The 113,679-nt window shown below is 67.7% G+C and carries 110 protein-coding genes and 1 pseudogene (2 of these 111 only partly in view); 56 read left to right on the plus strand and 55 right to left on the minus strand.

Going from position 1 to position 113,679, the window contains the following annotated elements:
• The 3 genes from NI2_RS15520 to ahcY form a co-directional block, all read left to right on the plus strand.
• A protein-coding gene (locus NI2_RS15520; protein WP_084476463.1) for a TetR/AcrR family transcriptional regulator crosses the window boundary here: on the plus strand, positions 1 to 374 show its 3' portion. It extends 175 nt beyond the left edge of the window; the window shows 374 of its 549 coding nt (coding positions 176-549); its start codon lies off the left edge, out of view; its stop codon occupies positions 372 to 374.
• Positions 375 to 527: 153 nt separating this feature from the next.
• The gene (locus NI2_RS15525) at positions 528 to 1,685 is read left to right on the plus strand and encodes an alkane 1-monooxygenase (protein ID WP_067491384.1); all 1,158 of its coding nucleotides are present in this window, start codon (positions 528 to 530) and stop codon (positions 1,683 to 1,685) included.
• Between the two features lie 56 nt (positions 1,686 to 1,741).
• The gene (ahcY, locus tag NI2_RS15530; protein ID WP_067491386.1) at positions 1,742 to 3,223 is read left to right on the plus strand and encodes an adenosylhomocysteinase; all 1,482 of its coding nucleotides are present in this window, start codon (positions 1,742 to 1,744) and stop codon (positions 3,221 to 3,223) included.
• Positions 3,224 to 3,405: 182 nt separating this feature from the next.
• Here ahcY and NI2_RS15535 read toward each other — a convergent pair whose 3' ends face one another.
• Entirely contained in the window at positions 3,406 to 3,663 is a 258-nt protein-coding gene (locus tag NI2_RS15535; RefSeq protein ID WP_067491388.1) for a hypothetical protein, read from the minus strand.
• Positions 3,664 to 3,782: 119 nt separating this feature from the next.
• Between NI2_RS15535 and NI2_RS15540 the strand changes: the two genes are divergently transcribed.
• From NI2_RS15540 to hpf, 6 genes are all read left to right on the plus strand, one after another.
• A complete protein-coding gene (locus NI2_RS15540) occupies positions 3,783 to 4,430 on the plus strand; it encodes a dTMP kinase (RefSeq protein ID WP_067491391.1) in 648 nt (215 codons plus the stop codon).
• A 77-nt stretch (positions 4,431 to 4,507) separates the two neighbouring features.
• Positions 4,508 to 5,185 carry an MtrAB system response regulator MtrA gene (mtrA, locus tag NI2_RS15545; protein WP_067491393.1) on the plus strand — a complete coding sequence of 226 codons (678 nt, stop codon included), beginning with the start codon at positions 4,508 to 4,510 and terminating at the stop codon, positions 5,183 to 5,185.
• 22 nt (positions 5,186 to 5,207) lie between these two features.
• Positions 5,208 to 6,932, plus strand: coding sequence for an MtrAB system histidine kinase MtrB (gene mtrB, locus NI2_RS15550; RefSeq protein ID WP_208115315.1), 1,725 nt, complete (start codon positions 5,208 to 5,210; stop codon positions 6,930 to 6,932).
• On the plus strand, positions 6,929 to 8,725 hold the full coding sequence (gene lpqB / locus NI2_RS15555; protein WP_067491395.1) for an MtrAB system accessory lipoprotein LpqB: 1,797 nt from the start codon (positions 6,929 to 6,931) through the stop codon (positions 8,723 to 8,725). The genes mtrB and lpqB overlap by 4 nt, the downstream gene beginning before the upstream one ends.
• 33 nt (positions 8,726 to 8,758) lie before the next feature.
• Positions 8,759 to 9,403, plus strand: coding sequence for a ComF family protein (locus tag NI2_RS15560; protein ID WP_067491397.1), 645 nt, complete (start codon positions 8,759 to 8,761; stop codon positions 9,401 to 9,403).
• Positions 9,404 to 9,586: 183 nt separating this feature from the next.
• Positions 9,587 to 10,282: a ribosome hibernation-promoting factor, HPF/YfiA family gene (hpf, locus tag NI2_RS15565; protein ID WP_067491399.1), complete on the plus strand. Its 696-nt coding sequence runs from the start codon at positions 9,587 to 9,589 to the stop codon at positions 10,280 to 10,282.
• 48 nt (positions 10,283 to 10,330) lie between these two features.
• Here the strand turns inward: hpf and bluB are convergent, their stop codons facing one another.
• From bluB to NI2_RS15595, 6 genes are all read right to left on the minus strand, one after another.
• A complete protein-coding gene (gene bluB, locus NI2_RS15570) occupies positions 10,331 to 10,966 on the minus strand; it encodes a 5,6-dimethylbenzimidazole synthase (RefSeq protein WP_067491401.1) in 636 nt (211 codons plus the stop codon).
• 23 nt (positions 10,967 to 10,989) lie between these two features.
• On the minus strand, positions 10,990 to 12,231 hold the full coding sequence (locus NI2_RS15575) for a fatty acid desaturase family protein (RefSeq protein ID WP_067491403.1): 1,242 nt from the start codon (positions 12,229 to 12,231) through the stop codon (positions 10,990 to 10,992).
• 94 nt (positions 12,232 to 12,325) lie between these two features.
• A complete protein-coding gene (locus NI2_RS15580) occupies positions 12,326 to 13,660 on the minus strand; it encodes a fatty acid desaturase family protein (RefSeq protein ID WP_067491405.1) in 1,335 nt (444 codons plus the stop codon).
• A 161-nt stretch (positions 13,661 to 13,821) separates the two neighbouring features.
• Positions 13,822 to 14,952 carry a ferredoxin reductase gene (locus NI2_RS15585; protein WP_067491407.1) on the minus strand — a complete coding sequence of 377 codons (1,131 nt, stop codon included), beginning with the start codon at positions 14,950 to 14,952 and terminating at the stop codon, positions 13,822 to 13,824.
• 129 nt (positions 14,953 to 15,081) lie between these two features.
• Positions 15,082 to 15,633: a DUF6912 family protein gene (locus NI2_RS15590; protein WP_067491690.1), complete on the minus strand. Its 552-nt coding sequence runs from the start codon at positions 15,631 to 15,633 to the stop codon at positions 15,082 to 15,084.
• Positions 15,634 to 15,643: 10 nt separating this feature from the next.
• Positions 15,644 to 17,053 carry a WS/DGAT/MGAT family O-acyltransferase gene (locus tag NI2_RS15595; protein WP_067491410.1) on the minus strand — a complete coding sequence of 470 codons (1,410 nt, stop codon included), beginning with the start codon at positions 17,051 to 17,053 and terminating at the stop codon, positions 15,644 to 15,646.
• Between the two features lie 262 nt (positions 17,054 to 17,315).
• Between NI2_RS15595 and secA the strand changes: the two genes are divergently transcribed.
• On the plus strand, positions 17,316 to 20,117 hold the full coding sequence (secA, locus tag NI2_RS15600) for a preprotein translocase subunit SecA (RefSeq protein WP_084476447.1): 2,802 nt from the start codon (positions 17,316 to 17,318) through the stop codon (positions 20,115 to 20,117).
• A gap of 53 nt (positions 20,118 to 20,170) precedes the next feature.
• On the opposite strand, the gene NI2_RS15605 is transcribed toward secA, so the two are convergent.
• Together NI2_RS15605 and NI2_RS15610 are read right to left on the minus strand one after the other, a co-directional pair.
• On the minus strand, positions 20,171 to 20,782 hold the full coding sequence (locus NI2_RS15605; RefSeq protein WP_067491414.1) for a Uma2 family endonuclease: 612 nt from the start codon (positions 20,780 to 20,782) through the stop codon (positions 20,171 to 20,173).
• A 288-nt stretch (positions 20,783 to 21,070) separates the two neighbouring features.
• Complete coding sequence (locus tag NI2_RS15610; protein ID WP_133733827.1) at positions 21,071 to 21,823, minus strand: peptidase inhibitor family I36 protein; 753 nt, start codon at positions 21,821 to 21,823, stop codon at positions 21,071 to 21,073.
• Between the two features lie 182 nt (positions 21,824 to 22,005).
• Here NI2_RS15610 and NI2_RS15615 point away from each other — a divergent pair, with 182 nt between their 5' ends.
• From NI2_RS15615 to NI2_RS35155, 3 genes and pseudogenes are all read left to right on the plus strand, one after another.
• The gene (locus NI2_RS15615) at positions 22,006 to 22,272 is read left to right on the plus strand and encodes a hypothetical protein (protein WP_067491418.1); all 267 of its coding nucleotides are present in this window, start codon (positions 22,006 to 22,008) and stop codon (positions 22,270 to 22,272) included.
• Between the two features lie 2 nt (positions 22,273 to 22,274).
• A pseudogene (locus NI2_RS35730) lies at positions 22,275 to 22,445 on the plus strand (PIN domain-containing protein); the annotation flags it as partial.
• Between the two features lie 77 nt (positions 22,446 to 22,522).
• Positions 22,523 to 22,684: a hypothetical protein gene (locus NI2_RS35155; RefSeq protein ID WP_243749734.1), complete on the plus strand. Its 162-nt coding sequence runs from the start codon at positions 22,523 to 22,525 to the stop codon at positions 22,682 to 22,684.
• A gap of 9 nt (positions 22,685 to 22,693) precedes the next feature.
• On the opposite strand, the gene NI2_RS15625 is transcribed toward NI2_RS35155, so the two are convergent.
• On the minus strand, positions 22,694 to 23,017 hold the full coding sequence (locus NI2_RS15625; RefSeq protein ID WP_067491420.1) for a hypothetical protein: 324 nt from the start codon (positions 23,015 to 23,017) through the stop codon (positions 22,694 to 22,696).
• On the minus strand, positions 23,014 to 23,292 hold the full coding sequence (locus tag NI2_RS15630) for a hypothetical protein (protein WP_067491422.1): 279 nt from the start codon (positions 23,290 to 23,292) through the stop codon (positions 23,014 to 23,016). The genes NI2_RS15625 and NI2_RS15630 overlap by 4 nt, the downstream gene beginning before the upstream one ends.
• 112 nt (positions 23,293 to 23,404) lie before the next feature.
• Here NI2_RS15630 and NI2_RS15635 point away from each other — a divergent pair, with 112 nt between their 5' ends.
• Entirely contained in the window at positions 23,405 to 24,682 is a 1,278-nt protein-coding gene (locus NI2_RS15635; RefSeq protein ID WP_133733826.1) for a phthiocerol/phthiodiolone dimycocerosyl transferase family protein, read from the plus strand.
• A gap of 183 nt (positions 24,683 to 24,865) precedes the next feature.
• Here NI2_RS15635 and NI2_RS15640 read toward each other — a convergent pair whose 3' ends face one another.
• The 5 genes from NI2_RS15640 to NI2_RS15660 are packed head-to-tail and all read right to left on the minus strand — an operon-like array spanning position 24,866 to position 29,418.
• Positions 24,866 to 26,392, minus strand: a complete 1,527-nt coding sequence (locus NI2_RS15640) for a class I adenylate-forming enzyme family protein (RefSeq protein WP_243749733.1) — start codon at positions 26,390 to 26,392, stop codon at positions 24,866 to 24,868.
• A complete protein-coding gene (locus NI2_RS15645) occupies positions 26,389 to 27,144 on the minus strand; it encodes a glycosyltransferase family 2 protein (protein WP_067491426.1) in 756 nt (251 codons plus the stop codon). Before NI2_RS15645 ends, NI2_RS15640 begins: the two co-directional genes overlap by 4 nt.
• A gap of 13 nt (positions 27,145 to 27,157) precedes the next feature.
• Positions 27,158 to 27,520 (minus strand): hypothetical protein, encoded by a 363-nt coding sequence (locus NI2_RS15650; protein ID WP_243749732.1) that lies wholly within the window; start codon positions 27,518 to 27,520, stop codon positions 27,158 to 27,160.
• On the minus strand, positions 27,517 to 28,383 hold the full coding sequence (locus NI2_RS15655; RefSeq protein ID WP_067491430.1) for a beta-ketoacyl-[acyl-carrier-protein] synthase family protein: 867 nt from the start codon (positions 28,381 to 28,383) through the stop codon (positions 27,517 to 27,519). Before NI2_RS15655 ends, NI2_RS15650 begins: the two co-directional genes overlap by 4 nt.
• Before the next feature lie 6 nt (positions 28,384 to 28,389).
• Positions 28,390 to 29,418 (minus strand): 3-oxoacyl-ACP synthase III family protein, encoded by a 1,029-nt coding sequence (locus NI2_RS15660; protein WP_067491432.1) that lies wholly within the window; start codon positions 29,416 to 29,418, stop codon positions 28,390 to 28,392.
• A 214-nt stretch (positions 29,419 to 29,632) separates the two neighbouring features.
• Between NI2_RS15660 and NI2_RS15665 the strand changes: the two genes are divergently transcribed.
• Genes NI2_RS15665 through NI2_RS15675 form a run of 3 tightly spaced genes read left to right on the plus strand, consistent with a single transcriptional unit; the run spans position 29,633 to position 32,424 of the window.
• Positions 29,633 to 30,736, plus strand: a complete 1,104-nt coding sequence (locus NI2_RS15665; RefSeq protein ID WP_243749731.1) for a cytochrome P450 — start codon at positions 29,633 to 29,635, stop codon at positions 30,734 to 30,736.
• Between the two features lie 54 nt (positions 30,737 to 30,790).
• Positions 30,791 to 31,891, plus strand: coding sequence for a helix-turn-helix domain-containing protein (locus NI2_RS15670; protein ID WP_067491694.1), 1,101 nt, complete (start codon positions 30,791 to 30,793; stop codon positions 31,889 to 31,891).
• Positions 31,888 to 32,424 (plus strand): PIN domain-containing protein, encoded by a 537-nt coding sequence (locus tag NI2_RS15675; protein ID WP_067491436.1) that lies wholly within the window; start codon positions 31,888 to 31,890, stop codon positions 32,422 to 32,424. Before NI2_RS15670 ends, NI2_RS15675 begins: the two co-directional genes overlap by 4 nt.
• A gap of 21 nt (positions 32,425 to 32,445) precedes the next feature.
• On the opposite strand, the gene NI2_RS15680 is transcribed toward NI2_RS15675, so the two are convergent.
• From NI2_RS15680 to NI2_RS15700, 5 genes are read right to left on the minus strand one after another with little or no spacing between them, the layout of a single operon-like run.
• Positions 32,446 to 33,087 carry an ABC transporter ATP-binding protein gene (locus NI2_RS15680; RefSeq protein ID WP_067491700.1) on the minus strand — a complete coding sequence of 214 codons (642 nt, stop codon included), beginning with the start codon at positions 33,085 to 33,087 and terminating at the stop codon, positions 32,446 to 32,448.
• Positions 33,074 to 34,141 (minus strand): ATP-binding cassette domain-containing protein, encoded by a 1,068-nt coding sequence (locus NI2_RS15685; RefSeq protein WP_067491437.1) that lies wholly within the window; start codon positions 34,139 to 34,141, stop codon positions 33,074 to 33,076. Before NI2_RS15685 ends, NI2_RS15680 begins: the two co-directional genes overlap by 14 nt.
• Positions 34,138 to 34,968, minus strand: coding sequence for an ABC transporter permease (locus NI2_RS15690; RefSeq protein ID WP_067491439.1), 831 nt, complete (start codon positions 34,966 to 34,968; stop codon positions 34,138 to 34,140). The genes NI2_RS15685 and NI2_RS15690 overlap by 4 nt, the downstream gene beginning before the upstream one ends.
• Positions 34,961 to 35,914, minus strand: coding sequence for an ABC transporter permease (locus NI2_RS15695; RefSeq protein ID WP_084476465.1), 954 nt, complete (start codon positions 35,912 to 35,914; stop codon positions 34,961 to 34,963). The genes NI2_RS15690 and NI2_RS15695 overlap by 8 nt, the downstream gene beginning before the upstream one ends.
• Before the next feature lie 20 nt (positions 35,915 to 35,934).
• Positions 35,935 to 37,518, minus strand: coding sequence for an ABC transporter substrate-binding protein (locus tag NI2_RS15700; RefSeq protein ID WP_067491696.1), 1,584 nt, complete (start codon positions 37,516 to 37,518; stop codon positions 35,935 to 35,937).
• Positions 37,519 to 37,599: 81 nt separating this feature from the next.
• Between NI2_RS15700 and NI2_RS15705 the strand changes: the two genes are divergently transcribed.
• Together NI2_RS15705 and NI2_RS15710 are read left to right on the plus strand one after the other, a co-directional pair.
• Entirely contained in the window at positions 37,600 to 37,935 is a 336-nt protein-coding gene (locus NI2_RS15705) for an ArsR/SmtB family transcription factor (RefSeq protein ID WP_067491441.1), read from the plus strand.
• A gap of 29 nt (positions 37,936 to 37,964) precedes the next feature.
• Positions 37,965 to 38,663: a type 1 glutamine amidotransferase domain-containing protein gene (locus tag NI2_RS15710; protein WP_067491702.1), complete on the plus strand. Its 699-nt coding sequence runs from the start codon at positions 37,965 to 37,967 to the stop codon at positions 38,661 to 38,663.
• Here NI2_RS15710 and NI2_RS15715 read toward each other — a convergent pair.
• From NI2_RS15715 to NI2_RS15725, 3 genes are all read right to left on the minus strand, one after another.
• A complete protein-coding gene (locus tag NI2_RS15715; protein ID WP_067491442.1) occupies positions 38,638 to 39,075 on the minus strand; it encodes a hypothetical protein in 438 nt (145 codons plus the stop codon). The genes NI2_RS15710 and NI2_RS15715 overlap by 26 nt on opposite strands.
• Positions 39,076 to 39,137: 62 nt before the next feature.
• Positions 39,138 to 39,581, minus strand: a complete 444-nt coding sequence (locus NI2_RS15720) for a MarR family winged helix-turn-helix transcriptional regulator (RefSeq protein ID WP_067491704.1) — start codon at positions 39,579 to 39,581, stop codon at positions 39,138 to 39,140.
• Positions 39,582 to 39,654: 73 nt separating this feature from the next.
• The gene (locus NI2_RS15725; RefSeq protein ID WP_243749730.1) at positions 39,655 to 40,242 is read right to left on the minus strand and encodes a DUF4352 domain-containing protein; all 588 of its coding nucleotides are present in this window, start codon (positions 40,240 to 40,242) and stop codon (positions 39,655 to 39,657) included.
• Between the two features lie 323 nt (positions 40,243 to 40,565).
• On the opposite strand from NI2_RS15725, the gene NI2_RS15730 reads away from it, so the two are divergent.
• From NI2_RS15730 to NI2_RS15740, 3 genes are all read left to right on the plus strand, one after another.
• Positions 40,566 to 42,497, plus strand: a complete 1,932-nt coding sequence (locus NI2_RS15730; RefSeq protein WP_067491444.1) for an N-6 DNA methylase — start codon at positions 40,566 to 40,568, stop codon at positions 42,495 to 42,497.
• 61 nt (positions 42,498 to 42,558) lie between these two features.
• A complete protein-coding gene (locus NI2_RS15735) occupies positions 42,559 to 44,127 on the plus strand; it encodes a serine/threonine-protein kinase (protein ID WP_084476449.1) in 1,569 nt (522 codons plus the stop codon).
• Between the two features lie 86 nt (positions 44,128 to 44,213).
• Positions 44,214 to 45,284 carry a hypothetical protein gene (locus tag NI2_RS15740; RefSeq protein WP_067491446.1) on the plus strand — a complete coding sequence of 357 codons (1,071 nt, stop codon included), beginning with the start codon at positions 44,214 to 44,216 and terminating at the stop codon, positions 45,282 to 45,284.
• A gap of 244 nt (positions 45,285 to 45,528) precedes the next feature.
• Here the strand turns inward: NI2_RS15740 and NI2_RS33835 are convergent, their stop codons facing one another.
• Positions 45,529 to 46,560, minus strand: coding sequence for a hypothetical protein (locus NI2_RS33835; RefSeq protein ID WP_133733824.1), 1,032 nt, complete (start codon positions 46,558 to 46,560; stop codon positions 45,529 to 45,531).
• Between the two features lie 1,178 nt (positions 46,561 to 47,738).
• On the opposite strand from NI2_RS33835, the gene NI2_RS15745 reads away from it, so the two are divergent.
• On the plus strand, positions 47,739 to 48,308 hold the full coding sequence (locus NI2_RS15745; RefSeq protein ID WP_157104666.1) for a hypothetical protein: 570 nt from the start codon (positions 47,739 to 47,741) through the stop codon (positions 48,306 to 48,308).
• Here the strand turns inward: NI2_RS15745 and NI2_RS15750 are convergent.
• From NI2_RS15750 to aroA, 3 genes are all read right to left on the minus strand, one after another.
• On the minus strand, positions 48,305 to 48,622 hold the full coding sequence (locus tag NI2_RS15750) for a hypothetical protein (protein ID WP_225278907.1): 318 nt from the start codon (positions 48,620 to 48,622) through the stop codon (positions 48,305 to 48,307). The two genes, NI2_RS15745 and NI2_RS15750, sit on opposite strands and share 4 nt — an antisense overlap.
• Positions 48,623 to 48,723: 101 nt before the next feature.
• Positions 48,724 to 49,728 (minus strand): ribosome small subunit-dependent GTPase A, encoded by a 1,005-nt coding sequence (gene rsgA / locus NI2_RS15755; RefSeq protein ID WP_208115331.1) that lies wholly within the window; start codon positions 49,726 to 49,728, stop codon positions 48,724 to 48,726.
• On the minus strand, positions 49,725 to 51,035 hold the full coding sequence (gene aroA, locus NI2_RS15760) for a 3-phosphoshikimate 1-carboxyvinyltransferase (RefSeq protein ID WP_067491712.1): 1,311 nt from the start codon (positions 51,033 to 51,035) through the stop codon (positions 49,725 to 49,727). Before aroA ends, rsgA begins: the two co-directional genes overlap by 4 nt.
• A gap of 85 nt (positions 51,036 to 51,120) precedes the next feature.
• Between aroA and NI2_RS15765 the strand changes: the two genes are divergently transcribed.
• Positions 51,121 to 51,894, plus strand: a complete 774-nt coding sequence (locus NI2_RS15765; protein WP_067491714.1) for an SOS response-associated peptidase — start codon at positions 51,121 to 51,123, stop codon at positions 51,892 to 51,894.
• 22 nt (positions 51,895 to 51,916) lie between these two features.
• Here NI2_RS15765 and NI2_RS15770 read toward each other — a convergent pair whose 3' ends face one another.
• Complete coding sequence (locus tag NI2_RS15770) at positions 51,917 to 52,225, minus strand: hypothetical protein (protein WP_067491456.1); 309 nt, start codon at positions 52,223 to 52,225, stop codon at positions 51,917 to 51,919.
• 88 nt (positions 52,226 to 52,313) lie between these two features.
• The gene (gene ybaK, locus NI2_RS15775; protein WP_067491458.1) at positions 52,314 to 52,805 is read right to left on the minus strand and encodes a Cys-tRNA(Pro) deacylase; all 492 of its coding nucleotides are present in this window, start codon (positions 52,803 to 52,805) and stop codon (positions 52,314 to 52,316) included.
• Positions 52,806 to 53,006: 201 nt separating this feature from the next.
• Here ybaK and NI2_RS15780 point away from each other — a divergent pair, with 201 nt between their 5' ends.
• Together NI2_RS15780 and rsrA are read left to right on the plus strand one after the other, a co-directional pair.
• On the plus strand, positions 53,007 to 53,642 hold the full coding sequence (locus NI2_RS15780) for a sigma-70 family RNA polymerase sigma factor (protein WP_067491716.1): 636 nt from the start codon (positions 53,007 to 53,009) through the stop codon (positions 53,640 to 53,642).
• Between the two features lie 11 nt (positions 53,643 to 53,653).
• Entirely contained in the window at positions 53,654 to 53,917 is a 264-nt protein-coding gene (gene rsrA, locus NI2_RS15785) for a mycothiol system anti-sigma-R factor (protein WP_067491460.1), read from the plus strand.
• Positions 53,918 to 53,973: 56 nt separating this feature from the next.
• Here the strand turns inward: rsrA and NI2_RS35735 are convergent, their stop codons facing one another.
• Positions 53,974 to 54,048, minus strand: coding sequence for a 50S ribosomal protein bL37 (locus NI2_RS35735; protein ID WP_022597109.1), 75 nt, complete (start codon positions 54,046 to 54,048; stop codon positions 53,974 to 53,976).
• A 148-nt stretch (positions 54,049 to 54,196) separates the two neighbouring features.
• Here NI2_RS35735 and NI2_RS15790 point away from each other — a divergent pair, with 148 nt between their 5' ends.
• Both NI2_RS15790 and NI2_RS15795 read left to right on the plus strand, forming a co-directional pair.
• Entirely contained in the window at positions 54,197 to 54,412 is a 216-nt protein-coding gene (locus NI2_RS15790; protein WP_067491718.1) for a biotin/lipoyl-binding carrier protein, read from the plus strand.
• 31 nt (positions 54,413 to 54,443) lie between these two features.
• Complete coding sequence (locus NI2_RS15795) at positions 54,444 to 55,958, plus strand: sensor histidine kinase (protein ID WP_067491462.1); 1,515 nt, start codon at positions 54,444 to 54,446, stop codon at positions 55,956 to 55,958.
• A 111-nt stretch (positions 55,959 to 56,069) separates the two neighbouring features.
• Here NI2_RS15795 and NI2_RS15800 read toward each other — a convergent pair whose 3' ends face one another.
• Both NI2_RS15800 and NI2_RS15805 read right to left on the minus strand, forming a co-directional pair.
• On the minus strand, positions 56,070 to 56,324 hold the full coding sequence (locus tag NI2_RS15800) for a WhiB family transcriptional regulator (RefSeq protein WP_022567051.1): 255 nt from the start codon (positions 56,322 to 56,324) through the stop codon (positions 56,070 to 56,072).
• 252 nt (positions 56,325 to 56,576) lie between these two features.
• Positions 56,577 to 57,521 (minus strand): diacylglycerol/lipid kinase family protein, encoded by a 945-nt coding sequence (locus tag NI2_RS15805; RefSeq protein WP_067491720.1) that lies wholly within the window; start codon positions 57,519 to 57,521, stop codon positions 56,577 to 56,579.
• Positions 57,522 to 57,715: 194 nt separating this feature from the next.
• On the opposite strand from NI2_RS15805, the gene NI2_RS15810 reads away from it, so the two are divergent.
• The gene (locus tag NI2_RS15810; protein ID WP_067491722.1) at positions 57,716 to 58,159 is read left to right on the plus strand and encodes a hypothetical protein; all 444 of its coding nucleotides are present in this window, start codon (positions 57,716 to 57,718) and stop codon (positions 58,157 to 58,159) included.
• Here NI2_RS15810 and NI2_RS15815 read toward each other — a convergent pair.
• The 5 genes from NI2_RS15815 to NI2_RS15835 form a co-directional block, all read right to left on the minus strand.
• Positions 58,156 to 58,833 carry an endonuclease V gene (locus NI2_RS15815; RefSeq protein ID WP_067491464.1) on the minus strand — a complete coding sequence of 226 codons (678 nt, stop codon included), beginning with the start codon at positions 58,831 to 58,833 and terminating at the stop codon, positions 58,156 to 58,158. The two genes, NI2_RS15810 and NI2_RS15815, sit on opposite strands and share 4 nt — an antisense overlap.
• Positions 58,834 to 58,839: 6 nt before the next feature.
• On the minus strand, positions 58,840 to 59,280 hold the full coding sequence (locus NI2_RS15820) for a GNAT family N-acetyltransferase (RefSeq protein ID WP_067491723.1): 441 nt from the start codon (positions 59,278 to 59,280) through the stop codon (positions 58,840 to 58,842).
• Positions 59,281 to 59,315: 35 nt separating this feature from the next.
• Positions 59,316 to 59,924, minus strand: a complete 609-nt coding sequence (locus NI2_RS15825; RefSeq protein ID WP_067491465.1) for an acid phosphatase — start codon at positions 59,922 to 59,924, stop codon at positions 59,316 to 59,318.
• Between the two features lie 26 nt (positions 59,925 to 59,950).
• Positions 59,951 to 61,186 carry an Rv3212 family protein gene (locus NI2_RS15830; protein ID WP_067491473.1) on the minus strand — a complete coding sequence of 412 codons (1,236 nt, stop codon included), beginning with the start codon at positions 61,184 to 61,186 and terminating at the stop codon, positions 59,951 to 59,953.
• Between the two features lie 263 nt (positions 61,187 to 61,449).
• A complete protein-coding gene (locus NI2_RS15835; protein WP_067491475.1) occupies positions 61,450 to 63,186 on the minus strand; it encodes a DEAD/DEAH box helicase in 1,737 nt (578 codons plus the stop codon).
• A gap of 429 nt (positions 63,187 to 63,615) precedes the next feature.
• On the opposite strand from NI2_RS15835, the gene NI2_RS15840 reads away from it, so the two are divergent.
• Entirely contained in the window at positions 63,616 to 64,668 is a 1,053-nt protein-coding gene (locus NI2_RS15840) for an alpha/beta fold hydrolase (protein WP_084476450.1), read from the plus strand.
• 28 nt (positions 64,669 to 64,696) lie between these two features.
• The gene (locus NI2_RS15845) at positions 64,697 to 65,386 is read left to right on the plus strand and encodes a ferritin-like fold-containing protein (RefSeq protein ID WP_067491477.1); all 690 of its coding nucleotides are present in this window, start codon (positions 64,697 to 64,699) and stop codon (positions 65,384 to 65,386) included.
• A 241-nt stretch (positions 65,387 to 65,627) separates the two neighbouring features.
• On the opposite strand, the gene NI2_RS15850 is transcribed toward NI2_RS15845, so the two are convergent.
• On the minus strand, positions 65,628 to 66,485 hold the full coding sequence (locus tag NI2_RS15850) for a helix-turn-helix transcriptional regulator (RefSeq protein WP_067491478.1): 858 nt from the start codon (positions 66,483 to 66,485) through the stop codon (positions 65,628 to 65,630).
• 100 nt (positions 66,486 to 66,585) lie between these two features.
• On the opposite strand from NI2_RS15850, the gene NI2_RS15855 reads away from it, so the two are divergent.
• Positions 66,586 to 67,119 (plus strand): YceI family protein, encoded by a 534-nt coding sequence (locus tag NI2_RS15855; RefSeq protein WP_067491480.1) that lies wholly within the window; start codon positions 66,586 to 66,588, stop codon positions 67,117 to 67,119.
• 105 nt (positions 67,120 to 67,224) lie between these two features.
• Positions 67,225 to 67,452 (plus strand): DUF3107 domain-containing protein, encoded by a 228-nt coding sequence (locus NI2_RS15860; RefSeq protein ID WP_067491482.1) that lies wholly within the window; start codon positions 67,225 to 67,227, stop codon positions 67,450 to 67,452.
• 60 nt (positions 67,453 to 67,512) lie between these two features.
• Here the strand turns inward: NI2_RS15860 and fasR are convergent, their stop codons facing one another.
• Complete coding sequence (fasR, locus tag NI2_RS15865; RefSeq protein ID WP_067491484.1) at positions 67,513 to 68,181, minus strand: HTH-type transcriptional activator FasR; 669 nt, start codon at positions 68,179 to 68,181, stop codon at positions 67,513 to 67,515.
• A gap of 194 nt (positions 68,182 to 68,375) precedes the next feature.
• Here fasR and NI2_RS15870 point away from each other — a divergent pair, with 194 nt between their 5' ends.
• The 3 genes from NI2_RS15870 to NI2_RS15880 all read left to right on the plus strand — a co-directional run bounded on the left by NI2_RS15870 (position 68,376) and on the right by NI2_RS15880 (position 71,713).
• Positions 68,376 to 69,464, plus strand: coding sequence for a DUF3152 domain-containing protein (locus NI2_RS15870; RefSeq protein WP_443093643.1), 1,089 nt, complete (start codon positions 68,376 to 68,378; stop codon positions 69,462 to 69,464).
• Positions 69,465 to 69,571: 107 nt separating this feature from the next.
• The gene (gene moeZ / locus NI2_RS15875; RefSeq protein WP_067491485.1) at positions 69,572 to 70,753 is read left to right on the plus strand and encodes an adenylyltransferase/sulfurtransferase MoeZ; all 1,182 of its coding nucleotides are present in this window, start codon (positions 69,572 to 69,574) and stop codon (positions 70,751 to 70,753) included.
• Between the two features lie 108 nt (positions 70,754 to 70,861).
• Positions 70,862 to 71,713 carry a TIGR02569 family protein gene (locus NI2_RS15880; RefSeq protein ID WP_067491486.1) on the plus strand — a complete coding sequence of 284 codons (852 nt, stop codon included), beginning with the start codon at positions 70,862 to 70,864 and terminating at the stop codon, positions 71,711 to 71,713.
• 55 nt (positions 71,714 to 71,768) lie between these two features.
• On the opposite strand, the gene NI2_RS15885 is transcribed toward NI2_RS15880, so the two are convergent.
• On the minus strand, positions 71,769 to 73,250 hold the full coding sequence (locus NI2_RS15885) for an MFS transporter (RefSeq protein ID WP_067491488.1): 1,482 nt from the start codon (positions 73,248 to 73,250) through the stop codon (positions 71,769 to 71,771).
• Between the two features lie 150 nt (positions 73,251 to 73,400).
• The gene (locus NI2_RS15890; RefSeq protein ID WP_067491493.1) at positions 73,401 to 74,072 is read right to left on the minus strand and encodes a FadR/GntR family transcriptional regulator; all 672 of its coding nucleotides are present in this window, start codon (positions 74,070 to 74,072) and stop codon (positions 73,401 to 73,403) included.
• 294 nt (positions 74,073 to 74,366) lie between these two features.
• Here NI2_RS15890 and NI2_RS15895 point away from each other — a divergent pair, with 294 nt between their 5' ends.
• From NI2_RS15895 to NI2_RS15940, 10 genes are all read left to right on the plus strand, one after another.
• A complete protein-coding gene (locus tag NI2_RS15895; protein WP_243749809.1) occupies positions 74,367 to 75,518 on the plus strand; it encodes an MFS transporter in 1,152 nt (383 codons plus the stop codon).
• Between the two features lie 266 nt (positions 75,519 to 75,784).
• Positions 75,785 to 77,224, plus strand: a complete 1,440-nt coding sequence (locus NI2_RS15900; protein WP_133733822.1) for a nitrate/nitrite transporter — start codon at positions 75,785 to 75,787, stop codon at positions 77,222 to 77,224.
• A gap of 30 nt (positions 77,225 to 77,254) precedes the next feature.
• Positions 77,255 to 79,801, plus strand: a complete 2,547-nt coding sequence (nirB, locus tag NI2_RS15905) for a nitrite reductase large subunit NirB (protein WP_067491497.1) — start codon at positions 77,255 to 77,257, stop codon at positions 79,799 to 79,801.
• Between the two features lie 63 nt (positions 79,802 to 79,864).
• On the plus strand, positions 79,865 to 80,242 hold the full coding sequence (gene nirD, locus NI2_RS15910; protein WP_067491499.1) for a nitrite reductase small subunit NirD: 378 nt from the start codon (positions 79,865 to 79,867) through the stop codon (positions 80,240 to 80,242).
• A complete protein-coding gene (locus tag NI2_RS15915; RefSeq protein WP_067491501.1) occupies positions 80,239 to 81,477 on the plus strand; it encodes a uroporphyrinogen-III synthase in 1,239 nt (412 codons plus the stop codon). Before nirD ends, NI2_RS15915 begins: the two co-directional genes overlap by 4 nt.
• Entirely contained in the window at positions 81,471 to 82,217 is a 747-nt protein-coding gene (locus NI2_RS15920; protein ID WP_084476453.1) for a sirohydrochlorin chelatase, read from the plus strand. The genes NI2_RS15915 and NI2_RS15920 overlap by 7 nt, the downstream gene beginning before the upstream one ends.
• A 274-nt stretch (positions 82,218 to 82,491) precedes the next feature.
• On the plus strand, positions 82,492 to 83,382 hold the full coding sequence (locus NI2_RS15925; protein WP_067491502.1) for a hypothetical protein: 891 nt from the start codon (positions 82,492 to 82,494) through the stop codon (positions 83,380 to 83,382).
• A gap of 25 nt (positions 83,383 to 83,407) precedes the next feature.
• A complete protein-coding gene (locus tag NI2_RS15930; RefSeq protein ID WP_067491505.1) occupies positions 83,408 to 83,989 on the plus strand; it encodes a TetR/AcrR family transcriptional regulator in 582 nt (193 codons plus the stop codon).
• A 55-nt stretch (positions 83,990 to 84,044) separates the two neighbouring features.
• Entirely contained in the window at positions 84,045 to 84,239 is a 195-nt protein-coding gene (locus tag NI2_RS33840) for a hypothetical protein (RefSeq protein ID WP_133733821.1), read from the plus strand.
• A 78-nt stretch (positions 84,240 to 84,317) separates the two neighbouring features.
• Positions 84,318 to 85,283 (plus strand): alpha/beta hydrolase, encoded by a 966-nt coding sequence (locus NI2_RS15940; protein WP_067491508.1) that lies wholly within the window; start codon positions 84,318 to 84,320, stop codon positions 85,281 to 85,283.
• 56 nt (positions 85,284 to 85,339) lie between these two features.
• Here NI2_RS15940 and NI2_RS15945 read toward each other — a convergent pair whose 3' ends face one another.
• Positions 85,340 to 85,768, minus strand: coding sequence for an Ig-like domain-containing protein (locus tag NI2_RS15945; RefSeq protein WP_067491510.1), 429 nt, complete (start codon positions 85,766 to 85,768; stop codon positions 85,340 to 85,342).
• A gap of 146 nt (positions 85,769 to 85,914) precedes the next feature.
• Between NI2_RS15945 and NI2_RS15950 the strand changes: the two genes are divergently transcribed.
• The 3 genes from NI2_RS15950 to NI2_RS15960 all read left to right on the plus strand — a co-directional run bounded on the left by NI2_RS15950 (position 85,915) and on the right by NI2_RS15960 (position 89,245).
• On the plus strand, positions 85,915 to 86,247 hold the full coding sequence (locus NI2_RS15950; protein ID WP_067491512.1) for a TfoX/Sxy family protein: 333 nt from the start codon (positions 85,915 to 85,917) through the stop codon (positions 86,245 to 86,247).
• A gap of 68 nt (positions 86,248 to 86,315) precedes the next feature.
• A complete protein-coding gene (locus NI2_RS15955) occupies positions 86,316 to 86,531 on the plus strand; it encodes a DUF8691 family protein (protein ID WP_067491732.1) in 216 nt (71 codons plus the stop codon).
• Positions 86,532 to 86,686: 155 nt separating this feature from the next.
• Positions 86,687 to 89,245 (plus strand): winged helix-turn-helix domain-containing protein, encoded by a 2,559-nt coding sequence (locus NI2_RS15960; protein WP_067491514.1) that lies wholly within the window; start codon positions 86,687 to 86,689, stop codon positions 89,243 to 89,245.
• A 2-nt stretch (positions 89,246 to 89,247) separates the two neighbouring features.
• Here the strand turns inward: NI2_RS15960 and NI2_RS15965 are convergent, their stop codons facing one another.
• Positions 89,248 to 89,865 carry a TetR/AcrR family transcriptional regulator gene (locus tag NI2_RS15965; RefSeq protein ID WP_084476454.1) on the minus strand — a complete coding sequence of 206 codons (618 nt, stop codon included), beginning with the start codon at positions 89,863 to 89,865 and terminating at the stop codon, positions 89,248 to 89,250.
• Positions 89,866 to 89,972: 107 nt separating this feature from the next.
• On the opposite strand from NI2_RS15965, the gene NI2_RS15970 reads away from it, so the two are divergent.
• From NI2_RS15970 to NI2_RS15990, 5 genes are all read left to right on the plus strand, one after another.
• Entirely contained in the window at positions 89,973 to 91,343 is a 1,371-nt protein-coding gene (locus NI2_RS15970) for a flavin-containing monooxygenase (RefSeq protein ID WP_067491516.1), read from the plus strand.
• Positions 91,340 to 92,509: a serine hydrolase domain-containing protein gene (locus tag NI2_RS15975; protein ID WP_067491517.1), complete on the plus strand. Its 1,170-nt coding sequence runs from the start codon at positions 91,340 to 91,342 to the stop codon at positions 92,507 to 92,509. The genes NI2_RS15970 and NI2_RS15975 overlap by 4 nt, the downstream gene beginning before the upstream one ends.
• Entirely contained in the window at positions 92,506 to 94,158 is a 1,653-nt protein-coding gene (casG, locus tag NI2_RS15980) for a steroid-24-oyl-CoA synthetase (protein WP_067491518.1), read from the plus strand. The genes NI2_RS15975 and casG overlap by 4 nt, the downstream gene beginning before the upstream one ends.
• A gap of 10 nt (positions 94,159 to 94,168) precedes the next feature.
• A complete protein-coding gene (locus NI2_RS15985) occupies positions 94,169 to 95,935 on the plus strand; it encodes an N-acyl-D-amino-acid deacylase family protein (RefSeq protein ID WP_067491519.1) in 1,767 nt (588 codons plus the stop codon).
• Between the two features lie 83 nt (positions 95,936 to 96,018).
• On the plus strand, positions 96,019 to 97,545 hold the full coding sequence (locus NI2_RS15990) for an aldehyde dehydrogenase family protein (protein ID WP_067491540.1): 1,527 nt from the start codon (positions 96,019 to 96,021) through the stop codon (positions 97,543 to 97,545).
• Between the two features lie 29 nt (positions 97,546 to 97,574).
• Here the strand turns inward: NI2_RS15990 and NI2_RS15995 are convergent, their stop codons facing one another.
• Together NI2_RS15995 and NI2_RS16000 are read right to left on the minus strand one after the other, a co-directional pair.
• On the minus strand, positions 97,575 to 98,207 hold the full coding sequence (locus NI2_RS15995) for a TetR/AcrR family transcriptional regulator (RefSeq protein ID WP_067491542.1): 633 nt from the start codon (positions 98,205 to 98,207) through the stop codon (positions 97,575 to 97,577).
• A gap of 13 nt (positions 98,208 to 98,220) precedes the next feature.
• Positions 98,221 to 99,105 carry an oxygenase MpaB family protein gene (locus tag NI2_RS16000; RefSeq protein WP_084476455.1) on the minus strand — a complete coding sequence of 295 codons (885 nt, stop codon included), beginning with the start codon at positions 99,103 to 99,105 and terminating at the stop codon, positions 98,221 to 98,223.
• 132 nt (positions 99,106 to 99,237) lie between these two features.
• Here NI2_RS16000 and NI2_RS16005 point away from each other — a divergent pair, with 132 nt between their 5' ends.
• Complete coding sequence (locus NI2_RS16005; protein WP_067491545.1) at positions 99,238 to 99,582, plus strand: hypothetical protein; 345 nt, start codon at positions 99,238 to 99,240, stop codon at positions 99,580 to 99,582.
• Between the two features lie 93 nt (positions 99,583 to 99,675).
• Here the strand turns inward: NI2_RS16005 and NI2_RS16010 are convergent, their stop codons facing one another.
• The 6 genes from NI2_RS16010 to NI2_RS16035 form a co-directional block, all read right to left on the minus strand.
• Complete coding sequence (locus NI2_RS16010) at positions 99,676 to 100,323, minus strand: maleylpyruvate isomerase family mycothiol-dependent enzyme (protein ID WP_067491735.1); 648 nt, start codon at positions 100,321 to 100,323, stop codon at positions 99,676 to 99,678.
• A 94-nt stretch (positions 100,324 to 100,417) separates the two neighbouring features.
• The gene (locus NI2_RS16015) at positions 100,418 to 101,581 is read right to left on the minus strand and encodes an NADH:flavin oxidoreductase (protein WP_067491547.1); all 1,164 of its coding nucleotides are present in this window, start codon (positions 101,579 to 101,581) and stop codon (positions 100,418 to 100,420) included.
• A 69-nt stretch (positions 101,582 to 101,650) separates the two neighbouring features.
• The gene (narI, locus tag NI2_RS16020; RefSeq protein WP_067491549.1) at positions 101,651 to 102,406 is read right to left on the minus strand and encodes a respiratory nitrate reductase subunit gamma; all 756 of its coding nucleotides are present in this window, start codon (positions 102,404 to 102,406) and stop codon (positions 101,651 to 101,653) included.
• Positions 102,403 to 103,083: a nitrate reductase molybdenum cofactor assembly chaperone gene (gene narJ, locus NI2_RS16025; RefSeq protein ID WP_067491551.1), complete on the minus strand. Its 681-nt coding sequence runs from the start codon at positions 103,081 to 103,083 to the stop codon at positions 102,403 to 102,405. Before narJ ends, narI begins: the two co-directional genes overlap by 4 nt.
• Positions 103,080 to 104,786, minus strand: coding sequence for a nitrate reductase subunit beta (gene narH / locus NI2_RS16030; protein ID WP_067491553.1), 1,707 nt, complete (start codon positions 104,784 to 104,786; stop codon positions 103,080 to 103,082). Before narH ends, narJ begins: the two co-directional genes overlap by 4 nt.
• Positions 104,787 to 104,796: 10 nt before the next feature.
• Positions 104,797 to 108,507: a nitrate reductase subunit alpha gene (locus NI2_RS16035; protein ID WP_067491555.1), complete on the minus strand. Its 3,711-nt coding sequence runs from the start codon at positions 108,505 to 108,507 to the stop codon at positions 104,797 to 104,799.
• 427 nt (positions 108,508 to 108,934) lie between these two features.
• Between NI2_RS16035 and NI2_RS16040 the strand changes: the two genes are divergently transcribed.
• The gene (locus NI2_RS16040) at positions 108,935 to 110,479 is read left to right on the plus strand and encodes an alanine/glycine:cation symporter family protein (RefSeq protein WP_067491557.1); all 1,545 of its coding nucleotides are present in this window, start codon (positions 108,935 to 108,937) and stop codon (positions 110,477 to 110,479) included.
• A gap of 58 nt (positions 110,480 to 110,537) precedes the next feature.
• Here the strand turns inward: NI2_RS16040 and mtnC are convergent, their stop codons facing one another.
• The 3 genes in view from mtnC to NI2_RS16055 are tightly spaced (each overlapping or abutting the next) and all read right to left on the minus strand, a layout consistent with a single transcriptional unit that may run on beyond the window.
• Positions 110,538 to 111,236: an acireductone synthase gene (gene mtnC / locus NI2_RS16045; RefSeq protein WP_067491559.1), complete on the minus strand. Its 699-nt coding sequence runs from the start codon at positions 111,234 to 111,236 to the stop codon at positions 110,538 to 110,540.
• Positions 111,233 to 111,802, minus strand: coding sequence for a 1,2-dihydroxy-3-keto-5-methylthiopentene dioxygenase (locus tag NI2_RS16050; RefSeq protein ID WP_067491561.1), 570 nt, complete (start codon positions 111,800 to 111,802; stop codon positions 111,233 to 111,235). Before NI2_RS16050 ends, mtnC begins: the two co-directional genes overlap by 4 nt.
• Positions 111,799 to 113,679 carry the 3' portion of a bifunctional S-methyl-5-thioribose-1-phosphate isomerase/methylthioribulose 1-phosphate dehydratase gene (locus tag NI2_RS16055; protein ID WP_067491563.1) on the minus strand. 15 nt of this gene lie beyond the right edge of the window, so only the last 1,881 of its 1,896 coding nucleotides appear in the window; the start codon falls outside the window, past its right edge — the gene reads right to left on this strand; the stop codon is at positions 111,799 to 111,801. The genes NI2_RS16050 and NI2_RS16055 overlap by 4 nt, the downstream gene beginning before the upstream one ends.

A 113,679-nucleotide genomic window follows, 5' to 3' on the forward strand; every position in this document is an offset into this window, starting at 1 on the left:
TCCACCGGCACGTCGGCGACGCGCGCGAGGCCATCCGCGACGGCATGACCGGCTTCTTCTTCGCCGCCGCGGCCGACCCGCTGGTTCGATCGCTGCTCGCCGGGGAGATGAAGCCCGATCTGCTGCGGCTCATCACCCTCGACGCGGGCCCCCTGCTCGAACACGCCACCGCGCGGCTGGCCGACGTCTTTCAGCACAGCTGGGTGAACGCCACCGGCACCGAGGCCGATGTCCTCGCGCACGCGCTGGTGCGCATCGCGCTGAGTTACATCCCCAATCCGCCGGTTCCCGAACGCGACGCACCCGCCGAGATGGCCGCGTTGCTGAGTCCCTATGTGGAGGCGATTGTTCAGGCACGCGGTATTCGCCCCTAGACGGAGTGGGACGGATCACTATAAGGGGTGATCAGCTCTTATTCGTGGTGATGTAACCATCACCACGTTTGAGGAGCGGCCGCTGTGTAACGTGCCCCTGGTCTGTCAGTATTCACATCCGTCGGCAGTTGGTCTTTTTGTAGCGGAGCGGGTGTGCAAACGGTTGGCAAACCGGGGGGTTTTCGTGATCCCAAACGGTATCTCTGGGCTCTCGGGCTGATCGCGCCGGCGTGCGCGCTGCTGCCCTCCCAGCTCGTGTACCGCACCGGCGCCGAAGCGTTCTGGTGGATCGGTCCCGTCATCGTGCTGATCGCGATTCCCGTCCTGGACTGGATCGTCGGCGAGGACGGCAACAACCCGCGCGACGAGGACTACGAGGCGCTCTCGCGTGACCGCTACTACCGCTGGTGCACCTATCTGTTCCTGCCCATCCAGCTCATCGGCCTGCTGCTGGCCTGCGCGATGTGGGCGGGCAACGACCTCGATGTCGTCGACAAGCTCGGCCTGGCCACCACGGTCGGTTTCGTCAGCGGCATCGGCATCAACGCCGCCCACGAATTGGGCCACCGCGTGGAGCGTGCTGAAAGATTGCTGTCCAAGATCGCGCTCGCCCAGTCGGGGTACGGTCACTTCTTCGTCGAGCACAACCGCGGCCATCACGCTCGGGTCGCGACACCCGAGGATCCGGCGAGTGCCCGCATGGGCGAGTCGCTGTGGGAGTTCTTGCCGCGCAGCGTGATCGGTGGCTTCCGCTCCGCCGTCCAGCTGGAGCGCGCACGCCTGGCCAGGAAGAGTCTCGGCTGGTGGAACCCCGGTAACCAGATCCTGCAGGCGTGGTCGATGTCGGTGCTGCTGTTCGGTTCGCTGGTGCTGGTCTTCGGGCCGGCGATCGTGCCCTGGCTGGCGCTGCAGGCGGTGATCGGGGTGATGCTGCTCGAGACCGTGAACTACGTCGAGCACTACGGACTGCTGCGCGCGCGCAAGCCCAACGGGCGCTACGAACGCTGCTCCCCGCGCGACAGCTGGAACTCCGATCGCCTGGTCACCAACATCTTCCTGTTCCATCTGCAGCGCCACAGCGACCACCACGCCAACCCCGGCCGCCGCTACCAGACCCTGCGCAGCACCAGTGAGTCACCGCAGCTGCCCGCCGGGTACGCGACCATGATCCTGCTCGCGGCCGTGCCACCCCTGTGGCGTGCGGTGATGGACCCCCGGGTGGCCGCCCATTACGGCGGTGATCTCAGCCTGGCGAACGTGGCGCCGGTCAAACAGCGACGGTTGCTGGCCAGATACCGCGCCCCCGCCTGACTCCGACCTGGGCGGAGGCGGGAACAGGGGCGGCCGCAGACGGTAGCCTTGCCTGCGTGACGACCTCAGAACTCTCCCCGCGCACCGAGCTCACCGCTGACGTCCGCAACGGCATCGATTACAAGGTGGCAGATCTGTCGCAGGCCGAATTCGGCCGCAAAGAGATCCGCCTGGCCGAGCACGAGATGCCGGGCCTGATGGCGCTGCGCCGTGAATACCACGACGTGCAGCCGCTGAAGGGCGCCCGTATCTCCGGTTCCCTGCACATGACGGTGCAGACCGCTGTCCTGATCGAAACGCTTGTCGACCTCGGCGCGCAGGTTCGCTGGGCGTCGTGCAACATCTTCTCCACCCAGGACCACGCCGCCGCCGCGGTCGTCGTCGGCCCGCACGGCACCGTCGAGGAGCCAAAGGGTGTGCCGGTCTTCGCGTGGAAGGGCGAGACCCTCGAGGAGTACTGGTGGGCCGCCGAGCAGATGCTCACCTGGCCGGGCGAGCCCGCCAACATGATCCTCGACGACGGCGGTGACGCCACCATGCTCGTGCTGCGCGGCGCGCAGTTCGAGAAGGCCGGGGTCGTCCCGCCCGCCGACGAGGAGCATTCCGCCGAGTACACGGTGTTCCTGAATCTGCTGCGCGAGAGCCTCGAGCGCGACAAGACCAAGTGGAGCGTCATCGCCGACTCGGTCAAGGGCGTCACCGAGGAGACCACCACCGGCGTGCTTCGCCTGTACCAGTTCGCGGCCGCGGGTGAGCTGGTGTTCCCGGCGATCAACGTCAACGACTCGGTCACCAAGTCCAAGTTCGACAACAAGTACGGCACCCGCCACTCGCTCATCGACGGCATCAACCGCGGCACCGATGTGCTCATCGGTGGCAAGAAGGTGCTGATCTGCGGTTACGGCGACGTCGGCAAGGGCTGTGCGGAGTCCCTCGCCGGTCAGGGCGCGCGCGTGCAGGTCACCGAGATCGACCCGATCAACGCCCTGCAGGCGCTGATGGACGGCTACGACGTGGTCACCGTGGAGCAGGCGATCGGCGATGCCGACATCGTCATCACCTCCACCGGCAACAAGGACATCATCACCCTCGACCACATGAAGGCGATGAAGGATCACTCGATCCTCGGCAACATCGGCCACTTCGACAACGAGATCGATATGGCCGCCCTCGAGCGTTCGGGCGCGACCCGGATCAACATCAAGCCGCAGGTCGACGAGTGGACCTTCGAATCGGGTAAGTCGATCATCGTGCTGTCCGAAGGCCGCCTGCTCAACCTGGGCAACGCCACCGGTCACCCCTCGTTCGTGATGAGCAACAGCTTCTCCAACCAGGTCATCGCCCAGATCGAGCTGTGGACCAAGCCGGAGGAGTACGACAACGAGGTCTACCGCCTGCCCAAGCACCTCGACGAGAAGGTCGCCAAGATCCACGTCGAGGCCCTCGGCGGCACCCTGACCAAGCTCACCAAGGACCAGGCCGAGTACATCGGCGTGGACGTGGAAGGCCCGTACAAGCCGGACCACTACCGCTACTGAGTCGACTCCCGGTGGGCCCGCCGACCGTTGCGGTCGGCGGGCCCACCGTCGTCTCTACCCCAGCGGTGGAGTGTCGCAGATGTGGATGCCGTCGGCGTCGCCGGCGATCGGTGCGGTGGTGGGTGACAGACCGTAGTTTCCGGGGGTGCGGCCCGCGTGAGTCACAGGCCGCGCCCGAAATGTCAGCTCAGCAGCAAGCAGAGGGGGAGGGGTACGACGACTTCCAGCAGGAGGCAGCCTGCCAGTTCGGCCGAGCCGCGGGCGGCCGACCCCGCGGCGGCGGAGCCCGCGGATGCGGAGCCGGAGAGCAGACCTGGGTTGTTGTGGTGACCGTGGCGAATCGGGTCGACGGGTGCGGCCGAGGCGGTGCCCGCGCCGGCGAGGGCGAGTCCGAGAGCCGTGGCGGCGACGGCGGTGTGCAGGGCGATGCGTGAGCGCATGGTGACTCCTGGGTAGAACAGACTCTGAAATGAAAACACCTCACAATCTCGTAATGGGCCGGAATCGCCGGAGTGGCTCGCGTCGAAGGGCGTGGCATGCGGCGCGGTAATCTCACGGCATGGGTGTGTTGATCGCGGTGGAAGGGCTCGACGGAGCGGGTAAACGCACGCTTATCGACGGGCTCGTCGACGAACTGTCCGCGAAAGGACTTCGCGCGGGCAGCCTCGCCTTTCCGCGATACGGCCGATCGATACACGCCGACCTCGCGGCCGAGGCATTGCGCGGGGCGCACGGCGATCTCGCCGGCTCGATCAACGCCATGGCGATCATGTTTGCCCTCGATCGCGCCGACGCTAGCGCGGAGCTGTCGAACCTGTTGGACGCCAACGACATCGTGATCCTCGATCGCTGGGTCGCCTCCAACGCCGCCTATTCCGCGGCCCGCGCCGTGCAGGACGTCGACGGCGAAATCGTCGCCTGGGTGGGCGATCTGGAATACGGCAGGCTCGGGCTCCCGGTGCCCGACCTCACCGTGCTCATCGATGTCGGCACCGAGGTGGCCGCCGAACGTGCCCGTCGCCGTGGCGAACTCGACACCGCGCGTGCCCTCGACGCCTACGAGAAGGACAGCGGTCTACAGCAGCGCACCGGCGAGGTCTATCGTGAACTGGCCGACCGCGATTGGTTCGGCCGGTGGTGGACATACCGATCCGAACACGACCGGCCCGCCCTGCTCACTGTGTGCACGGAAATTCTTGCCGGATAAGGTTGGATAAGCGACGGGTTCACACCATTAATGGCGTGGCGGCCCGATCCTGGCCTGGAAGATGACAACATAGGATTATGAAGCCCAAGATTCTGGTCGTCGACGACGATATGGCACTCGCTGAGATGCTGACCATCGTCTTGCGCGGGGAAGGGTTCGACCCGCACGTGGTCGGCGACGGCACGCAGGCCCTGTCGGCGGTGCGGGAGATCCGCCCCGACCTGGTTTTGCTGGACCTGATGCTGCCCGGCATGAACGGCATCGACGTATGCCGCGTGCTGCGGGCCGATTCCGGCGTTCCGATCGTGATGCTCACCGCCAAGACCGACACCGTCGATGTGGTCCTCGGTCTCGAGTCCGGTGCCGACGATTACATCGTCAAGCCGTTCAAGCCCAAGGAACTCGTCGCCCGCGTGCGTGCGCGCCTGCGTCGCACCGAGGACGAACCGGCCGAGCTGCTCTCGATCGCCGACATCGTCATCGACGTGCCCGCGCACAAGGTGACCCGCGGTGGCACACAGATCTCGCTCACCCCACTGGAGTTCGACCTGCTGGTGGCGCTCGCGCGCAAACCGCGTCAGGTGTTCACCCGCGAGGTGCTGCTCGAACAGGTGTGGGGTTACCGGCACGCCGCCGACACCCGCCTGGTGAACGTGCACGTGCAGCGGCTGCGCGCCAAGGTCGAGAAGGATCCGGAAAACCCCGAGATCGTGCTCACTGTGCGCGGCGTCGGATACAAGGCCGGACCGCCGTGATCGGTCGCTGTGAGGCGCCGCGGTGACCGACGGGCTCATCGCGCGGCTGCGGCGGTGGGCGACCCCGGTGCTCGACTGGTTCCAGACCATCGGCACCGCGCTGGGTCACCTGTGGCGTCGCTCGCTGCAATTGCGGGTCATCGTTTCCACGCTGACTCTCTCCCTCATCGTGATCACGATCCTCGGGGTCGTGCTGACCGGTCAGATCACCGACCGGCTCCTCGAAGCCAAGATCAACGCGGCGGTCGAGGAGATGGATCGTGCCCGCAGCACGATCGAGAACGAGCTGAACGGTGTCGAGGGCGCCAACAGCCGCCAGCAGCAACTGGCCGACGCGCGCAGTGCGCTGTCCAGCCGGGGCGGCACGGGGCAATCGACGGGCGCCGCCGGTAGTTTCGACTCCGCGCTGGCCATGGTCGGTGGTACCCCGCCGCAGGAGATCACCACCGATCTCATCTCCGAGGTGCCACAGGAACTTCGCCGGTTCGTGCAGCGCAGTCAGGTGTCCTACCAGTTCACCACCGTCGCCGACCCGGACGGCTACCGTGGCCGCGCGCTGATCATCGGCAGCCCGAGCGCCGAGATCGCGACCCTCGAGATCTACCTGATCTTCCCCCTGGCCAGCGAGGAGTCGAGCCTGTCGCTGATGCGCGGCACGATGCTCATCGGTGGCGTGGTCCTGCTCGTGTTGCTCGCCGCGATCACCGCGCTGGTCACCCGGCAGGTGGTGCTGCCGATCCGTTCGGCCGCGCGCATCGCCGGCCGCTTCGCCGACGGCAGGCTGAAGGAACGCATGCTGGTGCGCGGCGAGGACGACATGGCGCGGCTGGCGCAGGCGTTCAACGAGATGGCCGAGAGCCTGTCGAACCAGATCACCCAGCTCGAGGAATTCGGCAATCTGCAGCGCCGGTTCACCTCCGATGTCAGCCATGAGCTGCGCACCCCGCTCACCACGGTGCGCATGGCCGCCGACCTCATCCACGGTTCCAGCGACGATCTCGATCCCGCGCTCGCCCGCAGCTCCGAACTGCTCGTCAACGAACTCGACCGGTTCGAAGGCCTGCTCAACGACCTCCTCGAGATCTCCCGGCACGACGCCGGTGTGGCCGAACTGCAGGTGGAGTCCCTCGACGTGCGGATGTGCGCGCGGGCCGCGATCACGACCGTGCGGCATCTGGCCAAGGACGCCGGGGTCGAGCTGGTCGTCGACCTGCCGGAGGAACCGGTGGTCGCCGAGGTCGATCCGCGCCGCGTGGAGCGGGTGCTGCGCAATCTGCTCGCCAACGCGATCGACCACTCCGAGGGCAAACCGGTCCTGATCCGGATGCGCGGCGACGCCGAGGCCAATGCCGTGGCGACGGTCGTGCGCGATCAGGGTGTCGGTCTGCGACCGGGCGAGGAGAAGCTGGTGTTCAACCGGTTCTGGCGCTCGGACCCCTCGCGGGTGCGCCGCTCCGGCGGCACCGGTCTCGGCCTGTCGATCAGTGTCGAGGACGCCAACCTGCACGAGGGTCGACTGGAGGCCTGGGGCGATCCGGGTGTCGGCGCCAGCTTCCGGTTGCTGCTGCCGATGGTGCGCGGCCGCAAACTCGGTCCGAGCCCGCTGGCGCTGGAACCGATGCTGCGCAAGGTGCCCGCGTTACCCGAGGCCGAGCCGGAACCCGAGGTCCTCGACATCCAGCGCGACAACGCCGCCGACGACAACGAGGAAGCCGCAGCGACCGAGACCGGAGACCGAGAGTCATGAGCAACGCGGGTGGTGTTCGCAAGGGTGTGGGGCTGTTCGCCCTCGTCTGCCTGCTCGTCCTCACCGGGTGTGCGAGCCTGCCCGAATCGTCGGCGCCGCAGGCCCTCGGCACCATCGAGCGCGAACCCACGTCGGCGGGTCCGCCGCCGCCGGAGCCCGGCCGCGATCCCGACCTGCTGGTGGGCGATTTCCTCGGTGCCAGTGCCGACCCGGCCAACCGGCACGCCGCCGCCCGCCAGTACATGCGCGACGACACGGCGGGGGAGTGGAACGACGAGGCGAGCATCACCATCGTCGATCGGCCCGACACGCTCCGCGAATCGCGCACCGGCGACCGGGCGACGTATGTGGTGCGCGCCCGCAAGGTCGGTGAGCTGAGCCGCGACGGCGTCTACCGCGCCACCGACGGCATGCTCGAGAACAAGATCGAGATGAGCAAGGTCGACGGGGAATGGCGCATCACCGACCTGCCCGACGGCGTCGTGATGGCTTCGGCGTCGTTCGCGAGCACCTACCAGCGCTACGTCTTGTATTACTTCGACAGCACCTCCCAGCTGCTCGTGCCGGATCCGCGCTGGCTCTCGGTGCCACGAGGTCAACTCACCGAGCGGCTCGTCGGCCTGCTCAGCGGCGGCCCACAGTCGGCCATCGCCGGGGTGGTCCGCAATCTGCTCGCCCCGCCGACCGCGGTGCGCAGCCCGATCATCAAGGCGGAGAACGACCCCGGCGAGGTGGGTGTCGGAATCGGTGGGGTGCGTATCGACTTCGGCGGGATCGGGACGCTCGATCAACGTGGTCGTGAACTGCTGGCCGCCCAGGTGGTGACGACGCTGTCGCGTGCCGACATCCTCGGCCCGTATGTGTTGCTCGCCGACGGCAAACCGCTCGACGAACGCTTCGCGAGCGGCTGGTCGGTCGCGGATGTCGACCAGTTCAGTGCGGCGGCGCCCGGCGGGAACAAGATCGGGCTGCACGCACTGCGCAACGGCACCCTCGTCCAGGTGACACCGGACGGGATCGTCGCGCCCAGTGGGGCCTTCGGGGAGGCGACGAACCTGCAGTCGGTCGGCATCTCGTCGGACGGCCAGTTCGTCGCCGCCGTCGCCGACACCGGAAGGCCCGCACCGGAACCGGGCCGCACCCTGCTGATCGGCAACTACGGCGCGGGCGCGTTCGGTGTGGTCGAGGCGGCGAGTATCGCACGGCCGTCCTGGACCATGGACGGTGGCGCCGCGTGGACCGTGCTCGACGAGCAACGGGTGGTGCGTGCGGTCACCGATCGCGCCACCGGCAATGTGTCGCTGCAGGACGTGGACACCGCGGGGCTGTTCGAAGGCGCGGGTGCGCCGCGACTGCCGATCACCGAGGTGGTCGTCTCGCGGACCGGTGTGCGGGCCGCGCTGATCGCCGACGGCAAGGTGTACGTGGCGGTGATCGAACGCAGGCCGGACGGCAAGTACGCGCTCACCTCCGCGCTGCCGGTCGCGATCGGGCTGAGCACGCCCGCGGTGTCGCTGAGCTGGATCACCGGCGACACCCTCATGGTCGCCCGGGAAGGCAATGTCGACCCGGTGTTCACCGTGTCCATCGACGGTTCCCAGTTCACGCCGGTGACCTCGCAGAACCTGACTCCGCCGGTCCGGGTGGTCACGGCGACGCAGTCGACCCAGTACGTCGCCGATTCCCGCGCGGTGCTGCAACTGCAGACCGCCGACCCCACGCGGACCGACCGCTTCTGGCGCGAGGTGCCCGGGCTCACCGGCGAAGGCGTGGTCCCTGTCCTGCCGACCTGAATCTGTCGGTACCCGCTGCCATGCTCACCGGCTATGAAGGCTCTGCTCGATCTCGTGCTGCCGGTCCGCTGCGGCGGCTGTGCGCTGGCGGGCACGCCCTGGTGCGGCGCGTGCGCGGCCGAGTTGACGACGGGTCCGGTGCGGGTACGTCCACGAACCGACCCCGGTGTTCCGTGCTGGGCGCTTCGCCCCTACCGCGGTCCGGCCAAGCGCGCGGTGCTGGCGGCCAAGGAGCACGGCCGGCGAGACCTGGCCGACCCGCTCGGCGCCGCACTCGCCGCGGCCTTGGCCCGGTTACGGTCCGCTGACCGCCCGCTGGTGCTGATTCCGGCGCCCACCCGAACATCGGCAGCCCGCAGCCGCGGCGGCGATCCCGTAGCCCGTTCTACGGCCCGCGCGGCCGGTTGGCTGATCGATTGCCGGGCCGTCGGACTGCTTCGTCTGCGGCCCGGTGTCCGTGACTCCGTCGGGCTCGGCTCGCGCGAGCGCGCACACAATCTCGCGCACAAGATCATCGCCGTGACCCCGGCCACCGCGCGGGCGCGAATTCCGGCGAATGCCGAGGTAGTGCTGGTCGACGACGTGTTGACCACCGGCGCCACCGCCACCGAGTCGATACGTGTTCTTAGCCGGATCGGCATACATCCGTGCGCTGTTTTGGTGACCTGTGCGGCTTGACTCAGCGAAATTTGCGTGAACAGTGGCGGACTCGTCCGTGGCGGACTAGCGTCGCGAACACACACCGAACCACAGCTTCTGGGAGGTGGCGCCGCGAACTCTGGTGTCGAGCGATTCCCGATCGGCACAGCTCAATCCCGCCGCACTCGCTCTGGTGTGCGGCCATATCCGGGAGGTACTCGCGTGACGACTTCTGCACGGGCATCAGTGCACGATGCTGACCCTTCGGCACTGGAGGACAGTGCCGCCGACTCGACTCGGACACCCCACGCGGAAGTGGTGGTCTCCGGTCGCAATGTCGAAGTACCCGACCACTATCGAATCTATGTCTCGGAGAAGCTCTCCCGGCTGGAGCGCTTCGATCCGTCGATCTTCCTCTTCGATGTGGAGCTGTTCCACGAGCGCAACCGTCGTCAACGCAAGGCCTGCCAGCGCGTCGAGATCACCGCACGCGGGCGTGGCCCGATCGTGCGTGCCGAGGCGTGCGCCGACAGCTTCTATGCCGCGTTCGAGTCGGCATCACAGAAGATCGAGAGCAGGCTGCGCAGGTCCAAGGACAAGCGCCGGGTGGTGCACTACGGAGACAAGACGCCCGTCTCGGTAGCCCAGGCCACCGCGTCCCTGGTCGACGACTCGCTGTTCGCCCAGGCCAACGGGCACGTGGCGCACGAACACGACGAGGAACCCCAGGACGAGGGTCCCGGCCACATCGTGCGCACGAAGGACCATCCGGCTACGCCGATGACGGTCGACGACGCCCTGTACCAGATGGAACTGGTGGGGCACGACTTCTTCCTCTTCCACGACAAGGAAACGGACCGGCCGTCGGTGGTCTATCGCAGACACGCCTTCGACTACGGTCTGATCCGGTTGGTCTGACCCATCCTGAACTCCGGGCACCCGCGGGCGCGGGTGCCCGGATCGCGTTCAGCCACCGAACTTTTCGTAGTGCACGGCGTCGGTGAGCGCCCGCCGGGCCCGCCAGCCGAAGCGTTCGAGATCCGGCACTTCCTGGAACTCGTGTACCGGTCCGACGCACAGCCAGGCGATGGGCGTGATGCCCGGCGGCAGGCCGACCAGATCACTTAGGAACCCGGGTTCGTAGAACGACACCCAGCCCACACCGACCTGTTCGGCGGTCGCCGCCAGCCACAGGTTCTGGATGGCCAGCACGGTCGAGTACACACCCGTCTCCGGGACGCTGGCCCGGCCGAGTACCTGCGGTCCGCCACGCCGGTCGTCGTGGGTGACCACGATCCCGGTACCGCTCTCGACGATCCCCTCGATCTTGATCGGGTCGAACGTCGCGGCCCGGTCGGCGGGCAGGGCGTCACGGAACTCGACGCGCTTACCCGCCACGTGATCGGCGAAGCGGCGCAAGGTCGCCGCTTCGCGGACCACGACGAAGTCCCAGGGCTGGGAATTGCCGACGCTCGGCGCCCGGTGGGCGGCGGACAGGATCCGCCACAACGTGTCGTCGTCGACGAGTTCGCCGGTGAATTCGGCGCGCACATCGCGACGCAGACGGATCGCGTCGTAGACGCTCAGTTGCTCAGCACACACCCGTGCAGTGTGGCATTGCGGGGTCAGGCCGACCTACGTGCCATCCGTCGTCCGGCGGCCAGCGCGGTGCGCAATCCGCGCCTGCGACCGGTCACCGGGTCGATCGTCGGCACGGCCTTGCCCTCGAACAGGCGCTCCGACTTGGTTTCCGGTGCGTCGTCGGTGGTGTGGCGCAGGTACTTGTTGGGCAGCGACAGCTTGAGGATCGTGCGCCACGACTTGAAGTACTGCACCGGCAGCGAGCCGGTGGTGTAGGGCAGGTCGTACTTGTCGGCCAGCTCACGCACCCGCACCGCGATTGCGGCGTAGCGGTTGCTCGGCAGGTCGGGGAACAGGTGGTGTTCGATCTGGTGGCTGAGGTTGCCGGTCATGAAGTGCATGACCGGGCCGCCGCTGATGTTGGCGCTGCCGAGCATCTGGCGCAGATACCACTCGCCCTTGGTCTCGTTCTCGATGTCGGCCTTGGTGAACTTCTCGGCGCCGTCGGGGAAATGTCCGCAGAAGATCACCGCGTTGGTCCACACATTGCGCACCACATTGGCGGCGAAGTTGGCGGTGAGGGTAGTGAAGAACGACGGGCCGGTGAGCAACGGGAAGATCACGTAGTCCTTGGCGGCCTGCTTGCCGATCTTCTTGAGCACCAGCTTGCGGTCGGCGTCGAACTGCTTCCACTCCGGGGAGTCCTTGTCCCACTTCTTCTTCGCCACCTTGCCCAGCTCGAGGTGCTGGATCGCGACGCCGTACTCGAACAGCGCCTGCAGCAGGAAGTTGTAGATCGGGTTGCCCAGGTAGAACGGCATCCAGCGCTGGTCGCGGGTGACGCGCAGCAGGCCGTAGCCGATGTCGTCGTCCATGCCGAGGACGTTGGTGTACTTGTGGTGCAGGAAGTTGTGGGTGATCTTCCAGTGCGCCGACGGGCCCGCGTTGTCCCACTCCCAGGACGTGGAGTGGATCTCCGGATCGTTCATCCAGTCCCACTGCCCGTGCATGACGTTGTGCCCGATCTCCATGTTCTCGATGATCTTGGCAGTGCCGAGCAGGGCGACGCCGGCCAGCCAGGCCGGGGGCAGGAAGCTGGCGAACAGGACAGTGCGGCCGCTGATCTCCAGGGCTCGCTGTAACCGGATGACGTTGCGGATATACCGGGCGTCGGCTTCGCCTCGCGAAGATTCGATTTCGCGGCGGATCGCGTCGAACTCCGCACCGAGAGCTTCGACATCCGCGGCGGTGAGGTGCGCGTATTCCTTGACATCCGAGATCGCCATGGCGGTTACAGTACCGTAGGTTACGAGAGCGTAGGTTGGTGATTTCCGCGATGGATTGTGGGATGTGTCCTATTGCGCGATCGAGACACAGATGTTATCTGAGACCGCGCGCCCTCTTCCGGAGGGCCGCCTCTTCCTGCCGCGCGCGCTTCTTCAGTGCCACCTTGGCCTCGCGCAGCACTTCCTTCTCGTGCCGTGCTTTCGCCTCGAGGCTCACCTTCGCGTCGTGCAGCGCCGAACGCAGGCCGAGGCGCTTGCCGGTCTCCGGGTCGACGCGCAGCGCCTCCGGCAACGAGATGCCGTGGAACTTGCGTTCCGAGGACGTCTCGGGGGCGTCGTCGGCGGTGCGCTTGAGGAACCGGTCGGGCAGCGCGAGCTTGTGGATGGTGCGGAAGGCCAGCAGGTACTGCTTGCCAAGCGAACCGGTGGTGTAGGGCAGGTCGTACTTGTCGCAGAGCTGACGCACCTGCGCGGCGACCTCCGGGTACCGGTTGCTCGGCAGGTCGGGAAACAGGTGATGCTCGATCTGGTAGCAGAGGTTGCCGCTCATGAACGCCATGACCGGGCCCGCCTTGAAGTTGGCGCTACCGAGCATCTGCCGCAGGTACCACTCGCCCTGGGTTTCCCCGTCGAGCTGTTCGATGGTGAATTTCTCGGCGCCGTCGGGGAAGTGCCCGCAGAAGATCACGGCGTAGGCCCACAGATTGCGCACCAGGTTGGCGGTGGCGTTGGCCTTGAGCGTCGACTTCCAGGCCGGACCGGTGAGCGCCGGGAACAGCACGAAGTCCTTCACGACCTGGCGGCCCGCCTTGCGGGCGAAGTCCTTGTTCGGCTCCGACATCAGCTGCTTGGTCGGTACGCCCGCGAGTTCCTTCTCGATCCCGAGGTCGTGCAGGGCGATGCCCCACTCGAAGGTGGCGGCCAGCAGCAGGTTCGCGGCGGGCTGCACGAGGTGCTTGGGCTCCCACGCCTCGTCGCGGGTCATCCGCAGGATGCCGAAACCCAGGTCCTCGTCCTTGCCGAGCACGTTGGTGTAGGTGTGATGGGAGTAGTTGTGCGCGCGCCGCCACTGCGCCGACGGACCCGTCTGATCCCACTCCCAGGTGGTGGAGTGGATTTCGGGATCGTTCATCCAGTCCCACTGCCCGTGGCTGACGTTGTGCCCGAGCTCCATGTTCTCGATGATCTTGGCGACCGACAGCAACGCCGTGCCACCGAGCCACGCCCAGCGGTTGCGGCTGCCGAACAGCACCGCGCGACCCGCGACCTCGAGGGCGCGCTGGGCGGCGATGGTGCGGCGGATGTATTTGGCATCGCGCTCACCGCGCGAGGTTTCGACAGATCGTCGGATCGAGTCGAGTTCTTTGCCCAGGGTCTCGATGTCGGCCGCCGTCAGATGGGCGAAGGCCTGGATATCGGTGATGGCCACCGGGGTCCTCTCTTGTTCGGTTGACGGCCTGCACGCTCGGTCCACACACGAGGGGCCCGGCGGTGACGCTTCGGCGTCACTGCCGAGACCAGCCGCTGCCGGTCAGTCATATGACCGGCGCATGATTCGAGGATACCCGTAACCGAAGCGTGACGGTGGGATCAGATGTCGAGTGTGCAGTCACCCGCCGCAGCGGAAATGCAGGTCTGTACCTTGTCGCCCGGCTGGCGTTCGTCGCCGTTGCGTAGGTCGCGGGCGTGTCCGGCCGACAGCGTGACCACGCAGGTCTGGCAGATTCCCATCCGGCAGCCGAACGGCAGCTGCACGCCCACCGACTCGCCGGCCTCGAGCAGGCTCGTCGCGCCGTCGACGGTCAGGGTGCGTCCGGTGGTGCCGAAGGTCACCGTGCCGCCCTCGCCGACCGCGGACCGTTCCACCTCGAAACGCTCGACGTGCAGCTTCTCCGGGATGCCCGCCGCCTTCCAGTGCGCTTCGATGGCGTCGAGCATGGGCGCGGGACCGCACGCCCACGTCTCACGCTCGCGCCAGTCGGGGTAGAGCTCGTCGAGGCTCGACAGCGCGAACAGGCCCTGTTCGTCGGTGAGCTGCAGGTGCGAGACGAAACTCGGGTGCTTGTCGTGCAGGGCGCGCAGTTCGGCGCCGAACATCACGTCGGCGTCGGTCGGCGCCGAGTGCACGTGCACCACGTCGTGCACACCGTCGCGGCGGTCCATGGTGCGCAGCATCGACATCACCGGGGTGATGCCGCTGCCCGCGGTGAGGAAGAGCACCTTCTCGGGTACCGGCTGGGGCAGCACGAACCCGCCCTGCGGTGCGGCGAGCCGGACGACGGTGCCCGCGGCGACCCCGTTGACGAGGTGACTGGACAGCTTGCCTTCGGGCATGGCCTTCACGGCGATGGAGATGAGCCGCTTGCCGCCCTCGCCGGTCCAGTCCGGCGGGCAGGTCAGCGAGTAGGAACGCCAGTTCCAGCGGCCGTCGATGAGGATGCCGATGCCGATGTACTGACCCGGCTGATACTTGAAGTCGAAACCCCAGCCCGGCTTGATGACCAGCGTCGCCGAGTCGGCCGTCTCCTTGCGTACGTCGACGATGCGCCCGCGCAGTTCCCGCGCCGACCACAGCGGATTGGCCAGATGCAGGTAGTCGTCGGGCAGCAGGGGTGTGGTCACCCGGGCGACCGCGCCGCGTAGCACGTTCAGCTTGCCGCCGCGATCGGCGACCTGCGCCGCCGGTGCCTCGAGCCATTCCCGGAACTTGTTCAGGACCATTGCTTCGCCGTTACTCCCTGTCGCGCATCCCAGCCACCCGCGGTGGCTCACTCGCAGCAAGGTTACGGCATCGTAGGTTCCGCGCCAGCCGAAGGACTGGGCCGAGAACCGCGGCGCCAGCCGCAAATGTCACAGCAGATCCAGGAGGAAAGGCAGTTCTTGGGTGGCGTACCAGGCCAGCTGGTGATCTTCGGCGTCGCCGAGGACGAACTCGGCGTCCGGGTCGCCCATGTCGGCCACGTCGATCACGTCGACGGCCTTGGCCACCTGGGGTTCGGCTTCGGCCAGGTCGACGTGCACCGAGGCCACCTGGTCGTAGGTGATCGGCCCGGCCAGTTTCACCACCGCGTCGTCGAGGTCGGGGCGCAGTTTCGCGCCGGTGACGTCGGCGGCGATCACGCAGCGCCGGTAGGTCGGGCTGCCCGGGTCGGCGGCCTCGTTCGGCGCGGTGGTGTCGTCGTCGGCGTCGTCGAGTCCGTCGCGTTCGGCGGCGATCAGCCGCAGCGAGGCGCGCGCGGCCTCCGACATCGCCACCTCGGCGAGTTCGTCGTCGTCGCCCGCGGCGTAGGCCTCGCGCAGTGCGGGCGTCACCGCGAACGCGGTCGCGCCGAGCGGGAAGAATTCGCGCTCGGCGACCAGTTGCCGCAGCATCGGGATCGTCGCCGGGATGTAGACGCGCATCTTGGCGTTCTCAGAGACAGGCACCGAGCAACTCCTCCATCGATTCGTGCACCGACGCCGCGAGGACGTCGAGATCGGCCATGGCGTCGCGGTCGGCGTTGAGTCCGTAGAAAACCTGACCGTCGTACGAGGTGAGCCCGAAGCTCAGGGTCTGATTGCGCAGCAGCGGCGACACCGGATACATCTCCAGCATGCGCGCACCGCCGATGTACATCGCGGTCTGGGGCCCCGGCGCGTTGGTGATCACCAGGTTGAAGGTGTTGTCGGCGAAGGTACTGGCCGCTCGCACACTCATCGCGTGCAGGCTGGCCGGTGCGAAGCCGGCCAGGTGCACGAGGGTGCGCGCCCGCACGCCGCGACGCTGCCTGCCCGCGGCCTCGGTGGCGTGCGAGATGTGCGAGAGCCGCATCGTCGGATTCGGTTCGCCCACCGGCAGATCGATGAGGAACGAGGACACCTCGCTGGCCGGTGTCAGCTGGTTGTCGCCGTCGACGTACACCGACATCGGCACCACCGCACGCAGATTCGTCGATTCGACGAGTGCCTCGTTGCGCGAGAGCAGCCAATTGCGCAGGGCGCCGGTGACGACCGCGAGCACGGTGTCGTTGATCGAGCAGTCGAAATGTCTGCGGATCTTGCGGTAGTCCTCGAGGTCTGTGCGCACCACATCGAAGCGGCGGCTGCGCGAGGTGCGGGCGTTGAGCGGGCTGTCGGGTGCGCCCGAGGTGGCCGCGCGGACGGCATTGGCCGCGGCGTGCACCGCCATCCGGGCGCCGCGTACCACCCCGAACGCGCTCGAGCCCGCGTCGCGCACCGCCGAGTAGGCCTCGCGTGGTTGCGCGGCCAGTTGCGACAGCGCGCCGGCGAGCAGTTCCACATCGGTCGGTTCGCGTGGTGCGCGCCAGGCGTCGTCGGCCAGTTCGCGTGGCAGGGGGCTGTTGTCGAGGATCACGTGCCCGATCTCGAGCGCGGTGTCACCGTCGACGAGCGCCGAATGCGATTTGGTGAACACCGCGCTTCGCCCCTCGGACAGCCCTTCGATGAGGTACATCTCCCACAGCGGCCTGCCCTGGTCCAGCGGCCGGGAGGCGAGCCGGGCGACCAGGTCGTAGAGCTGTTCGTCGGTGCCGGGGGCGGGCAGCGCGGAGCGGCGGATGTGATAGCTGATGTCGAAGCGGCTGTCCTCCACCCACACCGGACGGCCGAGCGCGAGCGGGATCTCGCGCACTTTGCGGCGGTAGCGGGGAACCAGCGGCAGCCGGGATTCGACCAGCTCGATGAGCTGTTCGTAGTCGAGGACCTGGCCGGAGCCGTCGCCGGAGGAGTTCTGGAGGATCGCGAGAGAGCCGATATGAATCGGATTACTGCTCGACTCGAGCCGGTAGAACGCCGCGTCCTGCGGCGTCAATCTCGTGATCACGCGCTCCGATGCTCCTTCCGTTGCACGCTTCGCGCGCCTTCCCGGCGCAGATCGGGCACCGGCTACATCCTACGGCACAGTAGGTGAATCGTGATGCCGGGCAAGGCGCCTCACCGAATGCCGTGACCTGGGCGGATGTGAGCACCCGGTACACCGGGCATCGGTACGTGCGGCCGGGTACGGTGGTCTGCGGACTACCATTGCCACAACACTGTGGCTCACTAGCCCGAACCCGACTCCGACCAGAGGACTGACGAGACCCGTGCCTGCGCTGACACTGACGAGGTTGCTACGGATTGGTGAAGGCCGCATGGTCAAGCGGCTGTCGAACCTCGCCGATGAGGTCATCGCGTACGGCGACGAGATCGAGGCGTTGACCGACGAGGAACTGCGCGCCAAGACCGACGAGTTCCGTGAGCGCTACGCCGCGGGGGAAACCCTCGACGACCTGCTGCTCGAGGCGTTCGCGGTGGCCCGCGAGGCCTCGTGGCGCGTGCTGAACCAGAAGCACTACAAGGTGCAGATCATGGGTGGCGCGTCGCTGCACCTGGGCAACATCTCGGAGATGAAGACCGGTGAGGGCAAGACCCTCACCTGTGTGCTGCCCGCCTACCTGAACGCCATCTCCGGCGACGGCGTGCACGTGGTCACCGTCAACGACTACCTCGCCAAGCGCGACGCCGAGTGGATGGGCCGTGTGCACCGCTTCCTCGGCCTCGAGGTCGGCGTGATCCTCGGCGGCATGACCCCGGCCGAGCGCCGCGTGGCCTACGCCGCCGACATCACCTACGGCACGAACAACGAGTTCGGCTTCGACTACCTGCGTGACAACATGACCCACTCGCTGGACGATCTGGTCCAGCGCGGGCACAACTTCGCCGTGGTCGACGAGGTCGACTCCATCCTCATCGACGAGGCCCGCACCCCGCTCATCATCTCGGGCCCGGCCGACGCCTCCTCCAAGTGGTACGCCGAGTTCGCGCGCATCGCGCCGCTGTTGAAGAAGGACGTCCACTACGAGGTGGACATCAAGAAGCGCACCATCGGTGTGCACGAGGCGGGCGTGGAGTTCGTCGAGGACCAGCTCGGCATCGACAACCTCTACGAGGCCGCGAACTCGCCGCTGGTGAGCTACCTGAACAACGCCATCAAGGCCAAGGAGCTCTACCAGCGCGACAAGGACTACATCGTGCGCGACGGTGAGGTCATCATCGTCGACGAGTTCACCGGGCGCATCCTGGTCGGGCGCCGCTACAACGAGGGCATGCACCAGGCGATCGAGGCCAAGGAGAAGGTCGAGATCCAGCCGGAGAACCAGACGCTGGCCACGATCACCCTGCAGAACTACTTCCGCCTCTACAACAAGCTGTCCGGCATGACCGGTACCGCCGAGACCGAGGCCGCCGAGTTGCACTCGATCTACGGCCTCGGCGTGGTGCCCATCCCGACGAACAAGCCGATGGTCCGCAAGGACCAGGCCGACCTGATCTACAAGTCGGAAGAGGCCAAGTTCAACGCCGTCGTCGACGACGTGGTGGAGCGTCACGAGAAGGGCCAGCCGGTCCTGATCGGTACCACCAGCGTGGAGCGCTCGGAGTACCTGTCCAAGCAGTTCACCAAACGCGGTGTGGCACACAGTGTTCTGAACGCGAAGTTCCACGAGCAGGAAGCCCAGATCATCGCCGAGGCCGGTCGGCCCGGCGCGGTCACCGTGGCGACCAACATGGCCGGTCGTGGTACCGACATCGTGCTCGGCGGCAACGCCGACATCATCGCCGACATCCTGCTGCGCAAGCAGGGCCTCGACCCCGTCACCACCCCCGACGAGTACGAGGCCGCCTGGCATTCCGCGCTCGAGCAGGTGAAGAAGCAGACCGAGGAAGACGCCGAGACGGTGCGCGAGGCCGGCGGCCTGTACGTGCTCGGCACCGAGCGGCACGAGTCGCGCCGTATCGACAACCAGCTGCGTGGTCGTTCCGGTCGTCAGGGCGACCCGGGCGAGTCGCGGTTCTACCTGTCGCTGGGTGACGAGCTGATGCGCCGCTTCAACGGCGCCGCGCTCGAGGCGATCATGAACCGCCTGAACCTGCCCGACGACGTGCCGATCGAGGCGAAGATGGTCTCCAAGGCCATCAAGAGCGCCCAGACCCAGGTCGAGCAGCAGAACTTCGAGATCCGCAAGAACGTTCTGAAGTACGACGAGGTGATGAACCAGCAGCGCACCGTCATCTACGGCGAGCGCAACCGGATCCTGCGTGGCGAGGACATGGAGGGTCAGGTCCAGAACATGATCACCGACGTGATCACCGCCTACGTCGACGGCGCGACCGCCGAGGGGTACGTCGAGGACTGGGACCTGGAGAAGCTGTGGACCGCGTTGAAGACGCTGTACCCGGTGAGCCTGGACTACAAGGAGCTGGCAGGCGAGACCGCCACCGGCGAGGCGGGCGAACTCACCCGCGACGAACTGCGTGAAGCCCTGCTCGACGACGCGCACAACGCCTACGAGAAGCGCGAACAGGAAATCGACGGCCTCGCCGGCGAGGGCGCCATGCGCAACCTGGAACGCCAGGTCCTGCTCTCGGTCCTCGACCGCAAGTGGCGCGAGCACCTCTACGAGATGGACTACCTCAAGGAGGGCATCGGCCTGCGCGCGATGGCCCAGCGCGATCCGCTGGTCGAGTACCAGCGCGAGGGCTTCGACATGTTCGCCGCCATGCTGGAAGGCCTGAAGGAGGAGTCGGTCGGCTTCCTGTTCAACCTGCAGGTCGAGGTCCAGCAGCCCCAGCCCGAAGGCGTCTCCATCGACAAGGGCCTGCGTTCCCCGGTGGGCGCCCCCCGCCCCCAGGATGCCGCCCCGCAGAACCAGGCCCCGCCTGCCCTGCGCGCCAAGGGAATCGACGAGTCCACCCCGCGCGGCCTGAACTACTCGGGCCCCGCCGAGGACGGCCGCGCCGAATCCCACTCCGACGCACAGGAATACGGCGGCCGCCAGTCCACCGGCACCCGCCGCGAACGCCGCGAAGCCGCCCGCACCGAAACCAAGGGCAAGCGTCGTCGCTGACCTCTTGAACAACGAAGGCCCCCACGGTTTCCGCGGGGGCCTTCGTTGTATTCCTACGGACGATCCAACGCGTCGAAGGTGATTGCCAACGTCACCGGATTGTCGAGAACCAACGCGGTGCGGTGAACCCGATGCGGCATGTACCGCATCTCCGACCAATCGAGCCGATACTCCTCGATCCGATCGATGGATTCCCAGCTCTTGTCGAAATGCACGATCAGATAGACCGGAATTCCCGCCCGGGCATACATTTGTCGCTTGATCCCGGTGTCGCTGTCCACCGTCGCGCGCGAGGCGACCTCGACAACCAAGGCGATATGGCTACGCACCGAATTGACGTCGTACGGTTCACAATCGCGCACAAAGATATCGGGGTACCGCACATTGAGGCGGCGATCCGCTGCTCCGTCCTCAGCATCTGCGAAACGTACAGCGACATCGGAGGCAACCCGAAGGCATGGGCCAGCCGGGTTACGCGCATCTTCGAGAGCAGCGGCCAACCTGCGCACCACCCTGCTGTGCGCCTCGCTCTGCGCCATCGCCCGAACAACGAGTCCGTCGATGATCTCGAAATCGCCGAATGTGCTGCTCAGGGCGTCTGGCTCGGACCCGAGGAACTCTTCGGCGGTGATCCGCTGCGGTTCCCCCGGATGCACTGCGGTCATTGGTCAACTCCTCCTTGTCGCAGGCGCGTACGAGACTACCGCTGCCGGCTCGGCAGTTGCATGATGGGCGCAAACGAACCGATGGGCGGCGCCCATATTGCGCAGTGGTGAAGCCGACCGCCAGCTGCCCCGTCCTCGTCGACACCACAGCCCAATCACGCGGTGCAGGCGCGACTCCGCCATTTCGCCGATCCTGAGGTCCGCGAGTTCGCGCAGCAGCACGTGCTCGAACGTATCGGCTCCGAAACCGTTGTTCTCGCTGCGAGGTGAGAAAGGCAATGCACTCTGTCAGGAGGGTGGGGCGGCGGTTGTCACCGTCGACGTCGTGGTCGTGGGCTTGCGGGTCGTGCTCGTCGGGGCCGGTGCGGTTGTCGTGGTGGTCTTCTTCGAGGTGGTGGTCGGCACCGGTCCCACCGTCAGCGACCGGGCGCGCCCCTGCCATTCCTCGGGCAGATTCCCCTTGGTCGACACCGCGACGGTGTAGCTGTCACCTTCGTGTCCTGCGGTGTCGAACAGGGTGACCGTCTTGCCGGTCCGGTTGAACACCGAGACGGCGGCGGCGTCGATGTGCTGGCCGCTCAGGTCGGGGGAGCCGATCTTGAACAGCGACATCTTGCCCGCGCCTTCGTGCCCGGTGAACACGCACACATATGAAGTGGGGCAGCGGTCGAAGCCGGTGCAGCCGCCGGTCTTGTCGCACCAGTCCTCGGTGACGCTGGTGAACGTCTTGGCACTGACTGTCATTGTCTCGCTACCGTTTCCGCTTTCGAGCTCGACGGTGTGTTCTTCGTCGGGCGCCGCACCGAGCCGATCGATCACGTACTCACAGGCCGCACTCAGCGCGATCCCGGTAGCCGCCGTCACCAGCGCCGCCGTCACCGTCACCCCCGCCCGCAGTTTCAGCGTGATGACCTCGACGACCGGAACCACCATCTCGCACACGACATCCTGTGCCGTCTCGGTCGCCTTCTCGTGGTCACACGCCACCACACCGAACCCGACAAGCATCGCCGCGAGTATCACCGTGAACACTGTCCGCACGGCGTCAGAATGCGCCCGGAAACTGCTCTCCCGCAGCCGGTTCCGCCCGCAACGAAACCTGCGTTCGGGCGTGGCTTCGATTGCTCAGCGCAACGAACTTCTCGGCTATCACGGCGGCGCCCGTGTCAGTGTTCATCACGAGCGCATCGCCACAACCCGGTCATGCATGTGCGATTGCATGCATGGTTGCCTTGCAGATTCGCGACGTTCCCGAACCGCTGCGGGATCAGTTGGTCGCGTTGGCTCGCCAGCGAGGGCAGTCCTTGCAGGCATTCCTCTTCGACCTGGTGCGCGATGAAGCTCGGCGCCAGGACAACATCGCGGTGCTCAAGCAGTTCAGTCCGGGCAACTGGGATGTCGCGTTCGCTGCTCAGGACGTCATAGTGGCCTTGGACGATGAACGCTCCGAGCGGGATTCGGCGTTGGACGGTCCGGGAGCTCGCGAGTGATCGTGGTCGACGCTTCGGTCTTCGTTCATGCGCTTCTGAATCCCGACCCACTCGGTACGGTCTGCCGCGATGCCCTGGAAGGCGGCAATCGCTGGATCGCCCCGCAGCATTGGACTGTCGAGGTTCTGTCCGTCATCCGCCGTTTCGCCCGCGCGGGCACCATCACCACCGAGCAGGCCGCTCGGGCTGTCACCGCGCTGGAAGAACTCGACCCCGAAGTTCCGGTCACGCGCGTACTCGTCCCGAGAATGTGGGCACTGCCGACAATCCGACCGCCTACGACGCCGCCTATGTCGCCGCGGCCGAGGCTTATGGTTGCGATCTGCTCACCACCGATTCGAGGCTGGCGAACGCGCCGGGCATCACCTGCTCGGTGCGTGTCCTGACGGCCGCGAATACTGCGCCGATCTAGTCGGGCTGCTCAGCTGGCTCGGTGGATGGGGTGGACTCGGGAGAGGGCGCGTTTGGCTTCGGCCAGGGAGATCATGTGGTCTTCGTCGTCGATTTCGGCGACGGCGGCCTCGGCCCATTCGCGCAGTAACGTCGATACCCCGACGCGCCGTTCATCGGCCAGATCCTTGAGCCGGGAATGCAGGCCGAGTGGTAACCGGATCGAGGTGGTCACCATGATGTCCTCATTGGCCGGCAGTCGGGGCGGCGCGTCGGCAGGCTCGTCCGAGAAACTCAGCCGGTCCAAGAAATCGGCGAGTTCCTCTCGGCTGGACGGAAAGTCCTGATCGCTCATGATGGATTCCCACTTTCCCACTGCTCGAATTGCGCCAGCTCCTCGGCACGCATCGTCCGTGCGCCGATGATCACCCACGTCCAGTCGTCGCGCTGCCGTGTGACCACGATCAACGGACGCCCGGCCGTGGTGCGCCCCCACACCGTCAAGACGGTCACCTGGCCGTCGAAGGCCGGGCGCGGCCACCGTCGTGACGCTGCGAGGACCTGCCGAACCTCGCTGGGTTCGATGCCGATCAGGTGAGCGATCGCCCAATCAGGCCACTCGAAACCCATAAGTCCATAATACGCACGTAGTAACGCACTGTGAAAGAGCTGTGTATCGAACCGGCCGCGGTTCGTTAGGCTCGCCGTGACCCGATTTTCCGACGAAGGGGAGGGTACGACGGTGCGCACGGAAGCGGTGGAGCGTGCGTTGTCGGCGTCGGAGCGGTGGTTCTGGTTGGTGGATCAGTTGTCGCCTGCGAATTGTGTGGTGCGGATTCGGGTGCGGGGGCCGATCGGGGCTTATCGGCTGGAGTTCGCGGCCGAAGCGCTTGTCGCGGAGTTTCCGTTGTTGCGGTCGGTGGTGGGGGAGGGGCCGTGTTTCGCCGCGTCGGCGGACCCGCATCTGCCGGTGTTGCATCGCATCATCGCCGGCCTCGATGACTGGCGCGCGGTGTTCGACACTCAGCTCGCGACGCCTGTCGACTCGGCGACCGCACCGGGCAGGATCGTCGACCTGGCTTTCCGGCCGGGGACCGACGACGAGCAGCACGACCTTATCGTGGTGTTCTCGCATGTCTATCTCGACGGGCGTTCGATGGTCGCGCTCGTCTGGCGACTGCTCGCCTACGCCTTCGGTGCCCAACCGGTGGTCACCGCCCGCCCGGCGATTCCGGCGCCGGATGACCTGATCCCGCCCGCGCAGACGCGGATGTGGCGCTGCCTGTGGACGAACGTGTCCGCCCAGCTCACCGCCTTCGCCCGGCGCGCGGTGAGCCTGCCCGGCTGTCCGCCACCACTGCCGGTACGCCGCACCCGCACGGTCGTTCGCACGATCGCGGGAGAGAAGCTCACTGCTCTGCGCGCCCGCTGTCAACGCGAAAGTGTCACCGTCAACGCACTGTTGGCAGCAGCGCTGGCCGAGACGATCGGCGGCTATGCCCCGAAAGAGACCGGCACGGTGGGCATCGGCATCCCTGTCGACATCCGCACCCGTCTGAATCCACCTCCCGCCGAGGACGAACCAGGCATGTTCACCGCGGTAGTCCCCACCTTCGTCCCCTTCGGAACCGATCCGTCCGACGCCGCGCGATCCGCAAAAGCACAGCTGAACAGGGGAATTGCCCGCCACATCGACCTGCGCTCCCTGGCGGCCATCCGCTACGGCTGCCCCCGCACCCTCGAATCCAGCAGGCGCACTATCGAACTCATCGACCGCCGCGCCCCCTGGAACGTCACCCTCAGCAACCTCGGCCGCATCACCCCACCGACAACCCCCGAGCCCCTGCACATCACCGACGTCACGGTAGCGGGAACCAACTCCTGCGCCAGCGCCCTCACCGTCGGCGTAGCCACCTTCGACAACACCATGTCGATCACCTTCTGCTACGTCGACACCATGCTCCCACGAACAACAATCGAAACCCTGGCCGACACCATGATCGCCGCTGCCGCACCGTAACGGCTGCCTGCCCGCACTCGCCAGGCGTCGAGTTGCTCGATCACCTCGTCGAGGTCGGCGCGCCGCTTTTCATCTCCGATGAGAGGCAATCCTCGGCTGGTGCGTGCGAGTTCTGCCACCGGCACGAAGGTCCGGCGGACCACCGGCCGGAGCTCGGCGACCGGCTTGCCGTTGCGGATCCGCCTAGTGCAGGACAGCGCGCACCATCTCCCGCAGGGCGTTTCGGTCGGGTTTGCTCGTACGCCCGGTTACCGGGATGCGGTCGACGACCACGATGTCGTCCGGCAGGGCGGAGGTGTCGATGAGCTGCGGTAGGACGGTGCGGAGACGGTCGACCACATCGCCCGCGCCGGGCTCGGGGACGATCGCGAGGACGATGCGTTCGTCGCCGATCTCGTCGGGTAACCCGACCAGCACGGCCTCGCGCACCCCGTCGATGCCGGCGATCGCCGGTTCGTAGAGTCCGGGGTAGATGTTGGTCTTGCCCCGGATCATCATGTCCTTCTTGCGTCCGGTGAGGACGAGGCGGTTGCCGTCGAAGCGGGCGAGGTCGCCGGTCGCGATCTCGGTCAGCGGTGCGGAACCGAGGTAGCCGCGGCACAGATTCGGTCCGCTCAGGACGAGTTCGCCGTCGTCGGCGATGCGTGCCCGGACGCCGCGCACAGGCGTGCCGAGCAGGTCACCGTCGTGCGCGAGCTTGTCGGCGCCGGTGGCGACCGCGACGGGCAAGATCTCGGTCATGCCGTAGACGGCGAGAAACTCGGTGTCGGGCAGCGACTTCTGTGCTCGACGCAGCAGCGCGGCCGTCACCGGCGCACCACCGAGCGCGACCTGACGCAGGTACTGCGGCGCGGCGATCCGCCCCGCCTCCAGCGCATCGAGGGCCACGGCGAGGTCGGCGGGGGTGTAGAAGGCGTGGGTGGCGCTGCGCAGGTTGCGGGTGAACCGCACAGGATCGATGTGGGTGCCGAACCGGGGATACTTCGGCATGGCCCAGCGCGCACCCGACATCAGCGCGGGCAGACCCATCATGAGCTGTTCGGTGTGCAGGAACGCGCCGGGCGCGAGGCTGGTCTGCCCACCCATCGCTGCCAGCCCGGCGCTGAGCGAAGCACGGGTATGCACAACGGCTTTCGGCTCGTCGGTGGTGCCCGAGGTGAAGACGATCAATGCTTCCGATTCCGGATCATGCTGGGGCAGAGACGAATCCGGCGCATCACCGAAAACGCGGCGCAGCGGTAGGGATCGCAAGGGTGTGCCGGGCAACCACACCCCGCTGTGCAGGTGCCGCACCTCGAGCTCACTGAACCGCGGCAAGGTCAACCCACGCTTGCGCCCGAGTCCGGCCAGCGGTCCGCTCACCGCATAGAGCAGCGATTCCGTTGCCGCCCATCGTGGTGCGACCATCGCGATGCGGTTGGCGAACAACTCCGGCCCCACGCCGGGATCCACGAAAACAATGGTCCCGCCCGCGGCGATGGTGCCGAAGATCAAGCCGACCGAACTCACCGACGGCCGGATAGAGAACAGCATCCGATCACCCGGCCGCAACCCGGCGACCCGCAGATTGTGTGCGACCCGGCCGATCGTGTCGACCAACTCGCGATAGGTGAGCGCCCGCTTGCCGACGGTTCCGAGCGCCGAGGCATCCGGAATGCGGGCGGCGTGGGTGGCGAGACGGTCGAGAAAATCGGGAAACAACGAGCTCACCGGATGTCGACCACCTCGGGCCGGTACCGGTGATCGGCGTACCAGGCCAGCGTCTTGCGAATACCCCACGCGCGCACCCGCCGGTTCGACCCGTACACCCGCACGTCACGGCGCAGCCCGTAATCGGTGGTGATGGTGCGCACCGCGTTCACGAGGGCACGGTCCTCGTGCAGGTCCTCGATGGCGGTACGCGGGAATCCGCCTGCGGCCGAATAGAGTTCGGCGGTGATGGCCATATTGCACCCCGGTGTCATCACATACGGCCCGAGATATCTCGGGTCACGATTACCCGAGCGCACCTTCCCGAACAGCGACGCCACCTCGAGCGCGACCCGGATGATCGTGCGGTCCCGCCACGAAACCCCCTCGTCGGTGCGGGGAATCAGCTGCCCGCTCACCAGGCGCAGACCGGAGTCGAAGCCGGCGCGGATCCGCTGCGTCCAGTCCGGCGCCGGCAGGCAGTCGGCGTCGGTGCGGGCCAGCAGTTCCGCGCCCTGTGCGATGGCGTACCGCATACCGGTGTCGGCCGCCGCGCCGGTGCCCTTCTGCGCCTCGTCGATCACCTCGATCACCGGAACCGGGTTCGCCGCGGCGAACTTACGCACCACCTCGACGGTGCGATCGGTGGAATTGTTGTCCACGACGACCACCGTGAAATCGGTATCGCGTTGGTCGGCAAGAGCTTCCAGCGTCGCCTCGATCCCGCGTTCCTCGTCGAACGCGGGGATCACCACCCACAGCGGCTTTCTCACGGGCGGCGGTCGGTCATGGCTCGCCCAGGGTCTTCCACCAGGTGGCACCGAGCAGCATCGTCATCAGCGCGGCCCGGCCGGCCGGGATACCGCGTTCGGCGGCCACCCGCCGCGCGGCCGGGATCTGTGCGGCATGCACACCGACACTGAGCACCACATCGATCCAGAACGCGACCCGCAGCAGCTTGGTGCGAAACGGGCGGACCACACCGAGAATCAGGAACAACCACCCGAAAATCGGGATCGCCCGCAGTGCGAGCACCGCCTCGCGGCTCGGGGCACGCGGGGGTTCGGCCCGGTGACGGCCCGGTTGGGGCACACTCACCTGCCAGAAATCACCCTCCGTAGAGACCGCATGCAACGGACGACTGCTCACCGCACTCCCTGTCCTCGGTAGGTCACCGCCGCCGCCGTCGGCCCGCCGTCGGCGGCGACGAACAGCAGCGCACGATTGTCGTGTCCCGCCGCTCGCGCGGCGACATAGGCGCCGGTGAGGGCGGAGGTATGGGCGTCACCGGCGAAGTCGTCGGTCACCACCGCCGCGACGCCGAGTTCGCGCGCCAGTTCGGTGGCGAATTCCGGCGTCGGCTTACCGCACACCAGCACTGTATCGGCCGCGTCGAGACCGTCGGTGGTCAGTGCGTCGCGTGCCGCGATCACCGCGTGCTCGACGAGTTCGGCTGTGCCGGTGGCGAGTTCGACCGTCAGCGCCGAGCGTCCCTCGGCGCCCATCTCGGTGAGAGCCACATACCCCTGCGCATCGGGCAGGGTGTCACCGGCGCTCACGTGGACGTCACCGAAACCGGGAACGTCGGCCCGGTTCTCGAGGACGAACGCCGCACCGACAGGCTGGAACGGGAAGTGCGCGTCCGCGCTCATCGACGGATGCGCGTCACCGGAGACGATCACCACGTGCCCGTTGGGCAGGTCGGCCAGCAGCGAGGCGGCCACGCCGATGGCGTTTACCGGCCCGCAGGCGCCGTTCATCAGGTCGAACGACAGGCACGGCACATCGCCGGGCCGGTATTCGAGGCCCACACCGGCGGCCTGCTGGATGAGCGCGGCCACCGCCGGTTCCACCAGGTTGGCGTCGCGGTACACCCCGACATTGATGAGCGCGTCGACCTGCTCGTGCGGACAGCCCGCCGCGTCGAGCGCGGCGCGGGCGGCCTCGGCCGCCTGACCCACCGAGCTGACGCCGCCGGTGCGTGTGATCGCCGCCGAAATGATAATTCCCATACTGTCCTATACCCGAAGATCGCCCAGTGTCACCGACAAAAATCCCGCGACCACCCCGGAGGCGGCGGGCACGAGCAACACCTTCGACCCCGGTGCGATCCGGCCGTCCCGCAGCGCGTCGTGCAGAACGACGAAATGTGAAGTCGACGCGGTGTTTCCGTACTTGTCGAGCACGGCGAGCTTGGGTGGCATCACCGAGTCGAACTCGCGCTCGGCGATCTTGTCGATCAATTCCACTGCCGGGCCGCTGAATTGGTGGTGGATCAGGTAGTCGTAGCCCTCGGCGGCGAAACTCGAGTCGCGCTCGGTGAGGAACCGCTGCTGACGCGAAGTCCACAGCAGATACCGCGATTCGTTGTGCATCGCCCGGTTGTCGGTGTAGAGCGCCACGCCCGCGCTCCGGTCGCTCGGCATACCGAGACACAACTTCGCGTAGGCGGCGCTGGTATTGAGTTCCACATAGTCCAGGCCGGGCCCGTCGGTGGCCTCGAGCAGCACGGCCGCGCCCGCGTCGCCGACGGTGAGCGAAGCGAATTGCGGGTCGTACTTCTCGGAGATCTCGCGGACCGCGGTGTCGGAGATCGGCGTGATGCACTCACCGGAGACCACCAGGCCGCGTTTCACCGCGCCGGACCGGATCATCCTGTCCAGCACCAGAACTCCGGTCAGCATGCCCGCGCAGGCATTGGAGACGTCGAAATGTATCGCGCGGGTGGCGCCGAGGGTGTTGCGCAGCATCAACGCGAACGACGGTTCCAGGCAGAAATCGGTGCCACGGGTGCGGGTGATCGAACACGAGATCACCACATCGAGGTCGGCGGCCTCGTAGCGCGAGTTGTCCAGTGCGGTACGCGCGGCGGCGAGGGCGATGGTGAACGAGTCCTCGTCGTCACCGCGCACCCGGCGGGCCCTGACCCCGCTGACCTTCTCCAGATCCAGCGGCGCCTCGACGGCCAGCCTGCTCATCAGTTCCGTCGTGGTCAGCTCGCGGGACGGCAGGTACGCGCCGATCGCTTCGATTGTCGATCTCACCATGTGTGTCACTTCCAGCTATCGCGCGAAGGCCGACTCCGCCACCGCGCGTGCCGCCGATCCTAGTCACAGACCTTCACTAATCGGGCCTGGTCAGCTAGATTCTGCCGGGGTGTGGAGTACTGCTCGTCGCCGTGAACTCACCCTACTAGCCGCAGGTCAGCCCTGGTTACCGGGCTTATTGCTGCTGGGACGGGTCGCGCGGCCGGTGCGCAAAGTGCCCGCACTCGGTTGGTTCGTCGCCGATCCCGTGATCGCCAGGCAGATCTACAACGACAGCACGCACTTCAGCATCGTCTCCGAGGGGGCGGCCGGGCACTGGTGGTCGCAGGTGATCGGTGACTGGGTGCAGGACCTGTTCGAAGGCCCGGGGCACACCGAGTTGCGCACCAAGGTGCGTGACCTGTTCACCTTGACCCATACCGACGCGCTGGTCCGGCGGGTCATCGGCCCCGATCTGCGCGATCTGCGGGAGCGGCTGGCGGCGGGCGAGACCGTCGACATGGCCGCCCGCGCGCAGATCCTCGTCGGCCGCAGCGTCTCCGACCTGGTCGGTATGCGGCCCGAGGACATCGCCGCGGCCATCGGCGGCGATCCCGACGCCGATCAGGACGCGCTGTTCCTTCGCCTGTTCCATCATGTGGAGGAGCTGGTCAACCTGGGGTTCGGCACCATGACCTCCACCACCCTCGACTCGGTCGCGGTGGCGCGGGCCAGGGAACTGGCCACCCGGCTCGCCGTGAATGTTCCCGCCGCCTACGAGCGCGCCGACCCCGACACCACCCTCGGCCGCTGCCGCGAGCTCGGCCTCGCCGTCGAACACGCGGCCGGGCTGGCGATCCTCATGGCGGTCGCGGGCACCGACACCCTGGCCAGCGCCATGACCAGGATGGTCGCGATCATGCACGACAGTGACCAGCACCGCGCCCTGCTCGCCGCCCCGCACCGCCTACCCGACGCGGTCCGCGAGACCCTGCGCGTCACGAGCCCCGCCTACCTCGTCGGGCGCTCCGTCACCGCCGACGTCCGCGTCGCCGACCGCGATCTGAAAGCAGGCGATCACGTCAAAATCCTCACCTGGACCATCAACAACGCCGCGGGCGATTTCGACATCCACCGCGACTACAACCCCGAAACACGCCAGCTCTGGTTCGGCGGCGGCCGCCACCTGTGCCTGGGCGCGCAACTCGTCCACTCCGAACTCACCGCCCTGCTCGAATCCCTCACTGCCGCAGGCCGTCCCTGGGAAATCGTCGAACGCCGCTACCGCCGCAAAGTCTTCATCCCCACCTACGAATCCCTGCGCATCCGGCTCACCTGATCTCCGCCGAGAGGAGTGAGTGACTTCACACGGGATGTGTGCGAAAATCGCACCATGCCCGACGAGAGCGTCTGGATCGAAATCGGCGATCGCGTGCGCGAGAGCCGACTTTCGGCTGGCTTGTCCCAGGAGCAGTTGGCACGCCGAATCTCGTCCGAACGCAGCAAGATCGCGAAGATCGAGTCCGGAACACGGCAGATCAACGCCGTGGAGCTCACCCGGTTGGCCGCCGCGTTGGGAATGCCAATCGGGCATTTCTTGTACGCACGTCCCGAGGTGATCTCCCGCAGGACACCGCTGGACGAAGACACCACTTCGCCGGCGGCGCGGCAGTCGTACCGAATAGAGGCGGCCCTCACGGCCTGGTTACGCGATGTCCGGGACGTTCGCGAATTGGGGTGCCTGCGATCGTCTGAACCGCTGCGATACCCGAAGAAGGTGAGCGACGCGGCCGATGCACGGGCCGCTGCGCGCTGGGTGCGTGAGCAACTGAGTCTGGGTACGGAACCGATTTCGACGATGATGTCGGCATGTGAGAAGGCTGGCCAGCTCATCTTGGTGACCGATCTGCCAGGTGACGGCGCGTCGGTCGTAGACGACGAGCTCGCCGTTGCCGTAGTCAGCCGGACGGGGGATCCGGGGAGGCGGCGTGCGACCGCCGCCCACGAACTTGGTCACTTGGTGCTCGGTGACGAATATTCGAGTGACCTCGGGGGAGGCGTCGCAGCCGCGAGGGGGGAACGGGAAGCTGTTGTCGACGCCTTCGCAGCGGAGTTTCTCCTGCCGATCCAGGCTCTGCGCGCGACGGCGCGCTGTGAAGACCTGCGCACCGCGCTGATCGTGAGTGCGGCCGAATATCGGACTTCGTGGACTCTGGCCGTCTGCCAAGCGGGCGTGGCAGGGCTGATAGAGCCAACCGGCCTCAAACGATGGCGCGCCGCACCGAAACCGACACGCGCGGAAATGATGCAGGCCGTTGGGTGGGCACCTCAACCGGACTTCGAAAAGGTGTGTGTTCCACCGAGTTACGCCGACGCGGTCCTGTCCGCATGGCGTGCTCGTCGGCTCACTGCCCGACGTGCCGTGGAACTGATGCACGGCCAGCTCTCGATCGAAGACCTCGGTCCGGTCGACGAGGATGTCACCGAGCCATGACATCCGAACTGCGGTTGGTCTTCGACGCGACGTGTCTGAACCATTTCGCGAGGATCGACAGAATAGATGTACTCGGCCATCTTCTCGTCGGTTGTGTCTGCACGACAACGGAATTAGTCCGAGAAGAGCTTCGCAACGGTGTTAACCAGCATGCGTCGATTGCGTCCGCGCTCGAAGCCGACTGGTTGGGAATCGATCAGCTCGATGCATTCGAAGCGTTGCTGGCCTTCGAACGGTGGACGCGCCGCATCGGCTCCGGCAGTCGCGATGTGGGTGAAGCAAGTGTATTCGCGGTCGCTGAACTGAACGGTGCTATCGCGATCTGTGACGACGCAGCGGCAACAAAGGTGGCCAGGCGATACGACCTCGAGACTCATGGCACCTTGTGGTTGCTCGCATGGTCCTGTCGGTTGGGAAAGTTGGGGATCGGTGAGGGGGCAACGCTGATCGAGATGCTGGTCGACTCCGGCATGCGATTGCCATGCAGCGGGTCCGGATTCGCACAGTGGGCGGGGCAACACGGCCTGCTGTGACACCGTCGGCAGTTCGGTATCTTAACCACTACGTCCCACCTCAGGGAGTTGTGGAGAAATTGTGCCCTTGTGCAGGGTGTGCACGCGGGTGCATGCCACCTCGAGGAGGGCGGGGTCGTGGCTGATGAGGAGGACGCCGAGGGTAGTGGCGTGCTGGACGACCAGGCGGATGACGGCGGCGGTTGTCGCCGCGTCGAGCATGGCGGTCGGTTCGTCGAGGAGTAGGTAGCGCGGGCTCTGGGCGAGGGCGCGGGCCAGGCAGGCGCGTTGGAGTTGGCCTTCGCTGAGGGTGTGGGGGCGGCGGTCGAGGAGGTCGGGGGTGAGGCCGACGGTGGTCGCCAGGGCGGGGATATCGATGGGGCGGCGGTGGATTCGGGCGGGTTCGGCGATGATCTGTGCCACGGTGAAGTGGGGATTGGTCGCGGCGCGCGGGGATTGGAAGACCATGGCTGTGGTGCCGCGTGCGCGTCGGGGTGGTACGCCGTCGACTGTGACCCGTCCCGCATCGGGTGTGCGCAGACCTGCCAAGGTGGCAGCGAGAGTTGTTTTGCCCGAACCGGATTCGCCGCCGAGTCCGACGATCTCACCGGGCGAGATCGTCAGCGTCACGTCGTCGAGTACGGGGCTGCCGTAGCCGACAGTGATCGAATCAGCGATGAGCACCGTCGACACCTTTCCGAATCATGCGTTGCCGCTGCGGGACCAGCGCAGTAGGCCCACCCGCGTAGGGGCAGATGGCGGACAGATTCGTCAGCTCCCGTGGTGGATGGGGGAGTGGGTGCAGACCGTTCTCCGGCAGCGCGGCGAGCAGATCGCGCGTGTAGTCGTGCCACGGATCCGCGAACACCTCGGCCGCGGGCCCCACCTCCATCAACCGCGAGGCGTACATGATCGCCACCGTGTCGGCGATCCCCGCCCGCAGCAGGTGACTCAGATCGTGGGTGATGAGCAGGACGGCCGCACCCGCGTCGGCGCACTCACGCAGCAGGGCGCCGATCCGATCGGTGTGATCGCGGTCCAGCCCGGCCGTCGGTTCGTCGGCGACGATCACCGCCGGATCGCCGGCCAACGCCGCCGCGACCGCCGCCCGCTGGGCCATTCCGCCGGACAGTTGGTGCGGATAGAGGTCCAGCGCTGTGCGTTCGAGCCCGGCTCGGCGCAGCAGGTCTGCCGGTGTATGCAAGGTTCCCAGCGCCGCAACAGTTTCCGCGAGCTGCGAGCCGATCGTGCGAACCGGCGTGAAATGTGTGCTCGCGGACTGAGGGACCAATGCGATATGACGACCACGGTACGGCTCGACCTGGCGACGACGCGCCGACCAACGGGATGCGCTGCCTTTGCCCTTATCTGTGCGGAGTTGCTCCGCAGTCCCCGGAATCGGTTGATCGCTGTCGAATTCTGAAGGGCGAGGTTCAGTTCCAGCGCTCGCCGGCGAGCGCGATCCGACGCGGTCACCGACGATGTGCACGATCCGACCACGAAGTTCGAGTTGAACAGACCCACTCACCACCGCCGCCTGCGGCAAGACCCCCATCACCGCACTCGCGACAAGCGACTTCCCGCAACCGGATTCACCGACGAGCGCCGTGACCGTGCCTGCCGCAACCTCGAGCGACACCTCACTCACCGCATGCACGACGCCACGTCGCACGGGGATCCGCACCGTCAGCCCATTGATCCGCAGTCCCTCACAGGGGCTTACGCCGACCCCGTTCATCGCGGCATCCGGGAAAATGCGGGCGGCAACAGAATCCCCCGGAGCGACGACCCGGCCACAGCGACCGCAATGGTCGTCACCACCAGGAATCCCGCCGGGAACACCAATGTCCACCACCCGCCGAGTAACAGCGAACCCCGCGCCTCCTCCAACAGCGTGCCGAGGCTCGGTTCGTGCGGCGGCAACCCGAACCCGAGGAACGACAGCGTCGATTCATGCCAAATCGCGTGTGGCAGAAGCAGAACCACCGCGATCAACGCTTGCGGTGTCACGGCGGGCAACAGGTGCCGGGTGAACAGATGGGTGCGTCCGGCACCGGCCAGCACTGCGGCAGCCACATAGTCGCGTTCACGCAGGCTCAGGCTCTCCGCCCGCACGATCCGCGCCACCTGAACCCAATGCGTGAGCCCGATGGACAACACCACGGCCACGGTATTGCCCCGGAACAGCGCGACGATCACGATGCCCAGCAGCAGATGCGGCAGGGCATTGGCGGTGTCGGCGAACCGCATCAGTACCCGGTCGACCCGCCCGCCTACCAGCGCCGATACCGCACCGACCAGCACGCCGAGCACCGTCGACACCGCCGCCGCGCACACCGCGACCACCAGCGAGGTGCGCAGCGCCGCCGCGATCCGCACGAACAGCGACCGTCCCGCCGCATCGGTACCGAACCACCACTGCGCCGACGGCGCCTGCCGGGCCTGGGCGAAATCGGTGAGCCGGTTGTCGACACCACCGAGCCACGGCACGACCAGCGCGTAGATCAACACGGCGACCAGCACCGCGACCGCGACGACCAGCCGTCGCCGAGCACGCTCACCCATCGGCCCGCACCCGGGGATCCAGCAGTACCACCGCGATGTCGGCGAGCAGCGAACCGAGTAGCACCGCACCGGTCGTCGCGACTGTCAGTGTGGCCAGCAACGCCATATCCAGGTCTTTCGCCGATCGCACGAAGGCGCCCGCCACCCCCGGCCAGGAGAAGATCTCCTCCACCAGCACCGCACCGACCACCACTTCGGGCAGTCGCGCACCGAGGATCGTGACGAACGGGGCCAGCGAGGAAGGCAGGATGTGGCGGCGGGTGATGGTCGCGGTGTCGATGCCGCGCGTCACCGCGCCCACCACGAAGTCCTCACCGCGATTGGCGGCCACCGTTTCCCGCACCGCGAGCAACAACCACGGCAGCTGCGAGACAGCCAGGGCGGCGGCGGGCAACACCAGGTGCCGCGCGACCTGCGCCGCATCGACCTCGGCGCCCGCGTCGGTGAGACCGGCAGGCGGCAACCACCCGAGCCCCACCGCGAACACCCCGATCAGGACCAGCGACACCACGAACGGCGGCAGCCCTTGCAGGGCGACGCAGACGGCACTCACCACACGGTCGAGCAGGCCACCGCGACGCATCCCCGCGACCACTCCGGCCACGAGCGACACCGCGACCGCCAACGTCATGGCGACCGTCACCAACAGCATCGTCCACGGAATCCGCTGGGCGAGAAGCTCACCCACCGGCTGGGCGAAGCTGCGCGACACCCCGAGGTCGCCGGTGCACAGGTCGGCGGCCCACTGCGCGTAGAGCCGGTACCAGGGCAGGTCGAGCCCCAACTGCTCGGCGAGTACCGCGCGGTCGGCGGCGCCGGTGGTGACGTAGCGGTCGCCGAGGTAGCCGACGAGCGGGTCGAACGGTGACACCGCGGCCGCGGCGAACAGCGCCGCCGACACCGCGACCAGCACCGGAATCATCGTCAGCACCCGACGCCGCGTCATCCGCGCGATGCCACGCCCCCTCACGAGCCGCGCGTCCAGGTCTGCAGCGACCACCACGGCCCCCACGTCACGCCGTGCGCGTGTGGCTCGAGCACCGGTCCCGACATCGTCCACCCCGAATCCTTCACCACATAGGTGTGATCCAGGTGGACGAGGAAGACGTGGCTCGGGTCCTCGGCGTAGCGGTTCTGCACCGCACGGTAGGCGGCCGCCCGGTCGGCCGGATCGAGGGTGCGCCTGGCTTTTTCGAGCAGGGCATCGATCGTGGGATCGGAGTGGCGGCTCGCATTGTCGTACGGGCTGCCCGCGCCCGGATCGACGGTGTGCAGGGTGTTGTAGGCCTGCGTATCGGGATCGAAGGGCTCGCTGCCGCCGCCGAGCAGAATGCCCGCCCGTTCGATCCGGGGTTCGATCCGATCCCAGGACAACGCTTCGAGGTCGACCTCCACACCGACCCGGGCAGCATCGGACGCGAAAGCCATGGCGAGATCACGGCGCAAGGTATCGGTGGAGTTGTACATCACCGTGAATAGGGCCCGCACGCCCTGTTTCGCGCGCACGCCATCCGCACCACGCAACCAGCCCGCCGCGTCGAGGATCTGTTCGGCACGCGCCCGGTCGAAGGCGAAAGTCGCGGTGGGGTTGTGGGATTCGCCGTATACCTCCGGAACGGGGGTGTAAGCGGGCCGCCCGTATCCGCCGAGGATGTTGTCGATCATGGCCTGCCGATCCACGGCGAAATTCAGCGCGAGCCGGACCGCGGGATCACCGGCCACCGGATCACCGGCGGGCAGGGAGACACCGCGCCAATCGGCAGAGGTGTTGGCGTGCACCGACATCGTCGCGCGATCGGCGAAGGAGGCGGCCAGCAGCGGCGGCAGCGAGGTTCCGTCCAGCTCGCCGCTCGCCATCCGCTGTGCTCGGGTGTTGTCGTCGGGGACGTGGAGCACCGTGAGCCGCTTCACGGCAGGCGCACCGCCCCAATAGTTCTCGTTCGCCACGAAGACGGCTCGGGTCGGTTCGAGGTTCGTCAGCTGATAGGGCCCCGTGCCGACCGGCTTCGTGTTGAGCGCCGACTCGGTGGCGGGTCCCGGTTCGGCCACCGCCTCCGACGGCACGATCCCGATGAGCAGCTTGGTGGGGAAGGCGGCATACGGGTGCCGCAGCGTGAATCGCACCGTGGCGGGATCGACGGCCTCGACCCGCTCGATCATCGAGAACGATGAACGGACCTCCGAAGCCGAGGCCGGGTCGAGGATCGCACGATAGGTGGCCACCACATCGGCCGCGTCGAACGTGGTTCCGTCGCTGAACCGCACGCCAGTGCGCAGCGGCACCGTCCACGCGGCGGCGCCAGGTTCGGCGGTCGGCAACTCGGTGGCCAGTGCGGGTGCGAAACCGGGCATCCCGGAACCACCGGTGAGCCGGAGCAGACCGTCGTAGATCTTCGCCTCGCCTGCCGCGCCGTAACCGGCGATCGGGTTGTATCCGCCCAGTTCAGCGGCATCCGCGAGGACAAGCGAATCGGTGGTCGTGGCGGTCGGCGCACCGCAGGCGGTGAGTACCAGCGCGAACGCGGCAACCGCGACGGTCCGAATTCGCATCATGATGTTCCTAGCTGTTTATCTGAACAGATGGACAGATGATAGTCCGGTGGCGAACCCGGCGACTAAGCTGAGGGCGTTATGGGAGAGCCACGCACACTGGACGGGTCGCCGGTCGAGCTCGGCAGGCGCGCGATCGGTGATGTCGAGATCCGCGCCTGGGCGCAGCGATTCGACCTGCTCTCGGACCCCAACCGGCTGGAGATCCTGCTCTGCCTGCACCGCACCCCCGGCATCAGCGTGGGTGAGCTCGCGGCCGCGATCGGGCGCACCGAGAACGCGATCTCCCAGGCGCTACGCGTGCTGCGGCACGAGGGGTGCGTCGTATCGAGCCGGGAAGGCCGGTCGGTCACCAACCGGCTCGCCGACCCGATCATCCACGAGATCCTGCACACCATCGGCGCCAAACACACCTGACGTCGATCGGCCCTGCTCGGGAGGCGATGATGGCGAAGATCCTGTTCGTGATGACCGGTGCCGACCGCTGGAGTCTCACCACCGGCGCCAAGCACTACACCGGCTACTGGGCCGCCGAATTCACCATCGCCTACCTGGCCTTCCGCGAGGCGGGACACGAGGTGCTGGTGGCGACGCCCGGCGGGGTGGTGCCGCCCGTCGACCTGGGCAGCCTCGCACCGAATGCCAACGGCGGCAACCACAAAGGGCAAGAAGTCGCCGAAACGATCAGGGGCGCTACGGTTCTCGAAAAGCCCGTCGCACTCGGCGAGATCTCCGCCGCCGACATCGACGCCCTCTACTACCCCGGCGGCTACGGGCCGATGGAAGACCTCGCAGGCGACGCCGATTCCGCCGCGCTGCTCGTCGAGGCCCTCCGCGCGGACAAGCCGACGGCGCTGATCAGCCACGGCCCCGCAGCCCTGCTCGCCACCGGCGACGACTTCGCGGGCTACCGCGTGACCGCCTTCAGCAATGCCGAGGAAGACCTCAACGGGCTGGCCGATCGGGCGCGTTGGCTCCTGCAGGACCGGCTCACCGAACTCGGTGTCGACTACCGCTGCGCCGAACCCTTCGCACCACATGTGGAATCGGATCGCTGCCTGCACACCGGCCAGAACCCCGCCTCGACCCCTGACCTCGTCGCTGTCTTCCTCGACGCACTCAGCCGCCCGGACGCACGATCATGAGGACGACGACCGCCGTCCACAGCAGGTTGTAGATTCCCGCGAGCATCGACAGCATCCGCAGGCGTTTGCCGTCGTCGGGCTCGACGAGTGCCTGCCGTTGCATCGGATGGATCTGCACCGCGAGCAGGCCGCCCGCGATGGCCGTGGTGATCATGGCCGAGGTGATCCAGATTTCGTTCATCCGCCCCTGGATGGTGGCCAGGATGATCCCGACCACCGGCACGATGATCGCCAGTTTCGCGTAGTTGCCGGTGATGCGGTGCATCGCGACGGCCACCGACCGGCTGCGCACCGAATCGGGTTCGGGCGCGGCGATCGGTGCGTAGCGGGGGAAAAGACTGGTGGCGACCGCCGAGCCACCGACGAAAACGATGCCCGCGAGCACATGCACCGACAGCAAGAAATGTTCCACTACCGACCTCCAGCCTTCAACATGCTTGAAGGGTAGCGCAACCTTCATAGTTGTTGAAAGTGCTAGGGCGAGGCGCCCGAGAACGCCTCGAGAATCGCCGCCCCCACCTGTCGCTGGATCGGATCCGCCTCGGGGCCGAAGAGCTGAATATCGACCTGCGACACCACTTCTCGTGCCGCCGCCAGCAGGCGGACCCCGTCTTCGGTGAGTTCGATGGTCGACGCCGACCCCGCCCGCGCGGTCCGGTCCCGCACCAACCCTGCCCCGACCAGCGCCTTCACCGAGGTATGCACACTCTGCACGCTGGTCCCCGACATCCGCGCCAGCTCGCTGAACGAGGCCCCCGGCACGCCGTTGATATGCCCTAGCAGCCCCAGCCGCGCCACCGTCAGATCCAGCGGCGCCAGCCCCGCTCCCAGCGCCGCCTCCACCCGCCGGCACAGGGTGATCACCAGGATGCTCGGGCTCATAATCGGCGGTCCGGGTCGCCCGTCGTCAGTGGTCATACCCCGCATTTTCCCGTACGCGCACGGCTCGGTGCCCGGCGGATACCGCCGGGCACCGAGGGCGGGTGATCGCTTACTTCAGCGCTACCCGCGCACCGTTGGAAAAGGCCGAGTCGTGGAATTCGACCGCCGCCGGGTCGGTGCCGGTCGGCACGTCGAACACCAGGACCATCGAGATCTTGTTGCCCGGATTGATCTCGGCGACGAGCTCGTCGTTGACATTGATCTCCGCGGAGGTGTCGTTGGCGAACTCGCGACCCTGAGCGTCGATCAGTTTCTGATTCGCCCCGAAGTACTGCTGGGCGACATCGCCGACATTGGTCACCTCGACGTGCACGAGCACGAATTCGCCCTGGGCGGTCTTCTGCAGGTACGGGTTGTCGCCGACCGTGCGGACCGGCGGGTCGACCTGCGTCACCGTGAACGCGAACTCCCCGTCGCGGACCTCGGTGCCCGCGGGGGCGGCCACCGACCGTGCCTGCTCGCTCTTGGCCACCTCGTTGGCGGCCCCGCCGATGAGGGCCACGCAGCCGCCGAAGAGGGCCAGAACCGCGAGCAGGAAGCCGCCGAGCACCCACGGCCAGACCTTGCGCTTCTTCGGCGGCTGCGGGTAGTAGGGCTGCTGCGGGGCACTGGGATTGGTGTGCTGGGGGTGGGACATGGCTGGCTCCTCGTTTGGAAAAGGTCAGGCGTGATCGCGCCGGGACGGGCTGTCCGGCGTCATGGGGATGGGGTTGCCCGGCTGGATGCCGCAGCGTGAATGCGTTGCCGCGCAATCGATTTGCGCCTCGGAAGCGGTTCCAGGCCGGTTGCCGCTCCGTTGAGAAGGACGCTACACCGAACATGCGCCATTGGCAACAGAACGACAATGTTTTCAAGTTTGACGAATGTGAAATGTGTACTACAGAACGGATAAGTAACCAATCCATGTAATGTTTGACCTTGACTACCTGGCCGGTAGGGCCGGGGGCCGAGAGGAGACCCATGCCAGACTCGACGCCCACCGTGGCCGCCGCCGAGATCTCGCGGTTGGCTGGCGTCACTCGTGCGACCGTCAGCAATTGGCGGCGCCGCCACGCCGACTTCCCCGCGCCCGTGCCGGGAGGCTCGGAGAAACGGCCGCTGTTCGACCTCGCCGAGGTGCAGCAGTGGTTGCGCGGCCATGGCGTCACCGCCGCCGATTCCCCGGTGCAGCGGCTGCGCACCCTCTTGCGCTCGGAGGTCGCCCCCGACGAGGTCGTCGCGCTCATGGCATTCGTCGCCGACAAACGTGCGAAAGCCGCCGATCCGGTGCGCAAGGCCATCCGCGAGGCGATCGACGAAGTCGGCGTCACCCAGACGCTCGCGGTGCTGTCCGAACGTGGCCTCGACGGGCCGAGTACCGGCGTCTACCCGACCGACCAGCCCGTGGCGGCCCTCATGGCCGACCTGCTCGCCGCCGCGACCTCACCCACCCCGAGTTCGGTCCTCGACCCCTCCTGCGGTGGTGGCACCCTCCTGCTCGAAGCCGCGCGCATCGGCGCGACCCGGCTGAACGGGCAGGACATCCTCCCGGTGCAGGCCGGCCGCACCGCGGCCGCGCTCGGCGTCCTCGTCCCGCAGGCGAAGTCCGACATCCGCGCCGGTGACGCCCTGCTCGCCGACGCCTTCCCCGACGCCGAATTCGATGCGGTCATCTCGAACCCGCCCTATTCGCAACGTGATTGGGGTGCCGATGAACTCGCGCTCGACCCGCGCTGGGTGTATTCGGTGCCCCCGCGCGGCGAATCCGAACTCGCCTGGGCACAGCACGCCCTCGCCCACCTGCGCCCGGGCGCGACCGCGGTGCTTCTCCTACCGCCCGCCGTCGCGGCACGCTCCTCGGGCCGGCGGATCCGTATGGAACTGTTGCGGGCCGGTGCGCTGCGCGCGGTGATCGCGCTGCCGCCAGGCGCGTCGACTCCGCGTCAGGTCGGGCTGCAACTGTGGGTGCTGCGCCGCCCCGGTGTCGGTAGTCCCGGTGACACGTTGCTGTTCGCCGACACCACTCGCCTGCCGAATCGCGGGGACCAACCGGACTGGCAGCACCTGGCGACCACGGTGGTCGAGTCCTGGCGTGCGTTCGACGCCGGTGACGCGCAGGCCGCGACCGTTCCCGATGTCACCGCCGTGGTTCGGGTGATGGACGTCCTCGACGACGATGTGGATCTGACGCCCGCCCGTCAGGTGCGCGCGGCGGTCGACCCGGGCAACGCCTCGGCCGCCGCGCACACCGCGATCGGTGCGCTCGGCGACCACCTCGGCGAGCTGCGAGCGGTGGCCGAGGCTGTACGCGAATGGGATTCGGCCCCCGGCACGGACTGGCGTTACGTGGCGGTCGGCAACCTGATCGCCGGTAAGGCGGTGCGGATCGTCACCGCGACCACCGACCCGGCCCCCGCCGACGACGCGCGTCCGGTGCTCACGGGCCACGACCTGCTCGGCAGCCGCAACCCGTCGGGCATCACGACGCCCGGGTCGCCGGTGGGGGAGCCGATCGAAGAAGGCGATGTCCTGGTGTCGCGGCTGCGCGACGACCACGGGGCCGCCCAGGGCGCCCGGGTGGCCGAGGGTGCCGATATCGGTGCTGTTCCCGGGCCGGGCGTGCTCGTCTTCCGCACCGATCCCGCCCGCGTGGATCCCTGGTTCTTCGCGGGCTTCATCGGCAGCCCCGACAACGCGGCCGCCATGTTCGGCACCACCACCATCCGCCTCGATCCCGCACGCCTGCGCATCCCGCTGCTGCCGATCGCCGAACAGCAACGCTACGGCGCGGTATTCCGCCGGCTGCACCAACTCCGGGTGAGCGCCCGCACCACAGCCGACGCCGCGCGCACCGCCGCGGACCTCATCGCCACCGGCCTGACGGCGGGCGCACTCGAGCCACCGGCGAAGTAGCCGAGGAGCCGCCGACGACATCGCTACCGGCTCGGCGGAGTAGTCGAGGCGGTGCCGATCGGTGCCGGGCAGTATCGTGCTGGCGTCCGGTACCGGTATCGAGCTGGGGGTAGTGGTGGGCGAGATCGTCGACGGGCGGTACGAGATCACCGGGGTGCTCGGCGTCGGTGGGATGGGGGAGGTGCTGGCCGGCTACGACACGGTGCTCGACCGGCCGGTCGCCGTGAAGCGGATCGCGGTGCGCCAGTTCGCGTCCCGTGCCGATCTTGTCGACGAGTTCGTCGCCCGGTTCCGCCGTGAGGCCAGGGTGACGGCCCGGATCAGGCATCACGGCGTGCCCCAGGTGTTCGACGCCGTGCTCGACGCGCACGCCGACAGCGTGTACCTGGTGATGGAGCACATCGACGGCGTGACGCTGCGGGACTATCTGGCCGAGATCGGTGAACTGCCGGTCGGCTGGGCCGTCGCGATCGCCGCGCAGATCGCGACGGTGCTGTCGTATGCCCATGTGCTGCCAGTGGTACACCGGGACCTGAAACCGGCCAATATCGTTGTCGCACAGGACGGCACGGTGAAGGTGATCGACTTCGGGATCGCGGCACTGCTCGACGGGAGCACCGGTCGGATCACCAGGACCGGATCGGTTCTCGGCACCGCCGCCTACATGCCGCCCGAGCTGGTGAACGGGCAGGAGGCGGGTCCACGCGCCGACCTGTACGCGCTCGGCTGCGTGATGCACGAGATATTCAGTGGACGAAGGGTTTTCGAGGCTCGGTCGGAGTTCGACACCCACAACCGGCACCTGTCCGACCCGCCGACACCGCTGCGCACGCTGCGCCGGGATGTGCCCGCCCCGATCGAACAGCTCGTCCTCGAGCTGTGGGCCAAGGATCCGGCGCAGCGACCGTCGAGCGCGCAACTCGTCTACGAGCGGCTGCTGCCGTTCCTGCCCGCGCCGGGCGCACCGGAGGAACCCGCCTCGCGGACCCATCCCGACCCGACGCGGCTCTTCCGCCGACCCAATCCGCCCGCCGACATCGTGGTGGAACCGCTGCCGCCCAAGCCTTCCCATGAGCTGCCCGCCGTCGCTGGTCTGTCCGAGGCCGCCGCGCGGTATCGCGAACTGTTCGCGCTCGGCCGGGCCGCGCAGGCGGCCGACGTGCTACTCGGCGTCGTCGACCAGGCCGAACAACGCTTCGGGCCCGGCAGCCCGCAGCTGGGCGACCTGCACCGCGATATCGCCACCGCGCTCGAGCACTCCGGTGAACAACGCCGGGCGCTGGCGCAGTGGCAGCGGGTCGAAGCGATCGAGGAGCCGACCGGCACCAGGGGCAGGCGGGCGCGGGTAGCCGCGATCGGTTGCCGCGCCGCGCTCGGCGAGCTCACCGCCGCGGCCGCGGTCGACGAGCTGTACCGGATGCTCGGTGAAATACGTTCGGCAGACAACGAATTCGGTGACGACGCGCTGCTGGTCCGGATCGCGCTCGCCGAGCACCTGCCCGCCGCGGGCGACCACGCCCGGGCTGCGAGGTTCGTCGCCCGGTTACGGGACGACCTCGCGGTGCTACGGCCACCCGACGACCCGATGCGCCGGAAGATCGAAGCGCTGGCGGCCGAACTCCGCTGCTGAGGTGCGTCCGGGGCAATCCCGGCGGAGTAAGCTGCTCGCATCGCTGACAGGGGACGGTGTCGGCCGTCGGAAGTGGAGATCGTGCCGTGCAGTGGGTCGGCAGAATCGGGTGGGTCGTCGGGCTGCTGGCCGGGGCCTTCGGGGTGCTGCTCGGCAGCGTCGGGTACTTCACCGGAATCGGCAACGACAGCCCGTTCGAGATCACCCTGGCCGTGGTGTTCTTCGGCTCGGGGTGCGCGCTCGCGGGAGTGTCGATCTGGCAGCTCGTCATAGGCGACCGTCATAAAAGGCGCGGCTACCCTAGGCAAACCTGGCACACCCCGCCTGCGGGCGTCCCGTATGCGGGCGGCTCGGGTTCCGCGCAGGTAGGCCCCGGCCACTCGCACGTCGGCCCGGTCGCCTCGGGTCCCTCCTATTTCGGGTCGCCACCGGCAGGCCACGCACCCGACGCACAGCCACTCGTCGGGCCCGAACCTCCGGTCACGCCGCCGAAACCGCTCCTGCACGCCGCCTACACCCCGCCTTCGGCGCCGATCGCCGCGACCGTCGCCCAGACGCCCGAGTGGGTCACGAGCACCCGGAGCATCCACCACTGGCTGCCAACCGGAATTCCCTACGCGAGCGCACCGACCAGCGTGCTCGGTTCGCCCGTCGACCTCGACCGCGACAGTGCCGCGACCATCCCCGTCCGGGTGCGTGACGCGGTCCGCGAGCTCATCGCCATCGAGGGCCCGATCGAACGCGGCCGCCTGGTGATGCTGGTGGCCCAACGGTTCGGCGTGCCGAAACCCTCCGAGAAACAACAGATCTGCGTGCTCGGTCAGGTCCCCGAGGAACTGGTGCGCGCGACCCCACACGGCGTCTTCGTCTGGTCGTCGAACGTGGACCCCGGCACCTGGCGCGGCTTCCGCTTCACCCCACCCGGCACCACCCGCCCCATCGAGACGATCTGCGGCGAGGAGATCGCGAACGCGATAACCCATGTGGCCCAGCACAACCGCCCCACCTTCGACGACCTCGTCTGGTCCACCCTCACCCAGTTCGCCCACGAACGCACCGGCATCGCCGAAGACCGCATCGAAGCCGCCCTCACCCTCGCCACCCGCCGCGGCAGACTCACCACCGACCCCGACGGCCGCTACCGTCCGCTGTCTTGATCCGCGAAGCCTGTCGGGCAGTGGCGGGATAGCGGCGGCTGTGAGTAGAGGTGCGCGGCGGCCCCGATGGAGTACCAGCGTCCGAGTTGATTCAGTCCTTTTCAGTTAGTGCTGCAGGCCACAGTGATAGGGGTGGCTGCAGCGGGCTGCGTACTCGACCGGCGGCAAGTGACGCAGCGTCGAGTAGCGGTGGTGCTGATTGTGGCGGAACGAAATTGGACAATCACGCCCCGAGCTTCGAGAACTAACAGGAGGCGGAGGGAAGGCTGCGATCTCGAATGGACATAGTGAACTCGAATCGTGTCGCCCCGCTGCCTCCTTTGGGGACGACCACTGCGGTGCCGTCAGCGGGGGTCCACGTTCGAGGGACGAGCACCAGCTGGTCGCCGACCTGAACCAGGAGGACGAGGCCCTCGTATCGGTAGGAAGTCTTGAGATCTTTGTCCCCGGGCGGGGGCGCGCAGACGGATTCGCGGACTCCTGACGCTGGACTTCCTAGCGCGGCGAGCCGGAGGGGGTTGTCGGTGTGGATGACTACCTGCGGACGATCGCGCAGAGCCGTCGCAGTCTGGTTCGCGCGAGCCCGGCCCACTGCCTCAGCGTAGTCGTCCACTGCCCAGAATGCCCCTAGTCCGATGACTACAAAAAGAAGTACCGATTCAACCGTGCGGATCATTTGTGGCTGCGAATGGTTTGACGACGTGCTCGGCATTGTCCGAACCAAGCGCGATAGTACCGTTACTCCTACAATCAGAGAGAGGGGTGCGGCAGCAATCATTGCCTGATTGATCGGAGTAGGTTGGTCCAGCAAGCCTGCAGCGGCATTGACGATCAGCAGAATTGCTGCAACGGTGAACGAAATTACTACTATGTTCTTGGTGGTGCTCTTGATGCGCGCCCGGGCATGGTTCGGGATCGCAAGCGCGATTAAATATATACCTTGGAGAACGAATAATGGTAGTATCGCTTCTACCCGATTGCGATCGATGGATCTGGCCCATGTGAGCAGCAGGCCAACCAAACATGCGAGCCCCAGCGGAATGTAGAGGGCGTCGACGCTTCGTATGAATAGCTCTTGCTGAGAAAATGGAAGTACGCTCAGTGGGATTCCGAAGAAATCATAGAATGAGAATGCGCGCGCCCAGCCGAAGTAGAATAGTAGAGCGACTGTCAGGCTTGCGGGGGCTACGAACTCGGTTACGATGGAAATGAGGTGCGACGAACCGGAAACTGGCTCTTCGCTGTGACTTTGCGGCGCGGGGCTGGTGTGCGTCACGAATGTTCCTGTTCAGCTGCTACCTCTAGGTACACGGTTCTTGAATGCCTGCGATAATTGTCAATACCGAGCCACGTGCTACCTTTACGCCCCCCAGGCTGGACGGCTCGGTACGCCTCACCCCGCATCGGGAGATTGCCGAATCGGAATATTCCACCTGTAGGTTGAGGCAAACATGGCCACATCGAGCTATGAGGTATTGTTCAACGCAGTTGACCAACTCCGCGACGATATACCCTGGACAAGGGTGGCCGGTCAACTCTCCGCGGCTGTAGTTAGAAATAGTGGCCATTGCCGGAAGTTCGATATCACATAGTTCGCGGGTGCCGGTGTAAATTGTTACGACAGACCCGGGCGGGATGATATCCCCGGTGTACCCGGGCTCCATGCGTACAAAGTCGCACTTCGTTAGAGAAGGATCAACAGGTTCGGTCCTGAGGTCGAGACACGCATAGCCGCATTGATCCGAAGCGACCTTTGTTAGGCAGTCGACGATTGAATCGACGCCGTAATCGCGGACGCAGACGGGGCCCGGCATGTTGTCCCCGCCGCTGGAGCCGGCAACAAGCGGGGGTAGTACGACGCCGTCGGGTCGAGAATTTAGGCATGCCGAGCAGAAGAGTGTCGCGAGAGCTAGAACTGTGGCCAGATAGATGCGTCCGGGCATCGTGACGACGTCTCCCCTCCAATGGTCGATGAACAACCAAGACGGCATTCATCCTAGGGCCGGCCCTCGAACCGGAGATCGTTTTCGCGAATCTCATCGGTGTAGTCGAGACAATTGGTGGCATCCGGCAACGAGTACCGTCTGCCGCATCTGAAGTCGGCACATGGGTCCTACCTTCTATCACGAGGAGTTCAGGGATCTGTCCGATGACGCAGATCGGTTGCTTCTGAGAGCGTTTCGACACGCTGAAGCTGTGCGTCACCGACATCTTCGCGAGCGACCCCGCTCAGGGTCTTCGTCCGGTCGTCCAGCCTCGACCACGCCACCTCCTCACAACCGAACCCGAACGGCCGCTACCACCCCACTGTCTTGATCCGCGAAAGCTGCCGGAGGGCAGCGGCATAATGACGGCTGTGTGTAGATGTTCGCGGCGGTCGCGATGAAATACCAGAGATCTCCCTCGGTGATCGCGCTGTGGGTTTTGGCGGGTCTCTGGAGTTCCGTCTGCCTGTTGGCGGCAGTGTCGTCGCTGGTCGGCTCGGAACCCGATGCCGGTTCGGCCGTAGTCGGCTCGATCCTTTGCGGCGGCCTACCGCTCGCCGCGGTGTGGTGGCATGACTACGCGCAGGCGCATCGTCCGATGCCACGTCCGATGATGCACCCGCCGTCTCCGCTACCCCCACCGCCGCCTCGACCGCAATTGCCGGAACGTCTTCTGCTGCCGTGGTATCGGCTCGCCAAGGCATGGGATGTGGTCGCGGAACTGCAACGCCAGGGGTGGATCGACGGGAGTTCGACGCGCGGGGTTCCGGAGTCCATGAAACGGCTGCACCGATTGGCGATCGCCGACGGGATGACCGATCAACTCGGTGGTCGACGATCCGGCACGGTCACCCAGCAGATCACCTTGCTCGGCGACCTGCTGGTGGCTCTGGCCGACGAAGCGGTGGAGCATCAGGCGACCATCGGGACCGACTTCACCCCCGCGACCCTGGCGGTCGCCGCTCAGCGGCTCGCGGCGGACCGGGCGGCTTACCAGGAGTTGATGGAACTCGGCGGCGCGTGGGGCGAGCGTCCCTAGGCGGGTAAGGCGGGGGCGGTGCGGGTGTGTGTCACCTCGGGGGCGACGGTGACGATGTCGCAGGCGGCGAGGAGGGTGTGGGGGAAGTCGTCACCGAGGTGGGCCAGGCTCGGCATGACGACGGCCGCGGCGGAGGTCGCGGCGACCACGTCGAGCAGGCGGCCGAGCGGATCGGTGGTGCGGTCGCTGAAGGCCACCGTCTTGGTGAAGCGGTAACCGAGGCGTTCGGCTAGGGATCGGATCTGCGTTTCGTCCCAGGACTGGGCGACACCCGAGATGTCGCGGCGCAGATATCCGATCGCCGGTGGCTTCATGGGCATGACCGTACCGGCGCGGAGTGTCGCAGTCGTGAACGCGAGCGAACGCGAGTCGAATTCGCAATCCGACCGAGACCCATTCGCGCGCTGATCGAGTGCTACCACGCCTCATTGGAGATCAGCGCGGTGAGCAACTGGCGGATCGCGGCGACCCGTCGCTCGACACCGGGCAGCTGATCGAGGGCGCATTCGGGGTCGGCGGGCGGCCCGAGATGGGTGCAGCCGCGCGGACAGTCCTCGATGGCGTCGGCGAGATCGGTGAACGAGGCGATCACGTCGTCGGGCGTGATGTGGGCCAGACCGAACGACCGCACGCCCGGTGTGTCGATCACCCAGCCGCCACCGGGCAGCGGCAGCGCCACCGACTGGGTGGAGGTGTGCTTGCCCTTACCCACGCCGGACACCTCGCCGACCGCCCGATAGGCATCGGGTACAAGGCGATTCACCATCGTCGACTTGCCTACCCCGGAATGCCCGATGAGCGCGGTGAGCCGGTCACGCAAGATCTCGACCACCGGTTCGATGGGGTCGTCGATCCCCGCGTACAGGATCTTCAGGTCCAAACCCTCGAAGGCCGAAGCGAATTCGGACTCGGCCACCAGATCACGCTTGGTGAGCACCAGGATCGGTTCCAGTCCACCGGCATACGCGGCGACCATGGTCCGTTCCACGAAACCCGTGCGCGGCGGCGGATCGGCCAGGGCGACGACGATGAACAACTGCTCGGCATTGGCGACGACGATCCGCTCGAACGGATCGGTGTCGTCGGCGGTGCGCCGCAACACCGTTCGCCGATCGGCCACCCGGACGATCCGGGCGAGACTGTCGGGCTTGCCGGTGAGATCACCGACGACGCCCACCCGGTCGCCGACGACGATCGGCGTGCGGCCGAGCTCACGGGCCCGCATGGCGACGATGCGCCGGTCGGGGTCACCGTCGAGGACACACCCCCACCGGCCCCGGTCGACCGCGACGACCATGGCGTCCTCGGCGTCGTTGTGCTGCGGCCGGGTCTTGGTACGCGGGCGGGAGGAGGCCTTGCCGGGACGAACCCGCACATCGGATTCGTCGTAGCTGGCCGCGCTGCGTCCTCGGCGACTCAGCGCGCCACTCCTTCACCCGATAACGCAGGCGCGAGCATCTGCTCCCACAGCGCGACGAAGGTCGGCAGGGTCTTGGCGGTGGTCCCGATGTCCTCGATCTCGATACCGGGCACCCGCAGGCCGAGAATCGCACCTGCGGTGGCCATCCGGTGATCGGCGTAGGAATGCCACTGCCCGCCGTGCAGCGGGGCGGGCACGATCTCGAGCCCGTCGGCGGTCTCGGTGACCTTGCCGCCGAGCCGGTTGATCTCGGCGGAAAGCGCTGCGAGACGGTCGGTTTCGTGCCCGCGCAGATGCGCGATGCCACGCAGCACCGACGGCGAATCGGCCAGGGCGGCGAGCGCGGCGACGGTGGGGGTGAGCTCGCCGACGTCGTGCAGGTCGATATCGATGCCCGCCAGCCGTTCCGGCCCGCGCACGGTGAGGATCCCGTCGAAGACGCGGGCCTCGGCGCCCATGCGGACCAGGATCTCGCGGATCACGTCACCGGGCTGGGTGGTGCCGCGCGGCCACATCGGCACGCTCACCTCGCCGCCGGTGACCGCGGCCGCCGCCAGGAACGGCGTCGCGTTGGACAGGTCGGGTTCGATCTCCCAGTCGACGGCGCGGATCGGGCCGGGCGCCACCGTCCAGGTCTGCGCGCCGCGCACGTCGCTCGGGGTGGTGACGGCGACATCGGCGCGGCGCAGCATCTCCACCGTCATCTCGATGTGCGGCATCGACGGCAGCACACCACCGCTGTGGTTGACCGTGATGCCCTGCTCGAAACGGGCGGCCGAGAGCAACAGGCCCGACACGAACTGCGAGGAACCGGAGGCGTCGATGGTGACCTCACCGCCGCGCAGCGTCCCGGTGCCGTGCACCACGAACGGCAGCGCGTCGCCCTCGATGTCGAGGCCCAGGCTGCGCAGCGCGTCGAGGATGGTCGACAGCGGCCGGTGCCTGGCCTGCTCGTCGCCGAAGAAGGCGACATCGCCGGTCGCCAGGGCGGCGGCGGGCGGCAGGAACCGCATGATGGTTCCCGCGAGGCCGCAGTCAACGGCGGCACTGTGCAGTGGCGCGGGGGTGACCTCGAGGGTTTCGGCGTCGCCGACGATCTCGGTGCCGAGGGCGCGCAGGGCGGCGATCATCAGGTCGGTGTCGCGGCTGCGCAGGGCACCGGTGAGGGTGGACGGCCCATCGGCAAGTGCGGCGAGGATGAGCGCGCGATTGGTGATGGATTTCGAACCGGGCAGGGTGACGGTCGCGTGGACGGGGACCTCGATGTGGGGCGCTGGCCAGAAACTCACCTGCCCATCCTCCCTCATGTGCGGACCGAACACACCGGTGGTGCGCGAACTCGCGTCGCCGCGTCGGCCGAACTTGTCGGACTCCGGTGCCACCATGGTTCTCATGTGCGGACGATATGCGACTACGACCAACCCCGGTCGCCTGGCGGCCGAGCTCGACGCGGTCGACGAAACCGACCTCGACAACCCCGACGAGACGGTGAGCTACAACGTGGCCCCGACCAGCCAGGTGCTCACCGTGGTCGAACGCCACGAGCACGACCACCCCGACGACGATCCGCGCCTGCGGATCCGCCGGATGCGCTGGGGGCTGATCCCGCACTGGACCAAGGCCGCCGAGCCGGGTGTTCCGGCCAAGGGCAAACCGCTGTTCAACGCCCGGGCCGACAAGATCGTCACGGCACCGTCGTTCCGTGACTCGGCCAAGTCCAAGCGGTGCCTCGTCCCCATGGACGGCTGGTACGAGTGGCTCGTCGAACCCGCTCCGACCGGCAAGGGCAAGGCGGTCAAGAAGCCGTTCTTCATGTCCCATGCCGACGGTTCGCAGATTTACATGGCCGGCCTGTGGTCGGTGTGGCGCGACCGGAGCAAGCCCGACGCGCAACCGCTGATGTCGTGCACCATCCTCACCACCGACGCCGTGGGCGAGCTCGCCCGCATCCACGACCGCATGCCCTTACCGATGCCGCGTGAGCACTGGGAAGCCTGGCTGGATCCGGACCATCCGGCGCCCGCCGAATTGCTCGGGGGTCCCGCGGCGGACGAGGTGGCGAATATCGTCGCGCGACCGGTGTCCACACTGGTGAACAACGTGCGCAACAACGGTCCCGAACTGCTGGTTCCCGACGAAGAGGCCGGGCAGACCACACTGCTGTGATCGTGCCCGGCCGCCGCGAACGTCAGAGCGGGCAGGGCACCGAATCGGTGGCGATATTCAGGCCGCACTTGATGGCGCCGGTGACCAGGTCGATGATCTCGGTGGCCAGTCCGCCGCCGAGGTTCTCGGTCTTCTCGGCCTGCTCGTTGTTCTCGGCTCCCGGCGCGTTCTTCGGGCTGGTGCCCTGGCCGTTGAGCGGGTAGTCGCCGGGCTCGGTCGGTGCGGACGGCGCCACCGGTGGAATCGCGGCGGCGGGAACGGCGGCCTCCGCGGCGCCGAAGCCGAGTATCAGGGCAAGGGACAGGGTGGCGATCGTCGAGCGAGTGGACATTTTTCGCATCACATCCTCGGGTCGAATCGGTCGTACCGGGCGCGGAATGCGTCGGTAGTGGATTCGGAACGAGACTGTGATCGGATTGCTACGCCGTGATCGGCGCCGTCACCGCGCCCGCCGCGCGCACCAGATCGGCGGGGGCGAGCTCGATCTCCAGGCCCCGTTTACCCGCGCTGCACAGCACCCGGTCCCACTCCAGCGCCGAGGCGTCGACGACGGTTGCCAGCTTTTTGCGCTGCCCCAGGGGGGAGACCCCGCCGAGTACGTATCCGGTGGTTCGTTCGGCCTTGGTCTTGTCGGCCATGCTCGCCTTCGGCGCACCGAGCGCGGCCGCGGCGGCTTTGAGCGACAGCTTGGCGGGCACCGGAAGCACCGCCACGGCGAGCGCGCCGGTGGAGAGCTCGATCACCAAGGTCTTGAAGACCTGTGCGGCCACCACCCCCAGCGCGTCGCCGAGCGCGTCGACAGCTTCCGCGCCATAGGAGTCCGCACGCGGGTCGTGGGCGTAGGAGTGGACTTCGTGCGCGATTTTCGCAGCGGTGAGCACCTTGATCGCGGGCGTCGACGCGGCAGCCATGAGCACACCCTAAAACCGGTCGATCGGGAACACAGCCGGGGGAGTGCCTGTTGCACAGCAGTGACACCCCCCGAGACAACGTGAGGAGAGATAGTGACACTGCTGCTCGAGGAGCGTCCCCTCGCGTCGGGGGACGTGCGATTGCCCATCGACACCGTGCTGCCGGTAGATTCGGTGGCTACGGCGATCGAAGGGATTGGTGTGACGAGCGACGATGACGTGGTGCCTACCGAGGCGTCCGGCGCGCAAGTCGACGAAGCCGAGCTGGCGGCCCGGTTCGAGCGCGACGCGCTGCCGATGCTCGACCAGCTCTACGGCGCCGCCCTGCGGATGACGAGGAACCCGGCCGACGCCGAAGACCTGGTGCAGGAGACGTACGTCAAGGCGTTCCAGGGGTTCAAGTCCTTCAAGGAGGGCACCAATCTGCGTGCCTGGCTGTACCGGATCCTGACCAACACCTACATCAACTCCTACCGCAAGAAGCAGCGCCAGCCCGCGCAGTACCCGACCGACGAGATCACCGACTGGCAGCTGGCCGCCACCGCCGAGCACAGCTCGACCGGTCTGCGTTCGGCCGAGGTCGAGGCCCTCGACGCCCTGCCCGACGACGAGATCAAGGCCGCGCTGCAGGAGTTGCCGGAGGAGTTCCGGATGGCGGTGTACTACGCCGACGTCGAAGGCTTCCCGTACAAGGAAATCGCCGACATCATGGGCACCCCGATCGGTACCGTGATGTCGCGGCTGCACCGCGGCCGCAAGCAACTCAAAGGTCTGCTCGCCGGGGTGGCGCGCGACCGTGGATTCGACCGTGGGGAACGCCAGGAGGTTTCGAAGTGAGCGACCCCGATATGGAGATGGACTGCACCGCCGTACTCGCGGATGTGTGGCTCATGCTCGACGGCGAATGCGACGAGGCCACGCGCGCGCGGTTGCAGGAACACATGGACCACTGCAGCCCCTGCATCGAGGCCTACGGCATCGAGGAGAAGATCAAGGGCCTGCTCAACCGCAAGTGCGGTGGCGAGCACGCACCCGAGGGTCTGCGTGAACGGCTGAAGGTGGAGATCCACCGCTGCATCACCGTCACCAGGGTCGAGTCGGCCGAAGGCTGACGGCAGCAAAAAAGGGGCACCCGACGGGTGCCCCTTTTTCGTGTCCCGAGCCTGGCTCAGGCGTTGGGCCGCTTGCCGTGGTTGGCTGCGTTGCCCTTACGGCTGCGCTTCTTACGTCCGCGCTTACCCATAGGTAGCTCCCTTCTCTGGGTCCTCCCCGCCGCAGCGCGGAGCACAATCTGATCGAGAGCCATTGTTTCACGTGTGGTTGGCTGTAGCTTCGGCGGATACGGCCACGGCCGCGAGCGCGGTGGCCGACACGACTACGAACGGGGTGTCATGGTGGAAGAAGTGCGCGCGGAGATGGTCTCCACCGTGCTCGCTGTCGAGGTGGCGGTGGGTGATCATGTGCACGTCGATCAGACCCTTGTGCTGCTCGAGTCCATGAAGATGGAGATCCCGGTGCTCACCGAGGTGGACGGCGAGGTCACCTCGGTCGACGTCACCCCGGGCCAGGTTCTACAGGCAGGCGACCTGATCGCCACCATCGCGTAAGTCACACGAGAAACGAAGCGGTAGATCCAGCGTGGCAACACTGAGCGAGCTCCTGGCCGAACACACCGACCTACCCGGCACCGCCGTGGACCATCTGCAACGAGTGGTCGGCGATTGGCAGTTGCTCGCCGATCTGTCGTTCTCGGATCTGCTGCTGTGGGTGGGTGCGGGCCCGGTCGCCGACGGCGCCGACGTGGTGTGCGTGGCCCAGATCCGGCCGACCACGGCACCGACGGTGCACCTCGACGACAAGGTGGGCACCACCGCGTCGCGGACCGACTTCCCGCAGGTTTTCGACGCGCTGCTCGCCGGGGCCGCCGTACGCACCGACACCGAGGTGCGGGTGAGCGGCGCCGCGGACGCGAGCCCGGTGCACGCGGTGCGCGAGGCCATTCCGGTGCGCTGCGGGGAGGACGTGATCGCTGTGCTGAGCCGCGACGGCGATCTGCAGCGCTCCCGGGTGCGTTCCACCCTGGAGACGGCCTATGTGTCGGCCGCCGACGACCTGTGCCAGATGATCGCCGACGGCAGCTTCCCCACCCCGGAGGACCGGGCGGCCACCCATTCCAGCCCGCGCGCGGGTGACGGCTTCATCCGGCTCGATACCCAGGGCCAAGTGGTCTACGCCAGCCCGAACGCGCTGTCGGCCTATCACCGGATGGGTTTGCAAGCCGACTTGGTAGGCCAGGATCTCGCGGTGACGACGCGCTCACTCATCACCGACCCCTTCGACGCACAAGAGGTGGTCGCCGATATCCAGGCCGCGCTCGCGGGCCGCACGGGTCGCCGGATGGAGGTCGAGGCGCGGGGTGCCACGGTGTTGCTGCGCACCCTGGTGATGCGGCCGGGTGGGCAGCTGGCCGGGCCCGCGGTGCTGGTGCGCGATGTCACCGAGGTGAAGCGCCGCGACCGCGCCCTGCTCAGCAAGGACGCGACCATCCGTGAGATCCACCACCGGGTGAAGAACAATCTGCAGACCGTCGCGGCGCTGCTGCGGTTGCAGGCGCGTCGCACCGAGAACCCGGAAGCCCAAGTGGCACTGACGGAATCGGTGCGCCGGGTCACCTCGATCGCGTCGGTGCACGAGATGCTGTCGATGTCGGTGGACGAGGAAGTCGACCTCGACGAGGTCGTCGACCGGCTGTTGCCGATCATGGCCGACGTGGCCACGGTGCACACCGCACGCATCAAGGTGCGCCGCGCGGGCTCGCTCGGGGTCTTCTCGGCTGAGCGGGCGACGCCGCTGGTGATGGTGCTGACCGAACTGGTGCAGAACGCCATCGAGCACGCCTTCGACGCGGGGCAGAACGGTACCGTGACGATTCGGTCGGAGCGTTCGGCGCGCTGGCTCGACGTGATCATCAGTGACGACGGTCGTGGCCTGCCCACCGGCTTCAGCCTGGAGAGTTCCGACCGTCTCGGCCTGCAGATCGTGCGGACTCTCGTGACCTCGGAACTGGGCGGTTCCATCGGGTTGCACCCCGGTGCCGATGTCGGTACCGACGCGGTGCTGCGGGTTCCGCTCGGTCGCCGTTCCGCACGATAGAACTTCGAAAACTGTTGTAGGGCAACAATAAACCCGGCACCCATGGGTGCCGGGTTCTCACATGCGTTACCGGACCGGGGCTGCTGGCCCGGTAACGCCCGTCTTGTCTACCTAGACGGAGGTACGCGTACGGGTGCGCGCGTTGCGCCGCTTGAGCGCGCGACGCTCGTCTTCGCTCATTCCACCCCACACGCCGGCGTCCTGGCCCGACTTCAGGGCCCACGACAGGCAATCGGCGGTGACGGGGCAGCGGGCGCAGACCAGCTTGGCATCGGCAATCTGCGCGAGCGCAGGACCGCTGTTACCCACCGGGAAGAACAGCTCGGGGTCCTCATCGCGACAGATGGCCTTGTGGCGCCAGTCCATTCCTCTGCTCCTTTGCGCGGGCGCCACAAAGGGCACCTCTGGTTAGTGGATCGTTCACTTGTGCGACTCGAATGTTTCCGCACGGTTGCTTGTGAATGCTTTCACGATCACCGTAGATGTCAATAGGTCTGCGGCGCACCGTGGGGGAGATCACGCTCTAGGCTGCCCACATGGGGCACCTGCCCGGTCCTTTGTACTCGCGTCTCCGGGTTTTCGCAGCGCAACCCGGAGATTTTTTCGAGAGTTCCTTGCTCAGACGGGCTTCGGGGCTACCACATCGAGCACGCTCGGCACCGATGTGAAATGCACCATCTTGCGTTTTCCGATGAAGTCGCCATCGATTTGCAGGCCGATCTCACCGGGAGAATCGATGCGAACCGAATCGACATCGTCGATCCGAAACAGTGCGTCCGCCTTAGGGTTTCCATTATCGCTCAGCAACTGCCGGGCGAGCAACAGGGTGCGCGTCACACTCATCGACCCCATTGCGAACACCCCGAGGCCCGTTTCGAAGGTCGTACCGGGATTCGTACGAACCGGACGATCCTCCAGATAGGTCCACGGGCTCGAATTCGTGACGAAGGCGTAATACACCGACTCCACCGGATCGTGTCCCGGAACGGTAACGGTGACGCTCGGTTCATGCCTGCGCGCGCGGAAGAACTGCCGAACCGTCGTCCGCAGATAGCGCGCCGGAGTGGCCTTACGACCTTTCGCGCGGGCCGCGTCGATCGCCTCGCACACATCCGCGTCGAGGCCGACTCCGGCGCTGAATGTGAACCACCGGTCATCGGCCAGACCGAGCCCGATCCGGCGGTCCGCGTCGCGGCCGAGCAGATCGATGAGCTGGTTGGTAGCTGTCACCGGATCGGGGGAGATGCCGAGGGCGCGGGCGAACACATTGGCCGAGCCGCCGGGGATCACCCCGAGGCGGGGCCGCCACACCTGATCGTCTTCCACCTGGGGCAGCGGCAGGAACCCGTTGATGGTCTCGTTGACCGTCCCATCGCCGCCGTGCACGACGATCAGGTCCATCTCCTGGGTCGATGCCCACTGCGCCAGTTCGGCCGCGTGACCGCGATGCTGGGTGTGCGCAACGGTCAGCTGCGTCCGGCTCTCCAGGGCATGCGCGAGCAGGTCCCTGGTCGCCGGCGTGGTCGAGGTGGCATTCGGATTAACGATGAGCAGCGTCCGCACTGTATCCATCTTGCCGCGCCTGCGGCCCGGCGGGTTCGCGGCCCCTGGAGGGCCCGCCGGTCGGGCACCGCGGCTTGCTCCTTCGTCGCCTACGCCGCGGCACCTGACCGGCGGGCCGGGCCGCGAACGCCCCTCCCTAGGGGTCGGGGGTGCGGGGCCGGGGTCGTACGCTGGGCGCCGTGACGGAGCGCGACATGACCAAGGGTGACGAGCACGACCACGGCGGACGGGCCGACTCGGGCATTCCGACGACGGTGCGGGTGGCCGGTGCGATCGTCACCCTCGAGGGGCTGGCCGGTGTCGGCACGGCGGTCGTGCTGATCGTGCGGGCGCTCACCGGTCACGACCAGTCGGTGGCCAGTGGGGTCGGCACGGCCATGTGGTTCATCGCGTTGTTCGGCGGCGTGCTCGCGGCCGGGATCGCGCTGCTGCGCGGCAAGCGCTGGGGCCGGGCCATCGCGGTCATCGCACAGATCCTGTTGCTGCCGGTCGCCTGGTCGTTGCTGACCGACTCGCATCAGCCGGTGTACGGCACCCTGCTCGCCATCGTCGCGCTCGGCGGCCTGGCCGCCCTGTTCGCGCCCGCGTCGAGCCGGTGGATGGCGCAGGACTACGGCGAGCTGCCCGAGGAGCGTTAGCCGGTCTTCGCGCGCAGCGCCTGCCGGCACAGATGGTCGGCGGCGCGAGTCGTTTCCGGTTGCCGGTAATTCTTCGTGAGCGCGAGCACCTGAGCGCAGGCGGTGTCGAGGTCGACGAGATGCCCCACCGAGACGAACAGTGGTTTCACACCGTCCCTGGTGCGCAGTGCGCGGCCGACGATCCCGCCGTCGATCGTCACCGCACTGCTGTCACCGCGTCGCGGCCCGGGTTCGCCGTATTCGCCCCACACCGATTTGGCGACACCGATGGTCGGAATGCCCGTCAGCAATCCGACATGACAGGCGAGGCCGAATCGGCGCGGATGCGCCCGGCCCTGTGCGTCACACACGAGCAGATCCGGTGTGCGCGTGAGTTTTTCGAGGGCGGCGACGGTGGCGGGAAGTTCCCGGAAAGCGAGCAGGCCCGGCACGTAGGGAAATGTCGAAACACCGTATGCCACCGCCGTTTCCACGGTTTCCAAGGTATGCGCGTCGAGAATAACCGCCGCCGTGGCAACGGTGCCGTCCGCGGCGTAGGCGGAATCGATTCCGGCCACTGTCGAGAATTGCGGTGGCACAGGGTTTTCGGCGCGAACCAGCGGGCGTAGTCGATCTTGCAGTGCGACGGCGTCCTCGGGTGTGGCGGGCCAATCGTGCGGTAGAGCTATGCGCATCGGATATCACCGCACCGACGCGGCGAGCGCGGACAGTTCCTTTCCCGCGAGCCGATACCCGATCCATTCGTCTTGCGCTGTGGCACCGAGGGATCGGTAGAACTCGATCGACGGCGTGTTCCAGGTGAGCACCGACCACGACACCCGGCTGTAGCCGTGCGTGACCGCCTCGGCGGCCAGGGCCGCGACCAGGGCGCGACCGAGCCCCGTGCCGCGCGCTTCGGGGCGCACGTAGAGGTCCTCGAGGTAGATGCCGTGCACGCCGTCCCAGGTGGAGTAGTTCAGGAACCAGATCGCGCAGCCGACCACCTCGCCCTCGTGCTCGGCGACGTGGGCGAACACGGCGGGTGACGGCCCGAACAGGGCCGCGCTCAACTGCGCCTCGGTGAGTGTGCACGCCTGGGGAGCCTTCTCGTACTCGGCGAGATCGTGCACGAGCCCGACCATCGCGGGCACGTCGGTCGCGAGGGCGCGCCGCACGGTCAACGGAGGTCTCCTTCGGTGCGGTGAGTCAGGTTGTGTGCCCAGATCGTATGCGCCCCATGGTCGTAACCGAGAACGCTCACCGCGCCGGTCGACATCGCGAACCGCCGCCCCTCGCGCACCGCGAACTCGCCCCAGCGGGCGATCAGCACGCGGGAGAAGTGCCCGTGCCCCACCAGCACCACATCGCGGTCGGCCAGGGCAGGCTCGGCCCGGTCGAGGACGTGGTCGGCGCGGGCGCCCACCTGCTCGGCCGTCTCGCCGCCGGGCACCGGGTGGGTCCACACGGTCCAGCCGGGGACGGTCTCGCGGATCTCGGCGGTGGTGACGCCCTCGTAGTCGCCGTAATCCCATTCGACCAGTTCGTCGTCGACATGGATATCGGCGAGCCCGGCCAGTTCGGCGGTCTGGCGCGCACGCAGGCGCGGGCTGGTGAAGACGAGCGGATCACGCAGGTCGAGGGACTTCACGACCAGCCCGGCCGCGCGGGCCTGCGCCTCGCCGAGCTCGGTCAACGGCAGATCGGTGCGGCTGGTGTGCTTCCGTTGCGCGGACCACGTGGTTTCGCCGTGGCGGAGCAGGACCAAACGGGCGTCGGATGCGGGCATGGCTCCATCATGACAGCCCGGCGGGCTCAGCCGAGTGCGTAGAGCCTGCCACCGCGTCGTTCGAAAACGGTGTCGCCGAGCACCGCCGTGCTGATCGGGTCGCCGCTGTAATCGCTGCGCTGCACCGCGATCCGCGCAACGGTCGTTCCGGTGGCGAAATCCACCGCGAGCATGCCGTCGGCGACGGGGACCAGCAGTCTGCCCGCCATCGACGCCGGGGTACCGAGCGCGTCGCGCACCGTCCAGGTGGGCTGTAATGTGGCTGCGCTCAAGGCGATCAAGGTCTTGCCGGTGAACACGTAGATCGCCGAGCCGAGCCGGGTCACGGTGGTGCGGTCGGTCCACGGCTCGGCCAGCGCGGCGGAGGACACCTCGTTGCCGGTGCCGTCGTGCACGGCGATGCGGGCCGGTTGCGCGAGACCCGTCGCGGTGGCCGGGGCCGGCGGATAGTAGACGGCGATCTTGGCATCCGACACCGCGATCACCCGCACCTCGGCGGAGTCGGCGCCCGGTGCGGTGAGCAGGCGCGAGCCGTGTTCCTCGGGTGCGGTGGCTTCCTTCGGCGACGGGGCGAGCACCGTCAGCCGGGCCCCCGGATCGTCCGGACACCGTTCGATCACCGCCAGCCGCGACGAACTCGACGCCGCAGACCGCAGCTCACATCCGTTGCGCGGCTGGGTATTCGGGTTCACCGGCGCGTCCACGTAGCCGTACTCGAGCGTGCGCACCAGATCCGAACGCCACATCTCCAGCCGGTCGGCACCGAGGGCGAGCAGATAGGTGCCGTCGCCGGAAAGCCGGATGGCGTCGTCCATGTAACTGCTGCGGGCGATGCTGCGGGCACCGGTGTCCGCGTCGAGCATGGTGGTCTGGCTGCAACCACGCTGATCGCGGTAGGTCGCGATCACCGAACCCCACTGCGCCTCCACCCCGCACAGCGGCATGTCCCGCCGGTACCACCACCGCTGCTCACCGGTCACCGGATCGCGCCCGCTCACCGTGCCTTCGTTACCGGTGACAACCACATTCCCAGCGACGAGAGCCCGCGAACTCACCGAATCCGCCGCGTGCCACCGCTCGCGCAGCGTGCCGGGCAACTGGGTCGCGGCGACGACGGTCGGCGCCGGGGAGTCGGTGGTGACGGAATCGGTGCCGGTGGCGTCCGCGCGCGCCCACACGACAGCCGCCGCGACCAGACAGACAACGGCGATCGTTACGGCGGCGATGACATCGGCACGGGTACGCCGCTCCGGAACAACCACGCCAGCGACCCTAGCAGGGCCGCCTCTCCGGGAATTCTGGCCGGACTGAGGTGCGGTGAGGGTTGCGTCGGCGGCCAGACGAGGTAGCGGGTCACCCTAGCCCGTCCCCGGTGAGTTACCCATGTGCTCGCCTGCTGGTCCGGGACGGAATCGTGAGACCTTTGCCTGCGGCAAGGTGAGGTAGTGGGCACTTATGCCGGGTGAGTACGCGAACGGCCCGCCATCTGGTGATGACGGGCCGTTTCGGGTGGTGCTGGGTGCGGTCAGGCGTCGACGGTTACCTGAGTATCGGCGCTCGTGTCCGCGGGCTTGCGGCGACGGCGGCGGCGAGCGGGCTTGGGCTCGGCGTCGGAATCGGTCGCCTCGGCGGGGGTCGAATCGGTCGGAGCCGACTCGGTGGTGGCCGATTCGGTCGGCGTCGACTCGGTGGGCGCCGAGTCAGTGGCCGACTCGGTGGTCGCGTCGGTGCCCTCGGCAGACTTGCGGCGGCGGCGACGGCGGCGGGCCGGCTTGTCGCCTTCGGCGGTGTCGCTCGCGTCCGACGATTCCTCGGTGGTGGTCTCCGAAGCGGTCGTCTCGGCGGACTCGGCCTTGCCGCCACGGGTGCGACGGCGGCTGCGCGTGGTCTTGGGGCGCTCGGTGCGCTCCACGACGACCGCGTCCTCGTCGCGCTCCGGCTTCGGCTTGCGGACCACACCGGTGACGCCCTCGGGGATGCCGAGGTCGGAGTACAGGTGCGGCGACCGCGAGTACGTCTCGGCGGGGTCGGCCATGTTCAGGCCGAGCGCCTTGTTGATCGACTCCCAGCGGTGCAGCTCGTCCCAGTCGATCAGGGTGATCGCCACGCCGGTGCGGCCCGCGCGACCGGTGCGCCCGATGCGGTGGACGTAGGTCTTCTCGTCCTCGGGGCACTGGTAGTTGATGACGTGGGTGACGTCGTCGATATCGATACCGCGCGCGGCGACATCGGTGGCGACCAGCACGTCGATGGTGCCGTTGCGGAACTTGTTGAGCGCCTTCTCCCGGGCCACCTGGTTCAGGTCGCCGTGCACGGCGCCGACAGCGAACCCGCGCTCGGCCAGATCGTCGGCCACCTTCTGCGCGGTGCGCTTGGTGCGGGTGAAGATCATCGTCGCGCCGCGGGACTCGGCCTGCAGCACGCGGGCGACCAATTCGGCCTTGTCCATCGCGTGTGCGCGGTAGACGAACTGCTTCGTACGGTCGTGCACCGCGGAATCGTTGGCCAGCTCGGCGCGGATATGCGTCGGCTTGGTCAGGAAGGTGCGGGCGAGCGTGATGATCGGTCCGGGCATGGTCGCCGAGAACAGCATCGTCTGGCGCTTGTCGGGCACCATCGTGAGGATGCGCTCGATATCGGGCAGGAAGCCCAGGTCGAGCATCTCGTCGGCCTCGTCGAGGACGAGCACGCCGATCTTGCCGAGGATCAGATGGTTCTGGTTCGCCAGGTCCAATAGTCGGCCCGGGGTGCCGACGACCACGTCGACGCCCTTCTTCAGGTCGGCGATCTGGGACTCGTAGGGGCGGCCACCGTAGATGGCGGCGACCTTCAGCGGGCCCTGGTGGTTGGTCAGGTACTTGCTCGCGTTCTCCAGATCCTTGGTCACCTGGATGCACAGCTCGCGCGTGGGCACGATGACCAGCGCGCGCGGCGTGCCGTCCAGCGGGGTGGTCCCGGTGTCGGCGGTCGCGACGCGGTGCAGCAGCGGCACACCGAAACCGAAGGTTTTACCCATGCCGGTGCGGGCCTGGCCGATGAGATCCTCGCCGGCCAGTGCCAGCGGCAGGGTGAGTTCCTGAATCGCGAAGGTGCGTTCGATACCGATCTCACCGAGCGCGCGCACAATTTCGGAGCGCACCCCCAATTCGGCGAAAGACGGCGGCGTGTGGGTGTCGTCCAGTTCGGCCGTCAGCAGGGTGTCGGCCACACCGGGTTCCTGTTCGACAGTGATCTTGCTCAGGGTTCGTGCCTTCCTCGTCATTGCATCTCGCACGCACGAGGTGGGGCGGGCCGGTCGGCCCGCGACGACCACATATCCGCCTGTGATACTCGCCGGGCCAGCGCCGATCGCGTCTGCGTCATCGGCGCGGCACATCGGTGATACGGATTCGGTGCGCGCACATTTTCCTGGTCAACGCTGCCGGGTGGCGCTGTGCGCCGTGGTGTGACGCGCCCGCGAAGTGTGCCGGGGCTACGAAACTAGCGTTGTCCACAGTGATTGTAGCGTGATATTCTGCGCAATCCGAATTTCACGCCGCCGAGGCGTCGCGTGAAAATCGAAATCGTCGCCGGTCACGCCCGCATACGCGATGCGACGCAGCGCAATTCGCCGTTTCCGGTTTTCGCGCGTGTCGCGGATGTAATAGAGGTCACTGTAACCGGCGGTACCGGGATGTGAGACATTCTTGTCGTGAGCATCACCGACACCGTCACCACGGCCGCGCGCAACGCCTGGGCGCTGAGCTTCGGCGCGGGCATCGAGGCACCCGACCCGGCGCCCTCGACCGTGCTGTGGGACGAACCGCACCGCTTGTTGCGTCGCTACGATACCGAGAATGACTCGGCAGCAACCGATTCCGCGGTGCTGCTGATTCCGCCGCTCGCGGCGCCCGCCACCTGCTTCGACCTGCGCCCCGACCAGAGCCTGGTTCGCCACCTGGTGTCCACCGGCCGCCGCACCTACCTCATCGACTACGGCGAGATCGGCTTCGCCGACCGCCGGATGGGTTTCGAGGACTGGGTCACCGACATCCTGCCCGAGGCGATCCGCCGGGTCAGCGCCGATCGCGGTGGCGCGCCCGTCGACCTCGTCGGCTGGTCCATCGGCGGCATCTTCGCCCTGCTCACCACCGCCGCCAACGCCGATCTGCCGATCCGTTCGGTCACCGGATTCGGCCCGCCGCTCGATTACGACAAGATGCTCGGCATGCCGCAGGTGCGCGCGGTCGCCCGGATCACCGGCGGCAAAGCGGTCACCAACGTGGTGCGGGCCGTCGGCGGCATCCCCGCGCCACTGACCAAATTCGCCTACCGGGTCGCGGCGTTCGACCGCGAACTGGCGCGGCCCATGTTCATCGCGGGCAATATCGCGCGCACCGAGACGCTGGCCAGAATGGAATCCATCGACCGCTTCCAGGCCGCCATGCCCGGCTACCCCGGCCGCTTCTACGGGCAGCTGTGGGGCCGGTTCATCCTGGCCAACGACATCGGCAAGGGCAAGGTGCACCTGCGCGACCTCACCATCGACCTCGCCGATGTGCGGGTACCGGTGCTGCTGTTCGGCGGCACCGCCGACGTCATCACGCCGAAGGCCGCTGTCGAGGCGGGTTTGCGCACGCTCACCGGGTCGCCCTCGGTGACCTACGAGGTCGTTCCCGGCAGTCACCTCGGCATTCTCGCCGGACCACAGGCCCGCGACACCACCTGGACGCATCTGGACAAATTCCTGGCCGATCGCGACTGATCCGCGATCGCGACTACGATTGGCGGTCATGGGAGCCCAGACCTCAGCCGCGCCGGAAATTTTCTCGACCGCACCGCTGTCCGCCGATCACCCGGGGGTGACCGAGCTGTTCGCGGTCCTCGCCTACGGCGAGCTGTCCGCGTTCTACCGGCTCGCCGAGGAAGCCAAGCTCGCGCCGTCGGTACGCGGGCGGGTGGCGGTGGCCAAGATGGCGGCCGCGGAGCTGGCGCACTTCGAGGCCCTCGAGGCGGCGCTGAGCGCGCGCGGGGTCGACGCCGAGCGGGCGATGGACCAGTATCAGGGCGCGCTGGACTCCTACCACGCCTCCACCGACCCGTCGACGTGGCTCGAGTCGATGGTGAAGTTCTACGTGGGTGACGGCCTGGCCGCCGACTTCTACACCGAGATCGCCGGCGCGCTCCCCGCCGAGGTCGCCGATGTGGTGCGCGACGTGCTCGCCGAGACCGGGCACTCGCAGTTCGTGGTCGAGGAGGTCCGCAACGCGGTCACCGCCAGCCGGTCCGAGCGTGACCGGCTCACCCTGTGGGGTCGCAGACTGCTCGGTGAGGCCATCACCCAGGCGCAGTACGTGATGGCTCAGCGCGACGAACTCGCCGAACTGGTGCTGGCCGCCACGGGCGACCTCAACGGCATCGTCTCCCTGTTCGACCGCATGCAGGAGCGCCACGCCGCCCGCATGGCCCAACTAGGGCTCTAGCTGTTCCGCCTCCCCGAAACTTCTGGCCAGACTCAGGTACGTGGGGAGTTGTGGAGGCGGCAAGCTTTCTGGAGGTGGCTGGGTTAGCCCGTGGCCCGGTGAGTTACCCATGTGCTCACCCGTCTCCCCGCGACTTTTTGGCCGGACTCAGGTGTGGGGAGGCTTGCGTCGGCGGCCGGACTGGGCAATGGGTTGCCGTAGCTCGTGGCCGGTGAGTTACCCCATGTGCTTGCGTGGTCTGTCAGCCGTTTGCTGCCTGGGGGTGGATCAGGCGTAGTTCCGGTGCGCGAGCGGCGGTTTCGCGGGGGAGCCAGATGACGATCTGCTGATCGTTGTCAGCGGACAGCGTCTGCACGGTGAAGGTGAGGGTGCCCCGGCTCGGGTGTTCGAGGCCGAGCAGGGTCGGCAGGTTCTCGGCGAGGCGGTGTGGTTGCCAGCGGCGGGCGAATTCCGGTTCGGTGCTGAGGAATTCGATGGTGGAGGCGATGCTTTCGTCCTCGGGGCGGCGCAGTCTCGTGCGGGCCAGCTGATCGGCGAGCAGGTCGGCGTATTGCGGCCAGTCGGTGATGGTGGTGCGCGCCAGTGGGTGTCGGAACGCCCAGACCGCCAGGTTCACCTGCTCGGGATCGTCGAGCAGGCCGAGCGGGGCGACGAGGTCTTCCCAGGAGTCGTTCCACGCGAGCACATTCGCGCGCGGGCCCAGGGCGAAGGCGGGGGTGGGGGTGAGGGCGTCGAGGACGGCGGTGAGCGCGGGTGGCACCTGATCGAGCTTCGGGTCGAAAGCCGTACTGGGGCAGCGCGCTTCCTTGCTGGTGGTCAGTGCCAGCCAGCCGAAATGCGCGCGTTCGGTGTCGTTGAAGCGCAAGGCGGTGGCCAGCGCGTCGACCACGGCCGGGGAGGGGTTGCTGTCGCGGCCCTGCTCCAGCCGGGCCAGGTAGTCCGCGCTCACGCCTGCCAGCACCGCGACCTCCTCGCGGCGCAGTCCCGGTGTGCGCCGACGACCGCCGCCGGGCAGGCCGACGTCTTCGGGGCGCAGTTCCGCACGGCGGGCGATGAGCAGTTCGGCGAAGGTCGAGCGGGCTCCAAGCTGGTCGGGCATTGCTCCATCCTCCCTGGTCCTGGCTCCGACAGCCTGGCCCTGACAGGTCCAGGATAACGGCGGTCTGGTTAACGGACCACGGTCCGGTCAGGCTGGACGCATGACTTCTTCGACACAGACACAGCAGCTGAAGGCCGGATCCTGGGCGCTCGACCGCAGCCATTCCTCGGTCTCGTTCACCGTTCGCCACCTCGGCATCGCCAAGGTGCGCGGCGGCTTCACCCGGTTCGAGACCGAGTTCGTTGTCGACGAATCCGGTGCCGCCACCATCGGCGCGACCATCGACCTGGACTCCTTCGACACCGGCAACGCCGACCGCGACGCCCACGTGCGCAACGCCGACTTCCTCGACGTCGCCAACCGTCCCACCCTGAGCTTCCGCGCCACCGAACCGGTCCGCATCGCCGAGACCTTCACCGTCACCGGCGAGGCCACCCTCGGCACCGTCACCAAGCCGCTCACTCTCGAGGTGGAGTGGGGCGGCGTCGGCGACTTCCCCGACGGCTCGCGCCACGCCGGCTTCTCCGCGACCGGTGCCATCAAGCGCACCGATTTCGGTGTCGGCGGCCCCATGCCGGGCATGCTGTCGGACACGGTCAAGATCGAACTCGAGATCGAGCTCGTCGAGCCCTGATCCCCGGTCGTTCGCTCACAGCGCAGGCGGGTGTGTCACCGGGGCCCGACGGCTGCATTAGCCTGGAACTCGACAACACAGGACTCTTACGTTCGGAGGTTGGCCGTGGAGGTCAAGATCGGTATTTCGGATAGCCCTCGGGAGCTCGTCATCAACAGCTCGCAGAGCCCTGACGAGATCGAGGCGCTGGTGACCGATGCCCTCAGCGGCTCCGGTGGCGTCGTCAAGCTCACCGACGACAAGAACCGCAAGTTCCTGATCCAGGCCGCGAAGGTCGCCTACGTGGAAATCGGTTCCCCGGCCGTCGGCCGCGTCGGCTTCGCCACGGTGTAAGACGCAGCAAACGAAACGACCCGCCATCACTGGGATGGCGGGTCGTTTTTCGTCTGCGCTCTAGCGGTCGCCCGACAAGCGGAACGGCACGTGCTTCAGGCCGCCCCACGCCAGGGCGACGGTGGTGTCGACCGCTTCGTCCTTGGGGACCGGGCGGTCGGCCTCGAGCCAGTAGCGCGCCGAGAACTGGCTCGCGCCGACCAGGCCGACGGCCAGGATGCGCGCCCGGTACGGGTCGAGACCGGAGTCGTGGGCGACCAGGTCGAACACCGCGTCGACGCAGGCCTCGGTGGCCTGTTCCACCCGGCGCTGCACCTGCGGTTCGCTGGTGAGGTCGGACTCGAAGACGAGGCGGAAGCCTTGCATCTCGTTGTCGACGAAGTCGAAGTAGGCGGCGACAGCGGCGCGCACACGCTGCTTGTTGTCGGTGGTGGAGCGCAGCGCCTGACGCACGCTCGACACCAGGATGTCCACATAGTTCTGCAGAACCGCCAGATACAGTTCCAGCTTGCTCGCGAAGTGCTGGTAGAGCACCGGCTTGCTGACACCGGCCACCTGCGAGATCTCGTCCATGCCCGCGGCGTGGTAGCCACGCTGGACGAATACCTCGCTCGCCGCGAGGAGCAGTTGCTGACGCCGCTCGTCACGAGGCAGGCGGGTGCCGCGCTTTGCCGGGACCGTCTCCGGCACCGATCGGCGCGAGGTCATGCGGTCCACGAGGTCAGTCATCTCGGCTCTCTTTGTCGACTACACCAGGCAGGCGAATGTGCGCCCGATGTCCCACGAACGATACTCGCTCAGTGTTCCCCCAGAGTTTCGCCCTGGGAATGTAGTACCAGGCGGGGACGTTCGCCGGGCCGTAACCGGCGGATCTTCCCCGGCCGCCCGCATCACCGATTTGGCCCCTGTGAGAATCTGGTGTGGTGACCGACCGCCCGGAACGACCATCCGGCGGCGGGCGCGATGTCGCTCGCCCCACGCAAACCACCGAGTCCGGTTCAGTGACTTCGGAGTCAGAAGGGCGGGAACTGCAGGTCTACGACCCCCTCGGGCTGTGTAAACCGGCCGACCGATCGCGTCAGCCCCTCCGCGCACGCTGGGATCCCACCGAGTCCGACACGGGCAGGCCGCGCAGCCCGCAACGCGACGCCAAGAAGCAGAGCGCGATGGGCCGCTTCGTCTCCACCTACGGGTGGCGCGCCTACGCGTTGCCGGTGTTGCTGGCGGTGACGGTGTTCGTGATCGTCGACGCCCTGCGCACCGGGGCCGCGCCCGCACCGGCGGACCCGGGGTTCGGGGCATTGAGCCCGAACGTCGCCCAGTCCGGCATCATCGGCGCGCCGCCCGGCGACGGGAAGTTCCCCGCCGATCTGCCGCTCGGCGCGCTCCCCGAGGGTGGCGCGTTCGTCGAGCGCGGTGCGGGCACCTGGCATGTGGTGCCGGGCGCGGGCCCACAGGTCGGGGCGGGCACCGAGCGGGTGTTCCGCTACACCGTCGAGGTGGAGGACGGCATCGACACCTCGGCCTACGGTGGTGACGTGGCCGTGGCCAAGATGGTGGAGACCACCCTGGCCAACCCCAAGAGCTGGACCAAGGACCCCAAGTTCGGGTTCCAGCGCATCGACGTCGGTGAACCCGACTTCCGGCTCTCGCTCACCTCCCGCGAAAGCACCCGCGCCGCTTGTGGATTCGAGATCCCCATCGACTCGTCGTGTTACAACGCGAGCATCGACCGGGTGGTGCTGTCGGAGGCCCGCTGGGTGCGCGGCGCGCTCGCCTTCGACGGCGACATCGGTTCCTACCGGCAGTACCTCGTCAACCATGAGGTCGGCCACGCCATCGGCTACCACGGCCACCAGCCGTGCGAGACCGAGGGTGGCCTGGCGCCGATCATGATGCAGCAGACCTTCGGCACCAAGAACAACGACATCGCCCTGCTCGACCCGCACGGCGTGGTCCCCCCCGACGGCAAGACCTGCCGCTTCAATCCCTGGCCGTACCCGCGCGGCTGAGAGCTCCGCCGGTGCGAGACCATGGGCGGGAAGAACACGGCGTCGGACGGTGTTGCAGATACACACGGCCTGCGGCGCCAGCCGCCAAAAACACAGGAGTTCCGAAGGTGTCTTTCAACGGGTCCCTGCCGCCGCTCGTCGAGCCTGCGGCGGAACTGACCAAAGATGAGGTCGCGCGGTACAGCCGCCACCTGATCATCCCCGATCTCGGTGTCGACGGTCAGAAACGGTTGAAGAACGCCAAGGTGCTCGTGATCGGCGCGGGCGGTCTCGGGTCGCCCGCCCTGCTGTATCTGGCCGCCGCGGGCGTCGGCACGCTCGGGATCGTCGAGTTCGACGAGGTCGACATGTCGAACCTGCAGCGCCAGGTCATCCACGGCGAGTCCGACATCGGCCGGTCCAAGGCCGACAGCGCCCGCGATTCGATCCTCGAGATCAATTCGGGAATCGACGTGCGGCTGCACAAGATCCGCCTCGAACCCGACAACGCCGTCGAGCTGTTCGGCGAGTACGACCTGATCGTCGACGGCACCGACAACTTCGCCACCCGTTACCTCGTCAACGACGCCGCTGTCCTCGCGGGCAAGCCCTACGTGTGGGGCTCGATCTACCGCTTCGAGGGCCAGGTGTCGGTGTTCTGGGAGGACGCACCCGACGGCCGTGGCATCAACTACCGCGACCTGTACCCGGAGGCCCCGCCGCCGGGCATGGTCCCGTCCTGCGCCGAAGGCGGCGTGCTCGGCGTGCTGTGCGCGTCGATCGGTTCGGTGATGGTGACCGAGGCGATCAAGCTCATCACCGGCATCGGTGAGACGCTGCTGGGCCGCCTGATGGTCTACGACGCACTGGACATGAACTACCGCACCATCAAACTGCGCCGCGATCCGGAACGTCAGCCGATCACCGAACTGATCGACTACGAGGTGTTCTGCGGTGTGGTGTCGGAGGAGGGCCAGGCCGCCGCCGCCGGGTCGACCGTCACCGCCGCCGAGCTGAAGGACATGCTCGACGCCGACAAGGTCGAACTCATCGACGTGCGTGAGCCGGTGGAGTGGGACATCGTGCACATCGACGGTGCGACGCTGATCCCCAAGGACCGCATCCTCTCCGGTGAGGCACTCTCGGAGCTGCCGCAGAACAAGCCGATCGTGTTGCACTGCAAGACCGGGATCCGCTCGGCCGAGGCGCTGGCCGCGCTCAAGCGCGCCGGTTTCGCCGACGCCACGCACCTGCAGGGTGGCGTGGTCGCGTGGGCCAAACAGGTCGATCCGTCGCTGCCCGTGTACTGATCCGTACCGGTCCGCCGTTGATTGCGGGGAGGTCGCAATGGGGTCGCGTGCCAGCGTGCCTTCGGGCTGTTGACGCGTCCTCAGGGTTACGGTACGGCCGTGACGTCAGTGACTTCAGTCGAACCACCCGAGCATGTGCGGGCCACATTCGGTCTTCGCGAAGTGACGCCGGTCTCCCTCGGTGACTGGGACGGTGGCTGGCGGCTCGGCGATGTGGTGCTGAGCCCGGTGGCCGATCACGCCCGCGCGGCGTGGTCGGCCAAGGTGCGCGAAACCCTCGCGGTCGACGGTGTGCGCGTCGCGCGTCCGGTGCGTGCCACCGACGGCCGCTACGTGGTGTCGGGCTGGCGTGCCGACACCTTCATCGACGGCGCTCCCGAACCCCGCCACGACGAGGTGGTGTCGGTGTCGCTGCGATTACACAAGGCGACAGCACAATTGGAGCGCCCGCGTTTCCTGGTGCAGCCGCCCGTCGCGCCGTGGGTGGATGTGGATGTGTTCGTCGCCGCCGACCGCGCCGCCTGGGAATCGGTGCCGCTGCGGACCCTTCGCGCGGGCGGCGTCCCCCTCACCGCGACCCCCGACGGCCAACGCAGCCTCGAGTTGATCGGCCAACTGGCCACTCTGCGCAAACCGGTGCGCAGCCCCGACCAGCTCGTCCACGGCGACCTGTTCGGCACGGTCCTGTTCTCCGGCACCCACGCCCCCGGTCTCACCGACATCACCCCGTACTGGCGCCCCGCCTCCTGGGCGGCGGGCGTGGTCGTCGTCGACGCCCTGGCCTGGGGCGGCGGTGACGACGGCCTCCTGGAACGCTGGTCGAGCCTGCCCGAATGGCCACAGATGCTGTTGCGCGCTTTGATCTTCCGCCTCGCCGTGCACGCCCTGCACCCCCGCTCCACCCCGGAAGCCTTTCCGGGTCTTGCCCGCACGGCCGATATGGTCCGCCTGGTCCTGTAGCGGAAATGCCGAAAGCCGCGCCCGGTCGGGGATTCCGGGCGCGGCTTTCGTGGTGTCAGACGTTGGCGTAGGCCAGGGACGGGACCTTGTCGGTGGCGAAGGAGGTGCGCAGGTAGCACCACCAGGTGACGCCCGCCATGACGACGAAGGCGACGGCGTAGGCCCAGAAGGCGGGGGCCATGGAGCCGAAGTTGATGTTGGACAGGCGAAGTGCCTGCTGCAGGATGAATCCGCCGAAGGCTCCGACGGCACCGATCACGCCGATCGCGGCGCCGGCCTGTCGACGTGCCGATGCCTGGGCCTCGGTGAGCTGCATGCCGTGTTCGGCGGCGTACTTCTTGGCGGTGGCGCCGAAGATCGACGGGATCATCCGGTAGGTCGAGCCGTTGCCGACACCGGTGAGCACGAACAGCAGCAGGAACGCGGCGAGGTAGAGCGGGAAGCTCTTCATCGACAGCGCGGTCATGATCAACGCGACCGCCACAGCCATTCCGGTGAAGACCATCACCGTGATGCGCGCGCCGCCGACCTTGTCGGAGATCCACCCGCCGACCGGGCGGCTGAACGACCCGACGAGGGCGCCGAGGAAGGCGAGGTTACCGACCATGCTGATCCAGCCGATCTGGGTCAGGTGCGGGAAGTTGGCCTTGATCAGGGTCGGGAAGGCGAACGAGAAGCCGATGAACGAACCGAAGGTGCCGATGTAGAGGAACGACATGATCCAGGTGTGCGGGTTGGTCAGCGCCAGCTTGTAGGACTTGCCGTCGGCCTTGGCCGAGGTGATCGAGTCCATGTAGCGCAGCGCTCCGAACGCGGCGATCAGGATGAACGGCACCCAGACCAGGATGGCGAGGGTGAGGCCGAACCGGTAGCCCGCGGCGTCCTTGGCCAGCAGGTGCGTGCCGAGCGTGATCAGCAGCGGCGCGGCCAATTGTGTCTGTGCCACACCGAGATTGCCGCCCGCGGCGTTGATGCCGAGCGCGGCGCCCTTCTTACCCTCGGGGAAGAAGAACGAGATGTTGGCCATCGACGACGAGAAGTTGCCACCGCCCACACCGGCGAGCGCGGCCAGCAGCAGAAACACCCACATCGGGGTGCCCGGCTGGTTGACGAAGTACGCCAGGCCCAGCGTCGGGAACAGCAGCATGCCCGCGCTGAAGGCGGTGAAAGCCCGACCGCCGAACTTGGGGACGGCGAAGGTGTAGGGGATGCGCAGGGTGGCGCCGACCAGGGTGGGCACCGAGGTCAGCAGCAGGGCGTTGGCGACGGCGGTCGGGTTGCCCTTGCCGAGGCCGTCCAGGAACGTGAAGCCCGCGGCGCCCATGGCGGTGACGATGGAACCGAACAAAACCCAGACGCTGAAGCCGAGGTTCTCGGCGAACACCGAGAACCACAGGTTCTTCTTGGCGGTCTTCTCACCGCCCGATTCCCAGAATTTCGGATTGTCGGGCTCCCACTGGGTCAGCCAGCGGCCCTTCTTCTCATACTCGAACGACGCGGTGTCTGTCGTCTGGCCGGTGGCGGCGATTGCGGTCATCGGCTTCCTCTCGATCGGGCGCGTGATGCGGTGTCGAGAGAAACGGTAGAAGCCGGTTGTTGCGTGACAATGGCCTCAGGTGACATTCGAGCCAACTCGGGCTCACCGCGCCGTTCCCGTCGGGGTGACAGCTCGGTTACCCGGCGAAACTCAACGATCCGGGTACTCGGCGATGAGCGAGCCGAGGAAGCAGCGCGCCGCCTGCATCGCGCGCTCGGCGTCGCCGTCGATGACGGCCTGCACCAGTTCGATGTGCTCGCTGTCGTAGGCGTCGTCGGATTTGGCGGTGCGCGCGTGGATCACCTGCTCGATCACCGGCAGCAGCGAGTCGTAGAACTCCAGATACACGGCGTTGTGGCTGGCGACGACGATCGCGCGGTGCAATTCCACATCGGCGGCGATGGCCACCGGGTCGGGTTTGGTCCAGTCGCGGTCGTTGCGTTCGGCGAGCAGGCGGCGCAGGTTGGCGATATCGGCGTCGTCGCGGCGGCGCGCGGCCAAGCCCGCGGCGGTGGTGTCGAGCGCCTGGCGCAATTCGAGGATGTCGCGTTCCTCGGCGTCGGCGAAGTACTTGCCGAGTGTGCCGCCCACCTCGGAGGTGGCGATCACGTAGGTGCCCGAACCCTGGCGGCGCTCGAGCATGCCCGCGTGGACCAGGGCCTGCACGGCTTCACGCACGGTATTTCGGCCGGTGCCGGTGAGTTCGGTGAGCTCGGGTTCGGTGGGGATACGGCCGCCGACCGGCCAACGGCCCGACCGGATTTCGGCGCGCAGTTGTTCGGTCACCTGGGCGATGAGGCTGGAGCGCCGGACGGGTTGCACGTGAGCCAGCGTAAGGCAAAGCGGCAGGCCGGTACTCGAGCCTGACTTTTCGCTCACATTTGCTGGCGTCGATCATCGGGTCATCCTATGATTTCGTCTGTGACTCCTCCGCCCTCCTCCGAAACCTTGACCCGGCTCACCCCTGTGGATGGGCAGGTCGATGGTCGATGGGATGCGGTCGATGGTGGGAGTGCGCTCCCGAATCCGCCCGCCGAGGTCTATCAGGCGGAGTCCGAGCAGCTCACCCGTCGGTCGCTGATCGAGGGACGGCTGCTGGTTCTCGCGGCCATCATCATGTCGGCGCTCACCCTGCGTGCCGCCGTCACCGCGTTCAGCCCGCTGGCCGAGCAGATCGGTGACGACATCGGGTACGGCACCGCCATCGTCGGCGTGTTCGGCATGCTGCCGACCGCGATGTTCGGCGTCGCCGGGCTGGTCACCCCGTTCGCGGTGCGGCGTTTCGGGCTGGAGCGCACGGTTCTGCTGGCGATGCTGCTGGCCGGATTCGGTTCGCTCGCCCGCGTGTTCTCCGCCGGCACCGGCGAGCTGCTCGCCTTGTCCGGGGTGGCGCTGCTCGGCATGGGTATCGGCAATGTGGTGATTCCGCCGCTGGTCAAGCGGTATTTCGCCGATCGGCTGGCGTCGATCTCCTCGCTCTACATCGTGATGGTGCAGCTGAGCACGGTCATCCCCGCGTTCGTCGCGGTGCCGCTGGCCGAGGCGCACGGGTGGCGCATCTCGATGGGCGTGTGGGCGCTCGTCGGTTTCGCCGCGGCGGTGCCGTGGCTGGTCGTCCTGCGTGACCGCCGTGGCCGCGACAAGGCCGACACCACCGCGCTGCCGACCGAAACGCCGACGGCCACAGGCAAAGTGTGGCGTTCCCCGGTGGCCTGGGGCATGGCGGGCATGTTCGGCATGACCTCGCTCACCACCTACGCCATGTTCACCTGGCTGCCGACCATCCTGGCCGACGCGGGCGCGAGCGCAGCCTTCGGCGGCAACATGGTCGCGCTGTTCGCGCTGATCGGCCTGATCCCCGCGCTCGGTGCGCCGACCGTCGTCTCGCGCATGCGCAACCCGTTCCCGGTCGTGGTGGCGTGCATGGTGCTGTTCGTCATCGCTTTCGCGGGTCTGCTGATCGCGCCGATGAGCGCGCCGCTGCTGTGGGTGGTGCTGCTCGGCCTCGGCCCGAGCACCTTCCCGATGGCGCTCACGCTGATCAACCTGCGTACCCGTACACCGCAGGGCTCGGCGGCGCTGTCCGGATTCACCCAGGGTGTCGGTTACGTCGTCGCCTGTGTGGGTCCGCTGCTGTTCGGCATCCTGCACACCGCCACCGGTGGCTGGCTCGCCCCGTTCGGTCTGCTGCTCGTCGCGCTCGGTGTGTTGCTCACCGGCGCCTGGCAGGCCTGTAAACCGCGCATGCTCGAAGACACCTGGAATTGAGCGGAAGAAAACTCACCGTTCGAGTTGCGTAATGGTGCGTTCGGGTCGATGCTACCTACATCACACCCTCACGGGCGTTTCGAATGATTTCCGGCCGCCTTCTTACGTGCGGAAACCGTTGTGTCACATGCCCGAAACAAAAGGGCTGATCTCACCCCTGTAACCGGGTCGGCGTGAGAAACCGTTGATTCAAGCGCAATTTCCCGCAGCATTTCGGCAATACCCATTTCCTACCGTTGGGCCATCGCACTTTTGGGAGGCCCAACTTGAGCACGCTGAAGCGTAACCACGACATCGAGCACTGGGATGCCGAAGATGTCGCGGCCTGGGAGGCCGGCGGCAAGGACGTTGCCAAGCGCAACCTGATCTGGTCGGTGATCGCCGAGCACATCGGTTTCTCGGTGTGGTCCATCTGGTCGGTGATGGTGCTGTTCATGCCCACCGACAAGTTCGGCATCGATCCGGCGGGCAAGTTCTTCCTCGTCGCCATGCCCACGCTCGTCGGCGCGTTCCTGCGCATTCCCTACACCGTGGCAACGGCCCGCTTCGGTGGTCGCAACTGGACCATCTTCAGCGCGTTCCTGCTGCTCGTGCCGCTGCTGCTGACGCTGTACTTCGTCAACCAGCCGGGCACTTCCTACACCACGTTCCTGATCGTCGCCGCGTTCGCCGGCTTCGGTGGCGGCAACTTCGCCTCCTCGATGACCAACATCAACGCCTTCTACCCGCAGCGGCTCAAGGGCTGGGCGCTGGGCATGAACGCCGGCGGCGGCAACATCGGCGTGCCGGTGATCCAGCTGCTCGGCCTGCTCGTGCTGGTCACTCTCGGTGGCGACTACGCCTACGTGATCTGCGCGGTCTACCTGGTCCTGGTCGGTGTCACCGCGGTCGGCGCCGCGCTGTACATGGACAACCTGACCAACCAGAAGGCCGACATGTCCTACATGCTCAAGGCCCTGCGCGTGCCGCAGTCCTGGGCCATCGCCTTCCTCTACATCGGCACCTTCGGTTCGTTCATCGGCTACAGCTTCGCCTTCGGCCAGATCCTGCAGATCAGCTTCAAGGCCGGTGGCGACACCGCCACCCAGGCCGCCATCCACGCCGCCTCGATCGCCTTTATCGGTCCGCTGCTCGGTTCGCTCGCCCGCCCCTACGGCGGCAAGATGGCCGACCGTATCGGTGGCAGCAAGGTCACCATCGCCACCTTCGGCGCCATGATGGCCGCCGCGCTGGTCGTGATCTTCGCGTCGACGCTGGCCGACCGCAACAACGGCATCGCCACCGGATCGACCATGACCATCCTGGTCGCCGGCTTCATCGCCCTGTTCATCCTGTCGGGTTTCGGGAACGGCGCCGTCACCAAGATCATCCCGTCGGTGTTCGAGGCCAAGTCCAAGAGCCTGCCGCTGCCGCGCGCCGAACAGGCCGCGTGGTCGCAGAACACCTCCGGCGCCCTGATCGGTTTCGTCGGCGCCATCGGCGCACTCGGCGGCGTCGGCATCAACATGGTGCTCCGCTCCTCCTACGCCAGCACCGCCTCGGCGACCACCGCGTTCTGGGTGTTCCTCGCCTTCTACGTGGTCTGCGCCGCGGTCACCTGGACGGTGTTCCTGCGCCGCCCCCGGGTCGCCGTCGATTCCGATGTCGTGGCCGAGGCCGAATCCCTGGTCCTCGAGGCCGAATCCAGCACTTCGTCGGCTCGCTGACAACCGACCACAATCCAGGAGGTCACTCTCATGAACAGCACTCGCAAGACAGTGGTCGTGGTCGGCCACGGCATGGTCGGACACCGCTTCGTCGAGGCCCTTCGCTCGCGCGACGACGCCGGACAGTGGCGCGTGGTCGTGCTCTCCGAGGAGAAGCTGCCCGCCTACGATCGCGTCGGCCTGTCCTACTACGTCGGCAATTGGAACCCCGACGACCTGGCGCTGCCGGGCAACATGTACGACGGCGACGAGTTGGTGGAGCTGCGGCTCGGCCAGCGCGGCGAGTCCATCGACCGCGCGGCCAAGACCGTCACCACCTCCACCGGTGACGTCATCGCCTACGACGCGCTGGTGATGGCCACCGGTTCCTACGCCTTCGTGCCGCCGGTGCCCGGCCACGACCTGCCCGAGTGCTTCGTCTACCGCACCATCGAGGACCTGGACGGCATCCGCGCCGCGGCCGAGAAGGCCGGACCCGGCGCGCACGGTGTGGTGATCGGCGGGGGCCTGCTCGGCCTGGAGGCGGCCAACGCGCTGCGCCTGATGGGCATGACCCCGCACGTCATCGAGTACAACGACCGCCTGATGCCCGCCCAGGTCGACGCCGGTGGTGGCGCGATCCTGGAGAAGCTGGTCTCCGACATCGGTCTGAACGTGCACACGGGGGTGGGCACCGCCAAGATCGAGTCGATCGAGGAAGAGACCGGCGGCGTCAAGCTGCACCTGTCCGACGAGTCCGAGATCCACGCCTCGCTGGTGGTGTTCTCCGCCGGTATCCGCCCGCACGACTCCGTCGCCAAGGACGCCGGGCTCGAAATCGGCCCGCGCGGAGGCATTCTCACCGACCTGAGCCTGCAGTCCTCGGACCCCGACATCTACGCGATCGGTGAATGCGCCGCCGTCGAGGGCGTCTGCTACGGCTTGGTCGCGCCCGGTTACACCACCGCCGAGATCGTCGCCGACCGCCTGCTGGGCGGTGCGGGCGAGTTCCCCGGTGCCGACATGTCGACCAAGCTGAAGCTGATGGGCGTCGACGTGGCCTCCTTCGGTGACGCGCACGCCACCACCGAGGGCGCGCTGTCGGTGGTGCTGCACGACGCCGCCAAGGGCACCTACGCCAAGCTCGTCGTCTCCGACAACGCCGAGATCCTGCTCGGCGGCATCCTGGTCGGCGACGCGTCGGCCTACGCCGCGCTGCGCCCGCTGGTCGGGCGTCCGCTGCCCGCCGACCCGGCCTCGCTGATCTCCCCGGCCGGCGCCGAACTGGGTGCCGACGCGCTGCCCGACGACGCGCAGATCTGCTCCTGCAACAACGTGAGCAAGGGCGCCATCTGCGGAGCCATCGCCGAGGGTGCCTGCGATATCCCGGCCGTGAAGGGCTGCACCAACGCGGGTACCTCCTGCGGTGGCTGTGTGCCGATGATCAAGAAGCTGCTGGAGCAGTCCGGTGTCGCGCTGTCCAAGGCGCTGTGTGAGCACTTCGAGCAGTCGCGTGCCGAACTGTTCGACATCGTGAATGTCACCGGTATCCGGACGTTTTCGGAGCTCATCGCCAAGCACGGCAAGGGTTCGGGTTGCGATATCTGCAAGCCGACCGTCGCCTCGATCCTCGCCTCCACCTCGAGCGACCACATCCTCGAGGGCGAGCAGGCCGCGCTGCAGGACACCAACGACCACTTCCTGGCGAACCTGCAGAAGAACGGCACCTACTCGGTGGTGCCGCGCATGCCCGGTGGTGAGGTGACCGCCGAGCAGCTGATCGTGATCGGCGAGGTCGCCAAGGAATTCGACCTGTACGTGAAGGTCACCGGTGGTCAGCGCATCGACCTGTTCGGCGCCCGCGTCGAGCAGCTGCCGCTGATCTGGAAGCGCCTGGTCGACGCGGGCATGGAATCCGGGCACGCCTACGGCAAGTCGCTGCGTACCGTGAAGAGCTGCGTCGGTTCCACCTGGTGCCGCTACGGCCAGCAGGACTCGGTCGGCATGGCCGTGCTGCTGGAGAAGCGCTACCGGGGCCTGCGTTCGCCGCACAAGTTGAAGCTGGCGGTGTCGGGCTGTGCGCGTGAATGCGCCGAAGCCCGTGGCAAGGATGTCGGCGTGATCGCCACCGAGAACGGCTGGAACCTCTATGTCGGCGGCAACGGTGGTCTCACCCCCAAGCACGCCGTGCTGCTGGCAGGCGACCTCGACGACGAGACGCTGATCCGCTACATCGACCGCTACCTGATGTTCTACATCCGTACCGCCGACCGCCTGCAGCGCACCGCGCCCTGGCAGGAGGCCCTCGAAGGCGGCATGGACTACCTCAAGGCCGTCGTGTGCGACGACAGCCTCGGCATCGCCGCCGACCTCGAGGCCGCCATGGCCAAGCACGTCGACGGCTACAAGGACGAGTGGGCCGCGGTACTCGAGGACGAGAACAAGCTGTCGCGCTTCGTCTCCTTCGTCAATGCCCCTGACGAGGCCGACCCGACGATCGCCTTCGACGAGAGCGGCGAACGCAAGGTGCCAGTGCTTCTCGGTCTGCCGGGGATGCCCGCCGGTGTTGGCTCGGACACAGCAGCAGCCGGGAAATAAGCGCTTAACCCTGTGGAAACAGGGCGCCTGTACCAATAGGTAAGGCGTTCGGAGGAGGAACCGATGACCGTTATCGACACACCCACCATCACCACCGAGACCACGACCTGGACCCAGGCGTGCCGACTCGATTTCCTTATTCCGGGACGCGGCGTCGCTGTCCTGCTCGACGGCGGCAAGCAGGCCGCCCTGTTCCTGCTACCCGACGGCACGCTGGCCGCCGTGGGCAATGTCGATCCGTTCGGCCGGGCCGCGGTCATGTCGCGCGGCATCGTCGGCGACCGGGGCGGGGTCCCGGTGGTGGCCTCGCCGCTGCTCAAGCAGGCTTTCTCCCTCATCGACGGCCGCTGCCTCGACGATGAGACCCAGTCGCTGCCGGTGTATGCCGTGCGACTCGACGCAGGCATCGTCTCGGTGTCGAACGAACCGGTGACTTCATGAATTCTGTGCCCGAAGCGGGACCCTGTCTCGCCGGTTTCACCATCGGTATCACCGCTGCTCGTCGCGCCGAGGAATTCGGCACCCTGCTCACCCGCCGTGGCGCCACCGTGGTGAGCGCGCCCGCCATCCGCATCATCCCGCTCGCCGACGACACCGAACTCGAGCGGGTCACCGAACAGCTCATCGCCGACCCGCCCGCCATCACCGTGGCGACCACCGGCATCGGTTTCCGTGGCTGGATGGAGGCCGCCGAGGGCTGGGGGTTGGCCGAGACGCTGCGTGACACCCTTGCCGCCACCCGCATGCTCGCCCGTGGGCCCAAGGCCAAGGGCGCCATCCGGGCCGCTGAGCTGCGCGAAGAGTGGTCGCCCGCGTCCGAGTCGTCGGCCGAGGTGCTCGACCACCTGCTCGCCGAGGGTGTCGAGGGTGTGCGCATCGCTGTGCAGCTGCATGGCGCGACCACCGAGTGGGAACCGGTGCCCGACTTCTGCGAGGTGCTGCGCTGCGCGGGCGCCGATGTGGTTCCGGTGCCCGTGTACCGGTGGGAACCGCCCGCCGATCGCGGCCCGATGGACTCGATGATCGACGCGATCATCTCCGGCAGCCTCGACTGCGTCACCTTCACCAGCGCCCCCGCCGTGGCCTCACTTCTCATGCGCGCCAAGGAAACCGGGCTGCTCGAGTCGGTGCTGCACGCCCTGCGCGGACGAGTGCTCGCCGCCTGTGTCGGCCCGATCACCGCCGCGCCGCTGGAAGAACTCGGCGTGCCGACGACCATGCCCGGCCGGGCGCGGCTGGGTGCGCTCGCCCGCCACGTGGCCGAGGAACTGCCGCGCCGCGCCAGCCGGATCTACGCGGCCGGGCACCTCATCAGCGTGCGCGGTGGCTGCGTTGTGGTCGACGGTGAGGTTCGTCAGCTCGCGCCCGCGCCGATGGCGTTGATGCGGTCGCTGGCCCGTCAGCCTGGTCGGGTGGTCTCGCGTGAGGATCTGCTGTCGGCGCTGCCCGGAGGTGGCGACGACACCCATGCGGTGGAAACCGCAATCGCCCGCCTGCGCGCGGGACTCGGCACGCCGAAGGCCATCCAGACCGTGGTGAAGCGCGGTTACCGCCTCGCCCTCGACGCGGCCGACTGCTCCGACGCGCCGTCGCGTCCGCCGGTGCAGCCGCCGCACGCCGCCGGCATCGGCACTCCCGCGCGGTCGGCGCGGAGCCAGACGATCGGGGTGTGGTGAGCGCGGCGCGGCCGGGTGAGCCGGCCCTCGTGCTCGTCGCGCACGGCACCCGCAGCGCGCGCGGGGTGGAGATGATCGCCGCCCTCGCCGACGCGGTCGGCACCGAACTGGGTTGCGGCATGGACACCACCGGCCCGAACCCGTTGCTGCGCACCGCTTTCGTCGATGTGCTCGGCCCGTCGCCGTCGGAGGTGCTGCGTGACCTCGACGGCCCGGCCGTGGTGGTCCCGGCGTTCCTGGCATCGGGTTACCACGTGTACCAAGACGTTCCGCGTGAGGTGGCCGAGAGCGGACACACCGCTGTCGCGGTGACCCCCGCCATGGGTCCTGACCCCGCACTGACCAGGATCATGGCGATGCGCCTGCGCGCGGCCGGCTGGCAGCCCGGTGACGCGGTGGTCTTCGCGGCCGCCGGTTCGTCGGATTCCCGTGCGCGCCAGGATGTCCGGCGCGCGGCGGGAATGCTCGCCGAGCAGCTCGCCGCACCGGTGCGGATCGCCTACGTGGCCACCGGCGCTCCGCGCGTCCCGGAAGTCGTTGCGGCCCTGCGTGAATCGGGCTCGCAGCGGGTGTTCATCGCGTCGTACCTGCTGGCCCACGGCCTGTTCCATCAGCGCCTGCACGACGCGGGCGCCGATGGCGTCGCCGAACCGATCGGCGTCCACCCCGCGGTCGTCCGCCTGATCGCCGACCGCTACCGCACCGCCGCCCGCGAATTGGCACGCGCGAACCTCCGCTGAGACTGTCGCCTTCGAAGAAGCCGCGCAGCCCTCGCCTGCATCCGTGGTCACGTAGGGTGCGGCTCGTCGGCTGACCCGCTCAGGGCGAGCATGAGCGCGAACACATCGCGGGTAAACCTCCGTCGGCGCCGTCGGTCGCAGGCGATCGGCGACCGCACCGATGTCGGCCCGAACTTCCCCTGCGTGGTGGGCGGGTCGGGGTCCGCTTCGGATGCGGTTGTAGGTGCCGGTCGCGATAGGGTGGTGTGGTTTCCATCGAAGGGGGTACCCGCTCATGTCCGGTTCGGACGACAAGCAGTACGCGCAGGAGCCGAACGAACTGACGTCGTACCCCGCCGACGAAGTGGCCGTCCCGCAGCCGCCTGCCCCGGCTGCCGCTCCCTTCGCACCGGGTCAGCAGCCGTATGTGCCGGGTCAGCCGCCCGTTGTAGGTCAGCCTGTGCCCGCGCAGCCGATCGGCGGGCAGTTCGCGCCTGGCACTGCTCCGGGGCAGCCCTATGTACCCGGGCAGCAGCCGGGCGGCCAGACCTATCCGTCCGGGCAGGCGATCGGTGCGCAGTTCCCACCCGGCGCTTCTCCAGGACAGCCTTATGTCGGTGGGCAGCCGGGTGGGCTGGTGTTTACCCCCGCGCCGTATCCCGCGTATGTGCCAGAGCCGGCGGAGACCGAGCCGCGGGTGGTTCCGGAGAACATCCGGATGGCGTTCATCGTGATGCTGGTCGGGGCGGCGGTGGCGTTTCTCGGCGGGGCGTATTCGCTCACCGACATCGACACCGTTCGCACGACCCTTCTCGACTCCTCCGATGGGATGTTCCGCGGCTCGAGCCTCGATGTCCTCGTGTACGCGACGGTCGGTGCGACGGTGGTCGGGGCACTGATCACGGTGGGGCTGTGGATATGGATGGCGTTCGCGTGCCGGGCCGGGAAGAACTGGGCGCGAATCACCTCGACCATATTCTTCGGCTTCAACGTCCTCTCGACGCTCTACGCGGTACTCGGGATGGTGGCGGACCTGGGCGTCACCCCGGGAGCGCTGGCGTTCACCCTCGCGGGTTTCGCCATCGGGCTCGGAGCCGTGGTGCTGCTCTGGAACCCGAAGTCGGCGCCCTTCTTCGCGCCCGCCCGCCCGGCCTACCCGCAGTACCCGCTCGCGGGACCCCGCTGACCAGCGGCGCTGTTAGGCTCGAACAGTGGCGCGCACCAAGGAATTCGACCCCGATGTGGTACTGGGCCGCGCACTGGATCTGTTCTGGGAGCGCGGGTACGAGTCGACCTCGATGGCCGATCTCACCGAGCATCTCGGCATCGCCAGGGGTTCCATCTACGCCACCTTCGGCAACAAGCACGACCTGTTCATGCGGGCACTGCAGCGGCACCTGGAGGTCGTCGACGAGCGGGTCACCACGCAGCTGTCCGTGCCTGGTCCGGCGCTGCCCGCCGTGCGCGCGCTGATCGACCAGTTCGTGCGCGAGTCGTGCAGCGAGGACCGCTTCCTCGGCTGCCTGGTCACCACGTCGGCGGTAGAACTGGCCGCCCGCGACCAGGAGGTCGCCCGAGCCGTCGAATCCAGTTGGGCCCGGACCGAAACCGCGCTGACCGGCGCCCTCACCCGAGCCCGCGCCCAAGCCGAACTCGCTCCCGGCAGCGACCCGCGCGCCCTGGCCCGCTTCCTGCTCGTCTTCCTCCAGGGCGTCTGGGTCCTCGAACGCACCCCGAACGCCGCCGCCCGCCTACGCGACGCGAACCGGATCGTCACCACCCTCCTCAGCTGACACACCGCTTCGACCCGGCGCACCCGGTTCGCGGTCGGCCTCGCCGGGAGTCCGGATGCCTTCAGCGAAGGCGACGCCGCGGGCCACCGAGTCCCGCAGCGACGCATCGTCATCGACCGCCTCGGCGGTGACGCTTAACGAGCCACTGAGCTCACGGCCACCCATCACCATCGGCGTCACCGCGTCGGATGTCGACGATGTCCTCGCCGGCGTCGTCCGGGCAGCCCGGGTACCCGCCGAAACGCCCTAGCCCACCCATACGGGACGACACGGACACATTCGCCGTCAATGCACGGTATCTATTGATCGATGCGGCACACTCGTGCGCATGCGTCGGCTGTTGTGCTGTCTGCTCGTCTTGCTCGGCTGCGGTGTGGTCGTCTCACCTGCGGCATCGGCGAATTCATCGATCCTCGAGGTCCGGCCGCTCGGCGGCAGGCAGTTCGAGGTCGTCGTCCATTCGGCGGCGATGAACCGGCCGATCACCCTGTGGATGTCGCATCCCGGTCCGGGCGCGCCCGCGCTGTACCTGCTCAACGCCGTCGACGGCGGGGAGAGCGGCGGGCCGTGGATGCGGCGCACCGATGTGGTCGACTTCTTCGCCGACAAGCCGGTGAATGTGATCGTCCCGATCGGCGGCCGGGCCAGCATGTACACCGACTGGCAACGTGACGATCCGGTTCTCGGCCGCAACAAGTGGACCACCTTTCTCACCAGCGAGTTGCCCCCACTGCTCGACGACCGCTTCGGCATGACCGGTGCCAACGGCGTCGCGGGACTGTCGATGTCGGCCACCTCGGCGCTGAACCTCGCCATCGCCGCACCGGGCCGCTACCGCGCGGTCGGCGCCTTGAGCGGCTGCACGCAGACCGCGAACCCGCTGGCCCAGACCCTCGTCCGTTCTCAGCTCGCCACCTTCGGCGCCAACGCCGACAACATGTGGGGCGGACCCGGCGACCCGGCGTGGGTGGCCAATGATCCGGTGCTGCACGCGGATCGGTTGCGTGGGACCTCGGTGTACCTGTCCTCGGGCAACGGTGCCCCCGGCCCGCACGAGGCGCTCAACGATCCGAGCATCGCGGGCAATGTCGGTGTGCTGCTCGACCGGGTCCTGGTCGGCGGCACCATGGAAGCCGTCGTCGGCAGCTGCTCGGGACCGCTCGCCGGACGCCTCGGTCAGCTCGGTATCCCCGCCGACGTCCGCTTCCGGGCCGCGGGCACGCACGCCTGGCCGTACTGGCAGGACGACGTGCACGACTCCTGGCCGATGTTCGCCGCCGCCCTCGGCGTCTGAACCACACACGACGACGGCCGCCACGCAGCACGTGGCGGCCGTCGTCGTGCCGGGAGCTAGCTCGCCGAACCGGTGAGTAGTCCGCCCAGATCGGCGGAGCCGGTGCTGCCACCGTCGGGCGGGGTGGTCGGCTTCTCGGAGACCTGCACGGTGACGGTCTTGGAGCTGATGAGTTCCTGCACCGCCTTGATCTCGTGGGCGCCGGGCGTGGTCGGTGTCCAGCTGATGGTCGCCTTGCCGTCCCTGACCGCGACCGGCTCGCCGATCTGCGTGCCGTTGTCGGTGAAGGTCACCTTGAACAGGAACGACGTGGCGGTGACGTCGGCCGTCACGGTGTAGGGGGTGCCCACGTAGTGGGTGGTGCCACTCACCGCGATGCTCTGGACGAGCGCCGAGGCCTGCGGTGCCGTCAGCACGGCCGCCGCCGCGATCGCGGTGAACGCTGTGAGGCCGAAGCCGGTGCGCCGTGCCTGGTAGGTCTGCATGGTGTTCTCCTGTGTCGAGCTGTGGTGAGCGCGAGATTAGCCAGTCGGTTCGGCCGAGGTCCCGGAAACAGAAAAAGAGATGTTTAAAATTTTGGCGGCCGGGAAAGCAGAGTGAATCTGTCGGTGCCCCGGCGCATACTCGGCCCATGGCATACGACGAGGAACTCGCCGAGCGGATCCGGGAGATCGTCTATCCTCGGGCCGATCTCGCCGAGAAGAAGATGTTCGGTGGGCTCGCGTTCCTGATCGGCGGCAACATGGCCGTCGCCGCCAGCGGACAGGGGGGATTGCTGGTGCGCGTCGATCCGGCCGAAGGCGACACGCTGCTCGACGGGTCGGCGGTGTCGCCGATGGTGATGGGTGGCCGCGAGCTCAGCGGCTGGTTACGCGTCGCCCCCGAGGCGGTCGATGACGATGCGTCGCTGCGGGACTGGGTGACCCGCGGCGTCGCCTTCGCCGAGGCCCTGCCCAGCAAATAATCGGCCACCGCCGATTTCACCCGCCTCGGGTGAGGTGTGACCCGGGCGCGAACTGCAAGACTGACATCATGTCCGGGCCGCTGCGCTATCAATTCGTCCTCGAGGGCGAACTGTCCGATCGTGTACTCGCGGCGTTTCCCGAGCTCATTCCCAGCGATCATGCTGCGGCCGGGACAACGACGCTGTTCGGCACGGTCGCCGACAGCACCGCTGTGCGGGGGATTCTGGCGCGGATCGACACCCTCGGCCTCACGCTGCTCGAGATGTCACGCCTGCCCGACTGAGGTGACGGGGCGGGCCACGCAAAGAGCCTGCGTCGATCTGGTAACGAGCACGTCGAGATGTCGTCACCAGCAAACTCGTGGCGCCCGCGTGGCCTACCGTCGAACTCGCACACGATGTCGGGGGCAGGTGAGAACTCGAGTTCAGGAGGCTCGTGATGGCACGCTCCGCGATAGCTGTGGCCGGCCGTGGGACCGAGGACCGCGTTCCCGAACTGTCCTTCGCCCCCGTGCGCTGTGACGCGGCGACCGCGGCTTTCGACAGTGCACGCACCGCGCCGGGGCACGTCGTCCTGGTGTGCGGACCGGCAGGCAGCGGTAAGACTGTGGCCATGGTCGACTGGGTGAACACCGCCCGGCCCGCGCCACGGCTGGCCTGGCTGACGGTGTGCACCAGCCCGGGCGCCGATCTGCTCGCAGCCGTGGCCCGGGCGCTCGACCCGACGGCCGCGTCCGTTCCCGACGGTGTCCTGCGCACGCCCGCCGACCGTGCCGCCGACCTCGTCGCCGCGCTCGCCGACACCGAGGAGACCGTCCTCGTCATCGACGATGTCCACCTGCTCACCGACCCACTGCAACTCGCGGGTCTGGAGTACCTGCTCACCCGGCTGCCGCCGAAGATCACCGCGCTGCTCGGCGGCCGTTTCGAACCGCCACTGCGCTGGCACGTGCTCGACCTGGCGGGCAGGCTCACCCGCCTCGGCGCGACCGAGCTGGCCATGCCGCCGGATCGTGTCGCCGAGCTGCTCGCCCAGCACGACTGCCACCTCGACGACACCGACCTCGCCGCCCTGCACGAGCTCACCCGCGGCTGGGCCGCCCTGGTCCGGATCGCCGCCATCTCGCTCGGCACCGACGACCGGAGCACCGCCCTCACCGCGCTGGCCGCACCGACCCACGCGGTCGCCGACTTCCTCGTCGCCGAACTCATCGAGACGCTGCCCCCACGCACCGTCGAATTCCTGCTCACCACAGCCGTTCCCACCCGCTTCTGCCTGCCGATGGCCGAGGAACTGCTCGGCCCGGCCGCGTCGCGCATTCTCGACGAACTGCTGCGTGCCAGCTTCCCGCTGCACACGGTCGCCACCGACGGACAGCTCTGGTACACCTATCACCCGCTGCTGCGCGCCTACCTGCTTGCCGAGGCCGCGCACACCAGGGCCGAACGCCTGCCCGGTTTGCACCGGCACCTCGCCGAGTGGTTCACCGGCGCCGCCCTGCCCGGGTGCGCCCTGGACCATGTGCTCGCCGAACCGGGTGCGCCTGGACTGGCGTCGTTCCTGTGGGAGTGGGGCGTACGGATGGTGCTCGACGGCAAGGGTCACCTGCTGTTGCACGCCCTCGATCAGGTACCCGGCCTGTCGGACGACACGTTCGTCGGGTTGTTGCGCGCCGCCGTCGCGGTGGAAGACGGTGAGATCGCCGCGGCGGAAGTGTATTTGGAGGCGGCCCATGTGGGTTCGTGGCCGGGGTCGGCACTGGTCCCGGCCGAGTGGATCGCCGCGCTCGATCACGCGGTGAGCGCGGGGGTGGCCGTGCTGGCCGGTGATTCGGCCTCCATGCGGTGGCAGTTGCCGCCGGTCACCGGTCACACCGATCTCGACTGCTATGTGGCACTGCACTGCGGTGCGGCCGAAGTGTTCGGCGGCCGGATCGTCAGCGGCACAGCGGCTTTGCGGCATGCGGTGGTCTACGCCGAGGAGGCGGGACTCGGTCGCGTCGCGGTACGGGCACGCACGGCGGTCGCGGCGGCATCGGGCATCACGGGCCGGGTCGGTGAGCTGCGGGTGCTGGCCGCCCAAGCCCTCGAGTGCGCTGATCGCTACGGGCTCACCGGATCGTCGGAGGCCGCGATGGCCCGCGTGACCGCCGCCTACGGCGCGCACCGGCAGGGTTGCGCTTACGGCAAGCCGCTGCCCGACCTGTCGGCCGACGACACGACCACCCCCGCCCTGCTGCGCCAAGCCCGCATCGTCATCGGCGTCCTCGCCTTCGACGACACCATCGACCGTGCCGCCGCGGCCACCGCCCTGAGCAGGCGCCTGCACCACCTGCTCGACGACGCCCCGGCGCTGCTCGGTGCCGGAAACCTGGTCACCGAGGTGCTGTGGCTACTGCTGCGGGTGCATGCCAAGGTCGAGGCGCGCGCTCTCGTCGACCATGCGACCCGGGTGCTCGGCAAGACCGTCGACACCCAGCTGGCCGAAGCCGCCCTTGCCCTGCACACCCAGCGCCCGGCCGCCGTCCTACCGCTGCTGACACCGCTGGTCGGCGAGGTCACCGACGGCCAGGCCGTGGCCGCGTGGCTGCTCATCGCGGTCGCCGCCGACCAGCTCGATCGTCCGCGCAAGGTCGAGGACGCCTTCGACCAGGCCCTTGCCCACGCCGGTGGGGAACACCTGATCCGTCCGTTCCTGGACGTGCCGGGTGCCGCCGAACTGCTCGACCGGCTGGGTTCGCACTTCGGTCGCTACGACGCCTTCGTCGACCACGTGCGCGCCCACCGTGGCGCCATGGCCGACGCACCACGGCTCACCGACACCGAACTCGTTGTGCTGCGCCGTCTTCCGTCGGGGTTGACCGCCACCAGCATCGCCGCCGACCTGGGGGTCTCGGTGAACACGGTGAAGACGCACCTGCGCGGCATCTATCAGAAGCTCGGTGTGAACGCGCGCGGTGCGGCCATCGCGCAGGCGCGGTGCGTCGGCCTGCTCTGAGTTCACGGGGCGCGCAGCGCGGGGAACCAGACGTCGGTGAGGACTTCGGCGGCCTGTTCGGCGGTCACGTCGATGGTGCCCTGCATGGCCCAGCGGGTGAAGAACCGCTCGAGCTGGGCGACGAGCAGTTCGATCCGTAACCGGGCTTCCTCGCGCCGGTGCTCGGGCCAGCGGGCGAGATAGTCCGGCATGCTGTCGGCCAGCGTCATGATGCCCTCGCGGGCCAGCCTGCGGAATTCCGGTTCCACCGCGGTGGCTTCGTCCCAGGCGGGCAGCATGTCCTTGTTCACGAAGAACCAGTCGATGGCGCGGGCCATCCAGTCGGCGAACGCCGCGCGTGATCCGGTGGTGAGCACGCGGTCGAGGTCGGCGTAGACCATCCTGACGCTGGTGAGTGTGCCCTGGTTGGCGATGGCGCGCAGCACCTGGGGTTTCCCGGTGAAGTGCAGGTAGAAGGTGGCCCGGCTGCAGCCCGCGGCGGCGGCGATGTCGTCGACCCGGACCGAGGAGTAGCCGTGGGTCTCGAACAGTGTGCGCGCGGTGTCGACGATGCGTGCCGTGGTCAGGCGCTTGTGTTCCTCGCGCAGCGAGCCTCGCTGGGCGGTGGGTTCCGGCGACATGAGGACCATCGTAGACGGCATGCTCATTCACTGGACGCTGTGTCCAGCGAACCGCTATCGTGTGGTGCGGGTCACGTCGGCGAGCGTGAGTCGATGAGGAGTTGTGCATGAATACACCGGAGCTGCCGAGGGTTTGCGTCATCGGTGCGGGCCCGTCGGGTATCACGGCGGCCAAACGCCTTGCCGAGTACGGCATTCCGTTCGTCTGTTACGAGGCGTCCGACGAGGTCGGCGGCAATTGGTATTACCGCAATCCCAACGGCATGTCGGCCTGCTATCAGAGCCTGCACATCGATACGTCCAAGTACCGCCTGCAGTTCGAGGACTTTCCCGCGCCCGCGGACTGGCCGGACTTCCCGCACCATTCGCAACTGCACCAGTACTTCAAGGACTACGTCGACCATTTCGGCCTGCGCGACCGGATCAGGTTCGACGCGCTGGTCACCGCGGCCGAGCGGACCGACGACGGCCGCTGGCTGGTGACGGCCGCCGGTGACACCGAGGTCTTCGACGCGCTGATCGTCTGCAACGGCCACCACTGGGACCCCCGGATGCCGGACTACCCCGGTGATTTCGACGGTGTGCTCATGCACAGCCACGCCTACAACGACCCCTTCGATCCCATCGACATGCGTGGCAAGCGCATCGTGGTGGTCGGCATGGGCAATTCCGGGCTCGATATCGCCTCCGAACTGTCCCAGCGTTTCCTGGCCGAACGGCTGTTCGTGTCGGCTCGGCGAGGGGTGTGGGTGCTCCCGAAATACGTGCGCGGTCAGGTGGGTGACCGCCGGTCGATGCCCAAGTGGATGCCGCCGAAGGTCGCGCTGAAACTCAAGCAGCGCTTCGTGCGCAAGAATCGCGGTCTGATGCAGAACTACGGTCTGCCCGCACCGGATCACGAACCGTTCGAGGCGCACCCGTCGGCGAGTGAGGAATTCCTGCACCGCGCCGGCTGCGGGGATGTGGAATGCAAGCCCGCCATCACCCGGCTCGACGGTGACACAGTCCATTTCGCCGACGGCTCGCGCGAACAGGTCGACGTGGTGCTGTGCGCCACCGGCTATCACATCAGCTTCCCGTTCTTCACCGATCCGTCGCTGGTGCCGGACAGCGACAACCGGTTCCCGCTGTTCCAGATGATGATGCGGCCCTCGGTGGACAATCTGTTCTATCTCGGGCTGGCACAACCGACTCCGACGCTGGTCAACTTCGCCGAACAGCAGACCAAGCTGGTCGCCGCCTACCTCACCGGCCGCTATCACCTGCCCTCGCGGGCCGAGATGGACGCCGAGGTCGACGAACGGCTCGATGCCCGCGCCGGGCGGTACTACGATTCGCCACGCCACACCATCCAGGTCGAATTCGAGCCGTACGTCCGCGGCTTGACCAAGGAGCTCGAGCGCGGGGCCAAACGTGCCGCAGCCGCGGGCAATACGTTGCCGGTACCCGCCCGCGCCCAGGCCGAGGCCAGCCGATGACGCGCGCAGCGGGCTTCTGCCGGGACGACTTCGCGCAGGTGCGAGCGGTATTCGACGAGCAGCTAGCCACGGGCGCCGAGCTCGGCGCGTCGCTGTGCGTGACGGTCGACGGCGATCCCGTCCTCGACCTGTGGGGCGGTCACGCCGACCCCGACCGCGCCGTGGCCTGGCAGGCCGACACCCTGGTGAACGTCTTCTCGGTGACCAAGACGATGACCGCCCTGTGCGCCCTGCTGCTCGTGGATCGCGGCGACCTCGACCTCGACGCACCCGTGGCCAGGTACTGGCCCGAATTCGCTGCCGAGGGCAAGGACCGCGTCGAGGTGCGGCACGTGCTGTCGCACACCTCGGGCGTCTCGGGCTGGGAACGGCCCATCGCGCTCGCCGACATCTACGACACCGAAGCCGCCGCCGCCCGGCTCGCCGCTCAGCCACCGTGGTGGGAACCCGGCACGGCCTCGGGCTATCACGCCCTCAACTACGGGCATCTGGTCGGGGAATTGGTGCGGCGCATCACCGGTCGCACCCTCGGCGAGTTCTTCGCCACCGAGCTGGCGGGACCACTCGGCGCGGATTTCCACATCGGCACCGGACCCGAGCACGCCGACCGGATCGCCACGCTCGTCGCACCGCCGCACCGCGAATTCGACATGTCCGCGCTCGACCCCGACAGTATCCTCGTCAAAACGCTGACGAGCCCGCTACTCGATATCGCCGAGACAGCGACTCCCGCTTGGCGTTCCGCCGAGCTCGGGGCGGTCAACGGGCACGGCAACGCGCGTTCGGTCGCTCGCGTGCAGTCCCTGGTTTCGTGCGGTGGTGAGCTCGGCGGCAGGCGATTCCTCTCGCCCGCCACGATCGAGTCGATCTTCCGCGAGCAGGCCGACGGCCTCGACCTGGCGCTGCTCGCCCCGCTGCGGTTCGGCATCGGCTACGGCCTGCCGCGCCCCGAGACCTACCCACACATCCCCGACGGCCGGGTCTGCTGGTGGGCGGGCTACGGCGGCGCCATGGTGGTCAACGACCTGGATCGCCGAATCACCTTCGCCTACACCATGAATCGGATGGCGCCGGGCGTGATCGGATCGGATCGGATCGACAACTATCTGAAGGCGGTCTTCGACGCGGTCGCCGGAACCGACCGTTCTCGAGGGAGGACCTCATGACCGAAGCCGTTGACCCCCAGGTGTTCGTCGCGCAGGTGGCGGCCGGACTCACCGCGCCCGGCGCGCCCTTCGAGATGACGGTCGAAGAGGTGCTCGGTGCGCCGATGCCGGTGTTCGCGCGTCGGCGGCGCAGTCTGCGTGAGCTGCTCGAGCACTCGCTGACCTGGGGTGATCGCGACTATCTCGTCACCGAGGACCGCCGGGTCGGCTTCACCGAGCACGCTGCGGCGGTCGGTGCGCTGGCGACCGCGCTGGCCGAACGCCACGGCGTCGGCAAGGGCGACCGGGTCGCGATCCTGGCCGCCAACGGTCCCGACTGGGTGGTCACCTTCTGGGCGGCGCAATGTCTGGGCGCCATCCCGGTGGGCTACAACGCCTGGTGGGCGCCGCCGGAAATCGCCTACGCACTCGGCCACACCACCCCGAAGGTGGTGGTCGCCGACGCGAAAAGGTCTGCGCGGCTGGCCGAAACGGGCAGTGACGTGCCGGTGTTGACCTTCGAGGAAGACCTGCCCGCCCTCGTCGCGGAGTACCGGGGTGCCGCGATGCCGGAAACCGCGGTGGCAGAGGACGACCCGGCCGTCATCCTGTACACCAGCGGAACGAGCGGGCGCGCCAAAGGCGTGGTGCATACCCAGCGAAACCTGTTGGCGATCACCGAATATCACCGCTTCACCGATGCCATGCAGGCGGCGTTCACCGGTCAACCGGTCGGAGACGGGCCGAGCGAGCGTCGGTACCTGGTCACCGCGCCGCTGTTCCACATCGCCAGCCTGCACAATCTGGTGATCCCGCGCCTGGCCACCGGTGCGGCGGCGGTGTTCCCGCACGGCGCCTTCGACGTGGACCGGGTGCTGACCCTGGTCCAGCGGGAACGCGTCACCAACTGGGCGGCGGTGCCGACCATGGCGACCCGCCTGCTCGACCACGACGTGTCGGGCTACGACCTGTCGACGCTCGCGGCACTGTCGCTGAACTCCGCGCCCTCGGCGCCCGCCCTGCTCGAGCGGCTGCGCGAACACCTCGCCGGAGTCCCGCTGTCGCTGACCACCAGTTACGGGCTCACCGAGAGCGGCACCGCCGCGACCGTGGCGACACCGCTGGATCTGCTGGCCGACGCGGGGTCGGTCGGCAGGCCGATCATCGGGGTGTCGGTGCAGATCCGTGACCCCGACGGCGCGGTGCTGCCCGACGGGACCGAAGGCGAGATCTTCATCCGCAGCCAGTACGTGATGCTCGGCTACTGGAACAACGAGTCCGCGACGGTGGAGGTCCTCGACGACCGAAGGTGGTTGCGCTCAGGCGATTTCGGGACGATGACCGACGGCAGGCTCACCGTGTCGGGCAGGCGCACCGACCTGATCCTGCGCGGCGGGGAGAACGTGTACCCCACCGAGATCGAGAACGTCCTCGTCGAACACCCCTCGGTCACCGACTGCGCGGTCTTCGGCGTGCCGCACCCCGACCTGGGCCAAGAGGTGGCGGCCGTGGTCGTCGCCGAACCGGGCACGGTCGAGGAGGACGAACTGCGCGAGTACCTCGCCGCCCGGCTCGCCTACTTCAAGGTGCCCGCACGCTGGCGGATCACCGCCGACGCGTTGCCGCGCAACGCGACCGGCAAGGTCACCCGGCGCGACCTCGCGGTGTAGAAGGACGGACATGTTCGACAGCATCATCAAGGGCGGCCGCTGGTTCGACGGCACCGGCGCCGCCTCCACGATCCGCCACCTCGGCATCCGCGACGGCCGAATCGCCGCGATCTCCGAGACCCCCCTCGACGAAACAGGTTGTCCCCGGGTGGTCGACGCCGAGGGTATGTGGGTGATTCCCGGGATGATCGACATCCACACCCACTACGACGTGGAGGTGCTGCTCGAGCCCTCGCTGTCGGAGTCGGTACGCCACGGCGTCACCACCGTGCTGCTCGGATCGTGTTCGCTCTCGACCGTCCACGTCGACGGCGAGACGGCCGGTGATTTGTTCGGGCGGGTGGAGGCCATTCCCCGTGACTACGTCGTCAGTGCGCTGGACGAGCATCGAACCTGGGTCACCGCAACAGAATTCATCGAGGCGCTCGAGCAGCTGCCGCTCGGTCCGAATCTGGCCGGCTTCATCGGCCACTCCGATATGCGGGCCGCGGTCATGGGCTTGGACCGGGCCACCCGCAAGGAGGTGAAGCCGAGCGCCGAAGAGCTGGCCGAGATGGAACGCATGCTCGGCGCGGCTTTGGACGCCGGTTTCGTCGGAATGTCTTCCCAGCAACTGCTTTTCGACAAGCTCGACGGCGTGCAGTGCCGGTCGCGGACCCTGCCGTCGACGTATGCGAAGAGCAGGGAACGGCACCGGCTCAACGACATCCTGCGCAAGCGCGGTCGCGCGCTGCAGGGCGGACCCGACGTCGGGAACCCGGTGAGCCTGGTGTCGATGGCGGCCTCCAGCATCGGGCTGTGGCGCAATCCGCTGAAAGTGAGCCTGCTGTCGGCTGCCGATGTGAAGGCGGTGCCCGGCGCGGCGAAGATGTTCCCCGCCCTCGGCAAGATCATCAACGGACTCGACGGCGACTTTCGCTGGCAACATCTGCCGGTGCCCTTCGAGGTGTACTCCGACGGCATCTCGCTGCCCGTGTTCGAGGAATTCGGTTCCGGCGCCGCCGCGTTGCACCTGTCCGACCAGCTCGACGAGCAGCGCCACCTCCTGTGCGACGAGGACTACCGTCGCGCCTTCCGCAAGGACTACGAGAAGAAGTACGGTCCGCGCGTCTGGCACCGCGACTTCTTCGATGCCGATATCGTCGCCTGCCCCGACGACACAGTGCTCGGCAAGACCTTCGGTCAGGTCGGTGTCGACCGGGGTGGGCTGCACCCTGTCGACGCCTTCCTCGATCTGGTGGTGGAGCACGGCGACAAACTTCGATGGCGCACAACTATTTCCAACCACCGCCCCGAGGTCGCCGATGTACTCGCCGCCGACCCGTCGGTGCAGCTCGGCTTCTCCGATGCGGGCGCCCACCTGCGCAATATGGCCTTCTACAACTTCGGCCTTCGCCTGCTGCGCCGAGTCGCCGCCGCGGGGGAGCGGCCGTTCATGTCCGTCGAGCACGCCGTGCACCGGCTCACCGGTGAGCTGGCCGACTGGTACGGCCTCGACGCGGGCCATCTGCGACTCGGCGATCGTGCCGACGCGGTCGTCATCGACCCCGCCCACCTCGACGACACCCTCGACGCCTACGCCGAGAGTCCCGTCGCGGTGTACGGCGGCCTCTCCCGCATGGTCAACCGCAACGACGAGACGGTGCGCGCGGTGTTCGTGAACGGGCGCTATGTGTTCGGCCGAGGTGCGGCCGATCCGGTCCTCGGAACCGAGCGCGTCGGGGAGTTCCTCCGCGCCGCCGATCAGCCGCACCGCCCGGCCGCCGTCAAGGCGTGACGCTTATTTGAAAGAGTGATATGCAAATTCTCTCAGGCTGTCTACAGTGAGGTGGAGTCCTATTCGGTCAGCCGGGAGAACAAGTGTCTGATTCCGCCACGCCCATCGTCGACGCCGAGCTCATCGTGCGTAACCCGGCATCCGGAGAGACGGTCGGCACCGTCGCCGTCGCCACCCCGGCGCAGGTCGCCGCGGCAGCCGCCGCGCTGCGCAAGGCGCAGCCGAGATGGCAGTCGATCACCCCGGCCGGCCGCAAGCAGTGGCTGCTGAAGCTCCAGGACTGGGTGCTCGACCATGCGGCCGAACTGGCGGACTCGATTCAGGACGAATCCGGAAAGCCTCGGGTCGAGGCCGAGGTGGAAGTCGCCTTCACCGTCGATATCCTCGGCTACTACGCGCGCAACGCGGCCGAGTTCCTCGCCGACACCGACGTGCGCCCGCACACCCCGTTGATGCGGGTCAAGAAGTTGACCACCGCATACGTGCCGTACCCCGTGGTCGGCATCATCACGCCGTGGAACTTCCCGCTCGCCATGGTGACCGCCGATGTCGTTCCGGCACTCGCCGCGGGCGCCGCGGTGCTGCTCAAGCCGTCGGAGGTGACCCCGCTGACGCCACTGCTCCTGGCTCGCGGCTGGGCCGAGATCGGCGCGCCGCCCGTGTTCACGATCGTCTCCGGGGCGGGTGACACCGGCGCCGCGGTGGTCGACAACTCGGACTTCGTCCAATTCACCGGCTCCGGCGGCACCGGGCGCCGGATCGCCGTCGCGTGCGCGGAACGCACGCGCCCCTACAGCCTCGAGATGGGCGGCAAGGACCCGGCGATCGTGCTGGCCGACGCCGACCTCGAGCGCGCGGTCAACGGCATCACCTTCGGTGCCCTGACCAATGCCGGGCAGCTGTGCGTGTCGGTGGAGCGGGTGTACGTCGAAGCCCCGGTGTACGACGAGTTCGTGAACAAGCTGGTCGCCCACGTCGAGTCGCTGCGGCTCGGTCGTGACGACCGAGCGGGCACCATCGATGTCGGCCCGCTCGCCAACGATGCACAGGTCGCGATCGTCACCCGCCACGTGGAAGAGGCGATCGCCAAGGGTGCGCGCGTACTCACCGGCGGAAAGGCGACGGGGGAGGGCAACTTCTTCGAACCGACCGTGCTGGTCGACGTCGATCATTCGATGTCGTGCATCACCGAGGAAACCTTCGGCCCAACCATCCCGGTGATCAAGGTCGCCGACGAGAACGAGGCCGTCCGCCTCGCCAACGACTCCGAGTACGGTCTGTCGGCCTCGGTGTGGACCGGCGACAAGTCCCGCGGCCAGGCCATTGCCCGGCGGCTGGCGGTCGGCGCGGTGAACATCAACGACGCCACCATCAACCTGTTCAATTTCGCGCTCCCGCACGGCGGTTGGGGTCAGTCCGGCACCGGCTACCGATTCGGCGGAGCCGACGGTGTGCGCAAGTACTGCCGCAAGCAGGCGATCACCGCGCCTGCCTTGCCGACGCAGAAGAAGGAACTGGTCTGGTACCCGTACAGCCTGAAGAGCTTCGGGTTCATGCGCAACGCGATGCGTGCCACCGGTGCGCGCGGACGGCGTCGCTTCGGCAAGTAGTCGTCGGCGGGTTCCGTCGGCTGGGTGCGCTATGGTGCGCGCGGCGGGCGGAACCCCGGTGCGATGTGATCGCGGGCGAACCGGCGCGCCGCCGCCTCGTCGTCGAGCGGTATGACAGTCGGCCTGGTCAGCACCAGCGACAACGCCGTGCGCGCCACCATCTCGGCGACGGGCAGCGGATCGTAGGCGGGCAGTTTGCCCTGCTGCTGCAATCGGGTGATGAACTCGGCGAGGAAGTCACGGCCGAGTTCGATCACCGGCGAACCGCCGGTCGTGAGATAGGGCAGCACGGCGGCGGCGTCGGTGGCGAGCAGACGATCCAGCAGCGGGTTCTGGCGCAGACCGAGGGCGAAGACGACGAACAGCTCGACGATCTGGTCCTCGGCGCTCGCGCCGTCCTCGGCTTGCCTGCGCATAGATTGGTCGGCCTCGTTCAGCAGGCAGCGCACCTGCCAGAGCCCGACAGCCTGGACGACGTCGTCCTTCCCGCCGAACCGGCGGTACAGCGTGGCCAAGGACAGCCCGCCGCGGCGGGCCACCTCGGCCATGCTTGTGCGTTTGATGCCGAAGTCGAGGAACGCGGCCAGGGCGCCGTTCAGGACATCGGCGTTGTCCCGTTCCACGCCGCCGTGGCTGCGGATCCGGGCCAGCAGTCTGCTCACTGCCTCACCGTACTCAGACGAGCGGGCGCCCGAGCCGGTGGCGTCGCCGCATGTCCCAGAGCACCGTCGAGTACGGGAACAGCCGCGCGCGCACGGGCAGCCGCCCGTAGACGGCGCCGATCACGCGGAACAGGATCCGGTGCCGTCGTTCCTGTGCGTCGGTCCACGGCAGATAGAGCTGGGCGCGCATGGGTTCGGGCAGCAGACCGATCACGACGAAGCGGTGGAAGTCCGCGAGGCGGCGTGGCCGCGCAACATTGCGCAATCCGATCAGCTTGCGCAGGTATTCGGCGACTACGTCATCGATCCGCATGGTCGCCAGCCCGGCTTCGAAGTAGCGTTCGAACTCGTCCAGGTCGGCGGGCCACATGCCGGGTCGCATCTGCAGGCCGGTGCCGAATTTGGCGCCGTACTGGACGAAGACCTCCTTGGTGTCGCGGTCCAGCGGCCCGTACAGGCGTTCGTGGAGATCGAGGACACCCCAGCACAGGCAGACCGCCACCCACTTCTGCAGCTCGGGATCGAAGGCGTTGTACCCGACCGCGGCGCCCGGAGCCGAGCGGACATGGCGATGAACGCTGCCGACCGCCTCGCGATAGATGGTGCGGTCGTCCTCGGTGCCGAGCATCGCCACCGCGATGTAGGTCAGCGTGGTGCGCAGGCGTTTCCACGGGTGCACATCGGCGCGGCCCGAATCGACCGTGCTCTCGACGACGCCGTAGCCGACGGGCCGGTTCGCGAGCTGCACGATGACGTTCGCGCCCGCTCCCGCGAAGGCGCCGATGCCGTCGAGGAACTGCTCGATCCGAAAATCGTCGACCGTGCCGTATCGGCACCGCAGAACGCCGCCGTGGTCGCCCGCGGTGGTCGGTACGGGCACAGTTGAAGCTTCGCGCATGGTCCTGCGTCTCCTTGGTCCAGACAGCTACTAAGTCGATGATACGTTGAGAAGATCTTCATCAAATCAACTCACTCGGTCGCCGTGCAAGACTCGGTCCATGGGTCGTGTGTACAGGCGAGAGGACTCGACATGTCGGATGTGAAACGGATCAGCTGGGGCAAACCCCGTAAGCCGACCGACGCCGACCGCGATGCTTTGCGCGCGGAGCTGCTCGCAAGAGCCCGCGCGGTCCGCGCCGACGGCTGGGCCGCCCACCGCGACGAGTGGCCGGACGGTCAGATCGCCACTGTTGCCTACCTCCTTGGCGACACCGACGTCCTCGCCGAACTCGAGGAGTCCGAGGGGACGGTCCTCAGCCGCTACGCCGCCGAACTCTTCGGCTTCCACGGCGGACGCAAAGACATCGAAGCGGGCCTGGCCGGCACCCAGGCCTGGTTCGACACCGTTCGCAAAGCTCTGGGCGCCGGAGCCTGACATCCAGCCCGACACTGCGGGGGACGAAAGCGCGAACGTGTCAGTCCGGTGTCGGGGGACAGGCCGATCGCCTCGGCCGGGACCGGCGTCGATTCAGTTCTGGTTGCCGGTGATGCGGTCGCGCAGCGTGGGGAGGCCGGGGCCGGTGAGGTCGTCGCAGTAGGTCACTCGGCTCGCCATCGCCATGGTCAGTGCGATCGTCGTTCCGCGGACCAGTGGTCCGGTGCCGTGGGTGAAGGGACCATCGGTCGCCTCCAGACGGAGGCCTTCGATGAGGGTCCGGCTGGGGACGGTGAAGTCGCGCCCGGCGAAGAATTCGGCGACGGCGGTGGTCGCCTCGATCGACGGCGTGGTGGTGAGTCCCAGGGGGCTGCGGATGTCCTGGGCATGGACCACGATTTCCCCGAGCCATGCGGCTGTATCGCCCGAAGGTGCGGTGGTGCTGTCGACGACCGCCCGGAACCCGTCGAGGGTTTCGGCTGGTGTCGTCCCGAGGTGTTCGGCCTTGCGTCGCTCGTTGTGCTTGTCGAAGTCGAAGCGTGCCCCGAGAACGCTCACCAGCCAGCGCATCCGGCCGGTACTCGCACCGGCCGTGAGGTGCGCGACCACGTCTTCGACAGTCCACCCACCGCACAGCGACGGCGAACTCCACTGATCGTCGTCGAGGCGGGCGAGGTCGTCCGCGAGAGAGGCGCGTTCGGCGTGCGGCAGCGCCCACAGCGCGGCACGGGAATCGGGCACGTGAACCTCCGTGGCACCCTCGATCACCGGGCGCCGTGGTGCCGAGCCGGCGTCCCATGATGCAGACGACGTGAACCCCGCAGATTGATCGGTGTCAGGAGGTTCGCAGCACGCAGCGGGTCTTCGAGTAGATGGTCGGCACACACTCGTTGCAATGCGTGCACAGCGACGGAGTCGCCCGGTCGGACTGCCAGCGGCGGACGAGATCGGGTTCGCGGAGCAGGGCCCGCCCCATCGCGACGAAATCGAAGCCCTCGGTGCGGGCCTGTTCGGCACCCGCCAGGTCGGTGATGCCGCCGAGCAGGATCAGCGGCATCGTCAGCTCCGCCCGGAAGCGCCGCGCCTTGTCGAGCAGATAGCCAGGGCGATAAGGGTATTCGCGCAAGAACTTGCCGCCGACGAGCTGGAAACCCCAGCGCACCGGAATCGGCAGGGCACGGGCGAAGTTCCGCCGCGGTGCATCGCCACGGAAGATGGCCATCGGGTTGAGCAGGGAGCTACCCGCGGTGAGTTCGATGGCGTCGACGGCACCGTCGTCCTGCAGCCAGCCCGCCACCCGCAACGACTCCTCGATCGAGAAACCGCCGCGCACACCGTCTTCCATGGTGAGTTTGGCGGTGACCGCCATGTCGTCGCCCGCCGCGTCGCGCACGGCGCGCACCAGTTCCCGCGCCACCCGTGCCCGGTTCGCCAGCGAACCGCCGTATTCGTCGCGGCGCCGGTTCAGCAGCGGACTCAGGAAGGCGCTGGCCAGGTAGTTGTGGCCCAGGTGCACCTCGACGGCGTCGAATCCGGACTCCCGTGCCAAGCGGGCCGCCCGCGCGTGCGCTTCGACCACCTCGGCGATGGCGAGTGCGTCGGGCACCTTGGTGAACCGCATCCCCAGCGGATTGAACATCCGGCTCGGAGACAGCGCGGGCGCCCGGTTCGACCGTGCGTTCGCCACCGGCCCCGCGTGCCCGAGCTGCGCGCTCACGGCCGCACCCTCGGCATGCACGGCATCGGTGAGCCGCCGCAGCCCTGGCACCGCCTCCGGCCGCATCCAGATCTGGTGCGCATCGGTGCGCCCGCCCGGCGCGACCGCGCAATAGGCGACTGTCGTCATCCCGACCCCACCGGCGGCGACCTCCCGATGGAACTCCACCAGCTCGTCGGTGACCAGGGCGTCGGGGGTGCGCCCCTCGAACGTGGCCGCCTTGAGCACGCGGTTGCGCAGGGTGAGGGGACCGAGGCGGGCGGGCGCGAGGACATCGCTCATGCCCGAAGTGAAACACGTTTCAATTGTGGGTCGCAACGGTATCGCCCACTCACCGGGCGAAAAGGTGAGCTACCAGCGATCGGGAGTCACCGGGGCGTCCCAGGCCTTGGCGAAACGGGTCTTGTCCTTGGTGTCCACTTCCTTGCGCCGGTACACGATGTACGGGCGGGTGAGGTACCCGATGGGCGCGCTGAACATGTGCACCAGCCGGGTGTACGGCCAGGCCGCGACCAGGGCGAGCACCACCAGTCCGTGCAGCTGGAAGGTCCACGGCACGCCGACCATCAGCCCCGGCTCCGGGTCGATGGTGAACAGACTGCGGAACCACGGCGACACGGTGTCGCGGTAGTTGTAGGTGCCCCACAGCAAATTCGAGCCCCAGGTGTTGAGCAGCCCGGTGACCAGCGCCAACGTCAGCAGCGTGTACATCATGATGTCGTTGCGGCTGGTCGCCTTGCGCACGGCGGGCACGACGATGCGGCGATAACACAGGATGGCGACTCCGGCCACCACCATCAGGCCCGCGACGGAACCCGCGCCGACCGCGACCAGGTGATAGGTGTGCTCGGAGATCCCGAGCGCCGCCGTCCACGACTGCGGAATCAGCAGACCCATCACATGCCCGCCGAACACCCCGAGCATGCCGAAGTGGAACAGCGGACTGCCCAGCTGTAGCAGCTTGGATTCATAGATCTGCGACGACCGCGTGGTCCATCCGAACTGGTCGAACCGGTAGCGCCAGACATGGCCCAGCACAAAGGAAGTCGCGGCGATGTAGGGCAGGATCAGCCACAGGCCTTCGGGGAGCGGAATGGTGGCGTTCATCGGCGTCCTTCTGTGGCGTCGAAGAGGGCGGGATCCATGGCGAAGGGTTCCAGGCCGACCTCTTCCTCGGGCGGGCCCTGGGCGGCGAGTTCGGCGATGCGGCGGCGGTCGGCTGTGGTCACCGGTGGCAGAGTCGCCAGGACGGCGGCGAGGACACCCGAGTACGGAGAGTTGTTGTCTCCCAGTGACAACCGGAGCAGCTCCAGGACCGGCACGTGTTCGCCGAGCAGGCGTTCACCGCCGATCGGGTCGACGGTGGCGGCGAACTCGAGCAGCACCGGCAGGTGGTCGGGCAGCTCCTCGTCGCCGAGTTCGGCGCCGGCCTGGCGGTAGGCGTGCTTGAAACGCAGCAGTGCCATGCCGCGTTTGCGGGTGTCGCCGTAGGCATAGAACGTCAGGTGCAGGCTGGCGCGGCGACGCATGTCGAAGGTCTCGACATAGCTCTGGGCGACCTCGATGTCCGGGGTGTCGCGCAGGTAGGCGAGTACCGGCTCGAAATGCCCGCGCACTTCGTCGGGCAATTGTGCTGCGGCAGAGCAGAGCTGGTCGAGCAGGGCCAAGGTCTGTTCGCCGGGATAGTCCAGCAGCAGCGCGGCCAGGCGCCAGACCATGCGACGCTCGTGCTCGGCCAGCGCGAGGACGGGCTCGGGACGCCGGCGGATCGAGAGCAGACTCATTGCGGCACCCCGCTGACGGCCGGGTCGGTGGCGGCGGCGCCGTTGCCTCCACCACCGGATCCGGCGCCGTTGCCGGTGTGGCCGTCGCCATTCCCGTTGCCGTTGCCGTTGCCGTTGTCGCTGCCGGGCAGCAGACCCGCGGTGGAGCGACCGTCCCAGTTGAGCAGGTTGATCCGCCCCGACTTCTCCTCCGGCGCGGCCTGATTCGTGTCGGCGAGGGAGAACTTCTCCACCACCTGGTCGAACGCCGTCATGCCCGGCCCGCCGTCGGTGTCGAGACTGCACCCGGTGGCCAGCGAATCCAGTTCGTGCGCACGAGAAGTCGCGCCGCTGGGGATCACGTAACGGTGCTCGTACTTGGCGATGGCGAGCAACCGGTACATCGCCTCGATCTCCTCGGGCTCGAGCCCGATCGAGGGCGCGATACCCGAATCGGGTTCCTCACCGAGGTTCACCGACCGCATGAAAGCCCGCATCCCGGCCAGCCTTTGCAGCGACGCGCGCACCGGGCCGATCTCACCGGCGGTGAACAGCTCCGCCAGGTAGCCGACCGGAATGCGCAGGGCATCGATGGCGCCGAACAAGTTGCGCGCGTCCTCGCCGTCGTGGCCGGTCTCGGTGAGCACATCCACCACGGGCGAGAGCGGCGGCACGTACCAGACCATCGGCATGGTGCGGTATTCCGGATGCAGCGGCAGCGCGAGCTGGTAGTCGACGATCAGCTTGTACACCGGCGAATCCTGCGCGGCGGCAATCCATTCCGGCGAGATACCGGCCTTCTCCGCCTCGGCGATCACGCGCGGGTCGTGCGGGTTGAGGAATACACCGAGCTGAGAGGTGTACAGATCCTGCGGGTCGGTGACCTGCGCCGCCTCGAGCACCGCGTCGGCGTCGTAGAGCATCACACCGATGTAGCGCAGCCGGCCCACACAGGTTTCCGAGCACACGGTCGGGATGCCGACCTCCACGCGCGGGTAGCAGAAGGTGCACTTCTCCGCCTTGCCCGTCTTGTGGTTGAAGTAGATCTTCTTGTACGGGCAGCCGGTGATGCACTGGCGCCAGCCACGGCACTTGTCCTGGTCGACGAGCACGATGCCGTCTTCCTCGCGCTTGTAGATCGCGCCCGACGGGCACGACGCGGCACACGAGGGATTGAGGCAGTGCTCGCAGATGCGCGGCAGGTAGAACATGAAGGTCTCTTCGAACTCCAGTTTCACCTTGTCCTCGAGCTTGCCGAGCAAGGGGTCCTTGCCGACCTGCTCGGGGCCCGAACCCAGGTCGTCGTCCCAGTTCGCACCCCAGGTGACCTTGGTGTCCTCACCGGTGATCAGCGACTTCGGCCGGGCGACCGGGGTGGTGTCGGTGGGCGGCGACGACAGCAGGTTGTCGTAGTCGTAGCTCCACGGCTCGTAGTAGTCGTCGACCGTCGGCAGATCGGGGTTGGCGAAGATGTTCATCAGCCGCTTGAACCGCGACCCCGACTTCAGGGTGAGCTTGCCGCGCTTGTTGAGCGTCCAGCCACCCTTCCACTTCTCCTGGTCCTCATACTGGCGCGGATAGCCCTGTCCCGGACGGGTTTCCACATTGTTGAACCAGACGTATTCGGTGCCACCGCGATTGGTCCACGCCTGCTTGCAGGTGACCGAGCAGGTGTGGCAGCCGATGCACTTGTCCAGGTTCATGACCATGGCGAGCTGAGCCATAACGCGCATGTCAGTACTCCACGTTCTGGTTGCGGCGGCGGATGGTGGTGACCTCGTCGCGCTGGTTTCCGGTGGGGCCGTGGTAATTCAGCGCGAACGACTGCTGGGCGTAGCCGCCGATCAGGTGCGAGGGCTTGATGAGCACCCGGGTGAGCGCGTTGTGGATACCGCCGCGCTTGCCCTTGGCTTCGGAGGTGGTGTCCTCGGCGCCCTCGATACGCGGCACGTCGACCGCGCGGTCCTGGGCGTGGTACATGAACACCGTGCCCTCGGGCATGCGGTGTGAGACGATCGCGCGGGCCACGACCACACCGTTGCGGTTGATCGCCTCGATCCAATCGTTGTCAGCCACACCGATTTTCTTCGCGTCCACATCCGACATCCAGATCGTCTGACCGCCACGCGAGAGCGTGAGCATGTGCAGGTTGTCCTGGTAGGCCGAGTGGATGGACCACTTCGAGTGCGGGGTCAGGTAGCGCACGGTGAGCCCGTTGCCACTCACATTGCCGATGCTCGGCTCCGCGAACAGCGCCGACATGTCCAGCGGCGGACGGAAGATCGGCAGTTGCTCACCGAGCTCGATCATCCAGTCGTGGTCGAGGTAGAAGTGCTGACGCCCGGTGAGGGTGTGCCACGGCTTGAGCCGCTCCACATTGATGGTGAACGGCGAGTACCGGCGCCCGCCGCTCTCGCTGCCGGACCACTCCGGCGAGGTGATGACCGGAACGGGACGCGCCTGGGTGTCGGCGAAGGTGATCTGCTTGCCCTCGGCCTCGGCGGCGAGGTCGGCCAGTTTGGTGCCGGTGCGGCGTTCGAGCTGGTGGAATCCCTCGACGGCGAGACGGCCGTTGGTGGTGCCCGACAGCGCGAGAATGGTCTCGGCGGCGAAGGTGTCCTTGGCCAGCGACGGCCGCCCGGCCGCGATCCCCGACACCACGGTGCCGTTCTTGCCCGCGAGGTACTCCACCTCTTTGTCCGGGTAGGTCGTGATGCCCTTGGTGGTCACCCCGAGCGTGTCGACCAGCGGGCCGAGCGCCGCGAGCTTCTCGGCGATCTTGGTGTAGTCGCGTTCGATCTCGACGATCTTGGGCATGGTCTTACCCGGGATCGGTTCGCACTCACCGGCTTTCCAGTCCAGCACCTTGCCGCCCGCCTGCGCCAGCGCATCCGGCGAGTCGTGCTGCAACGGCACCGCGACGATGTCTTTCCTTGTGCCCAGGTGCTTTTCGGCCAGCCAGGAGAACCCGCGCGCGATGCGGTGGAACGCCTCGAAGTCGGTCTTGGCCTCCCACGGCGGGGAGATGGCGGGGGAGAAAGCGTGCACGAAGGGGTGCATGTCGGTGGAGGACAGGTCGTGCTTCTCGTACCAGGTGGCGGCGGGCAGCACGATGTCGGCGAACAGGGTGGTGCTGGTCATGCGGAAATCCAGGGCCAGTAGCAGGTCCAGCTTGCCCTCGGCGCCTTCCTCGCGCCATTCCAGCTCCTGCGGGCGCACGCCGGTGGCGTCGGTGGTCTGCAGGTTGGAGCCGCAGCCGAGCAGATGCTTCTGGAAGTACTCGTTGCCCTTGCCCGAGGAGCCGAGCAGGTTGGCCCGCCACACGGTGAGCACGCGCGGGAAGTTCTCGGGAGCGTCCGGGTCTTCGCAGGCGAAACGCAGGTCACCGGACTTGAGTCCGTCGACGACGTGCTCACCGGGGGTCTTACCCGCGGCGGCTGCTTCGTCGGCCATGTCCAGTGGGTTGCGGTTGAACGTCGGGTAGCTCGGCATCCAGCCGAGACGACTCGCCAGCGCGATGTTGTCGGCGGCGGTACGACCGGCGAACTTGCCCTTGCCCAGCGGGGACGCGAACGAGTCCGAGGTGAACGGGTCGTAGCGCCACTGGTCGTTGGTCAGATACCAGAACACGGTGCCCTGCATCTGACGCGGCGGGCGCTGCCAGTCGCTCGCCGAAGCCAGTGTGGCCCAACCTGTTACCGGCCGGCACTTCTCCTGGCCGACGTAGTGGGCCCAGCCGCCGCCGTTCTTGCCCTGACAACCGGTGAGCAGCGTGAGGGTGAAGAACGCGCGGTAGATCTGATCGGAGTGGAACCAGTGGTTGGTGCCCGCGCCCATCAGGATCATCGAGCGGCCACCGGAACGTTCGGCGTTGTCGGCGAATTCGCGGCCGATGCGCGCGGCCTGCACGGCGGGTACGCCGGTGATGGTTTCCTGCCAGGCCGGGGTGTAGGGCGACTCGGCGTCGTCGTAACCCTTGGCCCACTCGCCGGGCAAGCCGTCACGACCGAGGCCGTACTGAGCCAGCAGCAGGTCGAAGACGGTGGTGACCCGTTTGCCCGCAACGGTTTTCGTCGGCACGCCACGGATGATGGGTGCGGCGGTGTCGGTGTCGAAGCGAGGCAGCGCGATGGTGGTCGGCGCCTCGTCGGAATGGCCGAGCAGGGTGAGCAGCGGGTCGACCCCTTCGAGGTCGAGATTCCACTTGCCCGCATCGGCCTCGTTGAAGCGGTGTCCCAGAGAACCGTTGGGCACCACCGGATTTCCCACCTGATCGAGCAGTACCGGCTTGTGTGCGGCGTTCTCGTCGGTGTGGCCCAGATCGGCCGCCGTCAGGAACTTGCCGGGAAGGGCGCCGCCCTGATCCGCCGCCTCGTCGAGACAGATCAGGTACGGCAAATCGGTGTAGGACTTGATGTAGTCCAGGAACATCGGAGTCTGCTTCTCGAGGAAGAACTCCTTGAGCACCACGTGCCCCATCGCCATCGCCAGCGCCGCGTCGGTACCGGGGCGTGCGGCCACCCACTCGTCGGCGAACTTGGTGTTGTCGGCGTAGTCGGGGGAGACCACCACGACCTTCTGGCCGCGATACCGCGCCTCGGTCATGTAGTGCGCGTCGGGCGTGCGGGTCACCGGGACATTGGAACCCCACATGATGAGGTAACCCGCGTCGAACCAGTCGGCCGACTCCGGCACGTCGGTCTGGTCACCGAACACCTGCGGCGAGGCCACCGGCAGGTCGGCGTACCAGTCGTAGAACGAGAGCATGTAGCCGCCGAGCAGCGACACGAAACGCGCGCCCGTCGCGTGGCTGACCATCGACATCGCCGGAATCGGCGAGAAACCGGCGACGCGGTCGGGACCGTACTGCTTGATCGTGTAAACGTGTGCGGCAGCGGCGATCTCGGCCGCCTCCCACCACTCGGCGCGCACGAACCCGCCCTTGCCTCGAGCGTTCTTGTACGCCTTGGCCTTGACCGGATCCTCGACGATCGACTCCCAGGCCAGCACCGGGTCCTTCGACTCGGCCTTGGCCTTGCGGTACAGATCGAGCAGGGTGCCGCGCACATACGGGTAGCGCACGCGGGCGGGGGAGTAGGTGTACCAGGAGAACGAGGCGCCACGTGGGCAGCCGCGCGGTTCGTACTCGGGTTTGTCCGAGCCCACCGAGGGGTAGTCGGTCTGCTGGGACTCCCAGGTGATCACGCCGTCCTTGACGTAGATCTTCCACGAGCACGAACCGGTGCAGTTCACGCCGTGGGTCGAGCGCACCACCTTGTCGTGCGACCACCGGTCGCGGTAGAACGCGTCTGCATCGCGCCCACCGACCTTGAACACCGACCGCTGATCCGCGGAAACCTCACCGCGCTGAAAGTACTTTCCGAGCGTCAGCAGACTGTCACCGAAATCGGTGGGCGACGGACCATGAGTGCGCGAATTAACCACGACGCCCCCTTCGAGCTTGTGAAATCGGGCTGTTGAGGCCAACTGTAAGGAGGCGGTCCCGCCGGGCAAAACGAACTTCTCACACCCCGGATCGGACCTTTGTGCGTTGTGAGGTGGGCGAAATGTGCTGGTCACCCCAGTAACCCGACGCTCACCCACCACACCCGCCACGACCAGGGAAAATCCCAACCCGACCGGCCTTTCCCGGCGCTCGCGAGGCGGTTCGGCACCGACGCGGTGATGCTTCGGAAACGACGGGTTCTCGGACGGTTTACATTTGTTTACACACCCACAGTGACCTGCGTCGCTTCGATCCACGCCCGAGAGCGGGGCGGGCAGACGAACAATATGTACTCAGCTAACCAGCGGTTACCGGACATGCGATCATGTCTGACGTCCATCGATGGCTATCAGGGAGTACGAGCGAGTGGCTGAGTTCTTGACCACGATCAACGGTTATATCTGGAGCAACTCGTTGATCTATCTGTGCTTGGCCGCGGGGGTGTACTTCTCGATCCGTTCGAGGTTCGTCCAGGTCCGCCAGATCCCGGAGATGGTGCGGCTGTTGTTGCGCGGCGAGAAGTCCGCCTCCGGAGTGTCGTCGTTCCAGGCGTTGGCGATGTCGCTGTCGGGGCGGATCGGCACCGGCAATATCGCGGGCGTCGCCACCGCCATCGCCTTCGGCGGGCCGGGTGCGCTGTTCTGGATGTGGGCAGTGGCCTTCCTCGGCGCCTCCACGTCCTTCGTCGAATGCACCCTCGGCCAGATCTACAAGACCCGCGACCCGCTCACCGGTGAGTACCGTGGCGGGCCCGCCTACTACTTCCACCGGGCGATGTCGCACACCAAGGCCGCCCCACTGTTCAAGGTCTACGCGGTGATCTTCGCCGCCGTGACGGTACTGGCCTGCGGTTTGCTCATGCCGAGCGTGCAGTCCAACTCCATGGCGGCCGCGATGAACCAGGCCTGGGGCGTGTCGGAATGGGTGGTCGCCCTCGGCGCCGTGATCGTGCTCGCGTTCGTCATCATCGGCGGCGTCAAACGCATCGCCGCCTTCGCAGCGGTCGTCGTGCCGTTCATGGCGGTGGGCTACATCCTGATCTCCATGGTCATCGTGTTCGACAACGCCGGCCAGATCCCGGAGATCCTCGCCCTGGTCGTGCGCAGCGCCCTCGGCGCCGACGCGGCGTTCGGCGCGATCATCGGCGCGGCCGTGATGTGGGGCGTCAAGCGCGGTGTGTACTCCAACGAGGCAGGCCAGGGCACCGGCCCGCACTCGGCGGCCGCCGCCGAGGTGTCCCACCCCGCCAAGCAGGGTCTGGTGCAGGCCTTCGCCGTGTACATCGACACCCTGTTCGTCTGCACCGCCACCGGTCTACTGATCCTGTCGACCGGCGCCTACCGGGTCTTCGAGGGTGAGTCCGCCGACGGAAAGGTCCTGGCCGACGGTGGAGTGCTGCCGTCGGACGCCGCGGTCGGCCCCGCCTACGCCCAGCATGCGGTCGACACCCTGTGGGGTGGTTTCGGCTCGACCTTCGTCGCGATCTCGCTGGCGTTCTTCTGCCTGACCACGATCATCGCCTACTACTACATGGCCGACACCAACCTGCGCTTCCTGGTCGGCAAGGCCGCGGCCAAGCCGGTCCCCGTCATCCGTGGCACCGTCGGCGCCAACACCACGCTGGTCCTGCAGGCCCTCATCCTGGTGTCGGTCGCCGTCGGTGCGCTGTCGACGGCCACCGACGCCTGGACCCTCGGCGACATCGGCGTCGGCCTGATGGCCTGGCTCAACATCATCGGCATCATCATCATCCAGCAGCCCGCCTACAAGGCCCTGCGCGATTTCGAGAAGCAGAAGAAGGAAGGCAAGGACCCGGTCTTCGATCCGAAGGCTCTCGGTATCCGCAACGCCACCTTCTGGGAGACCTACGAACCGGAACGCGAACGCGTAAAGGTTACTGTCACCGAGTGATTCGGCGCGCCGAGGTCCACACCGGGACCTCGGCGCGTTTCCTTGTGCTCGCCGAGGCCTACTGTTCGGTCATCGCGGCGGGGTCGACCTCCGCGAACGATCCGACCCACCTGTGCGGTGGGCGTGAGGGATTCGGCTCGCCGGGGCGGTGGACGCCGACGGCACGCCAACCGGCGGTGACGGCCGCATCGAGTTCGTCCGGGTGATCGGACAGGAACAGGGTTTCGCGCGGCGCGACCGCGATGCGGGTGGTGATCGTTTCGTAGGAGGCGGGTTCGCGTTTGGGGCCGGCGTTCACCAGGTCGAAGTGATCGGTGATGAGGGGTGAGAGGTCGCCGGGGTCGGCGTAGGTGAACCAATCTCGTTGGTTGCGTACGGATCCCGAGGAATAGATGTAGAGGGTGTGGCCCGCGGCGTGCCAGGCGCGCAGGGCGGGGGCGACGTCGTCGAAGAAGCGGCCGTGCAAGTCGCCTACGCGAAAGCCCTCCGCGCAGATGGCGCCCTGGGCAGCTTTCAGCGGCTCGGCCTTCACATCGGAATGCAGCCAGCCGGTGAGGATTTCGGCGATCCGTGCGGTATCGGCGGTCGCCTCGCCGGACAGTTCTCGGGTGGCGGCGATCACGGATTCGGCTGCACCAGTGGCATTCTCGGCCAGCCAGGCGGGCAGACGCTTCTCGGTATAACCGTACAGGTCGGTGCGTACCGAATCGGTGGGGCTGGTAGTGCCCTCGATATCGAGGACGATCGCGCGGATCACGCGAGCAACTCGTCCAGGGTGGGGAAACCGGCGCTGATCTTGTCGCCGGTGAAGTCGCCGATCCAGCCGTCGGCCTCCTCGAAGAAGCGGATGGCGACGAAATCGGGGCGGGGGCCCATGTCGAACCAGTGCAGGGTGCCCGCGGGCACCGAAAGCAGGTCGCCCGCCTCGCACACCGTGGCCAGCACCGCGTCGTCGATGTGCAGGTAGAAGCAGCCGCGACCGGCGGCGAAGAAACGCACCTCGTCCTCGGCGTGCCGGTGCTCGTCGAGGAACTTGGTGCGAGCACCCGCCGCGGTGGCGGGCCAGTCGGGGTTGTCGTCGTCGGGGTGGATGCGGGCGATATCGATGTGCTCGTAGCGACCCGACGCGTTCAGTTCGGCGATCCGCGGCGCGTAATGGGCGAGCAGGGTGTCGGAGTCGGTGGTCGCGGCGTCGGGGAGCACCTCCCAGCGGGAGAAGGCGATGCCGTGCTTCGACAGCTCGGCACCGATCTCGGCGGTGTCGGTGGTCCGCACCCGGACATCGGCGGCATTGTCGGCCGCCATCACTTGCAGCAGGGTCATCTCGGTCCGATCTCGAAAGGAGTGGCGTCGGTACGTCCGGTGCGGGCGATCAACTCGCACAGTGCTTCCAGACATTCGGCGCGATCACGCGCCTGGGCAAGAGTGTCACCCCAGGCGGTGATGCCGTGCCCGGTGATGAACAGAATCGGTGCGGCACCGGGATTCTCGCGCAGGTAGTACTCGATGTCGGCGCCGATGCGCGCGACGTCGGGCCAGTTCGCGAACACCGGAACATCCACGGTCGACGGATCGTCGAGCCCGAAACCCTTGATGAGTTCGTACCCGCTGACCCGCACGGTGTCACCCGGCCGGGCGGTGGTCGCCAGGGCGGTGGCGAACGGTGAGTGCACGTGCACGACGGCACCGGCATCGCGCGTGCGGTACACGGCGGTGTGAATGCTGGTCTCGGCGGAGGGTTTTCGGTCCTGACCCGGGTAAGCGGTGGTGTCGGCGACGCGGACGCGCACCGCATCGCGCTCGGTCAGTTCGCCTTTCGACAATCCGCTGGCGGTGATCAGCGCATCGTCGCTCCCTGATCGCACCGAGATGTTGCCTGCCGTACCGGGCATCCAGCCGCGCTCGTAGAGCTGACGAGCGACGGCGGCGAGCGCGCGTCCGGCCATGTCGCTCTTCGAGCTCGCGGCGTGGCCGTTCTCGGCGTTGCGGTAGACCACACCGTTCTCCGTGACCACCGCGGTGACCAGGTCGGCCGGTGTCACATCGAAGGCCGGGTTGAACACGGCGGTGCCTGCCGGTGCGGCCTCGACCCCACCGAACCCCGTGACCTCCGTGGCGGCCCGCTGTTCGACGACGATCTGCGCGCCGGTCGCCATCGCGGTATCGCGGGTGGACTCCGGGGCGACGACGATGAACGGGATGCCGTGATGACGCGCCGCAAGGGCAAGACCGAAGGTGCCGATCTTGTTGGCGACATCGCCGTTGGCGGTGATCCGGTCGGCACCCACGAGCACCGCGTCCACCTGTCCCGTTGCCATCGCCCACGCGGCGGCCGAGTCGATGGTGAGCCGGTGGGGGATACCCGCCTCGGCCAGCTCCCACGAGGTGAGCCGCGCACCCTGCAGCAGCGGCCGGGTCTCGTCCACGATCACATCGGTGACCGCGCCGCGCTCGTGCAGCACCCGCAGCGCGCCGATGGCCGTACCCACCGCGCTGGTGGCCAGACGCCCGGTGTTGCAGTGCGTGAGCAGGCGGAGCGGCCGGTCACCGCAGAGCTGTTGCACCAGGTCGGCGGCGTGGGTGGCGGCGGCCAGGTTGACCCGGCCGTCCTCGGCGAGCATGTCGAGGGTTTCGGTCAGTACGGCGTCGGCACCTTCGGGAATCCGTGCCCGCACCCGCTCGACCGCCCACGCCAGGTTGACGGCGGTGGGTCGCGCCGCCGCGATCCGATCCGCCTCGGCCTCCACCGCCGCAACGTCGACCACTCCGCTGCCCGAAACACCCGCTCGCACCGCTTCGCGCGAGACGGCCGCGCTGCGCTGTCCTACCTGCTCAGCGGCCCCGCAGCCATGTTCGTCGTCCGCCTGCGTCACGCCTGCGGGATGCACAACGCCCGGCCGCATCGCGGCGTCGGAAGGCTCACCTGCTCGCGTGCCCGCGGAATGCGCACCGTCCGTCCGCGTCGCGGTTTCGGGATGTTCGGCGACGGCCTGGGTGGCGGCGTCGACGACCTTCGTGTGAGCGCGGGTCGCGATGACCACCCCGAACGCCCCCGCGATCCCGATGGCGGGCGCACCACGGATGGCGAGCGTGGTGATGGCGTCGATCACCTGATCGACGGTCGTCAACCGCAGCTCACGCACCTCGTGCGGCAGCCCACGCTGGTCGATGGTGACGAGCGCACCGTCGTCCCAGGTCAG

It is taken from the genome of Nocardia ignorata NBRC 108230 (assembly GCF_001612905.1).
GTDB classification, from domain to species: domain Bacteria; phylum Actinomycetota; class Actinomycetes; order Mycobacteriales; family Mycobacteriaceae; genus Nocardia; species Nocardia ignorata.

What these genes read in the sequence shown, in the direction of transcription:
- NI2_RS15535 (WP_067491388.1), bottom strand. Translation starts at nt 3,663, where the DNA reads ATGCGCTCACGCATCGCCCTGCACACCGCCGTCGCCGCCACGGCTCTC.
- NI2_RS15540 (WP_067491391.1), top strand. Translation starts at nt 3,783, where the DNA reads ATGGGTGTGTTGATCGCGGTGGAAGGGCTCGACGGAGCGGGTAAACGC.
- mtrA (WP_067491393.1), top strand. Translation starts at nt 4,508, where the DNA reads ATGAAGCCCAAGATTCTGGTCGTCGACGACGATATGGCACTCGCTGAG.
- lpqB (WP_067491395.1), top strand. Translation starts at nt 6,929, where the DNA reads ATGAGCAACGCGGGTGGTGTTCGCAAGGGTGTGGGGCTGTTCGCCCTC.
- NI2_RS15560 (WP_067491397.1), top strand. Translation starts at nt 8,759, where the DNA reads ATGAAGGCTCTGCTCGATCTCGTGCTGCCGGTCCGCTGCGGCGGCTGT.
- NI2_RS15575 (WP_067491403.1), bottom strand. Translation starts at nt 12,231, where the DNA reads ATGGCGATCTCGGATGTCAAGGAATACGCGCACCTCACCGCCGCGGAT.
- NI2_RS15585 (WP_067491407.1), bottom strand. Translation starts at nt 14,952, where the DNA reads ATGGTCCTGAACAAGTTCCGGGAATGGCTCGAGGCACCGGCGGCGCAG.
- NI2_RS15590 (WP_067491690.1), bottom strand. Translation starts at nt 15,633, where the DNA reads ATGCGCGTCTACATCCCGGCGACGATCCCGATGCTGCGGCAACTGGTC.
- NI2_RS15605 (WP_067491414.1), bottom strand. Translation starts at nt 20,782, where the DNA reads ATGACCGCAGTGCATCCGGGGGAACCGCAGCGGATCACCGCCGAAGAG.
- NI2_RS15615 (WP_067491418.1), top strand. Translation starts at nt 22,006, where the DNA reads ATGGTTGCCTTGCAGATTCGCGACGTTCCCGAACCGCTGCGGGATCAG.
- NI2_RS15625 (WP_067491420.1), bottom strand. Translation starts at nt 23,017, where the DNA reads ATGAGCGATCAGGACTTTCCGTCCAGCCGAGAGGAACTCGCCGATTTC.
- NI2_RS15630 (WP_067491422.1), bottom strand. Translation starts at nt 23,292, where the DNA reads ATGGGTTTCGAGTGGCCTGATTGGGCGATCGCTCACCTGATCGGCATC.
- NI2_RS15655 (WP_067491430.1), bottom strand. Translation starts at nt 28,383, where the DNA reads ATGGGAATTATCATTTCGGCGGCGATCACACGCACCGGCGGCGTCAGC.
- NI2_RS15660 (WP_067491432.1), bottom strand. Translation starts at nt 29,418, where the DNA reads ATGGTGAGATCGACAATCGAAGCGATCGGCGCGTACCTGCCGTCCCGC.
- NI2_RS15670 (WP_067491694.1), top strand. Translation starts at nt 30,791, where the DNA reads ATGCCCGACGAGAGCGTCTGGATCGAAATCGGCGATCGCGTGCGCGAG.
- NI2_RS15675 (WP_067491436.1), top strand. Translation starts at nt 31,888, where the DNA reads ATGACATCCGAACTGCGGTTGGTCTTCGACGCGACGTGTCTGAACCAT.
- NI2_RS15685 (WP_067491437.1), bottom strand. Translation starts at nt 34,141, where the DNA reads ATGAACGGGGTCGGCGTAAGCCCCTGTGAGGGACTGCGGATCAATGGG.
- NI2_RS15690 (WP_067491439.1), bottom strand. Translation starts at nt 34,968, where the DNA reads ATGGGTGAGCGTGCTCGGCGACGGCTGGTCGTCGCGGTCGCGGTGCTG.
- NI2_RS15695 (WP_084476465.1), bottom strand. Translation starts at nt 35,914, where the DNA reads ATGACGCGGCGTCGGGTGCTGACGATGATTCCGGTGCTGGTCGCGGTG.
- NI2_RS15700 (WP_067491696.1), bottom strand. Translation starts at nt 37,518, where the DNA reads ATGCGAATTCGGACCGTCGCGGTTGCCGCGTTCGCGCTGGTACTCACC.
- NI2_RS15705 (WP_067491441.1), top strand. Translation starts at nt 37,600, where the DNA reads ATGGGAGAGCCACGCACACTGGACGGGTCGCCGGTCGAGCTCGGCAGG.
- NI2_RS15710 (WP_067491702.1), top strand. Translation starts at nt 37,965, where the DNA reads ATGGCGAAGATCCTGTTCGTGATGACCGGTGCCGACCGCTGGAGTCTC.
- NI2_RS15720 (WP_067491704.1), bottom strand. Translation starts at nt 39,581, where the DNA reads ATGACCACTGACGACGGGCGACCCGGACCGCCGATTATGAGCCCGAGC.
- NI2_RS15725 (WP_243749730.1), bottom strand. Translation starts at nt 40,242, where the DNA reads ATGTCCCACCCCCAGCACACCAATCCCAGTGCCCCGCAGCAGCCCTAC.
- NI2_RS15730 (WP_067491444.1), top strand. Translation starts at nt 40,566, where the DNA reads ATGCCAGACTCGACGCCCACCGTGGCCGCCGCCGAGATCTCGCGGTTG.
- NI2_RS15750 (WP_225278907.1), bottom strand. Translation starts at nt 48,622, where the DNA reads ATGAAGCCACCGGCGATCGGATATCTGCGCCGCGACATCTCGGGTGTC.
- aroA (WP_067491712.1), bottom strand. Translation starts at nt 51,035, where the DNA reads ATGAGGGAGGATGGGCAGGTGAGTTTCTGGCCAGCGCCCCACATCGAG.
- NI2_RS15765 (WP_067491714.1), top strand. Translation starts at nt 51,121, where the DNA reads ATGTGCGGACGATATGCGACTACGACCAACCCCGGTCGCCTGGCGGCC.
- NI2_RS15770 (WP_067491456.1), bottom strand. Translation starts at nt 52,225, where the DNA reads ATGTCCACTCGCTCGACGATCGCCACCCTGTCCCTTGCCCTGATACTC.
- ybaK (WP_067491458.1), bottom strand. Translation starts at nt 52,805, where the DNA reads ATGGCTGCCGCGTCGACGCCCGCGATCAAGGTGCTCACCGCTGCGAAA.
- rsrA (WP_067491460.1), top strand. Translation starts at nt 53,654, where the DNA reads ATGGAGATGGACTGCACCGCCGTACTCGCGGATGTGTGGCTCATGCTC.
- NI2_RS15790 (WP_067491718.1), top strand. Translation starts at nt 54,197, where the DNA reads ATGGTGGAAGAAGTGCGCGCGGAGATGGTCTCCACCGTGCTCGCTGTC.
- NI2_RS15800 (WP_022567051.1), bottom strand. Translation starts at nt 56,324, where the DNA reads ATGGACTGGCGCCACAAGGCCATCTGTCGCGATGAGGACCCCGAGCTG.
- NI2_RS15810 (WP_067491722.1), top strand. Translation starts at nt 57,716, where the DNA reads ATGACCAAGGGTGACGAGCACGACCACGGCGGACGGGCCGACTCGGGC.
- NI2_RS15815 (WP_067491464.1), bottom strand. Translation starts at nt 58,833, where the DNA reads ATGCGCATAGCTCTACCGCACGATTGGCCCGCCACACCCGAGGACGCC.
- NI2_RS15820 (WP_067491723.1), bottom strand. Translation starts at nt 59,280, where the DNA reads ATGGTCGGGCTCGTGCACGATCTCGCCGAGTACGAGAAGGCTCCCCAG.
- NI2_RS15825 (WP_067491465.1), bottom strand. Translation starts at nt 59,924, where the DNA reads ATGCCCGCATCCGACGCCCGTTTGGTCCTGCTCCGCCACGGCGAAACC.
- NI2_RS15835 (WP_067491475.1), bottom strand. Translation starts at nt 63,186, where the DNA reads ATGACGAGGAAGGCACGAACCCTGAGCAAGATCACTGTCGAACAGGAA.
- NI2_RS15845 (WP_067491477.1), top strand. Translation starts at nt 64,697, where the DNA reads ATGGGAGCCCAGACCTCAGCCGCGCCGGAAATTTTCTCGACCGCACCG.
- NI2_RS15850 (WP_067491478.1), bottom strand. Translation starts at nt 66,485, where the DNA reads ATGCCCGACCAGCTTGGAGCCCGCTCGACCTTCGCCGAACTGCTCATC.
- NI2_RS15855 (WP_067491480.1), top strand. Translation starts at nt 66,586, where the DNA reads ATGACTTCTTCGACACAGACACAGCAGCTGAAGGCCGGATCCTGGGCG.
- fasR (WP_067491484.1), bottom strand. Translation starts at nt 68,181, where the DNA reads ATGACTGACCTCGTGGACCGCATGACCTCGCGCCGATCGGTGCCGGAG.
- NI2_RS15885 (WP_067491488.1), bottom strand. Translation starts at nt 73,250, where the DNA reads ATGACCGCAATCGCCGCCACCGGCCAGACGACAGACACCGCGTCGTTC.
- NI2_RS15895 (WP_243749809.1), top strand. Translation starts at nt 74,367, where the DNA reads ATGTCGGCGCTCACCCTGCGTGCCGCCGTCACCGCGTTCAGCCCGCTG.
- nirB (WP_067491497.1), top strand. Translation starts at nt 77,255, where the DNA reads ATGAACAGCACTCGCAAGACAGTGGTCGTGGTCGGCCACGGCATGGTC.
- nirD (WP_067491499.1), top strand. Translation starts at nt 79,865, where the DNA reads ATGACCGTTATCGACACACCCACCATCACCACCGAGACCACGACCTGG.
- NI2_RS15915 (WP_067491501.1), top strand. Translation starts at nt 80,239, where the DNA reads ATGAATTCTGTGCCCGAAGCGGGACCCTGTCTCGCCGGTTTCACCATC.
- NI2_RS15925 (WP_067491502.1), top strand. Translation starts at nt 82,492, where the DNA reads ATGTCCGGTTCGGACGACAAGCAGTACGCGCAGGAGCCGAACGAACTG.
- NI2_RS33840 (WP_133733821.1), top strand. Translation starts at nt 84,045, where the DNA reads ATGCCTTCAGCGAAGGCGACGCCGCGGGCCACCGAGTCCCGCAGCGAC.
- NI2_RS15940 (WP_067491508.1), top strand. Translation starts at nt 84,318, where the DNA reads ATGCGTCGGCTGTTGTGCTGTCTGCTCGTCTTGCTCGGCTGCGGTGTG.
- NI2_RS15945 (WP_067491510.1), bottom strand. Translation starts at nt 85,768, where the DNA reads ATGCAGACCTACCAGGCACGGCGCACCGGCTTCGGCCTCACAGCGTTC.
- NI2_RS15950 (WP_067491512.1), top strand. Translation starts at nt 85,915, where the DNA reads ATGGCATACGACGAGGAACTCGCCGAGCGGATCCGGGAGATCGTCTAT.
- NI2_RS15955 (WP_067491732.1), top strand. Translation starts at nt 86,316, where the DNA reads ATGTCCGGGCCGCTGCGCTATCAATTCGTCCTCGAGGGCGAACTGTCC.
- NI2_RS15960 (WP_067491514.1), top strand. Translation starts at nt 86,687, where the DNA reads ATGGCACGCTCCGCGATAGCTGTGGCCGGCCGTGGGACCGAGGACCGC.
- NI2_RS15965 (WP_084476454.1), bottom strand. Translation starts at nt 89,865, where the DNA reads ATGTCGCCGGAACCCACCGCCCAGCGAGGCTCGCTGCGCGAGGAACAC.
- NI2_RS15970 (WP_067491516.1), top strand. Translation starts at nt 89,973, where the DNA reads ATGAATACACCGGAGCTGCCGAGGGTTTGCGTCATCGGTGCGGGCCCG.
- NI2_RS15975 (WP_067491517.1), top strand. Translation starts at nt 91,340, where the DNA reads ATGACGCGCGCAGCGGGCTTCTGCCGGGACGACTTCGCGCAGGTGCGA.
- casG (WP_067491518.1), top strand. Translation starts at nt 92,506, where the DNA reads ATGACCGAAGCCGTTGACCCCCAGGTGTTCGTCGCGCAGGTGGCGGCC.
- NI2_RS15985 (WP_067491519.1), top strand. Translation starts at nt 94,169, where the DNA reads ATGTTCGACAGCATCATCAAGGGCGGCCGCTGGTTCGACGGCACCGGC.
- NI2_RS16000 (WP_084476455.1), bottom strand. Translation starts at nt 99,105, where the DNA reads ATGCGCGAAGCTTCAACTGTGCCCGTACCGACCACCGCGGGCGACCAC.
- NI2_RS16005 (WP_067491545.1), top strand. Translation starts at nt 99,238, where the DNA reads ATGTCGGATGTGAAACGGATCAGCTGGGGCAAACCCCGTAAGCCGACC.
- NI2_RS16015 (WP_067491547.1), bottom strand. Translation starts at nt 101,581, where the DNA reads ATGAGCGATGTCCTCGCGCCCGCCCGCCTCGGTCCCCTCACCCTGCGC.
- narI (WP_067491549.1), bottom strand. Translation starts at nt 102,406, where the DNA reads ATGAACGCCACCATTCCGCTCCCCGAAGGCCTGTGGCTGATCCTGCCC.
- narJ (WP_067491551.1), bottom strand. Translation starts at nt 103,083, where the DNA reads ATGAGTCTGCTCTCGATCCGCCGGCGTCCCGAGCCCGTCCTCGCGCTG.
- narH (WP_067491553.1), bottom strand. Translation starts at nt 104,786, where the DNA reads ATGGCTCAGCTCGCCATGGTCATGAACCTGGACAAGTGCATCGGCTGC.
- NI2_RS16050 (WP_067491561.1), bottom strand. Translation starts at nt 111,802, where the DNA reads ATGACCCTGCTGCAAGTGATGGCGGCCGACAATGCCGCCGATGTCCGG.